Source organism: Neobacillus ginsengisoli (genome assembly GCF_030813055.1).
Genome location: NZ_JAUSTW010000005.1, coordinates 1 through 115,343, shown reverse-complemented (window position 1 = coordinate 115,343; position 115,343 = coordinate 1). Strand labels below are relative to the sequence as shown.

116 protein-coding genes, 7 pseudogenes and 1 riboswitch (1 of these 124 running past the window's edge) are annotated in these 115,343 nt (G+C 36.4%); of the genes and pseudogenes, 44 read left to right on the top strand and 79 right to left on the bottom strand.

Annotation, left to right across the window (positions count from 1 at the left end):
- The 12 genes from acnA to J2S10_RS15850 all read left to right on the top strand — a co-directional run.
- Positions 1-1,805: the 3' portion of an aconitate hydratase AcnA gene (gene acnA / locus J2S10_RS15905; RefSeq protein ID WP_307409498.1), read on the top strand. 904 nt of this gene lie to the left of the window's left edge; only the last 1,805 of its 2,709 coding nucleotides appear in the window; its start codon lies off the left edge, out of view; the stop codon is at positions 1,803-1,805.
- A 320-nt stretch (positions 1,806-2,125) separates the two neighbouring features.
- The gene (gene abc-f / locus J2S10_RS15900; protein ID WP_307409495.1) at positions 2,126-3,847 is read left to right on the top strand and encodes a ribosomal protection-like ABC-F family protein; all 1,722 of its coding nucleotides are present in this window, start codon (positions 2,126-2,128) and stop codon (positions 3,845-3,847) included.
- Between the two features lie 244 nt (positions 3,848-4,091).
- Positions 4,092-5,138 carry an S-methyl-5-thioribose-1-phosphate isomerase gene (mtnA, locus tag J2S10_RS15895; protein WP_307409493.1) on the top strand — a complete coding sequence of 349 codons (1,047 nt, stop codon included), beginning with the start codon at positions 4,092-4,094 and terminating at the stop codon, positions 5,136-5,138.
- A gap of 24 nt (positions 5,139-5,162) precedes the next feature.
- On the top strand, positions 5,163-5,957 hold the full coding sequence (locus J2S10_RS15890) for a class II aldolase/adducin family protein (RefSeq protein ID WP_307409491.1): 795 nt from the start codon (positions 5,163-5,165) through the stop codon (positions 5,955-5,957).
- Positions 5,958-6,104: 147 nt separating this feature from the next.
- Positions 6,105-6,641 (top strand): redoxin domain-containing protein, encoded by a 537-nt coding sequence (locus J2S10_RS15885; RefSeq protein WP_307409489.1) that lies wholly within the window; start codon positions 6,105-6,107, stop codon positions 6,639-6,641.
- 148 nt (positions 6,642-6,789) lie between these two features.
- On the top strand, positions 6,790-6,921 hold the full coding sequence (locus J2S10_RS15880) for an FbpB family small basic protein (protein ID WP_307409487.1): 132 nt from the start codon (positions 6,790-6,792) through the stop codon (positions 6,919-6,921).
- A 66-nt stretch (positions 6,922-6,987) separates the two neighbouring features.
- Positions 6,988-7,131, top strand: a complete 144-nt coding sequence (locus tag J2S10_RS15875; RefSeq protein WP_307409485.1) for an acid-soluble spore protein N — start codon at positions 6,988-6,990, stop codon at positions 7,129-7,131.
- A gap of 134 nt (positions 7,132-7,265) precedes the next feature.
- On the top strand, positions 7,266-7,505 hold the full coding sequence (gene tlp, locus J2S10_RS15870; protein ID WP_307409482.1) for a small acid-soluble spore protein Tlp: 240 nt from the start codon (positions 7,266-7,268) through the stop codon (positions 7,503-7,505).
- A 122-nt stretch (positions 7,506-7,627) separates the two neighbouring features.
- Entirely contained in the window at positions 7,628-9,943 is a 2,316-nt protein-coding gene (locus tag J2S10_RS15865) for an AAA family ATPase (RefSeq protein ID WP_307409480.1), read from the top strand.
- Positions 9,944-9,976: 33 nt separating this feature from the next.
- Entirely contained in the window at positions 9,977-10,405 is a 429-nt protein-coding gene (locus J2S10_RS15860) for an acyl-CoA thioesterase (protein WP_307409478.1), read from the top strand.
- A gap of 18 nt (positions 10,406-10,423) precedes the next feature.
- Positions 10,424-10,720, top strand: a complete 297-nt coding sequence (locus J2S10_RS15855; RefSeq protein ID WP_307409476.1) for a hypothetical protein — start codon at positions 10,424-10,426, stop codon at positions 10,718-10,720.
- A gap of 46 nt (positions 10,721-10,766) precedes the next feature.
- On the top strand, positions 10,767-11,675 hold the full coding sequence (locus J2S10_RS15850; RefSeq protein WP_307409474.1) for a Gfo/Idh/MocA family protein: 909 nt from the start codon (positions 10,767-10,769) through the stop codon (positions 11,673-11,675).
- Positions 11,676-11,725: 50 nt separating this feature from the next.
- On the opposite strand, the gene J2S10_RS15845 is transcribed toward J2S10_RS15850, so the two are convergent.
- The 4 genes from J2S10_RS15845 to plsY all read right to left on the bottom strand — a co-directional run bounded on the left by J2S10_RS15845 (position 11,726) and on the right by plsY (position 14,334).
- Positions 11,726-12,022, bottom strand: coding sequence for a HesB/YadR/YfhF family protein (locus J2S10_RS15845; protein WP_307409472.1), 297 nt, complete (start codon positions 12,020-12,022; stop codon positions 11,726-11,728).
- Positions 12,023-12,117: 95 nt separating this feature from the next.
- On the bottom strand, positions 12,118-13,269 hold the full coding sequence (locus J2S10_RS15840) for a CapA family protein (protein ID WP_307409469.1): 1,152 nt from the start codon (positions 13,267-13,269) through the stop codon (positions 12,118-12,120).
- A gap of 175 nt (positions 13,270-13,444) precedes the next feature.
- Complete coding sequence (locus J2S10_RS15835; RefSeq protein ID WP_307409467.1) at positions 13,445-13,624, bottom strand: hypothetical protein; 180 nt, start codon at positions 13,622-13,624, stop codon at positions 13,445-13,447.
- Positions 13,625-13,749: 125 nt separating this feature from the next.
- Positions 13,750-14,334 (bottom strand): glycerol-3-phosphate 1-O-acyltransferase PlsY, encoded by a 585-nt coding sequence (gene plsY, locus J2S10_RS15830; protein ID WP_307409465.1) that lies wholly within the window; start codon positions 14,332-14,334, stop codon positions 13,750-13,752.
- A gap of 118 nt (positions 14,335-14,452) precedes the next feature.
- Between plsY and J2S10_RS15825 the strand changes: the two genes are divergently transcribed.
- The 10 genes from J2S10_RS15825 (at position 14,453) to J2S10_RS15780 (ending at position 27,324) form a co-directional block, all read left to right on the top strand.
- A complete protein-coding gene (locus J2S10_RS15825) occupies positions 14,453-14,674 on the top strand; it encodes a stalk domain-containing protein (RefSeq protein ID WP_307410041.1) in 222 nt (73 codons plus the stop codon).
- A 349-nt stretch (positions 14,675-15,023) separates the two neighbouring features.
- The gene (locus tag J2S10_RS15820) at positions 15,024-15,869 is read left to right on the top strand and encodes a sensor histidine kinase (protein ID WP_307409463.1); all 846 of its coding nucleotides are present in this window, start codon (positions 15,024-15,026) and stop codon (positions 15,867-15,869) included.
- A 114-nt stretch (positions 15,870-15,983) separates the two neighbouring features.
- The gene (locus J2S10_RS15815) at positions 15,984-16,397 is read left to right on the top strand and encodes a CoA-binding protein (RefSeq protein ID WP_307409461.1); all 414 of its coding nucleotides are present in this window, start codon (positions 15,984-15,986) and stop codon (positions 16,395-16,397) included.
- A gap of 292 nt (positions 16,398-16,689) precedes the next feature.
- Positions 16,690-18,669 (top strand): DNA topoisomerase IV subunit B, encoded by a 1,980-nt coding sequence (gene parE, locus J2S10_RS15810; protein WP_307409459.1) that lies wholly within the window; start codon positions 16,690-16,692, stop codon positions 18,667-18,669.
- Positions 18,666-21,104 (top strand): DNA topoisomerase IV subunit A, encoded by a 2,439-nt coding sequence (gene parC / locus J2S10_RS15805; protein ID WP_307409457.1) that lies wholly within the window; start codon positions 18,666-18,668, stop codon positions 21,102-21,104. The genes parE and parC overlap by 4 nt, the downstream gene beginning before the upstream one ends.
- Before the next feature lie 102 nt (positions 21,105-21,206).
- Positions 21,207-21,968, top strand: a complete 762-nt coding sequence (locus tag J2S10_RS15800) for a hypothetical protein (RefSeq protein ID WP_307409455.1) — start codon at positions 21,207-21,209, stop codon at positions 21,966-21,968.
- 180 nt (positions 21,969-22,148) lie between these two features.
- Entirely contained in the window at positions 22,149-22,598 is a 450-nt protein-coding gene (locus J2S10_RS15795; RefSeq protein ID WP_307409453.1) for a MarR family winged helix-turn-helix transcriptional regulator, read from the top strand.
- Between the two features lie 18 nt (positions 22,599-22,616).
- Positions 22,617-24,344, top strand: a complete 1,728-nt coding sequence (locus tag J2S10_RS15790) for an ABC transporter ATP-binding protein (RefSeq protein ID WP_307409450.1) — start codon at positions 22,617-22,619, stop codon at positions 24,342-24,344.
- Positions 24,341-26,224, top strand: coding sequence for an ABC transporter ATP-binding protein (locus J2S10_RS15785; protein ID WP_307409448.1), 1,884 nt, complete (start codon positions 24,341-24,343; stop codon positions 26,222-26,224). The genes J2S10_RS15790 and J2S10_RS15785 overlap by 4 nt, the downstream gene beginning before the upstream one ends.
- Before the next feature lie 770 nt (positions 26,225-26,994).
- A complete protein-coding gene (locus tag J2S10_RS15780; RefSeq protein ID WP_307409445.1) occupies positions 26,995-27,324 on the top strand; it encodes a site-specific integrase in 330 nt (109 codons plus the stop codon).
- A 6-nt stretch (positions 27,325-27,330) separates the two neighbouring features.
- On the opposite strand, the gene J2S10_RS15775 is transcribed toward J2S10_RS15780, so the two are convergent.
- Together J2S10_RS15775 and J2S10_RS15770 are read right to left on the bottom strand one after the other, a co-directional pair.
- Entirely contained in the window at positions 27,331-28,188 is an 858-nt protein-coding gene (locus tag J2S10_RS15775) for a cupredoxin domain-containing protein (protein WP_307409443.1), read from the bottom strand.
- Between the two features lie 121 nt (positions 28,189-28,309).
- Entirely contained in the window at positions 28,310-28,609 is a 300-nt protein-coding gene (locus tag J2S10_RS15770; RefSeq protein ID WP_307409442.1) for a hypothetical protein, read from the bottom strand.
- Between the two features lie 123 nt (positions 28,610-28,732).
- On the opposite strand from J2S10_RS15770, the gene J2S10_RS15765 reads away from it, so the two are divergent.
- The gene (locus tag J2S10_RS15765; protein WP_307409440.1) at positions 28,733-29,323 is read left to right on the top strand and encodes a class I SAM-dependent methyltransferase; all 591 of its coding nucleotides are present in this window, start codon (positions 28,733-28,735) and stop codon (positions 29,321-29,323) included.
- A 78-nt stretch (positions 29,324-29,401) separates the two neighbouring features.
- Here the strand turns inward: J2S10_RS15765 and J2S10_RS15760 are convergent, their stop codons facing one another.
- The 3 genes from J2S10_RS15760 to J2S10_RS15750 form a co-directional block, all read right to left on the bottom strand.
- Entirely contained in the window at positions 29,402-31,816 is a 2,415-nt protein-coding gene (locus tag J2S10_RS15760) for a heavy metal translocating P-type ATPase (RefSeq protein WP_307409439.1), read from the bottom strand.
- Between the two features lie 83 nt (positions 31,817-31,899).
- Entirely contained in the window at positions 31,900-32,106 is a 207-nt protein-coding gene (copZ, locus tag J2S10_RS15755; RefSeq protein ID WP_307409436.1) for a copper chaperone CopZ, read from the bottom strand.
- 15 nt (positions 32,107-32,121) lie between these two features.
- Positions 32,122-32,430, bottom strand: a complete 309-nt coding sequence (locus J2S10_RS15750) for a metal-sensitive transcriptional regulator (RefSeq protein ID WP_307410039.1) — start codon at positions 32,428-32,430, stop codon at positions 32,122-32,124.
- 415 nt (positions 32,431-32,845) lie between these two features.
- Between J2S10_RS15750 and J2S10_RS15745 the strand changes: the two genes are divergently transcribed.
- A complete protein-coding gene (locus tag J2S10_RS15745) occupies positions 32,846-33,046 on the top strand; it encodes a hypothetical protein (protein ID WP_307409434.1) in 201 nt (66 codons plus the stop codon).
- Positions 33,047-33,288: 242 nt separating this feature from the next.
- On the opposite strand, the gene J2S10_RS27475 is transcribed toward J2S10_RS15745, so the two are convergent.
- From J2S10_RS27475 to J2S10_RS15735, 3 genes are all read right to left on the bottom strand, one after another.
- A complete protein-coding gene (locus tag J2S10_RS27475) occupies positions 33,289-33,498 on the bottom strand; it encodes an ArsR family transcriptional regulator (RefSeq protein WP_370876227.1) in 210 nt (69 codons plus the stop codon).
- Between the two features lie 352 nt (positions 33,499-33,850).
- Positions 33,851-34,024: a hypothetical protein gene (locus J2S10_RS15740; RefSeq protein WP_307409432.1), complete on the bottom strand. Its 174-nt coding sequence runs from the start codon at positions 34,022-34,024 to the stop codon at positions 33,851-33,853.
- Complete coding sequence (locus J2S10_RS15735) at positions 33,997-34,143, bottom strand: hypothetical protein (protein ID WP_307409430.1); 147 nt, start codon at positions 34,141-34,143, stop codon at positions 33,997-33,999. The genes J2S10_RS15740 and J2S10_RS15735 overlap by 28 nt, the downstream gene beginning before the upstream one ends.
- A 366-nt stretch (positions 34,144-34,509) precedes the next feature.
- On the opposite strand from J2S10_RS15735, the gene J2S10_RS15730 reads away from it, so the two are divergent.
- The gene (locus J2S10_RS15730; protein ID WP_307409428.1) at positions 34,510-35,121 is read left to right on the top strand and encodes a polysaccharide deacetylase family protein; all 612 of its coding nucleotides are present in this window, start codon (positions 34,510-34,512) and stop codon (positions 35,119-35,121) included.
- A gap of 298 nt (positions 35,122-35,419) precedes the next feature.
- On the opposite strand, the gene J2S10_RS15725 is transcribed toward J2S10_RS15730, so the two are convergent.
- From J2S10_RS15725 to J2S10_RS15680, 11 genes and pseudogenes are all read right to left on the bottom strand, one after another.
- The gene (locus tag J2S10_RS15725; protein ID WP_307409426.1) at positions 35,420-35,911 is read right to left on the bottom strand and encodes a DinB family protein; all 492 of its coding nucleotides are present in this window, start codon (positions 35,909-35,911) and stop codon (positions 35,420-35,422) included.
- 132 nt (positions 35,912-36,043) lie between these two features.
- Positions 36,044-36,297: pseudogene (locus tag J2S10_RS15720) on the bottom strand (hypothetical protein); the annotation flags it as partial.
- 282 nt (positions 36,298-36,579) lie between these two features.
- Positions 36,580-37,094 (bottom strand): annotated as a pseudogene (locus J2S10_RS15715) (tyrosine-type recombinase/integrase); the annotation flags it as partial.
- A gap of 21 nt (positions 37,095-37,115) precedes the next feature.
- Positions 37,116-37,937, bottom strand: a pseudogene (locus J2S10_RS15710) (DUF2935 domain-containing protein).
- Positions 37,938-38,078: 141 nt separating this feature from the next.
- A pseudogene (locus J2S10_RS27620) lies at positions 38,079-38,217 on the bottom strand (YmaF family protein); the annotation flags it as partial.
- Between the two features lie 247 nt (positions 38,218-38,464).
- The gene (locus tag J2S10_RS15705) at positions 38,465-39,016 is read right to left on the bottom strand and encodes an NADPH-dependent FMN reductase (protein ID WP_307409424.1); all 552 of its coding nucleotides are present in this window, start codon (positions 39,014-39,016) and stop codon (positions 38,465-38,467) included.
- Between the two features lie 56 nt (positions 39,017-39,072).
- Complete coding sequence (locus J2S10_RS15700; RefSeq protein WP_307409422.1) at positions 39,073-39,576, bottom strand: DinB family protein; 504 nt, start codon at positions 39,574-39,576, stop codon at positions 39,073-39,075.
- A 718-nt stretch (positions 39,577-40,294) separates the two neighbouring features.
- On the bottom strand, positions 40,295-41,164 hold the full coding sequence (locus tag J2S10_RS15695; protein WP_307409419.1) for a hypothetical protein: 870 nt from the start codon (positions 41,162-41,164) through the stop codon (positions 40,295-40,297).
- A 173-nt stretch (positions 41,165-41,337) separates the two neighbouring features.
- A complete protein-coding gene (locus tag J2S10_RS15690; protein ID WP_307409417.1) occupies positions 41,338-42,666 on the bottom strand; it encodes an MATE family efflux transporter in 1,329 nt (442 codons plus the stop codon).
- 216 nt (positions 42,667-42,882) lie between these two features.
- Positions 42,883-43,839 carry a cation diffusion facilitator family transporter gene (locus tag J2S10_RS15685; RefSeq protein ID WP_307409415.1) on the bottom strand — a complete coding sequence of 319 codons (957 nt, stop codon included), beginning with the start codon at positions 43,837-43,839 and terminating at the stop codon, positions 42,883-42,885.
- Positions 43,840-43,865: 26 nt separating this feature from the next.
- Complete coding sequence (locus J2S10_RS15680) at positions 43,866-44,195, bottom strand: ArsR/SmtB family transcription factor (protein WP_307409413.1); 330 nt, start codon at positions 44,193-44,195, stop codon at positions 43,866-43,868.
- A 312-nt stretch (positions 44,196-44,507) separates the two neighbouring features.
- Here J2S10_RS15680 and J2S10_RS15675 point away from each other — a divergent pair, with 312 nt between their 5' ends.
- Both J2S10_RS15675 and J2S10_RS15670 read left to right on the top strand, forming a co-directional pair.
- Positions 44,508-44,828, top strand: coding sequence for an ArsR/SmtB family transcription factor (locus tag J2S10_RS15675; RefSeq protein WP_307409411.1), 321 nt, complete (start codon positions 44,508-44,510; stop codon positions 44,826-44,828).
- Positions 44,829-44,840: 12 nt separating this feature from the next.
- On the top strand, positions 44,841-47,312 hold the full coding sequence (locus J2S10_RS15670; RefSeq protein WP_307409409.1) for a heavy metal translocating P-type ATPase: 2,472 nt from the start codon (positions 44,841-44,843) through the stop codon (positions 47,310-47,312).
- A 77-nt stretch (positions 47,313-47,389) separates the two neighbouring features.
- Here J2S10_RS15670 and J2S10_RS15665 read toward each other — a convergent pair whose 3' ends face one another.
- From J2S10_RS15665 to J2S10_RS15605, 12 genes are all read right to left on the bottom strand, one after another.
- Entirely contained in the window at positions 47,390-47,632 is a 243-nt protein-coding gene (locus J2S10_RS15665; RefSeq protein WP_307409407.1) for a hypothetical protein, read from the bottom strand.
- Positions 47,633-49,278: 1,646 nt separating this feature from the next.
- Positions 49,279-49,425, bottom strand: a complete 147-nt coding sequence (locus J2S10_RS15660) for a hypothetical protein (protein ID WP_307409406.1) — start codon at positions 49,423-49,425, stop codon at positions 49,279-49,281.
- 865 nt (positions 49,426-50,290) lie between these two features.
- Positions 50,291-50,713, bottom strand: coding sequence for a ferric reductase-like transmembrane domain-containing protein (locus J2S10_RS15655; protein ID WP_307410037.1), 423 nt, complete (start codon positions 50,711-50,713; stop codon positions 50,291-50,293).
- 535 nt (positions 50,714-51,248) lie between these two features.
- Positions 51,249-51,644: an RnfABCDGE type electron transport complex subunit D gene (locus J2S10_RS15645; RefSeq protein ID WP_307409404.1), complete on the bottom strand. Its 396-nt coding sequence runs from the start codon at positions 51,642-51,644 to the stop codon at positions 51,249-51,251.
- Entirely contained in the window at positions 51,644-52,075 is a 432-nt protein-coding gene (locus J2S10_RS15640; RefSeq protein WP_307409402.1) for an RnfABCDGE type electron transport complex subunit D, read from the bottom strand. The genes J2S10_RS15645 and J2S10_RS15640 overlap by 1 nt, the downstream gene beginning before the upstream one ends.
- Positions 52,076-52,197: 122 nt before the next feature.
- Positions 52,198-52,545, bottom strand: a complete 348-nt coding sequence (locus J2S10_RS15635) for an FMN-binding protein (protein ID WP_307409400.1) — start codon at positions 52,543-52,545, stop codon at positions 52,198-52,200.
- A gap of 200 nt (positions 52,546-52,745) precedes the next feature.
- Positions 52,746-52,910: a hypothetical protein gene (locus tag J2S10_RS15630; protein ID WP_307409398.1), complete on the bottom strand. Its 165-nt coding sequence runs from the start codon at positions 52,908-52,910 to the stop codon at positions 52,746-52,748.
- A 70-nt stretch (positions 52,911-52,980) separates the two neighbouring features.
- Positions 52,981-53,118 (bottom strand): hypothetical protein, encoded by a 138-nt coding sequence (locus J2S10_RS15625; RefSeq protein WP_307409397.1) that lies wholly within the window; start codon positions 53,116-53,118, stop codon positions 52,981-52,983.
- Positions 53,119-53,228: 110 nt separating this feature from the next.
- Entirely contained in the window at positions 53,229-53,396 is a 168-nt protein-coding gene (locus J2S10_RS15620; RefSeq protein ID WP_307409394.1) for a hypothetical protein, read from the bottom strand.
- A 31-nt stretch (positions 53,397-53,427) separates the two neighbouring features.
- On the bottom strand, positions 53,428-54,225 hold the full coding sequence (locus J2S10_RS15615; RefSeq protein ID WP_307409392.1) for a type II toxin-antitoxin system SpoIISA family toxin: 798 nt from the start codon (positions 54,223-54,225) through the stop codon (positions 53,428-53,430).
- A 499-nt stretch (positions 54,226-54,724) separates the two neighbouring features.
- Positions 54,725-55,735, bottom strand: a complete 1,011-nt coding sequence (locus J2S10_RS15610) for a rod shape-determining protein (RefSeq protein WP_307409390.1) — start codon at positions 55,733-55,735, stop codon at positions 54,725-54,727.
- Positions 55,736-56,277: 542 nt separating this feature from the next.
- Positions 56,278-57,312, bottom strand: a complete 1,035-nt coding sequence (locus tag J2S10_RS15605) for a YeiH family protein (protein WP_307409388.1) — start codon at positions 57,310-57,312, stop codon at positions 56,278-56,280.
- A 167-nt stretch (positions 57,313-57,479) separates the two neighbouring features.
- Between J2S10_RS15605 and J2S10_RS15600 the strand changes: the two genes are divergently transcribed.
- Complete coding sequence (locus tag J2S10_RS15600) at positions 57,480-58,370, top strand: LysR family transcriptional regulator (protein ID WP_307409386.1); 891 nt, start codon at positions 57,480-57,482, stop codon at positions 58,368-58,370.
- Positions 58,371-58,613: 243 nt separating this feature from the next.
- On the opposite strand, the gene J2S10_RS15595 is transcribed toward J2S10_RS15600, so the two are convergent.
- The 4 genes and pseudogenes from J2S10_RS15595 to J2S10_RS15580 form a co-directional block, all read right to left on the bottom strand.
- Positions 58,614-59,249 carry an HAD-IC family P-type ATPase gene (locus tag J2S10_RS15595; protein WP_370876222.1) on the bottom strand — a complete coding sequence of 212 codons (636 nt, stop codon included), beginning with the start codon at positions 59,247-59,249 and terminating at the stop codon, positions 58,614-58,616.
- A 10-nt stretch (positions 59,250-59,259) separates the two neighbouring features.
- Entirely contained in the window at positions 59,260-59,625 is a 366-nt protein-coding gene (locus tag J2S10_RS15590; protein WP_370876221.1) for a cation transporter, read from the bottom strand.
- An 83-nt stretch (positions 59,626-59,708) separates the two neighbouring features.
- Entirely contained in the window at positions 59,709-59,915 is a 207-nt protein-coding gene (gene copZ, locus J2S10_RS15585) for a copper chaperone CopZ (protein ID WP_307409384.1), read from the bottom strand.
- A 16-nt stretch (positions 59,916-59,931) separates the two neighbouring features.
- Positions 59,932-60,024 (bottom strand): annotated as a pseudogene (locus tag J2S10_RS15580) (CsoR family transcriptional regulator); the annotation flags it as partial.
- Positions 60,025-60,646: 622 nt separating this feature from the next.
- Here J2S10_RS15580 and J2S10_RS15575 point away from each other — a divergent pair.
- From J2S10_RS15575 to J2S10_RS15565, 3 genes are read left to right on the top strand one after another with little or no spacing between them, the layout of a single operon-like run.
- Complete coding sequence (locus tag J2S10_RS15575; protein WP_307409382.1) at positions 60,647-62,242, top strand: spore germination protein; 1,596 nt, start codon at positions 60,647-60,649, stop codon at positions 62,240-62,242.
- Entirely contained in the window at positions 62,239-63,429 is a 1,191-nt protein-coding gene (locus J2S10_RS15570) for a Ger(x)C family spore germination protein (RefSeq protein ID WP_307409379.1), read from the top strand. The genes J2S10_RS15575 and J2S10_RS15570 overlap by 4 nt, the downstream gene beginning before the upstream one ends.
- 27 nt (positions 63,430-63,456) lie before the next feature.
- Positions 63,457-64,545: a GerAB/ArcD/ProY family transporter gene (locus tag J2S10_RS15565; protein WP_307410033.1), complete on the top strand. Its 1,089-nt coding sequence runs from the start codon at positions 63,457-63,459 to the stop codon at positions 64,543-64,545.
- Between the two features lie 262 nt (positions 64,546-64,807).
- On the opposite strand, the gene J2S10_RS15560 is transcribed toward J2S10_RS15565, so the two are convergent.
- Positions 64,808-65,299, bottom strand: a complete 492-nt coding sequence (locus J2S10_RS15560; protein WP_307409377.1) for a DinB family protein — start codon at positions 65,297-65,299, stop codon at positions 64,808-64,810.
- Positions 65,300-65,571: 272 nt separating this feature from the next.
- Between J2S10_RS15560 and J2S10_RS15555 the strand changes: the two genes are divergently transcribed.
- Entirely contained in the window at positions 65,572-65,742 is a 171-nt protein-coding gene (locus J2S10_RS15555; RefSeq protein WP_307409375.1) for a hypothetical protein, read from the top strand.
- Positions 65,743-66,132: 390 nt separating this feature from the next.
- Here the strand turns inward: J2S10_RS15555 and lacD are convergent, their stop codons facing one another.
- The 13 genes and pseudogenes from lacD to J2S10_RS15490 form a co-directional block, all read right to left on the bottom strand.
- Complete coding sequence (lacD, locus tag J2S10_RS15550) at positions 66,133-67,122, bottom strand: tagatose-bisphosphate aldolase (RefSeq protein WP_307409373.1); 990 nt, start codon at positions 67,120-67,122, stop codon at positions 66,133-66,135.
- 15 nt (positions 67,123-67,137) lie between these two features.
- On the bottom strand, positions 67,138-68,073 hold the full coding sequence (gene lacC / locus J2S10_RS15545; RefSeq protein ID WP_307410031.1) for a tagatose-6-phosphate kinase: 936 nt from the start codon (positions 68,071-68,073) through the stop codon (positions 67,138-67,140).
- A 5-nt stretch (positions 68,074-68,078) separates the two neighbouring features.
- Positions 68,079-69,248, bottom strand: coding sequence for an N-acetylglucosamine-6-phosphate deacetylase (nagA, locus tag J2S10_RS15540; RefSeq protein WP_307409371.1), 1,170 nt, complete (start codon positions 69,246-69,248; stop codon positions 68,079-68,081).
- A gap of 45 nt (positions 69,249-69,293) precedes the next feature.
- Complete coding sequence (locus J2S10_RS15535; RefSeq protein WP_307409369.1) at positions 69,294-70,460, bottom strand: SIS domain-containing protein; 1,167 nt, start codon at positions 70,458-70,460, stop codon at positions 69,294-69,296.
- 20 nt (positions 70,461-70,480) lie between these two features.
- Positions 70,481-71,383 (bottom strand): ROK family protein, encoded by a 903-nt coding sequence (locus J2S10_RS15530; protein WP_307409367.1) that lies wholly within the window; start codon positions 71,381-71,383, stop codon positions 70,481-70,483.
- A 193-nt stretch (positions 71,384-71,576) separates the two neighbouring features.
- Positions 71,577-72,335, bottom strand: a complete 759-nt coding sequence (locus J2S10_RS15525; protein ID WP_307410029.1) for a carbohydrate ABC transporter permease — start codon at positions 72,333-72,335, stop codon at positions 71,577-71,579.
- An 89-nt stretch (positions 72,336-72,424) separates the two neighbouring features.
- Complete coding sequence (locus J2S10_RS15520; protein WP_307409365.1) at positions 72,425-73,372, bottom strand: carbohydrate ABC transporter permease; 948 nt, start codon at positions 73,370-73,372, stop codon at positions 72,425-72,427.
- Between the two features lie 62 nt (positions 73,373-73,434).
- On the bottom strand, positions 73,435-74,685 hold the full coding sequence (locus tag J2S10_RS15515) for an ABC transporter substrate-binding protein (RefSeq protein WP_307409363.1): 1,251 nt from the start codon (positions 74,683-74,685) through the stop codon (positions 73,435-73,437).
- 229 nt (positions 74,686-74,914) lie between these two features.
- Entirely contained in the window at positions 74,915-76,189 is a 1,275-nt protein-coding gene (locus J2S10_RS15510) for a Gfo/Idh/MocA family protein (protein ID WP_307409361.1), read from the bottom strand.
- Between the two features lie 118 nt (positions 76,190-76,307).
- Positions 76,308-77,345 carry a LacI family DNA-binding transcriptional regulator gene (locus J2S10_RS15505; protein ID WP_307409359.1) on the bottom strand — a complete coding sequence of 346 codons (1,038 nt, stop codon included), beginning with the start codon at positions 77,343-77,345 and terminating at the stop codon, positions 76,308-76,310.
- 363 nt (positions 77,346-77,708) lie between these two features.
- Entirely contained in the window at positions 77,709-77,897 is a 189-nt protein-coding gene (locus J2S10_RS15500) for a hypothetical protein (protein ID WP_307409357.1), read from the bottom strand.
- A gap of 544 nt (positions 77,898-78,441) precedes the next feature.
- Positions 78,442-78,925, bottom strand: a pseudogene (locus J2S10_RS15495) (phosphoenolpyruvate-utilizing N-terminal domain-containing protein); the annotation flags it as partial.
- Between the two features lie 52 nt (positions 78,926-78,977).
- The gene (locus J2S10_RS15490) at positions 78,978-80,432 is read right to left on the bottom strand and encodes an NADP-dependent glyceraldehyde-3-phosphate dehydrogenase (RefSeq protein WP_307409355.1); all 1,455 of its coding nucleotides are present in this window, start codon (positions 80,430-80,432) and stop codon (positions 78,978-78,980) included.
- Between the two features lie 484 nt (positions 80,433-80,916).
- Between J2S10_RS15490 and J2S10_RS15485 the strand changes: the two genes are divergently transcribed.
- The 3 genes from J2S10_RS15485 (at position 80,917) to J2S10_RS15475 (ending at position 83,623) form a co-directional block, all read left to right on the top strand.
- Positions 80,917-81,837: a hypothetical protein gene (locus J2S10_RS15485; protein WP_307409353.1), complete on the top strand. Its 921-nt coding sequence runs from the start codon at positions 80,917-80,919 to the stop codon at positions 81,835-81,837.
- Between the two features lie 5 nt (positions 81,838-81,842).
- Positions 81,843-82,574 carry an SH3 domain-containing protein gene (locus J2S10_RS15480; RefSeq protein ID WP_307409351.1) on the top strand — a complete coding sequence of 244 codons (732 nt, stop codon included), beginning with the start codon at positions 81,843-81,845 and terminating at the stop codon, positions 82,572-82,574.
- Between the two features lie 881 nt (positions 82,575-83,455).
- Positions 83,456-83,623 (top strand): hypothetical protein, encoded by a 168-nt coding sequence (locus J2S10_RS15475; RefSeq protein ID WP_307409348.1) that lies wholly within the window; start codon positions 83,456-83,458, stop codon positions 83,621-83,623.
- Positions 83,624-83,996: 373 nt separating this feature from the next.
- On the opposite strand, the gene J2S10_RS15470 is transcribed toward J2S10_RS15475, so the two are convergent.
- A complete protein-coding gene (locus J2S10_RS15470; protein WP_307409346.1) occupies positions 83,997-84,188 on the bottom strand; it encodes a hypothetical protein in 192 nt (63 codons plus the stop codon).
- Positions 84,189-84,295: 107 nt separating this feature from the next.
- Positions 84,296-84,499, bottom strand: coding sequence for a hypothetical protein (locus J2S10_RS15465; protein ID WP_307409344.1), 204 nt, complete (start codon positions 84,497-84,499; stop codon positions 84,296-84,298).
- A gap of 472 nt (positions 84,500-84,971) precedes the next feature.
- On the opposite strand from J2S10_RS15465, the gene J2S10_RS15460 reads away from it, so the two are divergent.
- A complete protein-coding gene (locus J2S10_RS15460; protein ID WP_307409342.1) occupies positions 84,972-85,997 on the top strand; it encodes an extracellular catalytic domain type 1 short-chain-length polyhydroxyalkanoate depolymerase in 1,026 nt (341 codons plus the stop codon).
- Positions 85,998-86,190: 193 nt separating this feature from the next.
- Here the strand turns inward: J2S10_RS15460 and J2S10_RS15455 are convergent, their stop codons facing one another.
- Positions 86,191-86,631 (bottom strand): hypothetical protein, encoded by a 441-nt coding sequence (locus J2S10_RS15455; protein WP_307409340.1) that lies wholly within the window; start codon positions 86,629-86,631, stop codon positions 86,191-86,193.
- 404 nt (positions 86,632-87,035) lie between these two features.
- Between J2S10_RS15455 and J2S10_RS15450 the strand changes: the two genes are divergently transcribed.
- Positions 87,036-87,212 carry an aspartyl-phosphate phosphatase Spo0E family protein gene (locus tag J2S10_RS15450; protein ID WP_307409338.1) on the top strand — a complete coding sequence of 59 codons (177 nt, stop codon included), beginning with the start codon at positions 87,036-87,038 and terminating at the stop codon, positions 87,210-87,212.
- Between the two features lie 105 nt (positions 87,213-87,317).
- On the opposite strand, the gene J2S10_RS15445 is transcribed toward J2S10_RS15450, so the two are convergent.
- The 5 genes from J2S10_RS15445 to J2S10_RS15425 all read right to left on the bottom strand — a co-directional run bounded on the left by J2S10_RS15445 (position 87,318) and on the right by J2S10_RS15425 (position 91,287).
- Positions 87,318-87,542 carry a hypothetical protein gene (locus tag J2S10_RS15445; RefSeq protein ID WP_307409336.1) on the bottom strand — a complete coding sequence of 75 codons (225 nt, stop codon included), beginning with the start codon at positions 87,540-87,542 and terminating at the stop codon, positions 87,318-87,320.
- Positions 87,543-87,960: 418 nt separating this feature from the next.
- Positions 87,961-88,494, bottom strand: coding sequence for a dihydrofolate reductase family protein (locus J2S10_RS15440; RefSeq protein WP_307409334.1), 534 nt, complete (start codon positions 88,492-88,494; stop codon positions 87,961-87,963).
- Between the two features lie 324 nt (positions 88,495-88,818).
- Positions 88,819-89,337 carry a DinB family protein gene (locus tag J2S10_RS15435; protein WP_307409332.1) on the bottom strand — a complete coding sequence of 173 codons (519 nt, stop codon included), beginning with the start codon at positions 89,335-89,337 and terminating at the stop codon, positions 88,819-88,821.
- A gap of 160 nt (positions 89,338-89,497) precedes the next feature.
- The gene (locus J2S10_RS15430) at positions 89,498-89,959 is read right to left on the bottom strand and encodes a GNAT family N-acetyltransferase (RefSeq protein WP_307409330.1); all 462 of its coding nucleotides are present in this window, start codon (positions 89,957-89,959) and stop codon (positions 89,498-89,500) included.
- 434 nt (positions 89,960-90,393) lie between these two features.
- On the bottom strand, positions 90,394-91,287 hold the full coding sequence (locus J2S10_RS15425; RefSeq protein WP_307409329.1) for a TetR/AcrR family transcriptional regulator: 894 nt from the start codon (positions 91,285-91,287) through the stop codon (positions 90,394-90,396).
- A gap of 331 nt (positions 91,288-91,618) precedes the next feature.
- Here J2S10_RS15425 and J2S10_RS15420 point away from each other — a divergent pair, with 331 nt between their 5' ends.
- The 3 genes from J2S10_RS15420 (at position 91,619) to J2S10_RS15410 (ending at position 95,134) form a co-directional block, all read left to right on the top strand.
- Entirely contained in the window at positions 91,619-92,272 is a 654-nt protein-coding gene (locus tag J2S10_RS15420; RefSeq protein WP_307409327.1) for an HlyD family secretion protein, read from the top strand.
- A gap of 8 nt (positions 92,273-92,280) precedes the next feature.
- Positions 92,281-94,251, top strand: a complete 1,971-nt coding sequence (locus tag J2S10_RS15415) for a DHA2 family efflux MFS transporter permease subunit (protein ID WP_307409325.1) — start codon at positions 92,281-92,283, stop codon at positions 94,249-94,251.
- A gap of 529 nt (positions 94,252-94,780) precedes the next feature.
- Positions 94,781-95,134, top strand: a complete 354-nt coding sequence (locus tag J2S10_RS15410; protein ID WP_307409323.1) for a DoxX family protein — start codon at positions 94,781-94,783, stop codon at positions 95,132-95,134.
- Between the two features lie 1,133 nt (positions 95,135-96,267).
- On the opposite strand, the gene J2S10_RS15405 is transcribed toward J2S10_RS15410, so the two are convergent.
- The 11 genes from J2S10_RS15405 to J2S10_RS15355 all read right to left on the bottom strand — a co-directional run bounded on the left by J2S10_RS15405 (position 96,268) and on the right by J2S10_RS15355 (position 105,962).
- The gene (locus J2S10_RS15405) at positions 96,268-96,426 is read right to left on the bottom strand and encodes a hypothetical protein (RefSeq protein ID WP_307409321.1); all 159 of its coding nucleotides are present in this window, start codon (positions 96,424-96,426) and stop codon (positions 96,268-96,270) included.
- Positions 96,427-96,504: 78 nt separating this feature from the next.
- Entirely contained in the window at positions 96,505-96,576 is a 72-nt protein-coding gene (locus J2S10_RS15400) for a YjcZ family sporulation protein (RefSeq protein WP_307410027.1), read from the bottom strand.
- A 79-nt stretch (positions 96,577-96,655) separates the two neighbouring features.
- On the bottom strand, positions 96,656-96,781 hold the full coding sequence (gene yjcZ, locus J2S10_RS15395; RefSeq protein ID WP_307409319.1) for a sporulation protein YjcZ: 126 nt from the start codon (positions 96,779-96,781) through the stop codon (positions 96,656-96,658).
- 679 nt (positions 96,782-97,460) lie between these two features.
- Positions 97,461-97,802 carry a c-type cytochrome gene (locus J2S10_RS15390; protein ID WP_307409318.1) on the bottom strand — a complete coding sequence of 114 codons (342 nt, stop codon included), beginning with the start codon at positions 97,800-97,802 and terminating at the stop codon, positions 97,461-97,463.
- A 987-nt stretch (positions 97,803-98,789) separates the two neighbouring features.
- Positions 98,790-99,590 carry a HoxN/HupN/NixA family nickel/cobalt transporter gene (locus J2S10_RS15385; RefSeq protein WP_307409316.1) on the bottom strand — a complete coding sequence of 267 codons (801 nt, stop codon included), beginning with the start codon at positions 99,588-99,590 and terminating at the stop codon, positions 98,790-98,792.
- A gap of 153 nt (positions 99,591-99,743) precedes the next feature.
- Positions 99,744-99,934, bottom strand: a riboswitch (cobalamin riboswitch).
- Between the two features lie 290 nt (positions 99,935-100,224).
- The gene (locus tag J2S10_RS15380; protein ID WP_307409314.1) at positions 100,225-100,872 is read right to left on the bottom strand and encodes a class I SAM-dependent methyltransferase; all 648 of its coding nucleotides are present in this window, start codon (positions 100,870-100,872) and stop codon (positions 100,225-100,227) included.
- Positions 100,873-101,193: 321 nt separating this feature from the next.
- Positions 101,194-101,784 carry a hypothetical protein gene (locus J2S10_RS15375; RefSeq protein WP_307409312.1) on the bottom strand — a complete coding sequence of 197 codons (591 nt, stop codon included), beginning with the start codon at positions 101,782-101,784 and terminating at the stop codon, positions 101,194-101,196.
- 106 nt (positions 101,785-101,890) lie between these two features.
- On the bottom strand, positions 101,891-102,892 hold the full coding sequence (locus tag J2S10_RS15370) for an FTR1 family iron permease (RefSeq protein ID WP_307409310.1): 1,002 nt from the start codon (positions 102,890-102,892) through the stop codon (positions 101,891-101,893).
- Between the two features lie 571 nt (positions 102,893-103,463).
- Positions 103,464-103,619 (bottom strand): DUF1540 domain-containing protein, encoded by a 156-nt coding sequence (locus J2S10_RS15365; protein WP_307409308.1) that lies wholly within the window; start codon positions 103,617-103,619, stop codon positions 103,464-103,466.
- Positions 103,620-104,299: 680 nt separating this feature from the next.
- Complete coding sequence (locus J2S10_RS15360) at positions 104,300-105,109, bottom strand: methyltransferase domain-containing protein (RefSeq protein WP_307409305.1); 810 nt, start codon at positions 105,107-105,109, stop codon at positions 104,300-104,302.
- Between the two features lie 82 nt (positions 105,110-105,191).
- Complete coding sequence (locus J2S10_RS15355; RefSeq protein WP_307410025.1) at positions 105,192-105,962, bottom strand: class I SAM-dependent methyltransferase; 771 nt, start codon at positions 105,960-105,962, stop codon at positions 105,192-105,194.
- 116 nt (positions 105,963-106,078) lie between these two features.
- Here J2S10_RS15355 and J2S10_RS15350 point away from each other — a divergent pair, with 116 nt between their 5' ends.
- Complete coding sequence (locus J2S10_RS15350) at positions 106,079-107,011, top strand: LysR family transcriptional regulator (protein WP_307409303.1); 933 nt, start codon at positions 106,079-106,081, stop codon at positions 107,009-107,011.
- Between the two features lie 512 nt (positions 107,012-107,523).
- Here J2S10_RS15350 and J2S10_RS15345 read toward each other — a convergent pair.
- Together J2S10_RS15345 and J2S10_RS15340 are read right to left on the bottom strand one after the other, a co-directional pair.
- On the bottom strand, positions 107,524-108,927 hold the full coding sequence (locus tag J2S10_RS15345) for an MFS transporter (protein ID WP_307409301.1): 1,404 nt from the start codon (positions 108,925-108,927) through the stop codon (positions 107,524-107,526).
- 129 nt (positions 108,928-109,056) lie between these two features.
- Complete coding sequence (locus tag J2S10_RS15340) at positions 109,057-109,629, bottom strand: cysteine hydrolase family protein (protein ID WP_307409299.1); 573 nt, start codon at positions 109,627-109,629, stop codon at positions 109,057-109,059.
- Positions 109,630-109,743: 114 nt separating this feature from the next.
- On the opposite strand from J2S10_RS15340, the gene J2S10_RS15335 reads away from it, so the two are divergent.
- On the top strand, positions 109,744-110,355 hold the full coding sequence (locus J2S10_RS15335; protein ID WP_307409297.1) for a TetR/AcrR family transcriptional regulator: 612 nt from the start codon (positions 109,744-109,746) through the stop codon (positions 110,353-110,355).
- A gap of 358 nt (positions 110,356-110,713) precedes the next feature.
- Here the strand turns inward: J2S10_RS15335 and J2S10_RS15330 are convergent, their stop codons facing one another.
- Positions 110,714-111,139, bottom strand: coding sequence for a hypothetical protein (locus tag J2S10_RS15330; RefSeq protein WP_307409295.1), 426 nt, complete (start codon positions 111,137-111,139; stop codon positions 110,714-110,716).
- 233 nt (positions 111,140-111,372) lie between these two features.
- Between J2S10_RS15330 and J2S10_RS15325 the strand changes: the two genes are divergently transcribed.
- Both J2S10_RS15325 and J2S10_RS15320 read left to right on the top strand, forming a co-directional pair.
- Complete coding sequence (locus J2S10_RS15325; protein WP_307409293.1) at positions 111,373-111,663, top strand: MntP/YtaF family protein; 291 nt, start codon at positions 111,373-111,375, stop codon at positions 111,661-111,663.
- A gap of 14 nt (positions 111,664-111,677) precedes the next feature.
- On the top strand, positions 111,678-111,974 hold the full coding sequence (locus tag J2S10_RS15320; protein ID WP_307409291.1) for a manganese efflux pump MntP: 297 nt from the start codon (positions 111,678-111,680) through the stop codon (positions 111,972-111,974).
- A 362-nt stretch (positions 111,975-112,336) separates the two neighbouring features.
- Here J2S10_RS15320 and J2S10_RS15315 read toward each other — a convergent pair whose 3' ends face one another.
- From J2S10_RS15315 to J2S10_RS15300, 4 genes and pseudogenes are all read right to left on the bottom strand, one after another.
- A complete protein-coding gene (locus J2S10_RS15315) occupies positions 112,337-112,567 on the bottom strand; it encodes a Bax inhibitor 1 family protein (protein WP_307409289.1) in 231 nt (76 codons plus the stop codon).
- Positions 112,568-113,123: 556 nt separating this feature from the next.
- Positions 113,124-113,615, bottom strand: a complete 492-nt coding sequence (locus tag J2S10_RS15310; protein WP_289369456.1) for a DinB family protein — start codon at positions 113,613-113,615, stop codon at positions 113,124-113,126.
- Positions 113,616-113,749: 134 nt separating this feature from the next.
- Positions 113,750-114,788: pseudogene (locus J2S10_RS15305) on the bottom strand (IS1595 family transposase).
- A gap of 77 nt (positions 114,789-114,865) precedes the next feature.
- Positions 114,866-115,171 (bottom strand): hypothetical protein, encoded by a 306-nt coding sequence (locus J2S10_RS15300; protein ID WP_307409286.1) that lies wholly within the window; start codon positions 115,169-115,171, stop codon positions 114,866-114,868.
- Positions 115,172-115,343: the final 172 nt, after the last annotated feature.

Below are 115,343 nucleotides of genomic sequence, written 5' to 3'. Positions count from 1 at the left end.
GTGCAACAATTGCTAACATGGCTCCTGAATACGGCGCAACTTGCGGATTCTTCCCAATTGATGATGAGTCCATTGGATATATGCGCTTAACAGGCCGTGAAGAAGAACATATCAATGTAGTAGAACAATATTGCAAAGAAAACGGCTTATTCTTCGATCCTACATTTGAGCCAGTTTATACAAATGTAGTTGAAATCGACCTTTCTGCGATTGAGGCAAACCTTTCCGGACCAAAACGTCCACAGGATTTGATTCCTCTTTCAAAAATGAAACAAGAATTTATTAAAGCTGTTGCTGCTCCACAAGGAAACCAAGGTTTCGGTTTGAAATCTGAAGAACTTGAAAAGTCCGCAACTGTTAAATTCAATAACGGCGATGAAACAACCATTAAAACAGGTGCTGTTGCCATTGCTTCGATCACTAGCTGTACGAACACATCTAACCCATATGTTCTTGTTGGTGCCGGACTTGTTGCGAAAAAAGCAGTTGAATTAGGAATGGAAGTTCCAAAATTCGTTAAAACCTCTTTAGCACCTGGTTCCAAGGTTGTAACTGGATATCTTCGTGATTCAGGCTTGCTTCCATACCTTGAACAAATCGGCTTTAACCTTGTTGGTTACGGCTGTGCAACTTGTATCGGTAACTCCGGTCCATTAAAAGAAGAAATTGAAAAAACAATTGCGGAAAACGATCTATTAGTTACATCTGTTCTTTCAGGTAACCGTAACTTTGAAGGGCGTATCCATCCGCTAGTAAAAGCTAACTACCTTGCTTCACCACCATTAGTTGTGACATATGCTCTTGCTGGAACAGTGAACATTGATTTCACTAACGAAGCAATCGGTAAAGATAAAGATGGTAACGATGTATTCTTTAAGGACATTTGGCCATCAACTGCTGAAGTAAATGATGTTGTTAAACGTACTGTTACACCTGAACTATTCCGTAGAGAATACGAGAACGTGTTCGGTGACAATGAGCGTTGGAACGAAATTAAAACAAGCAATGAGCCATTATATACTTGGGATGAAGATTCAACTTACATCGCAAATCCACCGTTCTTTGAAGGCTTATCACCAGAACCAGGTGAAGTTGAACCTTTAACAGGACTTCGTGTTGTTGGTAAGTTTGGTGACTCTGTAACAACTGACCATATTTCTCCTGCAGGAGCTATTGGCAAAAATACTCCAGCCGGAAAATATCTGCTTGAAAAAGGTGTCCAGCCTCGTGAATTTAACTCTTACGGCTCTCGTCGTGGTAACCATGAAGTGATGATGCGTGGAACATTTGCAAATATTCGTATCCGTAACCAAATCGCACCAGGTACAGAAGGCGGCTTCACTACTTACTGGCCAACAGGCGAAGTAACATCAATCTACGATGCATGCATGAAGTACAAAGAAAATGGCACTGGCCTCATTGTTCTTGCTGGTAAAGATTACGGAATGGGCTCTTCACGAGACTGGGCTGCTAAAGGTACGAACCTTTTAGGTATTAAAACAGTTCTTGCTGAAAGCTTTGAACGTATTCACCGTTCAAACCTAGTGTTAATGGGTGTTCTTCCACTTCAATTTAAGGACGGCGAAAATGCTGAAACTCTTGGTTTAACCGGTAAAGAAACAATCGATGTCCAAGTGGATGAAAATGTAAAACCACGTGACTTGCTAAAAGTTACAGCAACTGCTGAAGACGGCAGCAAGAAAGAATTTGAAGTTCTTGTCCGTTTCGACTCTGAAGTTGAAATTGATTATTATCGTCATGGCGGTATTCTTCAAATGGTATTACGTGAAAAATTACAAGCTTAATGAATACATTGGAAAACACCATGCAGTTTTGCATGGTGTTTTTTCCGAAAATGTTTGACAATCTAAACCAATTTTCAATAAAATAAAAGTAATAAAACGAAAAGGAATGGTAAAGAGGCATGAAGTTATAATCTTATTTTTCATCTCATTATTCGAATAATCGAAAATAATGAACCTGAAGAATAGGATTAGTCTATCCTTTTTATGTCCTGATCGTATAAACCATTTATAAACCTTTATAGGTTGATTTGTTGACCAATTTGAATGGTGATCATTACATATTTTTACTCTCTTCAGGTTCGTTCGAAGGGAGTTTTTTTATGCCAAATAATCAGACTGTATTAAAAGTAATAGGGTTGGAAAAGAGTTTTGAGTTAAGAAAAATTTTAACTAACGTCCAATTTGAGATAAAAAATAGAGAAAGGATCGGTCTTGTCGGCTACAACGGCACGGGTAAAACCACACTTGCCAATTTATTATTCGGCAGAATCAAACCTGATAAGGGAATCATTGAAAAAACAAATGATTGTACTATTGGCTATTTAACACAATCTATTGATTATGGATTTAATCATTTCCATAAGTCACTACCTAGTGAGAATGATATGTTGCAGCACGCAAGTCAACTCGGACTTAATAAAGCTTACAAATGGGATGATGTACGTTTAAACCATTTAAGCGGGGGTGAAAAATTAAAGCTGGCACTTTCAATGGTATGGGCGACAAAACCTGATTTATTAATTTTAGATGAGCCGACGAACCATTTGGATATGAAGGGAATCAATTGGCTAGTTACCGAGTTGGATAAATTCCAAGGTCCTGTTCTTATTATTTCACACGACCGGCATTTCTTAGATAAAACCGTCACTCGTGTATTTGAATTGGAAAATGGAAAAATCAATTTTTTTAATGGCAATTATAGTGACTATCACTTAGAGAAACAGAAAAGAACTGCGAACCAGCTTCATCAATATGCAGTGCAGCAAAAACAAAAAGAAAAAATAGAAATGCAAATGGAACAATTAAAGACTTGGTCTGAGAAAGCTCATCGCGATTCCACAAAAAAGGGGAGCGGTCCATCAAAAAGACAAAATGGCTTTAAGGAATATCATCGCGTAAAGGCCAAAAAGTTAGATAACCAAGTAAAATCTAAAATGAAAAGGCTGCAAAATGAGCTTGAAAAAAATAATGTTGAAAAACCCCCTGAAAATGTGAAAGTACAATTTCAGTTTGATGACCATGGAAAAAGAGGTAAACGTATCATTGAAGCGAATAGGCTTGCAAAATCCTTCGGTAACAGGACTCTTTTTCAAAATTCTCAATTCTATATTAATCATGGTGAACGTATCGGATTGATAGGCGAAAATGGCTGCGGAAAGAGTACTTTAATTAAGATGATTCTCGGGGAAGAGTTAGTGACAGAGGGGGAGCTTTGGAAGAGTGAATCGATGAAAATTGCTTATCTAAGCCAGGATGTTCTAGATCTTCCTGAAAATAAAAGTGCTATTGATGCTTTAGGTTTAACAGAAAAACAAGAAATTTTCCGTGCGAGAACACTACTTGCCAATCTTGGTTTAAAAGAACAGCTTATTACGAAAGCAATAGGGGCGCTAAGCCTTGGAGAAAGAACAAGAGTAAAACTAGTTGAGATATTAATGAAAGAATATGACGTTCTTATTTTAGACGAACCAACCAATCATCTTGATTTACCCAGCAGGGAACAGCTTGAGAAAACATTATCCGAATTCACTGGCACACTGATTACTGTTTCACATGATTATTATTTTCTAAATAAACTTTGCGATCGTTTGTTTGTGTTTGAACATCAAACCATTAAACGATTTGAAATGACACCTGAGGAATATATTAATAAGAATAAAAAGAGTGAGGGTAGTAAAAAAGAGGATTTGCTGGTCATTGAAAATAAGATTGCCACAGTCCTAGGTCAACTTTCATTAATCGATCAGAAGGACAGTAAATATCACCAGCTTGATAAGGAATTTCATGAACTACTAAATGAAAAGAGAAAGCTTAAGGGTTAAAACAGCAAGAGAGCGGAGTTTTCTGCTCTCTTCTCTCAGTCTATGGTGCAACCGGGTGATCAACTAAGAATTTTTCATCCGCCCAATTAAGCTCTGCATTTAACAAATTTACATAGGTAAGGTTCAAAAAATTAAAAGTATTGCATATGTCATGGATATTGTTAAAATTACAATGATAGAAGTTTTATGATTGAAAAAATAACGAAAACCATATACTTGTTCAGCTAGAGGAGATGAATATTCTATGACCACTTCATTTATGCAATCTGTTTCTTATGAAAACGGAGTCTTAAAAATATTAGATCAAACCAAAATTCCTAATCTAACAGAATTCCTTGAAATCACAAAAATCGAAGATGCTTGGGATGCCATTAAACAATTAAAGGTACGCGGTGCGCCGGCAATTGGCATTGCGGCAGCATATGGCTTACTGCTTGGAATCAAAGATGCACCGGAATCTTCATTCGAAGATTTTTATTCTGTATTTAAAAAGTACTCAGACTATTTAGCGACTTCCCGCCCAACCGCCGTTAATTTATTTTGGGCGCTGAAGCGGATGGAAGATCGGGCGAGGACAGATAAAGAACTTCCGGTCTCAAACCTAAAAGAAGCACTCGAAAATGAAGCTCACTTAATTCGCAGTGAAGATGAAGATGTATGCCGAACAATAGGCGAACATGCACTCACATTAATAAAAGATGGAATGGGAATCCTAACGCATTGTAATGCAGGTGGGATCGCTACGGCACGTTACGGTACGGCATTGGCACCTCTCTATTTGGCTAAGGAAAAAGGATGGGATATCAAGGTTTTTGCTGATGAAACGCGACCGCTTTTGCAAGGTGCCCGCTTAACAGCATGGGAACTGATGCAGGCAGGGATTGATGTCACCCTCATCACGGATAATATGGCTGCCATGGTCATGCAAAAGGGATGGGTTCAGGCTGTTATTGTCGGCTGTGACCGTGTAGCGGCAAATGGAGACGTTGCTAATAAAATCGGAACGTACGGTGTCGCTTTGCTCGCTAAAGCCCATAATATTCCTTTTTACGTTGCAGCACCGCTGTCGACAATTGATTTAGAAACCAAAACGGGTGGTGATATTCCAATCGAAGAAAGAGATGCTGCTGAAATTACCGAAGGGTTTGGAAAAAGAACGGCCCCTGAAGGTGTGAAAGTGTTTAACCCTGCATTCGATGTGACACCGCACGAATACATTACCGCTATTATTACCGAAAAAGGGATATTATCAGGTAATTACCATGAAGAGCTTCCTAAACTTTTTCAATGATTAAGAATGGAAAGCAGGTTGTCTATGACTTCAGAAATCAACAATAAAAAGCAATTATGTGAAATCGGGAAACGAATTTATGATAAAGGGTTTGTCGCTGCCAATGACGGCAATTTGTCGATACGGATCAGTGAAAATCAATTTCTAATTACCCCGACTGGTGTTAGTAAGGGATTTATGACCCCCGAAATGATTTTGAAAGTGGACAGACACGGAAATGTTCTGGAAGGCGATTGGAAGCCCACATCTGAAATGAAAATGCATCTTTTAGTCTATAAGGAACGACCTGAAATAAATGCGGTGGTCCATGTACATCCTCCTTATGCAACTGCGTTTGCGATAGCAGGAATACCTTTAGATCAAGCCATTATGCCGGAATCAGTCGTTTTTTTAGGAACGATTCCGGTGGCAGAATATGGAACACCGTCTACTGAAGAAATTCCTGCTGCAATTAAAAAATACGTTCATAACCATCAGGGCGTCCTATTAGAAAATCATGGCGCTTTAACATGGGGCAACAGTCTTGATCATGCCTTTTATTTAATGGAATCACTTGAATTCAATGCAAAAATCAATTGGCTTGCCAAACAGATAAACGGAGACAGAGAACTTTCCCAAAGGAAGGTTGCTGAGCTACTATCTATAAAAACAAAAATGGGCATTAGAGGTGTTTCCCCATTAGGTGCTGAAACGATAGAGGAAATCAATGCCAAGAAAATAACGCCTGCATTAGAACGCTCTTTATCCGAATTTGATATAAACCTCATTGTCGAGAGAGTCACAAAGAATATTCTTGATTCGTTGAATAACAAGGATTAAAAAGCAAGCGTATCAGCTTGCTTTTTTAATTTTGTGAAAAACTGTACTTTAAATGTTCACATTATTGGCATACACAAGCTTTATTTCAACTGACTATATAGTGTAAAATCAATGTAGCACATAATTGAATGAAAGAGGGTTCAGTGTATGGTAAAAAAAGTTATTGCTGCTGTAGTTTTAATATCCTTACTAACTGTAGCAATCGTACAGGCAATGGATAAAAAGGCAGAACCCGGGAATCCAGCCAGCCAAGAAACAACCAAAACTGAAGGTCTTCAAATCGGTGCAAAAGCACCTGATTTTGAGTTAAAAACATTGACTGGTGAAACAGTAAAGCTTTCTACATTAAAAGGAAAAAAAGTTATGCTTAACTTCTGGGCAACCTGGTGTCCTCCTTGTAAAGCTGAGATGCCTGAGATGGAGAAATTTTCTAAACAAGTTGGAAAAGATGTCGTTATTCTAGCAGTTAATATTGATCCCCAACTAGATGTCAAAGGATTTGTGAATAAAAACGGTATCACCTTCCCCGTACTTCTCGATACGGAAGATAAGGTAAATGGGATGTATCAAATCATTTCTATTCCAACCACCTATTTTATTGACAGTAATGGGATTATTCAAAATAAATTTACGGGTGCCATGCAACTTGCTGTCATGAAGCAATTTACCGAAAGTCTTAAATAAGGAAAAGATGTTGGCATTCGCCAATGTCTTTTTTTATATTCCACATTTCAAAAATTGAAATACGATGAAATTTTCAAAAAGTTGTAATAATTGAAACCGATTGCGGGCATAATAACTGTTACAATAGGTATTAAGGAAGGTGATACGAATGAGAAAACCTAGAAAACGTTCCTTTGCAGAACTTGTATCCGAAAATAAAAGCCAACTGATGAAAGATCGGGCTGCAATGGAAAAAATTGAAGCACGCTTAGAAGAAAAACGCCTTGGTAAAGCTGAGTAATCACATTGATTACCATTCATGTTCTGCTCACATTTGGACAAAATGTAAATAAGGAGGGATCATGACATGGGAAATCCAAAAAAAGATAGTAAACACTTTGCACCAAACCATATAGGAACACAACCTCGTGGATTTGGAGGAAATAAAGGTAAATCAATGCAGGATACTTCCGGAAAGCATGCTCAAGTTATACAAACTAAAGGCGAATAATCTTATGACTGTAAGACCTGTAGGCTTAAGTGCCTTGGGTCTTTTTTGTTTGAAAAAACTCACTTTTTTGTGATATTTTTGCTTCTTCGTAACAAACTATATCTGTATCATCAACAACTCATGGAGGTATTACAATGGAATATAACAACAAACCGAAACCAGATGACCGTAGTGATAATGTAGAAAAATTGCAATCCATGCTTCAAGAGACGGAAGAAAATATTCGAAAAGCAGAAGAATCACTGCAGTTTACTGACAGCGAACAGCAACGCCAGCAAATTGAAGCGAAAAATGAGCGTAGACGGGAAAGCATTAATTCATTCCGCTCTGAAATACAAGACGAAGCAAACGCGAATCAGAATCAGACCGAATAGAACCATAAGACCTGTTTCTTAGAGACAGGTCTTTTCATTTGTTCTCGTAAAACCTCTTATTTAGTGTGTTTGAGTTTGTTGTGGTAAGATAAAAGGGAAATTTTGATAAAGAAGTGATTATTATGAATCAGCAAATTAAATTGAACGGTCAATTAATAAAATGGGAAAAAGAATTGAAAGAATACGGATTTATTACAGAAGAAAATAAATTAATAAATGCTTTATGCAGCGAAACCAATCCTGTCATTTTATCGCAAATTTTAGTGATTGCTGCATTTTCACGGATTGGACGAAAAAAGGGGAATTCATTAGCACAGGTTTGGATGGAAAAAGCACTTGAACTTGATCCATCAAACAAAAAAGCAAAAGAATTTTTGTTGCAGGATGATTGGAAGAAGAAGCAAGACATTCTCGGCATTTTAACGTTTCCATCTATACGAGAAACGGATAATCGTACAGCTAAGAAGAAAATTGCTGAGCAATACATAGAAATCTGCCAAACTTTTTTAACGGAAGCTGACGATCATTTACATGATTTAACCGCTATTTTAGATCAAGTTTCTCCATCAGTAAATAAGGACCTTTATGCCCAAAATAAAAAGCGTGCAGACCTTCTTTCTTCCGCTATCGAAACAACGGTAAGCCTTTTAAAAGCAGCAGAGGAATATGAACAGTCCATCACAGGGGTTTTCCATACATCTACCTATTACGAGGATTTAAAAAGCAATTTGACCGAGTTAGAAAAAATTAAACTGGAATGGCAACAGCTTTTTCAAAAAGAAGAGGAGACGGAAAAATCTTCTGAAAATGTACTCGATCAATTGAATGAAATGATCGGAATGGATTTGGTTAAGAAGCGTGTAAATGATTTTTACCGATTCTTAAAATACCAAAAGCAGCGGAAAGAGCTGGGGTTTCAAATTAAAGATGAACTAAGCTTAAATATGATTTTAATGGGTAATCCCGGTACAGGGAAAACAACCATTGCACGGTTATTAGCAAAAATCTACCACGAGCTTGGTGTTTTGCCCCGTGCCGAAGTAGTTGAGGCGGACCGGTCCCAACTTGTAGGTGCATTTATCGGGCAAACAGAAGAAAACGTCAGGGCGGTCGTCGAACGCTCCATCGGCGGGGTGTTATTTATTGACGAAGCTTATAGTCTTAAGCGAGAGGGACAAACAGGGAATGATTACGGCCAAACGGCAATTGATACACTTGTTTCGCTGATGACAGGGAAAGAGTACGGTGGAAAATTTGCCGTTATTATGGCCGGGTATCCGGAAGAAATGCGTTCCTTTATTGATGCCAACCCGGGATTAAGAAGTCGTTTTCCTCAGTCAAATTTTATCCATTTACCGAACTATTCAAATGAAGAGCTTATTAAGATTGCTGAGCAAATGGCAGCAGAGAATGATTATATCCTTACTGATGAGGCTAAAATCGAGGTGAACCATCGGCTTGATCAAGAAAGAGTGGACGATACCTTTGGAAACGCCAGAACTGTTCGGAATCTTGTATTGGATGCAATATTTAAAAAAGGCTCTTATTTACAGATACAAGATCAAGACATTTTGCAATTTGCCTTACTAAATAAAGTTGACTTTGTTGTAGAAGAAAAAGAAAGAAATGAACCGGCAATCGAACAACTTAACCGTTTAATCGGTCTTGATTCAATAAAGGAAGAAATGAAGTCGCTTGCTTCCTTCGTGACCATGCAGCAATTTCGAAGGAAAAAAGGACTTCCCACTGTTCCGATTCAGTTACATGCCGTTTTTACAGGTAACCCCGGTACAGGGAAAACGACGGTTGCAAAAATTTATGCAGAGCTTCTTCGGGAATGTGGAATATTAAAAAGAGGGCATCTAATTGTAGCAAGCAGGGCCGATTTTGTAGCCGGTTATGTTGGACAAACCGCGGGTAAGACAAAGAAAAGGATTAGAGAGGCACTTGGAGGGGTCTTATTTATTGATGAGGCCTACTCGCTTCTTGGACAATCCTCCGGTGATTTTGGAAAAGAGGTCATCGATACTCTCGTGGATGAAATGACAAAACATAATGAAAACCTGGTTGTGGTTTTAGCCGGTTATCCGAACGAGATGGACAATCTCTTAGAAAGTAATCCCGGTTTGCGATCCCGATTTAAGAAATTTTTTCTTTTCCCTGATTATTCGGCTGAAGAACTCCTTTCCATTATGGATGCATATGCACAAAGCTTTTTGTACCAATTGACTGAAGCCGCAAGGAGTTTATTACAGGAAACAATGGAAGAATTACTGTTCAATGGAAATGGACGATTTGCTACCAATTTGGTTGATGAGATGATTCAAGCTCAAGCTATGAGGTTAATGACGGGTGAAGAACCTGACGATCACCTCGTTGCAAAGTCTATTTATATTGAAGAAGAAGATGTAAAAAAAGCGTTAGATAAATTAAAATAAATGACCAAAAGGGTTTGAGAGGAATCATTAAAAATGGATAATTTTTTTGTTTCAAGTCGCGAAATTCAGCTATATTATGCAGATACAGATATGATGGGTGTCATCTATCATGCCAATTATTTAAAATTTTTCGAGCTCGGCAGGGCAGGACTAATTGAGGACGTAGGGTATTCTTATATTGCAATGGAAGAGGCGGGATTCTATGCGCCTGTTTACGATGTCCAGGTTACATATAAAAAACCTTTACGTTACGGAGATAAGGCTTGTGTCAAAACATGGATTGACCTTAGTGATGGGATTAAGACGATTTATTCCTATTCAGTCGAAAATGGCGATGGAGATACTTGTGCAGTAGGAACAACAACGCATATCATTGTCAGGAAAGATAACTTTAAACCTGCTGCCTTTAAAAAAGTCTTCCCCGAGTGGTATTTAAAGTACGAAGAAATAAAGAAAAAATAGGGATGTGGAGTGGTTTGGTTGGCATTTGGAATAAAAAAACGCGAACTAATCGCCTGGAAGCAGAAGATTGATCGTGGTGAAATAGCTTTTTTAACCCATTATTGGCTTGATGACAGATTCCCGGCCTCTAAAACGGTAACGAAGGTAGGCTGCAATGATCTTGATAGACTCGCTGAATGGGGCAAAAATTATGGGTTAAAAAGAGAATGGATCCACATCAGACGAGATGGCTACTCACATTTTGATCTTATCGGAGACAGACAAAAAGACATTCTCAAAAAGGAAGGTCTTTCTGACCATATTTGGGGGTCCTAAATGTTCCTGCCAATAACTTGTTTAGATGTATTTGGGAGGTAAGGATATGTTAAAGCTTGGAATCATAGGGTTAGGAGATATTGCGGCAAAGGCTTATCTTCCTGTTATTAGCAGTATGAAAGAATTGGAATTGCATCTTTTTACAAGAAATGAAGAAAAACTTGAAGAAATAAGTCAAAGGTACCGATTTTCTAATATCCATCCAAGTTTAAAATTTTTGATTAAAAGCGGAATCAATGCTGCTTTCGTTCATTCATCCACCGAATCACATTATGAAATTGTCAAAGAGTTATTACTCAATGATATCCATGTGTATGTCGATAAACCAATAACCTATCATTTTGAAACAACTAAAGAACTGGTTGAAATAGCGGAAACAAGAAAGTTAATTCTGATGACCGGATTTAATAGAAGGTTTGCACCCGCATATCAAGCCCTGAGGGAAGTAGTAAATCCAAACATGCTGATCATGCAGAAAAATCGCCATTCCCTCCCTGGAGATATTCGGACATTTGTGTTTGATGATTTTATTCATGTGATAGATACCGTTCGCTACCTTATGAACGATGATGAAATTCTAAACCTTATTGTTCATGGAAGAAAAAAAGGGGACCTGCTTTACCATGTGACCGCCCAATTTTTCTCAAATGATTCGACTGGAATCGCGATTATGAATCGAGACAGCGGTTCAGAAGAAGAAAAAGTTGAAATCATGGGGCCTGATGAAAAAAGGACAGTCCATAATTTAACTGACCTAATAATTCATTCTAATAACAAAGATACAAAACTATCCTTTAATAATTGGGACACCACTTTATTTAAAAGAGGTTTTGAACAAATCATAGCTGAGTTTATTACATCTGTACGCACCAATACCTTCCCATCCGTATCTACATTGAATTCATTATTAACACATGAAATATGTGAAAAAATTGTTCGTGAGTTAGAAAATTAAAAACAAGCACACCTGGAAAATGCTCCAAGTGTGCTTGTTTTAGTTTTCTTTTATTCGTGTTTTTGATAATGGAAAATTGGTTCCTCAAATTCCGGTTGCAATTCAATAACTAAGTCATGTTCATCAAAATACCATACATCTTTTTCTTCAATATAAAATGTAATACCATCCCGGACTGTTTTTACACTTAAATCGATAGGCTCTTCCTTGGTAACACCAAGGGAAAAACCACTTTGGACAGTACTACAACCGCCGTAACGTACAAAGAAACGAACACAATCACCGCTTGTTAAACCGAGCTCCTTTTTATACCATTCCGCTGCTTCACCCGTAATTTGAATGTTCATATGATACTCCCTTCTTAGAGGTCTATATTGTTATTATATTAGAAGTTTCGATAGGAATCGAATATAAACCACTGTACCTAAAAAAGGGCACGATATTATCGCAGCCATTGGAACATATGATCTTGAATTTCTTTATATTTTGCATCTGCAGTTGGAAGACCATACGGCCCCGCATTTTCTAACGGAATGACCCGGTAGTTTTTAAAGTTCTGACTCGAAACATACGTTGGATAAAAAACTGGATTGGACAGTGAAAGCGAATCTCCTTTTTCCGAAATATGCTTCGTGATATCGATGGTAGCCATTCCTCCGATATCTTTATAGTCATCGAATTGTCTGGAAATAAAATTACCTAGAGAGTAGACGACAAGTGTCTTCCTGCCATCATTTGTTTTAATCCATTCTATTGGCTCTAAAACATGGGGGTGGGAACCAAAAATGACGTCAACCCCTTCGTTTGCAAGAAAATTGGCTAGGTCTTTTTGATCATTATTCGGAATTCGTTGGTATTCAACACCCCAGTGAATGCTCATAACAACCACATCTGCTTCTTTTTTGGCCCGCTGAATTTCCGTTTTCATGAGATCACGATTAATCAAGTTAACCAGGAAATATTTTCCACTAGGAATTGGTATCCCATTTGTCCCATAAGTGTTGGAAAGAAAGGCAACTTTAATGCCATTTTTATCAATGATTCTTAATTTCTGCCTATCTTTATCATCTGTAAAACTACCAACATGCGGTAAGCCGATTTTATCCAGATAAGCGACTTCGGAATCAATGCCTTTTTCGCCTTTATCTAATGAATGATTATTGGCTGTTGATACAATATCAACACCCGAATGTACGAGAGCATCAGCGACTTCGTGGGGGCTATTAAACATGGGATATGTGGAAAGTCCCAGTTCGATTCCGCCCAGTATACTTTCTTGGTTGGCTGTGAGAATATCCGGTTTCTCCAAAAGGCTTTTCACATTTTCAAATATCGGATCAAAATTATACTGTTTTCCATTAAAAGCATCTTGATAAACGACATCATGGATAAGAACATCTCCAATAGCACCAATGGTTATTTTTTCAGTCAAACCTAGCCGCATGTCAGATTGGAGCCTCAGCACATGCAGTCTCATTGGATGGAAACGCTCTAACATTTCTTTATTTTTTTGTTGTTGAATGATAAGAGAAACCGCTAATGCAATACATACCATAATAATTAATAAAGACGGAATGATAACTTTCTTTTTCATATCTTCTCCTTTAAACTACCCATTAAAGCAAATACTTTTTTAGGATACTAAAAATACTATATTATATTAATGTGTGATTTTTTCGATTTTTTCAAGTTTTTTTTAAAAAGCCGGTTTCAACTGCATAAAATATAAAAGGCGCTAGACTAAGTCCACCGCCTTCTAGTCTATGAGATTAATCATCCAACGCTTCAAAAAAATCAATTAATTCATCAAAATTATGGGTTACTTTAATTGGTTGACATTCATTCCGTTTACTTGTTTTACATGAAAAAAATTCAACTACAAAGTCATCTTCTTGGTTTTTTTCAGAAACAATGGTTGAAAAAATGTACTCCTGTTGAAGACTTAACATTTGAACCGCTCCTTTATAAGCTGGCTTTTATACTTTTATTGTAATAGAAAAATATAGGAATGAACGGTAGTGAAATTGAAATTTTCATGAATAAAAAAATAGCTATAAAGAACCGTTTCGGTCCTTTATAGCCATTTAATTTTAGGCTCAGTTTTATTAATGATTCTTTTAATGTTGGCTCGATGTCGATAGATCACAAATGAGGCCATAAAGGAAACTACAATCAATAAAGGGATGTCTCCAATGATAATGGCATAAATTACTGCGCATACACCTGCAAGCATAGAGGAGAGAGAAACAAATTTTGTTATGTATAAACTAATAAAAAAGACAACGAGAACAGTTAAAAATATAAACGGAGCATAATACAAAACCACTCCGCCTGAAGTTGCGACCGCCTTACCACCACGAAAGCCGGCAAAAATAGGATAAGTATGTCCTAAAACAGCAAAAACTCCGGCAATCAATGGATTTATATCCAAATGGAAAAAATGGGTAAGAGATGCTGCAAGGGTTCCCTTTAAAATGTCGGCAAGTGTTACAGCTAAACCCGCCTTGACACCAAGAACCCTAAAGGTATTGGTTCCTCCTAAATTTCCGCTCCCATGCTGTCGGATATCCGTGTTATAAAATACTTTCCCAATTATTAATCCGGAAGGGATCGAACCAAGCAAATATGCGAGGACCATGACTAAAATAATTTGAACCATTAATGATTTCTCCTTCTATAAAAAGATCCAGTTCTTTTATTTTACCATGTATTTACGAAAACGCCATCTTGGTTTCGTTTTAACAGATAGGAATTTGTGAAAATTCCCCGGTTGTACTATCATTTATGATGAGAAATCTCATTCGGTCATTATAACAACCTCGGATAAAGTAGTCCAAATGCCTACCGCTTCATTAACCTATTTTGTTAATCAAAAGCCAATTAAATTAGAATTATCGCCGATAGTATCAAAAAATGAAGAAATCTTTGTTGCAATTGATCCGATATTAACCTTTTATCCGATCCACCATAAGAAATTAGCAGATAGGAAATTATGCTGAATTTTACGATTCAAACGAGAATGCAACCTATAAAATCTGGATCGAGGATGAATTATCCTTACACAAACGTGTAAACTTAGCAATGACCAATCATTTAGCAGGGGTTGCAAGCTGGTCAAGATTTTTTGGTGACCAAACTGCCTGGACAGCCCTGGATATGAATACAGATACAACCGTAACAAAAAAATAGACCCTTGCCGGTCTATTTTTTTGTTTCAAAAGTTCGAACAATAAAAGGCTATTTTATTACAAAAATATGGAGAATTTTCAAATCATTTGATAATTCATTGAATGAGTATTTTTGTAACTCTATAATTTAGGTAACTATTTTTTAGGGGGCTTGTGGGCTATGGAAAAACTGAATAAAAATGAAGAAAGCTATCGGGCTCTTGCAGAAAAGTATGAGGCAGTGATTGGCATTTTAGAAAAAAGAATTCAGGAAGAGATGGCCAAAAATAAGCAAAAAGTCCAAATCTTAATTAAACAATCAAAGCTTGCTGCTATGGGAGAAATGATTGCAACGATTGGTCACCAATGGCGCCAGCCGCTTACTAATTTATCTCTTTTGATACAAGATGTGAAAGAAACCTCTGAATTCGGAGAGATTAACAACCAATATATTGACCGATTTACTAGGGAATGCATGATTCAAATTAACCATATGTCAAGCACCATCAATGATTTTCGGAAATTTTACCGCCCAAATAAAGAAAAGACTTCCTTTTCCCTGGCTGAATCGATTGAAGATGCCCTTTCAGTCTTCTCATCAAGCTTAAAAAACCATGATATCCAAGTAGAGTTTGAATACAGGGGCAGGCAAATAGCTTATGGTTATCCAAATGAATATAGCCAGGTAGTTCTTAATATTTTAACCAATGCCAGAGATGCTTTTGTAAACCGTGATATTAAAAATCGAAAAATACGAATCAAAATCACTGAAACAGAAGATCATATAATTGCAGAATTTATCGATAATGCGGGTGGAATTGAACAGGAAATCATCAATATGATTTTTGACCCTTACTTTACAACAAGGGCTCATGGAACTGGGCTGGGGCTTTATATGACCAAAATGATTTTAGAAAATATGAATGGTAGTGTCCAGGTGGCCAATACGGGTGATGGTGCAAGGTTCAGTTTATCGGTTCCTAAAGTGACCTCAGTAATTATACCGGAACTTGCATCTGTTTTTTAGGATATTGCAATAAAGCTCCGCAGCGTTCAAGCGCTTTAATTTTCTAAGAAGTATCATTATGTTTTTTTAGCAGAAAAAGGTAAGATAAAGAAAAAGATTTAAGGAGTGAATCGTATGGGCTTCGAAAATCCAAGCCGTAAAGAAATTGGAGCTATTTTAAAAAAAGCAAAAAGGATAGCTGTTGTCGGTCTAAGCGATAAACCTAACCGCACCTCCTACCAAGTAACAGAGGTAATGAAAAATGCGGGATATGAAATCATCCCTGTTAATCCTACAGTGGATGAAGTGCTGGGCGTAAAAGCAGTTAAGTCACTAAAGGATATTGTGGGGCATGTCGATATTGTAAATGTTTTCCGCCGTTCGGAGGAATTGTTTGATGTTGCCAAAGAATTTGCTCAAATTGATGCCGATGTATTTTGGGCACAGCTCGGACTTTTCAATCAGGAAGCATATGAATTCTTAAAGGATAAGGGCTATACGATAGTGATGGACCGCTGTATTAAAGTAGAGCACGCTTTAACAAAATAAGAAAAATAAGTAATGACTGCCAAAAAAACGGCAGTCATTTTTGTTCTTTTTTACCAAAAATTTTATTACAAAAATATGTTGTTTCAAATAACGTATTTGCCAAATCGAAATAAATCGCTACAATTAAGCATAGACGCCGAAAGAACATGTGGTAGAATAGTAACGACAAACACTTGTTCTTTATTATATTTATTAAAGGATTATCGAATCTTTTAAACGAATGATTTATCAACTATTTATTTTAGCAATTAGAAGGATGTTTCTTTTTGTAAGGTATGAAAGGGGTATTTTAGTGGCAAGGAATCAGCAAGCCTTTGATTATAATGATGATGCCATACAGGTGCTTGAAGGTCTTGAGGCCGTTCGTAAGCGCCCTGGAATGTATATTGGTAGTACCGATTCACGCGGTCTGCACCATCTTGTATATGAGATTGTGGACAATGCGGTTGATGAAGCACTTGGAGGTTTCGGAGATCACATTATTGTTCGCATACACAAAGATAATTCCATTAGCGTCGTTGATAAAGGACGCGGAATGCCAACCGGGATGCATAAAATGGGTAAACCTACGCCTGAAGTCATTTTAACTGTTCTCCATGCGGGGGGGAAATTTGGCCAAGGCGGCTATAAAACCAGCGGCGGATTACATGGTGTCGGTGCTTCTGTTGTAAATGCATTATCGGAAATGTTAACTGTTACCATCAAGCGCGATGGGTTCGTCTATGAACAACGCTTTGAAAATGGCGGTAAACCTGTTACAACTTTAGAAAAAATCGGCAAAACAAATCAATCAGGGACCACGATTCATTTTAAGCCCGATCCATCTATTTTTTCGACGACTACGTATAATTTTGAAACCTTATGTGAAAGGTTGAGAGAATCAGCGTTCTTGTTAAAAGGATTAAAAATCGAGATTATCGATGACCGCAATGATTTTCATGAAGTCTTTCATTATGAAAATGGGATTGAAGCGTTTGTTGAATATTTAAACGAAGAAAAAGACGTGCTCCACCCGGTTGTTAGCTTTGAAGGCACACAAAACGGCATCGAAGTGGAGTTTGCTTTCCAATTTAATGATGGCTATTCAGAAAATGTTCTATCCTTTGTCAACAATGTACGGACAAAGGACGGCGGAACACATGAAGCCGGATCGAAAACCGCAATGACCAGAGTATTCAATGATTATGCTAGAAAGATTTCCCTGTTAAAAGAAAAAGACAAAAACCTTGATGGCTCAGATATTCGCGAAGGACTATCCGCGATTATTTCCGTTCGAATTCCCGAAGAACTGCTACAATTTGAAGGACAAACAAAGGGTAAATTAGGAACAAGCGAAGCCCGATCTGCCGTAGATGCTGTTGTTTCAGAACATCTTTCCTATTTCCTCGAAGAAAACCCTGATATTAGCTCCTTGCTTATTAAAAAATCGATTAAAGCCTATCAAGCCCGGGAAGCAGCGAGAAAAGCCCGGGAAGATGCCAGAAGCGGGAAAAAACGCAAACGTTCAGAGGCTGTATTATCCGGTAAACTGACGCCGGCACAATCACGCAATCCACAGAAAAATGAGCTTTATTTGGTGGAGGGTGATTCTGCGGGAGGCTCTGCCAAACAAGGCCGGGACCGCCGCTTTCAAGCTGTTCTGCCTTTACGGGGTAAAGTTATTAATACTGAAAAAGCAAAACTGGCGGATATCTTTAAAAATGAAGAAATCAATACGATTATTCATGCTATCGGTGCCGGAGTAGGTGCAGATTTTAACGTTGAGGATATTAATTACGATAAAATTATCATTATGACTGATGCAGATACGGACGGAGCACATATTCAAGTATTATTACTTACTTTCTTTTACCGTTATATGAAGCAGCTTATTGAAGCAGGTAAAGTGTTTATCGCCCTGCCTCCTTTATATAAAGTGAGTAAAGGAACAGGAAAAAAAGAAGTGATTGAGTATGCATGGAATGAGGATGAGCTTCAGGATGCCTTAAAAAAGGTGGGCAGAGGCTACATTATTCAACGTTATAAAGGTCTTGGGGAAATGAATGCCGACCAGCTATGGGAAACGACTATGGACCCGGAGACCCGGACACTGATTCGTGTAAAAATTGATGATATTGCAAGAGCAGAACGACGTGTGACAACGCTTATGGGCGACAAGGTTGAACCGCGGCGCAAATGGATTGAAAGTAATGTAGCATTTGGTCTGGAAGAGGAAGACACCATTTTGGAAAATGAAAATATTACGATCGCCCAGGAGGACATTGAAGAATGAGCATAAGTGAACAATTCCGTGACTTACCTCTTGAAGATGTACTTGGCGATCGTTTTGGCAGATACAGTAAGTACATTATTCAAGAACGTGCCCTGCCGGATGCACGAGATGGCTTAAAACCTGTTCAACGAAGAATACTGTATGCCATGCACGTGGAAGGCAATACCCACGATAAAGGCTTCCGAAAATCCGCAAAAACAGTCGGGAACGTAATCGGTAACTACCACCCGCACGGTGACTCCTCTGTTTATGAGGCAATGGTGCGGATGAGTCAGGACTGGAAAGTTAGAAATGTCTTGGTACAAATGCATGGAAACAACGGCAGTGTCGATGGTGACCCGCCTGCAGCGATGCGTTATACCGAAGCCCGGCTTTCTGCGATTGCCACTGAACTATTACGTGATATAGAAAAGCAAACCGTTGAATTTATTCCAAACTTTGATGATACATCAAAGGAACCAACCGTCTTACCGGCCATGTTTCCAAACTTACTGGTTAACGGCTCTACCGGGATATCAGCCGGTTACGCAACCGAAATACCCCCGCATCATCTGGGAGAAGTGATTGACGGTGTAATCATGAGGTTGGATCAACCTGATGTGTCTGTTGATGAGCTAATGACGATAATAAAAGGACCTGATTTCCCGACAGGAGGCATCATTCAAGGTGTTGATGGGATTAAAAAAGCCTATGAAACTGGTAAAGGGAAAATCATTGTCCGCGGGAAGGCAGCGATCGAAGAAATTCGCGGCGGGAAGCAGCAAATTGTTATTACAGAGATCCCATATGAAGTCAATAAAGCTAATCTTGTCAAAAAAATGGATGAGTTCCGCCTCGACAGAAAGGTAGAGGGTATTTCTGAAATTCGTGATGAAACGGACCGTACAGGACTTCGTATTGTCATTGAATTAAAAAAAGATGCCGATGCCGAAGGTGTTTTAAACTTTTTATATAAAAATAGTGATCTTCAAGTTACCTATAATTTTAATATGGTGGCCATCCATAAAAAACGGCCAAAATTAATGGGACTTCGAGAGCTCCTGGATGCCTATATCGAACATCAAAAGGAAGTTGTTACACGAAGAACACAATTTGAACTGAATAAGGCTAAAGAACGGCAGCATATTGTCGAAGGGTTAATGAAAGCCTTATCGATCCTCGATGAAGTGATTGCCACGATTCGAGCTTCTAAGGATAAACGCGATGCCAAGGACAACTTAATTGCAAAGTATGATTTTACAGAGCTCCAGGCTGAAGCGATCGTATCCTTACAGCTTTACCGCTTAACAAACACAGACATTACCGCGTTAAGAAATGAAGCGGAAGAATTAGCAAAGAAAATTGAAGAGTGGACTGCTATTTTAGAAAGTGAGAAAAAACTATTCTCCGTAATCAAAAAAGAATTAAAAGATGTGAAAAAACGGTTTGCTGACGAGCGCCGTTCCAAAATCGAGGCAGAAATCGAAGAGATTAAAATTAATCTTGAGGTCATGGTGCCTAGTGAAGACGTAATTGTCACGGTTACCAAACAAGGGTATGTGAAACGCACCAGCGGTCGTTCCTATGCAGCTTCAAACGGACAGGATTTTGCCATGAAGGATTCAGATCGTCTGTTGGCACAGCTCGATTTGAATACAAAAGATGTCCTCCTTCTATTCACAAATAAAGGGAATTACTTATTCTGCCCTGTTCACGAGCTTCCTGATATCCGTTGGAAAGACCTCGGTCAGCATGTTGCGAATATCATTCCAATTGAACGTGACGAAGAAATTATTCAAGCCATTCCAGTAAAGGACTTTGAGACAGAAGCCTTTTTAGTTTTTATCACGAAAAATGGAATGGTTAAGAAAACAGAATTAAAACAATACAAAGCGCAGCGGTACTCAAAACCACTTGTCGGTATTAATTTAAAAGATGACGATCAAGTCATTGATGTTCATCTTACAGATGGATCAAAGGAAGTTTTCCTTATTACTCAATTTGGTTATGCATTATGGTTCCAGGAAGAGGAAATTAGTATTGTTGGTGTCCGCGCGGCCGGTGTAAAAGGCATTAACTTAAAAGATGGCGACACGGTGGTTGGCGGCAAGATTATTATGCCTGAAAGCGACCAGACCATTGTTATTTCCACACAACGCGGGGCCGTGAAGCGTATGAAATTAAAAGAATTTGAGAAATCTACACGTGCAAAACGCGGGGTTGTTATCCTCCGTGAACTTAAAGCAAATCCTCATCGGATTATGGGATTCGTTGTTGCCCATAATCAGGATACGATTTTTATTCAGACAGAAAAGGGACATATTGAAACAATTAAGGCTGAAGAAATTCGTTATAGTGATCGCTACTCAAATGGCTCCTTTATCTTAGATGAAGGTGACAATGGTAAAGTTACCACTGTTTGGAAAGTGGAAGCAGAGGAAAAACCGGTGGAATAAACTTTGATTTGAGGTTGACGTAATTTCGTCAACCTCTATTTTTTTCATCTTTTTCCCAATATTGGGCATACTAGAATGTATCAGATTTTGGAGGGGATTATGATGAAAAGAGAGATTTTAATTATCGCTGCTGCATTTTTTCTTTCATCACTTACAGCGATTACAGGAGTATATGCCATTGAGGCTAATGCAAAAACAGTCACCATTCTAAAAGAAGAAACAGATATTACGGGTGATGGACAAAATGAAGTCATCTGGCTAAAAGGTGTTCCCTATCGAGATAAAGATTCTTATCTGAAAAAGATTTATATTGATGTAGCCGCCTCAAACGGTAAAACGTATAAATTTCCTTTAGAAAGTGGAGCGAAAGCATCACTTCAGCTGGTTGACCTTAACCATGATGGTGTAAAAGATCTATTTGCCAGTGTCCTAACAGGAGGAAGCGGCGGCATTACCATCAACTATTTATTTTCGCTTAAGGATTTTATCCATACAAATTTAACTGTACCTGAACCATTGGAAGTAGAAAGCCGTTATGTTGATGGCTATAAGGCAACTATAAATCTGACGGCAACAGGGAAAACGTATGAATTTGACTTAAACGATCGGATAAAATACTATAAAAAACTTGGACTTTACCATAACGGTAAATTAAATGAACCAACAGAATTAACCGTTAATCCATACAGCACCCTAGTTCCCAATTCCTTCAAAGGCAATGAAATGGGTCTAAAAGGGATTCAAAGAATAACCGGAATAGTCAACGCAGATACCATTGCATACGTAGAAACTTATTGGATTTACCTTAACGGCAATTGGAAACTAGTGAATGCGGATGTTCAAAAAGAGGCGGCACAAAAATAAGCTTTGATAGTTGTCACTTCTGTTTATTCAGAGCTACTACACAAACTTAAACATAGGATATCCTGTGTTTATTTTTTTTGTTTCAAAATTGACGAATAAATATAGTGGTAATATACTTAGGTATGTAAATATATTAGTAACCTAACTATTTGTATTAGAAATAAAAACGAGGTGGTAAAAATGGCAGATTTTGAGAGTCCTGCAGCACAAAAACTGTTACATGCATTTAGACAATTTAAAAAAACGGGTTGGCATGAGAAAAAAATTGCCGGTTATAACCCGAGTGAATTCAAGGTTCTTGTTACGATTAAACACGGAACAGATGAAAAGAGCGATTTAAAGGTTTCTGAAATTAGTCAGAAACTGCATGTAACTCCACCAACGGTGACGCAGATTATTAATTTACTAGAAAAAGATGGTTTGGTCGAACGATCTGTCGATCCCGAAGACAGACGTGCTGTGAAAATTAAACTCACTTCAAAGGGTATTGAAGTGACAGAGCAAGCAAGATCAGCGTTTAATGAAACCTTTGCCGGGTTAATTGATTACCTAGGGGAAGACGAAAGTGAACAGTTAGCTCAATTACTCTCTAAAGTGCATCAATATTTCAATCAACTGATTCACCCTTAAGAATGGAGTTGAAGATACTTGATCAAATTAAGCAAATTTTTAAAGCCATTTGCATTATCCGTTTCGGCTGTACTTGTACTTGTCCTTCTGCAATCCCTATCTGAACTTTATTTACCGACATTGATGTCAGATATCGTCGATAAAGGTGTGGTAACTGGCGATACCCACTATATTTGGAATATTGGCGGTTTTATGTTGTTAGTAGCCGCAGGTGGGATGGTTTGTTCCATCACTGCCAGTTTCTTTTCAGCAAAAGTGGCATCTGGATTCGGCAAATCACTAAGAAGCAAGATTTTTTCACATGTAGGCGATTTTTCACTGCATGAGTTTGACAAGATCGGAACGGCATCACTCATCACAAGAACTACCAACGATATCACGCAAGTACAGCAAGTATTGGTGATGATGCTAAGAATGATGGCAATGGCTCCAATGATGTGTATTGGCGGCATTATTATGGCGTTTTCTAAAGATGCTAAATTAACAATTGTCCTTGGTGTTGCATTACCCATTTTAGTCCTTGCCATTGTCATTATTGCGAGAAGCGGGATTCCACTCTTTAAGGTGATGCAGATAAAATTGGATAATCTTAATCGTGTCTTAAGGGAGAATTTAACCGGCATTCGTGTTATTCGCTCTTTTAATAGGGTGGAACATGAGAAAAAACGTTTTAATGATGCCAATTTTGATTTAACCTCTACAGCCATAAAAGTAAATAAAATCATGGCCGCAATGATGCCGATCATGATGGTTGTTCTTAATCTTACATCCGTAGCGATTATTTGGTTTGGCGGGATTCGAATTAGCAACGGTCACATGCAGGTCGGTGATATGATGGCATTTATTCAATATGCAATGCAAATCATGTTCTCGTTTATTATGCTATCGATGATGTTTGTCATGATCCCGCGTGCATCTGTTTCCGGAGTAAGAATTAACGAAGTACTTGAAATGGTAGCGGATATTAAGAATCCGGCAGTTTCAACCTTAGTTGAAAGCAAAAAAGGGCTCGTGGAATTTCAAAATGTTTCGTTCAGCTATCCCGGTGCTGAAATGCCCGCGATTTCAAATATCTCTTTTTCAATGAAACCAGGGGAAGTAACAGCCATTATTGGAGGTACTGGCTCCGGGAAATCAACGCTTATAAATTTAATCCCGCGTTTTTATGATGTTGATAGCGGAAGGGTTCTTGTTGACGGTGTCGATGTACGGGAAATGACGCAAGAGAGCTTGCGGGAAAAGGTTGGCTTCGTGCCGCAAACGGCGATTCTGTTTACCGGAACCATATCAGAAAACATCCGCTTTGGAAAAGAAAATGCTACAGATGAAGAAGTACAGTATGCTGCGAAAATTGCGCAAGCAACTGAGTTTATATCAAATATGTCGGAAGGATTTAATGCAGTAATTGCCCAAGGAGGAACAAATGTTTCAGGCGGACAAAAGCAGCGTTTATCAATTGCGAGAGCTCTTATCAGAAAGCCGGAAATTTATATCTTTGATGACAGCTTTTCCGCTTTAGATTTTAAAACCGATGCCAAGCTCCGTGTTGCGTTAAAAGAAGAAACACTTGACTCAACCGTATTAATAGTGGCACAACGGGTAAGCACCATCATGGATGCGGATCAGATTATCGTTTTAGATGATGGAGAAATTGCCGGTATCGGTAAACATCGTGACCTGATGGAAACAAGTTCGGTTTACCGTGAGATTGTGATGTCGCAGCTATCGGAGGAGGAAATCGCATGAGCAAAGAGACCAATAGCCAAAGACCGGGAGGACCAGGGCCCGGCGGCGCATTTGGCTTTCGCGGCGGGATGATGCCTGTCCAAAAAGCAAAGGATTTTAAAGGAACACTAAAGAGATTAATTAGCTACTTAAAACCACATAGATTACAACTTTTAGCTGTATTAATCACCGCGATTATAAGTACTGTCTTTTCCATTGTCAGCCCGAAGATCATGGGGAAAGCAACAACAAAGCTATTTGAAGGGTTGATGTTGAAGTTTAAAGGTGTTCCTGGTGCCAAAATCGATTTTGATTATATTGGTCAGATTATTATCCTTTTAATCGTACTTTATATTTTGAGTGCCATTTTTGCGTATATTCAGCAATTTATAATGGCTGGGGTAGCACAAAAAACAGTATTCAATTTGCGTAAAGAAGTGGATGAAAAACTTAACCGTTTGCCGTTAAAATATTTTGATTCACGTACCCACGGGGAAATCCTAAGCCGTGCCGTCAACGATGTTGATAATATCAGCACTACTTTGCAGCAAAGCTTGACCCAGCTCATCACATCGGTTGTAACGATTGTCGGAGTTATTGTTATGATGCTTACCATTAGTCCATTGATGACGCTGATTGTGGTAGTTACACTCCCGCTCAGCTTTGTAGCAACTGCAAGTATTGCTAAAAAATCGCAACAATTTTTCAAAGGGCAGCAAAAGGCACTTGGTCAATTAAACGGACATGTAGAAGAAATGTATACAGGTCACAAGGTTATAAAAGTGTTTGGACATGAGAAAAAATCAATCGAACAATTTGAGGCCATCAATGAGACACTATATCAATCCGGTTGGAAAGCGCAATTCGTCTCAGGAATGATTATGCCGTTAATGTCGTTTGTAAATAATATCGGCTATGTACTCGTCTCAGTTGCAGGGGGGATACTGGTCACCAAAAGATCGATTGAAATAGGGGATATTCAAGCTTTTATTCAATATGCGCGACAATTTGCCCAGCCAATTACTCAAACTGCAATGATCGCAAATGTAATCCAGTCCACAATAGCCAGTGCCGAACGCGTATTTGAAATACTAGATGAGTTAGAGGAAATTCCCGAGGCCGTTAATGCAAAAGTGGTCGACGATCCTAACGGTGAAGTAAGCTTCAAACATGTTTCCTTCGGTTATGAGGAAAAAGAAATGTTAATTGAGGACATGAATATTGATGTTAAACCTGGTCAAACAGTTGCAATCGTTGGTCCAACGGGAGCCGGAAAGACTACACTTATTAATTTATTAATGCGTTTCTATGAAATCAATTCCGGGACGATTTTTATTGACGGAATTGATATTCGGGAATTAAAACGGGACGACTTACGAAGTTTATTCGGAATGGTCCTACAGGATACATGGCTCTTTAATAGCACAATTCGTGACAATATTGCCTATGGAAAAGAAGGAGCTACGGAAAAAGAAATCATCGAAGCGGCTCAAGCAGCCAATGCAGATCACTTTATTCGAACACTTCCGGATGGGTATGACACCATTCTAAATGAAGAAGCTTCTAATATTTCTCAAGGTCAAAAGCAATTATTAACGATTGCCAGGGCTATTCTTGCTGACCCGGCAATCCTCATCCTTGACGAAGCAACGAGCAGTGTCGATACCCGTACGGAAGTGCAAATCCAGAAAGCGATGAAGCATTTAATGAATGGCCGCACGAGCTTTATCATTGCCCACCGGCTTTCCACCATTCGTGATGCTGATTTAATTCTCGTTATGAATAACGGAAGCGTGATAGAAAAAGGAAATCATAAGGAACTTCTCGAAAAAGACGGATTCTACGCTGATTTATATAACAGTCAGTTTTCGGGTCACAATCAGATTAAAGATGCAGGTTGATGAATTATGTATAAGGTTTAGGCGTTTGGAAGGCCTCAGACAGGGCATTCCAAACGCTTTTTTTTTGGAACTTTTAGGGGAGATTTAATTCTGATTTTACCGAAGAATGAAGAGAGGTTTAGAAAAATTGCTGCAAGAAAAAAAGTCAATTTTAATGATTCATTTTGAAAAATAAATAAAACAAGATAGTTGCAATACATAATAATGTTATGTAAACTCATTAAAAATTTATTGATTTAAGAACAAACAGCAACTAATAGTATTGGTCATAAAATACGATTAGAATAAAAGTTTTTTCAAAAATAATGAATAATGGAATTTCATTCGCTAAATACAATTAATTATTCTGTGTAACTGCATACCAGAAAATTTGACTTATCTGATTTTTATATCAGTAATTTTATTTAGCATATCCTGTTGGCAAGACAGCCAATCTAAAGATCATCATTAAAACTTTCTGAACCAGTGTCAACTGACACAAACTTTTTAATTCCGTCTCACTATCTTAAGTATACTTGACTAATGAGACAAAATTTACTTTTCAAGATTTAACTTCCTAGAATTTATATTATGTAAACTGAAAACAAACATAATAGTATCAACTATTCATGTCTTCAAGTTCCCATAAGATTCTATATTGTCCCCTAAATTTGCTAAGTTGACTATAATTATCGGGGTCCTTCCTGATTAGTGACAAATGGAACATAATTATTGGTTTCGAACCTAATTCATAGAAATCGACTTTATAAAAACCATGAGGTCTGATAATTATGAATTACGTTCAAGCTTCTGATGATTATCTTATGTATTTGGAAGTCGAAAAAAATTATTCAGTGAACACAATTTCCAGTTACGCATTTGATTTAAAGCTTTATGGGGAATTTTTAATAAAAAACGGTCGTTCACTTGACTTAGACAAGCTCACAACCTCTAGTGTACGGCGATTTATCCAAGATCAAGTAATCAATCATGGAATAAAGCCAAGAACCCTGCAACGTCGTTTATCCTGCTTAAAATCATTTAGTCAAGGATTAATTTTCATATTAATAAACCTCCCCGTGTTCATCCCCAAAAATTTATTAAACAAGATTGGATTTTAAAGCATTTTACTCCGTAACTGTTACAGTACCTTTGTACATACCCATTCCACATGAATAATGATACGTTCCAGGTTTTAGAGCTTTGACGTTAACAAAGTTGTTTGTTTTCTCTTTTAATGCTACATTAAACCCAAGTTCCTTGGATATAACGATACCAGTGCAATACACTTTATTCGTTTTAAAGTTAATAATAGATGGTGTTCCAGCTTTTAAAACTAGATTATTCGGGCTATATTCAGTCGGTTTAACCACCACTTCTTGAATTTGGCTACTTGTTGGTGTGAATTTTATTTGATTAGGTTCTGCGGATACTTGATTACTATTACTTGAAAATAACGTACCTTTTCCAAATACCAAGACACCCATAAACGCAAGTATAGCAACTAATACAAATGGATTTGCTATTAAAGGCTTTCTAACAAAGGTTTCTTGTTTCTGAGTTTTTGTTTCTTCATCAATCATACCAATTAGTAAAACCATAACCAGTACAAACACAATATCAATAAAGTATATCATCACATCTATTGATTTGGGTTGTAACATCACACCTAACATTGAACCCATCATTCCGCCCATTATTCCAGCTGTTAATCCGTCGATTGATGCCATGAGGGAAACAGGTCTTCCCGTTAAATATCCTACAACCATACCAATGGATACAGATGCTATCGTAGGTATAGTTAAATCTTTATTTTGTATAAACGTACCTAATATAGCACCAAGTGCAATACTCGCCATCATGGAATTTGTCATAGCAATCATCATACCAGCCATACAGGTAAGCCTTTGCTTATTTCGGAAAGTATAATAAATAACATAGCTGGTCAAAAGGACAATTAAAGTAATACTCACATAAAGCAACATAAGATGTTTCCCCCATTATTTCCTTTTTAAAGAATGGCTTATTATGAATCTAACTTACTCCGATTATATATCTTGATAATAGTAGAAACCAAGGAACAATTATTAACTTTAAACTTTGTAGTTATTTTGTAATTCCATTTGCTACGCCTTTATCCACTATTTCCGTCCAAGTTGAACCCGTATTTTTAGTCATATAAATGTCTTTATCTAAAGTTGCAAAGGTAAACTCAGTACCTTTGGCAGGATTTTGCTGTACATATTCAATGGCTGTTTTTCCTATATTAGGAGCTTTTAAATCTACTGTTTCTTTATTTGTTAAATTGAACCCCATTAATTTCGCCTTATCTGTCATATAACCTACAATCAAACCGTTATTGTGATCAAAAGAGATGGTAGTTACATTGATATTCGGTATAATCAATTCAAAATGGTTTCCATAATCTTTGGATAAGAAAACACCTTGGTCTGTTCCAATTGCAACTACCCCTTTTTCCGTTGAGTGCGCAGCGATTGAAGAGTGATAATAAAAATTGGAGTTGAAATGATGGGTAATACCTTTCCAAAATGGTATGATTTTTTTATGAGTCCATTAGAAAAAGGAAGATTTAAATCGATCCGAAGAGATTTGCTTCAACGAGCGAACGGTACTGTTCTTGAAGTAGGATCAGGAACTGGAATTAATTTTCCTTATTATCAATCTGTTAAAAAAGTAACTGCAATTGAACCAAGCCAAAATATGATTGAACGTTCCAACAAAAGAACGGAATTGTCCATAGTCCCAATACAAATTATTAGGGAAAGTGCTGAACGATTGCCCTTTGTCGATAATACTTTCGATACTGTGGTTGCTACATTGGTTCTCTGTACAATTCCAAATCCAGAAATAGCCTTACAAGAAATGAAACGAGTATGCAAACTAGACGGCAAAATCCTTCTTTTTGAACACGTAAGAATGAAAAATCCCTTTTTGGCAAAATTACAGGATTGGTTAACACCTTTCTGGAAAAAAGTTTGTGACGGCTGTAATTTAAATCGAGATACTGTAATGATGATAAAATCAAATGGACTGGAAATATTGGAAAAAAGAACTTTTTACAATGGTCTCTTTGTTCAATTAGAAATAATGAAAAAGTGACTTTATCTTTTAAAAAGAGAAAAATCCCCCATATTAGAATCATGTAAGGCAAACAAAAAAAGACCCATTGGGTCTTTTTTAGAGTCTTACTCTTTGAAGTCGAAGTGCATTCAATACGACCGAAACAGAACTGAAAGCCATTGCAGCACCTGCTAACCAAGGTGCCAAAAGACCAATAGCAGCAATCGGGATACCAATGCTATTATAAGCTAATGCCCAAAAAAGATTTAGCTTGATATTTCTAATCGTTTTCTTACTCATAAAAATGGCGTCTGCTATGGTATTTAAATCTCCCTTTATTAACGTAATATCAGCAGCTTCCATCGCTACATCTGTTCCCGTTCCTAAAGCCATACCTATATCGGCAACAGCAAGAGCAGGAGCATCATTAATCCCATCACCCACCATTGCTACTTTTCTTCCTTCTTTTTGAAGTTTTTTAACTTCTTCGGCTTTTCCCTCTGGAAGAACTTCAGCGATAACATGGTCAATTCCGACTTGCTTGGCAATCGACTCTGCTGTCCTTGAATTATCTCCTGTAATCATGATGACATATATATTTAAATCTTTTAGACGACGAACAGCTTCTTTTGATGTGTCTTTTATTGCATCTGCCACGGCTATAATACCGCTATATGTTCCTTCAATACTTACAAGCATTGCCGTTTTACCATTAGATTCAAGTGTTTCCATCGTTGAAGTAGCTTTTGTCATGTCAATATTTTCACTCTTCATCAGTCTGCGAGTTCCAATCAGAATCTGTTTATTATCCACGATTGCTTTTACTCCATAACCTGGGATGGCTTCGAAGTTTTGAACCTCTGTAAGTGTAATATTCCTATCCTTAACCCCTTGAACAATTGCTTGCGCCAAAGGGTGCTCTGATTGATTTTCAGCAGAACCAAGAAGGGATAAAAATTCTTTTTCATCCATAGATTCGTGTAAAATCACATCTGTTAACTGAGGAATACCTTTTGTCACTGTACCAGTTTTATCTAAGATAACGGTGTCTATGCAATGAGTCCTTTCAAGGTGTTCTCCGCCTTTAAAGAGAATCCCAAACTCAGCAGCTCTCCCTGACCCAGCCATAATGGATGTAGGAGTAGCTAGACCCAATGCACATGGACAAGCAATAACAAGAACGGCAATTAGTTTTTCAAGAGCAATCGCAAACTCTCCTGGACTAATCCAAATAAACCAGATTAAGAAGGTTACAATAGCAATACCAACAACAATCGGAACAAAGATTCCAGAAATTTGGTCTGCCAGACGTTGAATAGGCGCTTTTGATCCTTGAGCTTCTTCGACAACCTTAATGATTTGGGCTAATACTGAATCCCGTCCTACTTTAGTTGCCTTCACTTTTAAAAATCCGTTTTTATTAATGGTCGCTCCAATTACAGAATCCCCTACTTTTTTATCCACTGGCACACTTTCACCTGTTAACATGGATTCATCTAAAGAAGAACGTCCTTCCATAATCTCGCCGTCAACTGGTACTTTTTCACCAGGTTTGATGTAAACAATGTCACCTTCAACAACTTCCTCAAGAGGTATTTCTTTCTCTATTTCATCACGGACAACAATTGCTGTTTTAGCTTGTAAACCCATTAACTTTTTAATAGCTTCTGATGAACGACCTTTTGCTTTTGCTTCAAATAGCTTTCCTAAAAGGATTAAGGTAATTAGTATCGAACTTGTTTCATAATACAATTCGACCATATGTGTTTCTGCAACAATTGATGTTATGGTTTCATACAAACTATAAAAATATGCCGCTGATGTTCCTAAAGCAACAAGAACATCCATGTTCGCACTCTTATTTCGTAATGCTTTAAAAGCACCAACATAAAATTGCTTTCCAATAATAAATTGGACTGGAGTGGCAAGAGCCAATTGAACCCATGGGTTCATGAACATTGCGGGAAGATAGATAAAGGATGTAAATGAAAAATGAGAAACCATTGACCACAATAACGGAAAAGACAATATTGCTGAAAAAATAAATTTGCCTTGCTGTTTCTTTATTTGTTCCTGACGGTAATCTACTTTTTCATCCTTTTCCTCTTTTGAAATCGCTCTGTATCCTAATGTTTCAACACCCTTAATGATTTCTTGGGTATTAATTAATGATGGATTATATTCCACCGTTGCACTTTCTAATGCCAAATTGACGGTAGCTTTATTAACCCCTTCAAGTTTGTTTAATCCTTTTTCAATTCTTGTTGCACAAGCCGCACAGGTCATTCCAGTAATATCGAATTCTTTTTTTTCTTTTACAACATCGTATCCTAAATCTTGAATTTTCTTTTGAAAATCCTGGTTAGATACAAGATTAGGATCATATTTAATGGTGGACTTTTCAAGTGTTAAATTAACATTCGCTTCTTTAACACCCTCCATTTTTTTGATTCCTTTTTCTATCCTTGTTGCACAGGCTGCACATGTCATTCCTGTAATTTGAAAATTTGTTTCTTTTAACTCATTACTCATATTAAACACCTCTCTTATACTTGCGGGGGGTATATATTTTTGTTAAAGATAACGTGCCCTAATAGCACGTTATCTTGTTTATTCTATTCAACATCATAGCCTTGGTCATCGATTGTTTCTTTGATTTTACTTAAGGATACTTCAGAAGGATTAAATTCAATATCTACATTTCCAGTTTTCAAATGAACCTTTACCGATTTAACACCTGCTAATTTACCCACACTACCTTCAACAGCATTCACGCAATGGCCGCATGACATTCCATTCACTTTTAATGTGATTTTTTCCATTTATAATCACTCCTTTTATTTTTTCAATAACCTTTCAATTGTTAAAAGAACCACGTCTAAAACTTCTGTATCACCCTCATTAATTCGTTCCAATAAACAAGTTTTTAAATGTCCTTCAAGAAGAATCTTTGCCACACTGTTTAAAGCAGACTGTGTAGCTGCAATTTGGGTTATGACATCATCGCAATATGTGTCTTTTTCAATTAATCCTTTTATTCCCCGAATTTGACCTTCAATTCGATTTAAACGAGTAACCAAATTTTTCTTAACTTTATCAGAATGATGGCTTTTCCTTCCTTCAGAAAGATTACAATCATGATTTATGTTTTCATCCTAAATATTGCCTCCACAATTACATTATACTATACCCCCCTACTGTATGTGAAGGATTTAAGAAAATATTTTTATATATTTACTGTTTTGCAATTTGCTTAATTATTTCTCAACTATCTCCTGCCGTACATCTCATTAAAAACCCATTAATTCTTGTAAATACACTTTAGCCAAACTTTTTAGCTTGTCCAAATTTATTGAAGCTCTATCTATTGGAATCATATGAAAGTTTATTACTAAGGTGATTATACATAAAAAATGTGATGAAAGTTTGAAGGCGTAATTTATATTTAAGTATATTTTGTGAACGATTTCGCATTTTCAAAGTTCTCCATACTTTCTTCAAATATTTCTTATATCCTATAAATGAACAAATGGAAATGAATGAATTTAGAGGAGGATTATTATGAAAAAAATCATTGCAACATTCGCTTTTATTTCAACAATGGCTTTAGGAACTTCCGTTTTCGCTGCTGGCCCAGATGTGGCTAATTGTGCACACATGGATAAAGGGAAATGTGTTTCTATGTGTGCAAAAGAAATGAACCGAGGTGTTTCTGAATGTGCAACTTCGCCTGATTGTCCAATGACAACTGGATGCCAGTAATTATTAAAATAAAGCATCGGAACAAAAATAAACTATTACACGGCCAAAAAATAAATAAGTGCAAGAAACAGGACGATTGAACAAACTCAATATGATAGTGCTAAAAATAAGAGAGATTACAAAATTGCAGCTCCAGTTCTGCCTTAATTAATTGATGTAGGAGTAAAAATTCAGTAATCATTTATTACTTAGAACTATCTTAATAACAAAAATTAACCGCATTTAATTAAATGCGGTTGTTATTAATCGTAAATAATTCTCAATCCCTGTCTCTCCAACCAATCAAGTTTTTCCTCCTGACTTGGAAAATAGCTTAGAATATCCTTAACAAGTGGAAAGTAAATGTTTTGACTATTTATTGAATAAACATTCCAAAGTCCTTTTCTATTTTCGGTTATTAGATCTGCATTTTTTAATATTCTTAAGTGATGACTAATGGCTGGTTGACTTATATCTAATCAAAAAATCATTACTATCATCAGAGTAAAGTAATTCACGAAGGTATCCGAAATAAAGGTTAGAGGATAACTAGAATATCCATTCTATGGAAACCGCCCATACCCATTCCAGGAAAGGCCATAACATGATAGTCTAATGTCATTGCTGTCATCTCTTTTTTTATACTTCTTAGTCTTTAACATACAATGCTTTTAGACAATTTGGGAGCTAATTTATCTTTAAAATTGGCAGATTAACTACCCTCGAAAAAATAGGCTTTCAGGAATCAATGCTGTGCTCCATACTTTAAATACTCCGGATTTTCATAGTACAGATAAACGTATTTGCCGATACATAATACTTTGATCATTCATCATCATCAATTAAGTAATTTGATAGAATAACGTCTTCATCTTGTGCATGTCTGGATGGTGTAAATGCAAATGATCCTCCCGTTCCTTCTATCAAACAGAATAATACAACAAATAATGCTATTCGGATTAAAAGACGTACTAATCGGCCTCTAATTCTAGTAGCCATAATGATAAATTACTTTTAGCAGATAAAAGAATAACTCTAAAAGTTCCACGAAGTGTAATAACTTCTACTTCTTTCTCTATAAGATTATAAGCAATCTGACGATATTCCGTTCTATCCATTATTTTCTCCCTCCTTTTTCTCTTTCTTATTTCTTGTTAATGTAAACAGGAGAAAAAGAAGTGGACGACTTCATAGGATATGATGTTTTTTTAAATTGTTCGCCATTTAACTGAAATCCCCTGGGGGCCAAAAGGTTTTGTTATGGACAACTTCTTGTAAGTATCGAAAATAAAAGTGAGAATCTTATCACCTAAAGCCTATTGCCATATTTGTTCCGTTTGTTAGACAATTCCCATATACTGTAGTAGTCATATCAAAAGAAAAGAATACATCGCTATTTGATACAATTCTGTTAATAAAGGAAAAATGCTCTTCCAAATAAGCATTTCATCGTTTCTAGTTAATAAAAGAAAGGGTTTTATAAAATGATGGACAAAAATTTATCTAAGTATGTTTCCTTGACCTTTGATGATGGACCTTCACCTTATACATTTTATATTTTAGATATTCTTAAACGATACCAGGTCCCTGCAACATTCTTTGTCGTCGGTTCTGAAGCGAAAAAATTCCCAATCTTAGTACATCGCATTCACTCGGAAGGACATGTACTCGGAAATCATACTTGGAGTCATCCGGATATATCGACCCTTACCGAAAATCAATTGCGGAATGAAATTCATTCAACAAATGTTCAGATACAAAAGTTGATAGGAACTTCTCCAGATCTGTTTCGTGCTCCCTATGGTGCAATTGATAATGATACTAAGGCTATTATAAAAAAATTGGGGATGACTTCTGTATTATGGAATGTAGATAGTCAGGATTGGTGTGAGAGCTCACCTCTTGCCATTCATCAACATGTCATTACTGGGTTACAAAAAAATAGTCTTATTGTGATGCATGATGGGGATCAATATGGTAGTGGGCCTCGGGATCAAACTGTGGCATCTTTGAATCAAATCATTCAATATTTACAGAAAAATAATTATCACTTTATAACCGTTCCGGAGTTTAATCAATTAGCATTTAAGATTTAAAAACAACTATTACCTCTGGAGTCTAAAGGTGGTCTTATCTATTTGTATGGTGGTAAAGCTGTTTTATCATCTGACACTTGTATTAAATGACTCGAAAAGGATAAAGTAACAATAAAGATGGGAAAAAGAATTTTTAATATTTTCATATTAATCACCTTCCAATTGATAGTAAGATCAATTTAAAAATATGGCTTTAAAGGGGTAGCGTCAGGAAAATGCGGATTTACAACGTTAAGGAAATTCCAATATTAAAAAGCCCAATTCCTCAGCATTAAAATTGAGAAATTAGGCTTTTTTGTTACTTCATAAACGCGCCCGATTTTTGAATAATTCGTTTGATCGATTTAATGGCCTCAACGTGTATTCCTTCATGATATAAACAAAAGCTAAGAAATTCTTCTACTGTGGATAATGTAAGACTGCCTGTAGACGTTGTAAACGGATGCTCTACCGTTTCTTTTAGCCGAGGTTCCAATACTTGTTCAATCCTATTGAATTGATTTTCGAGCAACTGAATTAATTCATGAATAGACGGTACCTGTTCTCCCCAATCTCCTGGTTTCGTACCTCGACTGAATAATTTCATAAAATGATCTGGCATCTTCATTTTTTCTTCATTGGAACGAAAGGCAAAGATTTCTTGCACCACATAAATATGTCCAAGATTCCATTTAATATTGTTGTTGAATCCTTCTGGTATGATAAGCGATGTCCGATCATTCACTTCTGCCACTTGACCAATCGTATTGTCCCGAGCAAATCTTAAATGGTTGAAGATATAGTTTTCCATCCTATTCGCCTCCCTGTGGTTTATCGTTCATTATAATTTTAGCATTTTTCAGATAATTTCACTTCTTATGGATTGCTTTTTTTGATGACCAATCCGGTAACTGTTTTTAAACTATTTTGCCAGTCAGTTAATTGCATATACAGTTTCATTTCCAACCTCTTCTACCAATAATTCATCAATAATCCTTAGACCTTTTTCATTATAAACCTCGTACCTTAACTGAAAGCCTTCTGAACGATGAATTCCTTTTAAAACAGCCATTTTTTTGCGACTTGGACTTTTTCTCGGTGTTTTATCAACAATAAAAATTGCTTCAAAATTTGTTTTACAATTTCATTAAGGGCTTCTTCAACATAAGACTCAATAATTGATGTAGGTAATTTCGAATATTTCTTTGCTCTACAATCTGTCCCTTTACATAAAGAAAGAGCGCATTTCTTATTCTGGAATTACGCCCTTTAATGGAATAACTAAAAATATAGCCTCAATCCTATAATCACTTAATTCTTCTTTTTACTATTGCCCCCAATAGTTTAAGTACAAAATTCCATATTGATTGAAGCCTTTGCAAACTAGAGCAAAGGCTGTTTTTTACGGAATCTTTCTACCATATATAGGCGCTTTTTATTTTTCTTTCGTATCCTTAACTCAGATTATCTCTAGCAGAATTAAAATTTCTGCATAGCTTCAACAGCATAGGCCAAGTCACTATAGGAATCTTTTAATAATCGTGTTGTGGTTGAAATGTTACTATGGCCGAAGAGTCTCCTTACCTTTTTAATGTCATTATTCGTCGCTTTAACATCTTTATTTACAGAATGTATGCCTGAACATATGGGGTGTTAGTTTTTTACCGTGGTAAACAATAGCCTTCAATAATAGTATGGATCCTACGGACAGTAAATTTTGGTGATCGCTGGCTGTAGAACCACTTATGGTGACAATTCTACATGCGCTTTCGTTTTTGACATTTCTGATCTAAAAAGTAACGAGTCCTACAGTTCCTACCAAGAGTATTGGACATAGGAACCGTCCGAATCTTCCTTCCTTTTCCTAGTATCCAAATAAGTCTTAACTCCAAGTCAAGATCGCTTAACTTTAAGTTTGAAAGTTCATCCACTCCCAAACTAGCCTAAATCAATAGATAAATAATGGCCCTATTCCGGTGATATGAAAATGTAGGTGGTTGCTTGTCATTACATCATCATTGTTCTTTTAACCGCGGTTTTGCAGGATTACAATCCGGCTTATCTGCTTGGGTGGATTCAGCGAGCTTCGTCAAATAATAACATTCTTCTCTGAACATATGCTCAGCCATCAGCGGTGCAAAAGTTCCTCATGCCTCCTTGCTAAGCCTTAGTTCCTCTATTTCATTTAAAAAGTTCATAAACAGCTTCATTTCAAGTGAGACATCTATATTAAACTGTTTAAGTGCTGGGAAGGATGTGAGATTTGTGCGAAGAAAGCCAGTCAGTTCAACGGCTTTAAAATAAAAGGCCTCAAAATCCTTTGTAAAATTATCACTCATATTTTTAATGCTCTTTTCAACCCATTCAATATTGTTAGAAATAGCCCCCGCGTGCCCAGCAGCATCAAACAACCAAATTAAATGGTGATGCAGCTCATGAAATACGGGTGGAACCTCACCTTTTTTCAAATAATTTAATACAAGTAAGTATTCCTCCAATTCATTTACCATATGGTTAAAAAAAACTGGCCCAAGATGTATCGAAATTTTCCCCACAAGTTGATTCTCAATAATTTTCAGTTTGTATTCTCTCAACTTTAAAGTTTCTTCTTCTGCTCTTACACTCAGCTCGACTAAATCGCCCACTTCAACACTGCTAAGGAGTTGATCGAAAGTTTTGATAAAATAGTTCGCTGTATCAATCAATTCTTTTTCTTGCGGTACCAGTGAATCATGTATAAAACGGGCATGATCGCCTAATATTTGAAGCCAGAACCCATTTTCAAATTTAGCAGCATTTTCAAAACGAGTAGGCACATAATCTCCCCTCTCAGACATACTATTTATAACTTATTCTATCAAGCTAATATTTTATACCACCATTCTGAATGAAAGAAGATGCTTAGCGTAATATCAAACGGGACCCATTATGTAAGCTCACGCAAAAAGCTCCTATAGGCTTTTTCACAACCTATAACAATGATGGGTATGCCCATTTTCGAAGACAACAATATCCCTCTGTATAATGAATATGGTTGCGATCATGAGTCTTTATGGGAGGAGAAGTAACATCTAAGCACTGATGAACATGCCCCGCTTCGACCGAAGTATAATCAACGATAAAAAATGGACTGATCGTTTAAAATCAATCAGTCCATAAATAATTACCTTACTTCACTAAAGCGCCCGATTATGGAAGATCTTATTGAAAATAAGCACCTATTTCGTTTAAGTACAACGGTTCACAAGCCTTTTTATTGTTGAGAGCATGGTGGAACATGATCATAATGGATTAGATTAAAAAAATATCAGACACTTAATTTTTAGGTCTGATATTCGGGTCACAGTCTACTTAATAATTCTCACTATTTTCTCAAGGTTTTTAATGCACCACTCCAGGCTATAACTTGGTCAAGCATTAAATTGACATTATTAAGATGCAATTCAGCTGGTTTAAATGTAGTAAAGTTTTCAAAATCTGTAAATAAAGATAATGTAGGATGAGTCTTCACATCCGCTATTAGTAATTCTGCACAGATTCCACGTAAATGCTCAGCTGCACGAGCACCACCGGTTGAACCATAACTTACGATACCTGCAGCCTTGTTGTTCCATGCTTCACGAGCTGAATCAAGTGCATTTTTCAAGGCCCCCGTGATACTGTGATTGTATTCTTGAACAATGAACACGAATCCATCCAAGCTGGAAAGCTTTTCATTCCAAGCTGCAATTGCTGGGTCTGTTACATCAGTTGTCCCAAAAAACGGCAATTTGTAATCAGCAATATCTACAATTTCATAATTAGCATCTCCACGTTTGTTAGCAACCCCTTTTACCCATTCCCCTACTTTTGGACTGACTCGACCTTGACGAGTGCTTCCTAAGATAATTCCAATGTTTAATTTTTCATTTGTCATTATTTCTTCCTCCTTAATGGGTTTCCATTCAATTAATCAACGCTTAATAATTGTAATTACATTTTAGGAGCTTCCATACCTATCATAGCCCATTCCTCTTTTGATGGACCATACAGCCCAGGGACGGTTAAACCTGCTTGACGCATAAGAATAGTCATTTGCCCTCGATGATGAATTTGATGTTGAATTAAAAATAATAAGATGTCTCCCTTAGACATTTTCTGCCCGAAAATGTCCTGTTCTTCTCTAAGACTTTTGTCAGCCCATTGATTTTTTACAGCTTGAGACAAAGCATTACTTGATTGTTGATAGCTGTCAGAGATGAACTTTGCTGAGGTTGGGACAGGATAATCTTGATTAGGCGAGTCAAAGGCAAGGTCTGTTCGAGATGCTACAACGCCAATTGCTGCTACAGTATGCCAAGCTATTCTTCCTAATGTCCAATTTTGAGGTGTTACTTCTTGGGATAAGGATTCATCTGTAAGTTGGTTAAGAATTTTCTGAGTAGCGTCTACTTCAAAATTCCATAATTTAAAGAAATCATCTAGTGTTTGAAACATATTCATCCTCCTTACTTAAATACTTCACAAATATATTCCATATTAAATAAAATTATCCTGTTGATTCACAAAAAAATTAAGTTCAAAACAACATATATTAATTAAAGCTATAGTAGCTACCTCTTGTTGAAATAACCTGCTCCTTAATAAGAAAAAGCACACTCCCTCTGCCCTGTTAGCAGAAAAAGAAAAAAGAGCTTGGATCCTAATATTAAATAATCGTTAGCAATAGGTAAGCGTTTGAAGTTATCTCAAGCTTTTCCCCTGCTCCACACGGAATGATAGTTTCCCATCGTTCCGCGCTCCATCTAACGATATGTACTAGATTATAAGTTCCATGTTACTCATAGAATTGGGGTCATCAGATTGATTCCATTCCGCATTTTTCACGGTATTTATTAATCTTCTGAATCATTGGTTTAGTGATACCAAGTTTGGTTATGAGTGTGTCAATCGTCTGTTGGTTCGTTTGATGCCCGATTGTTGAATATCATAATAAAGTCTTATTGAAGAAAGCAACCAGTTAGTTCCGAAATATTAGAGATAAATTTCGTCAAGTTGGTTTTCCAATTGACCAGCCTTTAAAAAACAGTTTGGGGTGTCGGATACAAATGGAATTCTGGTGAGGAATAGTAGTCAGGTTAAAGGTATATTATTTTTTAGCACAAAAGAACTGATACAAACAATAAAAATAGTAAAAGACCTATAAGGGTCTATATTATTTGGGTACATTTATTGTGAATGGAACGGTAAATACTTTACCGTCTTGTTGGAATTGTCCCCAAATTTTATAGAGACCACTCTTAGGGAAACTTGTCATAAATTTCGCGTCAGGACCAGTTGCCTTCTCATCTATCGGATGTATGTGTAAATAAGTTTCTGTATCTGCACTTATGGCTACAACGTGCCCCACTGCTCCTAAATACGGTTGTAAATTTGTGATGGGTTGTTTCGTTTTAGCATCTTTAATCGTGAATGTCATCGTCAAGTCCATTCCATTCATCAAATGGTCAAACTTCAACGTAACCTCTTTGCCATCCACTACTTTTGTTAATTCCTTATCTTCAGTTAACGGTATAGTCTTCACGTTGTTTCCAGCTACTGTCACTACATCCGATTTTACCGTTTTGGAAGCTCCTTTAGGCACAAAATCGGCATAAAGTTTATACTCTCCTCCTGAAGGGAAATTTGGAGTTACCGTAAATAAACCTTTTCCTTTATAATCAGGGTGAATATGGTTGAAATATGATAAATTTTGGCTAACCACGATTAAGTGCATGAGTTTTTCGTGCTGAACATCAAAATCGTTGATTGATTGACCATCCTTATTATTTACTTGAATGTTTAATAGGATTGGTTTTCCGCTTTCAGGATTTCCTTTAAATGAAAACTCAACCTTTGTGTTATCTTTTTGGGGAGTGGATGTCATGTTCCCGTGATTCATATTCATCCCATCATGGCTTGTATTTGTTTGCTTTTTATTTGAGTTGTGATCCATATTTCCCATTGAATTATCCTTCGAACAAGCAGCTAAAAATAATGAAACAATTAGTGAAAAAGCAATAAGTGTCAGAAATCTTCGCTTCATCGTAATCCTCCTAATGTTAATATAAAACATATCCTACTACAAAAATGTGCAGAAAATATGCATTTGTATGGATTATGATGTTTTTTATCAATTCCTTCCCACAATAAGAAAAAAGGCGACCTTCATCTTGAAGAATCGCACCATCTAGTTAAATAGTATTTTTTAAAAAAAGGTTAAACCAATTCTTTTATCACATTTTCCCTTCTACGATACCACACAAAGAGCCCTGCTCGTAAAGCGTTATCTGCTGCAATGGAAATCCATACAGCTGGTAAACCAAAACCAAGTTTCCAAGCAAATAAATACACGCCTAAAGTACGCACCACCCATATACCAATCATCGTGACGATCATGGGGAAGGAACTGTTCCCGCCAGCTTGCACGACAGAGGTATCAACTAAGACTGAAGCTAGGAATGGCTGCGAAAACATATCAATTAACAAAATAATCATTAATAAATGAATAACAGTTTCATTGTGTGTAAACAATTTGCCTATCCAAGGGCTTGCAGTTGCCAAAATTGCTGTTATGACAGTCATTGAAATGGCTGATTGAATATAGCTCCATTTCCGATATTCCTTAACATCAGAAAGATTCTTTTCTCCAATTGCCTGACCGATAAGAGTGCTGGCAGCTACCGCAAAACCGCCTCCAACTGTATAGGCGAATGTAGTTAAAGTACCAGCAATGTTGTGGGTAGCATAGACTTCCGTTCCCATGCGAACAATTAATCCAAAATAAACAACTTGTCCTAACCTCATGCTTAATCTTTCTAATGTAGCAGGTACTGCAAATTTTATCATGCTTCCAGCTAGGTTCCATCTGACTTTGAAATTACTAATTTTTAAAGAAATAGAAGAAATACTTTGGGATATGATCACAAGGCGCAGAAAACCATATATCCTTGCTAAAATCATCGCAATGGCTGCTCCAGTTAATCCTAATCCTGAAAATGGTCCTATTCCAAAGATTAAAACATAATCAAGGATGACATGGACAGCATTCATCTCTATACCAATTCGGAAAGGGGTCTTTGTATCCCCTATTGCACGAAAAGAAGCAGATTGAGCAGTAAACAATGCAATGAATGGGGTTAGACCTAGAACTACCTTAAAATAAACCATTGCTGTATCTTTTAGTTTTTCGTTTGCACCAATCATTTCAAGCAAAGAATTAGCAAAAAGAACTGAAACAAAAGAAAAGAGTAATCCAATTAGTATGGAAATAAAAAGACCATGAAAAATAACGGACTTGCTTCGTTCTTCATCCTTTGCTCCAAATGCCCTTGATAAAAAGACGGAAAGTGTAGCTGAAATGGCTGTAAATACCCCAATATACGTCATACTATAAATATTAGTAACACCTACTGCATTAATTGCCAGGAGACCCAACTTTGCAATAAAAAATGAGTCAACGACTCCCAGTAAACTTTGTAAATAGGATTCTCCGATAGCTGGTAACGCAATTCTAAAAACTTTTTTGGCTTTACTTGGAACTTGCAAAATTACTTCCTTCTCTCTTCAATACTTTTTAATCCAAATATGAAATATTGGCGAGGTTTCCATAAATTACTGTTTCACCAAAAATAAGGTTTAAATCCAATCATATAAATCAGGTGTTTTCTTATCAATTTTCATAGGAAAGAATAAATGTAAAACTATCAACTACTTTTGTAAAGTTTAAGTAGGAACAATTGGCTTTGTTTTCGGAACCTTTTATTAGTGGTGATGATGTTCATGGCCGGTAGTCGAACAAACCGCCGATTCATCATGAGGATGTTCTTCGTTTTCCATTTGGATTGTAGCGTGACCAATTCCTAAATGTTGCAGTTTATGTTCTATTTCTCTTAAGAGAACTTGGCTTTCTTGGAAACTTATCTGGTTATTTAATACAACGTGACAAGATAATGCATTTTTACCGCTAGTGATACTCCAAACATGTAAATCGTGTACATTCAATACACCATTAACAGAACGAATTTTTTCCATTACTTTTTCTATGGAGATTCCTTTAGGTGTCCCCTCCATTAAAATACCTACGGTTTGCTTCACAATCTTCCATGCACCAAAAGCTATTAAGAAAGCGATAAGGACACTAAGAATAGGGTCAACAATGTACCAACCAGTAAATAAAATAATAATTCCTCCGATTATTACCCCCGCAGAAGCCATGGCGTCACCTATCATATGCAGTACAGCACTTTTGACGTTAATGTTGTCTTCTTTGCTTAAACCAAGACCTAAATACAGATTCATGATTAAGCCAACCGAGGCACTAATGAACATCCATGTACTTCCGACTGGCTGTGGATTTTTAAAACGGTCAATTGCTTCATATAGGATTACGACAGCAATAACAATTAAAGTCATGGCATTGATAAAAGCAGCCAAAATTCCAGAACGGTGATAACCGTAAGTAAATTTTTCGGATGCTGGTTTTTGTGATTGATGCATGGCAAACCATGATAATCCTATGGCTGCAATGTCTGTAAGAACGTGACCTGCATCTGAAAGAAGTGCCAGACTATGAGAAATAAATCCTCCCACTAATTCGACTACAAGAATGATTAAAGTTAGAAAAAATGCTAATTTCATTTTTCCAATCGGAACATGGGAGTGAAATACATCTCCATGGTCGTGGTCGTGGTCATGTCCGTGTTGATGATTATGTGACATGTTTAACTCTCCTTTTTATAAAAAAACTAATCGTGGCAAGCGTGTTCGATTGCTTGTTTTAAAAGGTCAATAATATGTTGGTCATCATTTGAATAATAAACCGTTGTCCCTTCCCTTCTAAACTTTACGAGCCGAAGGTTTTTTAAAAAACTTAATTGATGGGAAACGGTCGATTGGTGGAGTTCCAAAACCTCAGCAATTTCATTTACTGAACATTCCTTTTGAGAAAGTAAATAAAGAATTTTAATCCTTGTATTGTCTGATAATGCTTTAAAGGTTTGGGAAACAATAAAAAGTGTTTCTTCGTTTAAAGATTTAATTTGTGTTTTATTTTTTCCTTCTTCTTCTAAATTCATTTAATACCCTTCCTTAGACAACTTTATTATATTATTTGTTAATAACAATATATGCACATATGCACATATTGTCAACAAACGAACATAATAAAGACTAAATAAAACTATTCCAAAAGTTATTCAACATTCCTACCATTAATAATGCCACATCAGTAATCTCTTTCCTTTATCTATAAATCTCATTTGGTTGTTAATTAAAACCACCAAAATAAATAAGGTCTTTATTCAATTTTTTTGACACATATATTAGCTGGTGCTAATATGATAACAACAAAACATATTAGCCGTGTCTAATATGAGTGGAGGTAAATTATGCAAACAATCGATCTAGATACGAAAGTCAAATTCCTTCGTGGCTTTGCAGATAAAACAAGGATTCAAATACTAGAAAGTATTAAAGAGCAAGAAAAAACTGTCTCCCAAATTGTAGAAGATATAAAAGGTAATCAATCTAATATTTCACAACACCTAGCCTGTTTAAAGGGTTGTGGCATTATCGTCGGAAGGCAAGTAGGAAAATACTGTTATTACAGCATAGGAAATCAACAAGTACGGGATTTGTTGACAATGTTCGATGTAGTTCTTCAAGAAGTTCAAAATGATGTCGCTTGTTGTGAGCGTCATATAGATTAGGGGTGTTTTTTAATGTCCGAACAGTGTTGCAGTTCAAATAAAAAAGATGAAAAAGAGATACAAAGTTGCTGTATCTCTATTCAAGCACCAATTAAAGATGAAAATACTAAATGTTGCAACAGTAAATTTGAAACAGAAGCTAAACTAGAGGTTGCTAGTTGTTGTAGCAATGAGAAACCTTCGGAACCACAATGTTGCAGTTCATCCTCACATAATGAAAAAATTCAAGATGTAAATAGTTGTAGTCGTAAATCATCAAATGAACTACCGAATGAACCAGAAAATATCAGTTGTTGTAGCAGTGATACATCAAATAAAACGGTAAATAAACAAGAAACAACAAGCTGTTGTAGTAGTCAAAAACAACCGACAAAACCTTTAAATCAAAACAAAAATATTAAAATATACACTATTGAAGGAATGGATTGTGGTAGTTGTGCTAAAAGCATTGAGAACCATTTAAGCATCCATCCACTGGTTAAAAATGTAAGTGTTAACTTCTCAACTGGAAAAATGAAAATTGAACATGAGAATGGTGTGGAAGAAATCATTTCTGAAGTATCTAAAATTGGTTATAAGGCATCATTACTCTCAAAGAGTAATAAAACTGCCAATGTACCCAAAAACAAAGAAGGAAATGGATTAATCATTTTATCTGGAGTTTTAATTGCTCTTGGTTTTTTGGGTTCATACAACGGAATTTCTTCATTAATAACAACATTTTTGTACGCTGTTGCAATGGTCATAAGTGGCTATAAGCCAGTAAAAAGTGCTTTCTATTCAATTAAAAGTCGATCATTAGATATGAATGTTCTAATGTCTGCCGCAGCAATTGGAGCTGCACTGATAGGTGAATGGTTTGAAGGTGCAACGGTTGTTTGGCTATTTGCTTTGGGTATTTTGCTACAAACTAAGTCAATTGAAAAAACGAGAAGCTCAATTCGTAATTTAATGGAGTTGGCACCCCCCGAAGCATGGGTAAAAGCTGGTTCTGAAATAAGTAAAAAACCAGTTGAAGAAATATCCATTGGTGACATTATTATTGTTAAACCTGGTGATAAAATTCCATTGGACGGTGAAATCATCCACGGTGAATCAAGCGTTAACCAAGCTCCTATTACTGGTGAATCCATTCCAGTAGATAAGGAAATGGGTGACACAGTATATGCTGGAACTATAAATGAAAATGGTTCCCTTGAAATTAAAGTTACGAAGTTAGTGGAAGACACAACAATTTCAAAAATTATTCACTTGGTCGAAGAAGCACAAGAACAAAAAGCTCCGACAGAAGCATTTGTAGATAAATTTGCAAGGATTTATACTCCTATTGTCTTTGTTTTAGCATTGGTAATTATGGTGTTGCCTCCTACACTTGGATTCGGCACATGGGGTGAATGGTTTTATAAAGGGCTTGAACTACTAGTTGTAGCTTGTCCTTGTGCATTAGTAATCTCTACACCCGTTGCAATCGTATCCGCCATTGGTAATGCAGCAAAAAATGGAGTTTTAATTAAAGGTGGTACGTTTTTAGAAGTAGCTGGAGCTATCAATGCCATCGCATTTGATAAAACAGGCACTTTGACTGAAGGTAAGCCAAAAGTAGAAGAAATTAAGACGTTAAACGTATCAGATGATGAATTATTATCATTAGCTTTAACATTGGAAGATTATTCAACCCATCCAATTGCTAAAGAGATTGTTCGGTATGCGATCGAAAAAGGAGTACCTTCCAAAAATGGTGAGTTCTTTAAAAGCATTGTTGGAAAAGGTGTCCAAGCGACTATTGAGGGAATCATTTATTACGCTGGTAATATGAAATTATTTGAAGAAATAAATACTCCTTTGGAACTTATCAAAAACAATGTCCAAGAGATGCTAAGTAAAGGAAAAACGGTAGTTATTATAGGCACACAACAACAAATATACGGTATAATAGCGGTTTCCGATACTATACGGGAAACAACGGTTTCTGCTTTAAAAGGATTAAAACAAAGTGGAATTAACCAAACTGTAATGTTGACAGGTGATAATGAAGGTACAGCGAATTTGATTGCTTCTAAAGCTAACGTTAATAGATATTTTGCTGAATTATTACCTGAAGATAAGGTAGATGCAATTAAGCAATTACAAAACGAAGGGCACAAAGTAGCGATGGTTGGAGACGGTATTAATGATGCACCAGCACTTGCTGTTGCTGATTTAGGAATTGCAATGGGTGGAGCAGGTACTGACACCGCAATGGAGACAGCTGATATAATTTTAATGGCTGATAACCTAGAAAAACTCCCTCATACAATAAAGTTAAGCAGAAGGGCACTAGCTATTATCAAACAAAATATTTGGTTCTCAATCATTGTTAAAATAATTGCATTAGCCTTAATATTCCCTGGTTGGCTTACACTATGGATTGCCGTATTAAGTGACACAGGCGCCGCTCTAATTGTAATTTTAAATGCAATAAGATTGTTAAAAGTTAAAGAATAAATTTATTTGTGAGATGTTTCATTTTTTTGAGACATCTCCTTTTTTACATATAACAAGGTTTGTGAACCATCCACTACCTAAGGTTGCTTTACGGACCCTTCTTGGAAATAAACTATTCTTTTTTTTGAATAAACACTGAATGTTATTTTTTTAAAATTTAAAGCGATACCTGTCCGAGTAAAACCCTCAATCCCCAAGTCACCACTAGTATGAGCCGTCATTTCTTGATAACCCTCTTTACCGTATTTAGTTTTAAGCAATAATTGACAATATTCTTCCCAGCTGTCACCATCGTAGGTTCCATAACGTGTTTGAATCATACTTCTCCTCCAGATTGCCAAAACAGTTACAAAAATTAGTTTAATACAGAAATATATATTTTTTAGAAATATCAAAATTTAATATAATAGTACCGCAAATTCATTTTATTTACTAGGAACATGGAACCAACGGTTCACTTTTTTCCTTTTATGATAGTCAGAACCCGACTTTGTTGTCATCCAACAGCCAGGCGATCTTGATACCCGATTTATTGTTATTCAACAAAAACTCGGCCCATTCAATAGGACCGAGTCATTATATTTTTACAGAAGATAAGGGTATTGAGTCAGTTCCCGACTTTTTTCGATTCAACACCAATTTTGTTATTAAGGTATTTGTTGTTTATTAGGAAATTAATGGGTATAACTTTCATATAATTTATTTAGCAAGCAAAGTTTTTGCTGTGCGATTGGACTTACGCCAGGATGCTTTAGAATGATATCCCTTGGACCTCCACAGTAATTAATGCTTTTCCAACTGAGGCTTCCAGTTTACAGATTGTTTCTTCATCATATTTCTGCAATGACGATGATAATAATAATCCCATATTACGGATTTGCTCACCCACTAAATTTCATTTTTTATTATTAACGGCATATTTCCATAATAGCCTATTTTTCTAGTAAGCACATGTACTAAGGTATAATCTGGATTTATAACATCTTTTATTAACTTTATTAATTCTATAAGTTCAGGATGGGTTGAATCGTTTTCGGTGCCTTGCAAATCCCATAATTTATTAGCACATTTTTCAGCTTCAGATGGTGTATTTGACTATATTAAGTTCCCTCCCATTGGGTCAGAAATCACATGGGATACAAAAGCTAAATGTTCTACACCATTTTTGGGTTTTGTTTCCAGATGAAATTTACCTAACTTCACCACTTCATCTTCTAGACATAACGACAATTCCCATTCCTTTGGTTTTCTAAAAACCTGATTAGCCCAATTAAGGGCTAATTATTTATGGAAAGATTAAAACATTATTAATGAGTAAGAACTGAAAAACCAACTAAGAAAATCCTAAAGGATTCTTGAGAGGTACAATACAATAAATTGCAAGTCAATCCACTACTCACAAATATTCATAATCTAATTTAGTATATATTTCTCATAAAAAATGGCTTGGAGCTTTTCTCCAAGCCATTTTCCTTTTAAAATCCATACAAAGAATAGAATTTCGTTATCTTTTTCAGTCATTGCCTAGACATTATTTACACAAAAAGTTTCTGACACAATTTGCTGAAATTGACTCAAATTTATCAATTGGACAATGAATAAAAGGAAGAAATCTGGGCCCATTCACTACCTATTTTTTTGACTAATTTGTCACATTTTGCTTATGCCAAACAATGAATTGACTTCTGAAATCTTATTTCAATACAATCCAGATCAATGCAGTAGGATTATATTAACATTGTAAAAACATCTTATATATGATATATTTTTTTACGAAAATATACTTTTGATTATTCTCTATCGAATAACTCATAAATTCTGTGGTCATGAACTAATAATTTAAAGGGTCGCCCTAATAATTATGTCAATATCCCAATAAGTCCACGAATCACATCCTCAATTTATATTATGTAAACTGAAAACAAACATAATTATTGGTTTCGAACCTAATTCATAGGAATCGACTTTATAAAAACCAGGAGGTCTGATAATTATGAATTACTTGTTTCATTTCCAAATCATCAAATAGTTTCTTGGCCAAGCCCAACCAATGCTGTTTCAAGATATTAATTTCAAACTGTTTATTAATAAATACCCCTCTCTCTTTTGTCAATTACTCACCTCGATAATACCCTAAATATCCAAATTCTTGTTCAACTAACCTTCTCCGTTGAACAAACACCTTAATTCCATTGCATAATATCTTCGTATTGAGCAAAAAAATATCACAACTCACAATGTCTATTAACCATAAAATCCATCAGCTTCCTAATGAAATCATTATTTAAAAATATTATTCTAAAAAGTAACTAAATTAACTGAAACTCATACTATAATATAAAACCATTTGAAAGAAGTGTGACAATTGACTCAATATATTCATACTGGTAAACATCCTGGACATCCTGGAGCTTGTATTGCACAATATAACCAATTTACTTATAGCCACACTCTTCATCATCACTCTACCCAATACAACTCGACCCATCACAATCACATAATGCCAAATGTTCAGCAACCATTTACAGTTCATGGTTATTATGGGAATCCTTCCTGGGGACCACCTGAGGCTTCATATCCTTCTTTATATTAAAGTTTAAATGAGCTAGCTGTTTGAGTACAAAGTTTTTTAACAATCAGTTAGCTCTTTTGTTTCATTTTTCACCCTCCCATATTTTGTACAATATCAGGTACACTTTAACATCGAAAGGGTGCTGTCATTCCTCTTTTTCCACTAACCATCTTCGATATAACAATAAGAAAAATAACAGCAATTTAGTATCTTGATCTTTATCTCTTGCACCCTTTAGTTGAAGAAGACCTCATTTAAATGAACGGAAACATATTATGGATTGTGGCTATTAAATAATGTAACCTCATAATTTGATAACCACTTTAATTCTCCAAGATAGTGGATAAATATTACCTCATCTGGTTTTTGCGGAATATAAAGCTGCCTTCGAAGCAGCTTTGAATATTCATTGAATTTTCTTTTTTACTGATCTTGTCACAATTCTATAAAAACTTAAACCTAACAAAATGGCTCCACTCCATATATAGAATCCATTAGGAACAACAGATGCCTCTCCTTGTCCAAGCATACTATGCCAAATAGCTAACATTAAGGCTAAATAATTAAAATAATGAATAGTTCTCCAAAGTTTAAAGCCAACCCGCTTTCTTACCCAAGATGTCACCAGAATAATGAGAAACAAATAGGTAGGAATGATTCCAACATCTATTAAAGTGGTACGATATGGGCTTGCCTCTGGTAGAAAGAAACCTAATAAAGTTATTCGATCTGCCATTTTGTAATCAGCATACAGTGTCACCAAATGAATAATAACAAAAATAAAAGCTGCACTTGCTAAATACGTATGGATTAGATTAACAGTTCGAATCCAGCGTTGCTACCTAATCCGTGTAAGGACTCTTGCGGTCAGTATAATGCCTAGCACAGCATTGAACCAAAGTAAGATATAAGCAATATCCCCAGATTTAATACTTAGTCGTAAAAAATCACCTGCAGTCATCTTTAATTCCTCCTTGTTCTTCCGAATACAATTTGAACTGAACGTAAACGTCTTATAAAAAGGTTATACCCCTACATTTTCAATATCTTGAAATATTTGTTTTTTCTTATCATTACATTGTCGTTTGGGATAATCAAATCAATGCCCAACAAACTTCACCGGGAAACTTGCCGCCGCAGTCAATGTTCAAGATATCATCCTGAATATTGGACTACATACATGCCTTTACCAATTTCATTGATTCCGCCTAAAGCAAAATGGATTGGGTATTTTCGTTAGTAATCAATTTTTTATCCTCCCAACTCCAAAGAAGATACCTTTAATATTCCCTTTAAGAATAATTATTCATAGAATAAAATTAAACCCTGCAAAATGGCAGGGTCATTTATTTTTGATCCAGCTATTACGAACCAAACCGGGTGGTTCTTGTCATACTTGAACGATTCACAACTACATTTGAAGGTGAGCGTTTTTTTAGATATGAATAAAGATTGCCAAGACATAAACCGATAAACAAATAGATTAATCCCCCAAATAGTGCATAGATGATCGTTCCTGCCGCTGCTGTCAAGATACCAAATACCACTTGATCGTTGTCTTTAGCCGGTGATGTCGGCGGATCGGTAAGCATAAAAAATCCAAAGAAGAGAGTAGCATTTATAAATGGCGGTCTAAGTGCATCAACCGCATCGCCAATATTGAAAAGCCCCATTAGAGCCAATAGTACAAAAGAAGTCCCTAAAAATGCAAAAACCTGAGGAAATTTATGGATTCGGATCGCGACAATGTACCCGCCCACTAAAAGAAAGATAATTGTCCATACTGAAAGGTCTCCAAAGGCCCCCCACCAGCTTTGCCCCGTTTTAAAGAACAGGACGGATAAAAGTAAACCAAATGCCGCTGGATTAAAGATTGGTTTTTTTTATAAACAAGCAGATGCTTTGATAAAATCGCAAGGACAGCAGTTGCTGCAATTATGCCTGTAGAGGTGGCTGAGCTTAGAATAAGGGCAATGATTAACCCTGTAATAACAGCACCGTCCGGCATTGTCCATTTTCTTTTTTTGAGAACATTAAAAACAATGTCAACGATGAAAGCTACAAAAACAGCAACGATTGCATTTTTTATTCCCAATAAATTTTTGTACCCAATTGAAGCAATAAGAAGATATGCCAACATGGCAATCGCCACATATCCTTTAGGTGTTTTAAGCCATTTCTCTATTGTCATTACTATTTCCTCCAACATGAACAATTTATAACTCAGGTGTGATAAAAAGACCCACTTATCTCCACATCTTCAATTAATTTAACTGTATCCATATATAATTTTGTTTTTCTCATCTTTCCTCCTTAGGAATTTTGGGCCTGATTGAGAGCGTCCTGGACAGCATCTGCAAACGCTTGTGTACTGTAAGTTGCCCCTGAAACATTATCTACATTTGCATTTTGCCTTTGTAAGACTTCACCTGGCAGCCCAACTACATCACTCTCAGAATAATGCATGCCCCAATTACTAATTTGGACATCTGTTATTTTATCCTTCTTTAATGTTACGGCTACTTCAATTTCCCCGCGCCGATTCATTCCCGTGCCTGTAAAAGTTCCATCTTTATACATTTGTTTTGGCTGGTTACTTATTGCTGCTGAAGCAACGTTGGTTTTATTTCCATTTACTTCGTTCGTTTTGGCTGGACTCATGCTTGATGGTTACACTTTTGTTTGCAAGCTAATTTGAGGTTGTGGCGCCCCGTCCATTTTGATTGCCTGGGCTTCCGTAGAAAAAAACCCGGTGGCATAAACTGCAGCCACAGCTGTTGAACAAAGAATTACCCATTTTTATCCATTTTCGCCATTTGAAAATCCTTCCAATCTCTTTTGGTTTATCTTAGTGATTAATATCAACACCGTCCATTATATTTAAGCACCTTTAAAATTCCCTTAAAAAATAAAAATAATTCTACATAATGGTTGCTTACCCCTTCTTGAACTGTTGTTAGTTCAAGAAGAAAAACACCTTTTTCATTAATAATGGTACCTGTATTGATATTAATATTGACAATCAATTTGGCATACTCTTTTAAGCGTACCTTTGTTTTAATACATAAAAAAGGCTCTCAACAAATGAGAGCGATATCAGCCAAACATCCCTTTGTATGCACGAATGAGTTCAAGGGCTTTTTTATTCTTTTTATCCATTTGAGTTTCCCCTACTAGGCGTGTCTTTTTTCTGGCAGTCGGTATTTCTTTTGTCTCTTTTTTCTCTTCTTTCATGTTTCTCCCTCTTTTCCAACTCTTAGTGTTACTACCTTATACAGAAAAAAGGGAGAATATTCTTGCCAACAAAAAAAAGCAAGATACATCAACTGTACCTTGCTCAGAGTTTATCTGTTGTTCATCATTTTTAACACTTTTTCGTTTAGATCCTGTACATGTTTGGTCATACGGCTGGTTGATTTTTTAGTCAGTCTTGTTTTCCGAATTGCCGTAGGGATTTGGATTTTCCCTACCCGTTCCGCACGCTTCGCTTCCACATAAAGTTGGTTGCTCATTGGAAAACCCTCCTATGCTATGTTCTTAACTTTATTGTACCATATTTCGGTAAACATAATAAAGATAAACCAAATTTAGCACATGAACCGCATCCACTTCCAGCAAAAATCCCTTCTCTTTTCGTAAAAAAACGATAAAGGAATGGGAACTCATAAATACTGGAGCAATGATACAATCTTTATCTAACAAGGTGACGACTTCGGTTTGAAAGAGTGATTCACTATGACTATCCAGGTTCTCTTCCAAATCCAACACATACATGTCATCAATCTGCTCTAAAATCGTTCGGATTTGCTGTTTGGTTTCTTCCTCATCCGTGGGATTGGATGTCACCTTCCAAAGTTGAACGACAAAGCCAAAAGTTCCAGAATATTGTTCAATAAATGAATCCAAATGAGTTTCTTCTTGTTCAGTGGTTAAGTCATACTGGATTCCCGTAAAGAAAAAACCTGCATCCTGAATAATATCCGACATTCGTTCAATACGTTTCACCATGCCCTTTTGGATCTTTTCGTTTTCTTTAATGGTTTCTTCAACAGAATTCGTATATTCAAACTCCGCACTCCCCATTTTTAAAATATTAGGTGTAAGAAGAAGGGCAAGATCCACAAAGACCACCATTGCCATGATACTGACCAATTCCTTCCAGTCAGAAATACGGAGCCGGTCAAAAATAAAACCAAGGCAGATCGCACAGACAAATAGCGTATATAAAGCTTTCCGTAACCATCGTAGATTCGTATGGTATCTCGTCGAATTGAGCCAAAAGTATGCAAACGTTCCAAGTGCAAATAAAAACATGATGGCAGAAAATAGTTTTAAGCCCATAATCCTTCCTCCTCTTCTCTCCTACCATTCCGCTCCTGTTTAAGGAATTCGCTTCCTTTCTTGTAAAATAACTTATATTTTAACTAGACTCATATTTTCTCATTCTATCATTTTTGGGAAAAGACCAAAATAGGGTAACGCAAAATTCGGCAAATCCCGTAATGATCTCAAAACAAAAAAGAAACGAGATTTTGGCTCGTTTCTTTTTTGTTAAGTGTTTTATTTAATAAAATGGTAATCCTTTGATAATACGTAAGTAACAATTAAGGATTAATATAATTTATGTAGCTAGGACAAACTACTTTTCCATTTTAATTTCCCCCCTTTTTAGGATTCGGCATCTTGTCGGATCCTTTTTATTTTTGGGTATTAAATTTAGGTGAAGTTCAAATATCTCATTCTTATTCATGCAATTTTCATTTGCCATCATCTTATCTCTCGACCAACTCCGTGAAAAATAAAAGATATCCAATTGCATGTGATTGGATATCCCACTTTTTTATTTCGACTTTTTCTGAAGTCGAAGAATATTGATGTTGTCTAATGTTTTCCCCGTTCCATTTGCTACGCAATTTAATGGATTCTCGGCAATCAAAACTGGAATGTTGGTTTCTTTTTCAATCAGTTTGGTCATATTCTTTAGAAGAGATCCTCCGCCGGTTAACACAATTCCATGCGCCATGATATCTCCCGATAATTCAGGAGGACATTTTTCCAAGGTTAGTTTCACTACTTCCACAATCCGTTGAACTGGTTCCTGTAACGAATCATAAATTTCTTCAGAAGTGATTTCCACTGTTGTAGGAAGACCTGTCAACATATCTCTTCCTCGGACATCTAAACACCGTCCTATTTCCGGTTCCCAAGCGCTCCCTAATTCAAACTTTAAGTTTTCGGCACTTCGTTCTCCAATTAATAAATTGTGTTTTTTTCGGATGTACCCCATAATGGCTTGGTCTTGAGCGTCTCCTCCAATCCGTAAAGAACGGCTGGTGACAATTCCTCCAAGAGATAGAACGGCCACTTCTGTGGTTCCGCCTCCGATATCGACGACCATGCTACCTACTGCTTCTGAAACAGGTAGATTTGCACCGATGGCTGCGGCAAGTGGCTCTTCCACTACATACACTTCTTTGGCGCCGGATTTAAGTGCGGAGTCATGAATAGCCCGTTTTTCTACTTGGGTCACACCACTAGGAGTACATATGACTACACGCGGTTTCGTTGGAATGAGTCCAGATGCATATTTTTTGGTTTTTGAGATAAAATAATTCAACATCGCCGAAGTGGATTGGAAGTCTGCAATAACACCGTCCTTTAATGGACGGATTATCGTAATATTACCTGGAGTTCTACCGACCATTTTTCTCGCTTCGTCGCCTACAGCCACTATATCACCCGTTTTTGTATTTACTGCCACAACGGATGGTTCATTTATTACGATTCCTTTTCCTTTGACAAATACTAGTAAATTTGCCGTTCCTAAGTCAATTCCAAGATCCCTAGACATGATGTTCCTCCATGTTGTTTAATTTCTGTTGTTATTTTTTTAATCTTTTTTGTGTTAACAGCCTCATCATGCCACTTAAATTTTGATTTTAATTGGCTCATTGTATCTCTCCACTTACCTACATATTCAATACAATAACTTTCCATATGAACAAATTTGGTAATCCTCTTTTTAATAGACAGTGATATACAGAATTTTTGTAATAAGTCATTCTATGGTATTAAAATTCTATCACCCGCATCAATTATTGGTAGGATTGTTAAAAGAACTAAACGCTATTGTAATAGATTGTTTTAAATTTCAGCTAAAAATTATATTAAATTTCTCTTTTTAATTTATTAATTTTTAATAATTCCCTTTAAAACCTTTACAATGTTTGTGTTTGCTTGCACCTATTTTCGATAATGACAAAGAAAAGACCGATTTTTGGTATCGGTCTTTATATAGTGGTTACGCCTGCTGTTCAAATTACTTTACACTCTTGCATCGTTAGACCAATATCAGTTGTGTCATCAAATAGATGGTCCCAAACTATTCATTTTCTATACTAGATGAAAGGCATAAACTAATAGGTATCCCAAAATGGATAACAATATGGAACCTATAAAACCTGCTCCAAATGATTTGAGTCCAAGCCTTTTAAATGACATAACATCCACATTAAGCCCTAATCCTGCCATAGCCATAGCGATTAACATATAAGCAATAAGAACCACATGATTTGCAAATGTTACTGATGATATCCCTGTTGAATTGAGGGCACTCATGGCTAAGAAACCAAGAATGAACCAAGGAATCGGAATGGATCTCCATGATGTCTCTTTCTTTTTTCCACTTTGAGAACGATTAGCTCGATTTGTCCATATCCCAATCAAAACAGCTACTGGAACCAGCAAGGCAACTCTTGTTAATTTTACAATAACCGCAATGTCAACAGCATCTTTCCCACCAGGTGCAGCTGCTGCAATGACATGTGCAATCTCATGTAAAGTTGCACCTGAGAAGATTCCATATCCATGTTCGGATAATCCTAAAAAAGGATAAAGCATTGTATATGCTAGTGTAAAAATCGTACCCAAAATCGCTACTGTTGCTGCTCCGATGGCTGTTTCATCATCATTCGCTTTAATTTGTGGGGCTATTGCAACAACAGCTGCTGCACCACAAATGGCAGTGCCGCATGCTGTTAATATTCCCAGCCTTTTTTCCACTTTAAACAACCGAGTTAATCCGTAAACGACGAATAAAGTGAATACAATATTAATCACCGCAATAGCAAATACTTTAGGACCTGCATGAAGTATATCAACTAAATTCAGCCTCATGCCTAGTAGAATAATACCTACACGGAGCAGTTTTTTACTTGAAAAATTCGTTCCAGCGATTAAAATTTTAGGCACACCCACTATGGCTCTCCATGCAATGCCAATCAGTATAGCAATAACTAATTGACCCATAATATTTAAAAACGGGAATTGTCCTAAATATTTGGCTAGGATGGCAATGAAAAGACTTAAGCCAATACCTAGTATAAAAAACAGCTTATTCTGTTTTTCTATCATAAGTGTTTGTTCCAATTTTATCACTCCGAATCTATTCTCTAAGAAGGAGAAAGTTTTAATAAATCAACTATATGTCAGTTTTAATAATAAGTTAAATATATATTAACTATCTTAATGATTATTAAAACTAATGATAAAATTAAACTAACAGTGTTTTGAAAAGATCGGAGGAAATCATAACAATGATTGTGGATACAATGAAGGTTTTCGTAACAGTTATTGAACAAAAAAACTTTACTCGTGCTGCAGAAATATTGAATATATCTCAACCAAACGTGAGCTTGCATATACGAAATTTAGAAAATGACTTGGGGACCAAGCTCGTTCATCGTTCACCTAAACAGGTACGAATTACTGAAGCTGGGGAAATACTATATAAGCATGCTAAACAGATCTTATTACATTTTGAAGAAGCAAAACATGAAATTAATGATTTGCGTCATGTTGTAACAGGAAAATTAAGAGTGGGAGCCAGCTTTACCATTGGTGAATATATACTTCCAAAAGTATTAGCTGAATACGCTGGTCAATTTCCACTAGTAGATGTTCAAATCATTATCTCTAACACCGAAGAAGTTATCGAAGGAGTTCGATCAAATCAACTTGATATTGGATTAATCGAGGGTGAAACCAATTGTCATGATATTCATATACAGTCTTTTATGGAAGATGAAATGATTGTCGTTGTACCTTCAAACCATACATTATCTCAAATGAGACTGATTGAAAAAGACATGTTGCAAAATCAAATCTGGATTTCCAGAGAAGTGGGTTCTGGAACACGAACCTATATGGATAAATTCATTTCCGAATTGGGCTTAATAATAAAACGCTCCTTTGTTTTTAGCAGTAATCAAGGAGTAAAGGAAGCTGTCAAAGCAGGGTTAGGAATTGCATTGTTATCTCGATGGACAATAGATAGAGAAATAGAGACAAATGAGATACGTGCTCTCACTTTAAAAAACAAAAAAATTAAAAGACCTTTTTCGTTTGTTAAAAGTAAAAACTCTGATGAATCCAAAGCCATAAAAATGTTTCTTCAGAAAATCGAGGAATTTCGCATGAATAACTAAACCAATCACTTTATAATGTTTTTATTTTCAAAATTCACATAAAAAAAGCAGTCCTTACTTATGTTTAAGTTCGGACTGCTTTGGTTAACCCATTACTTTTATAAACAGTAATCTTACATGGCAGAATGTTAATATTCACTTTACCGTTTTGTTTTTTTGTTGTGTTAATAGTAAATGGAACAGTAAAAACTCTTCATATTAAAGAGGGAAGTTTCAGTTGGTCTCTTCTTCTTACTTTGCTTCTTATAGTTTTACCCTTTGGAGACGTAAAGCATTTAATACGACTGAGACTGAACTAAAAGCCATAACAGCACCAGCTAACCAAGGTGCCAATAGACCAATAGTCGCAATTGGGATACCAATGCTATTGTAAGCTAAAGCCCAAAATAGATTTTGCTTAATATTACGAACTGTTTTCTTACTCATAAAAATGGCATCTGCGATTGCTTTTAAATCCCCCTGTATTAACGTAATATCTGCTGCCTCCATCGCCACGTCTGTTCCTGTTCCTAAAGCCATTCCTATATCGGTAACAGCCAGAGCTGGAGCATCATTAATCCCATCACCGACCATTGCCACTTTTCTTCCTTCTTTTTGAAGTTTTTTGACTTCTTCTGCTTTTCCATCTGGGAGGACCTCTGCAATTACATGGTCAATTCCAACCTGTTTAGCAATGGATTGTGCTGTCCTTGAATTATCTCCTGTAATCATGATGACATTTATATTTAAATCTCTTAGACAACCTACAGCTTCTTTTGATGTGTCTTTTATCGCATCCGAAACGGCTATAATTCCGATATATGCTCCTTCAATACTTACAAGCATCGCCGTTTTACCGTCAGATTCAAGAATATCCATTGTTGAATTAGTTTTTGCCAAGTCAATATTTTCACTCTTCATCAGAAGACGTAAATGAAAAATGGCTTACCATTGCCCACAATAACGGAAAGGATAGAATTGCTGAAAAAATAAATTTTCCTTGCTGTTTCTTTATTTGTTCCAGGCGGTGATCTACTTTTTCATCCTTTTCCTCTTTAGAAATAGCTCCATACCCTAATGTTTCAACACGCTTAATAATTTCTTGGGCACTAATTAACGACGGATTATATTCTACGGTTGCCCTTACTAATGCCAAATTGACGGTCGCTTCGTTAACACCTTCAAGTTTGTTTAGTCCCTTTTCAATTCTTATTGCACAGGCTGCACAAGACATTCCTGTAATTTGAAAATTTGTTTCTTTTATTTCCTTACTCATATTAAACACCTCTCCTATACTGGTGGGGGTATATAATTTTGTTAAATATAACGTGCTATAAAAGCACGTTATATTTTTAAATTCTATTCAACATCATAGCCTTGGTCATCGATCGTTTCTTTGATTTTACTTAAGGATACTTCAGAAGGATTAAATTCAACATCTACATTTCCCGTGTCCAAATGAACCTTTACAGAGTCGACACCTGCTAATTTACTCACACTACCTTCTACAGCATTCACACAATGTCCACAAGACATGCCATTAGCCTTTATGGTTATTTTTTCCATTTATAATCACTCCCATTTATTTTTTCATTAATCTCTCTATTGTTATAAGTACTTCATCTAAAACTTCGGTATCTCCCTCATGAATACGATCCAATACACATGTTTTTAAAAATTTCCTATACACAGGCCAATAGCTTGGTGTCCCTGATCTCTTAAATGATCAATAGCCATTTGGATTCCAGACTCATGATTAATAAATACGCTTGCAATTTGTTTATTTTCAGAAGCTTCGCAGGAAACAATTTTTCCAAAATCAGATACTTCATCAAGTATGTGGCTAGGACTAACACATGAACCTAAAATATGACCATCAATGAGCTTGTATTTTAATCAGTTAAAAAACTCTAGTTCTTGTTTAGGATCATTATTAGATTGATGTACAAGCAAGACGTTCGTTTTTGTTACGGTAGTTCCATAAAAAAGACTACTTTACAAAAGTAGCGATAAACATTTGACATTAACTTGATATGCATTATTTCGGGTGATGACAGCTTTGATGGCACTACCCCACTAGTCGAGTTGATAAAGGAAAATCTGTAGATATTATTTTCTTGTTACTTGTAACTGAATTATTTGGAAATAATTGAATAATTTTCAAAAAGGAGTGAGACACTTTAACGATGGAATATTGTGTTTTTCTTTAAGTTGGATTTTTTGGGGATACCTTTATCAAGGTATAATCTCCTCTTTATACTGTGGGAATTATACATTAATCATATATTGGGGGTAGTATGATGAAAAAACTTCGTAAGATAAAGCCTTTAAAAAAAGCTATTCAGGAACTAGAGAGTACCAGCGTATTGCCCCCAAATGTTCAAGATGGGGAACTCGGACAGAATATATCCGTGAATGAAGAGGTGTTGAAACAAGTTTTTGACAATTGTTCCGATATTGTCTTTCGTCCCATTCTCGTAAATAGGCAAACCAAAATGCTTCTGATTTATATAGATGGATTAGTGGATACAAAAATAGTGGAACAGGTTCTTTTGAAACCAATGATGTTCGAAGGTATGCCTAATGGATTAGAGAGTGCGGGCTCAATAGGGGAAATCATCCAAGATCGGCTTATCGCTTTTTCCCAAGTAAAGACGATTTCTAAGGTTCGTGAGGTTATAGAAGGAGTATTGAAAGCTAATATCGCCGTTCTGACAGATGGGGAGAATCAAGCCCTGGTTGCTGATTTAAAAGGGTTTGAAAAACGTAGTATTGAAGAGCCTGCTGCTGAAATTTCTGTTCGTGGCCCTCGGGACGGGTTTACGGAAACACTCAGGGTCAATACGAGCCTTGTTCGCCGAAGAATTCGGAGTCCAAGGCTAAAAATGGAACCCTATTCGATTGGGGATTTATCACAGACAGATGTGGTGATTGCCTACATCGAAGGGATTGCTCCAAATACGGTTTTGGAGGAAGTTCGCCAAAGGGTTCAGCGAATTCAAATTGATGGGGTGTTGGATTCAGCTTTCATTGAAGAGTTTATCGAGGATCTTCCTTTTTCTCCCTTTCCTCAAATTCAGAATACCGAACGGCCGGATGTTGTGTGTGCCAGTCTATTGGAGGGAAAAGTCGCCATATTCGTGGATAACACACCATTTGTTCTGATCGTTCCCATGACATTCTGGTCAGGACTGCAAGCAGCGGAGGATTATTATGAACGATCTATCTATACAACCTTTATTCGATGCATACGTTTTGTATTAGTCAATATTTCATTATTCCTCCCTTCTCTCTACGTTGCGGTGACAACCTATCATCCGCAATTGATCCCGACAAACTTGCTTATCAGTATTGCAGCGGCGCGGGAAGGTATTCCTTTCCCGGCTGTCGTAGAAGCGCTGATGATGGAATTTTTGTTTGAGGGTTTGCGGGAAGCGGGCGTTCGGTTGCCAAAACCCGTTGGATCAGCGGTCAGTATCGTGGGAGCACTTGTAATCGGACAAGCTGCGGTGCAAGCAGGCATTATCTCGGCACCTCTGGTCATTGTTGTGGCTACAACCGGTATTGCGTCGTTTGCTTTTCCACGCTACAACTTGGGAACAGCTTATCGGATGCTTCGCTTCCCGCTGCTGTTATTGTCGGGAATTCTGGGGTTGTATGGGGTTGCTTTTGGAGCCCTTGCGATTATGATCCATCTCACGAACATTCGCTCTTTTGGTGTTCCTTATTTAAGCCCAGTAGCTCCTCAGATTCCTCGAGAATTGAAGGACGCATTGATCCGAACACATCGGTGGAACATGACATACCGTCCTTTGCTGATATCGGGAGAAGAGAAAATGCGCATTCCAGATGGTCAACAACCCGGCCCGAAACAAGGAGACCAGACAGAATGAGCCAACACAAGGCGCTTTGTCTTATACTGGTCTTTTCTTTATTTTTCTTGACGGGCTGCTGGGATCGCAGGGAGTTAAACGATCTAGCTATAGAGTTGGGCTGGGGACTTGATCAAGTGAAGAATAACAAGGTGGAAATCAGCGCTCAATTTATCATCCCTTCAAAAATGGGAATGGGACAGAGTGGAAGAAGTGAAGCAGGAAAAACGGTTTTTATAGAATCGGGAACTGGAAGGGACACACTTGAAGCAGTACAAATGATGCAGTCAAAATTGTCAAGAGAAGTCTTTCGGGGGCACCGGCGTGTGATTGTGATTGGAGAACAATTGGCTAGACACGGTCTCGCTCCTGTATTAGATACCTATAGCCGTGATCCTGATATTCGGTTACGAGCAGATGCCCTCATAGTGAAGGGGAGTACTGCGAAACAGTTTCTGAAAGCATCCTACCCTTTAGAAGATATCCCTGCACTCGGGGCTCTAAAAGAACATATGCAAATGGGTGGAATGGGAGATACATCATTATTAAATTTTCTAATAGCCACAACAAGTGATGGAATCACCCCAACCTTGCCCGTTATTGCGCTCAGTCACAGTTCTAATGAAAAAGATCAAAAGAGTATTAAAGGATTTCAAATTGTAAATATGGCGATTTTTAACAAAGACCTTAAAGTGGTTGGGTTCTTAAATATAGAGGAAGGAAAAAGCTATCTTTGGATAATCAATCATTTAAGAAAACAGACTGTTACGGTAACTGTCCCACAAGGAAATAGAAATGCCAGTTTATATATGACGAAAATTGACAGCAAAATCATCCCAATTATTCAAGGGAACGCCATCAAGTGTAACATTGTTCTTTCTGGTGAGGGAATCATTCGAGAAAACAATACGAATTTGGATCTTACTCAATCGGAAAATCTTGCTCTTTTAGAACATCTATTGGAAAAAAGGGTTGAAAAACAAGCTTATCAAACCATTGAAAAGGTTCAAAAACAATACAGAACCGATATCTTTGGCTTCGGTGAAGCAATTCATCAAAAATATCCATCTCAATGGAAGGTATTAAAGAAAAATTGGGACAATCAGTTTAAAAAGGTAGAGGTCTCAGTCCATTCAAATCTGATCATTCGGCGAGTAGGTCTGACCGGACCACCGTTGCAGATAAAGAAAAATGAAATAAAAAAATAAGGAGATATATGTATTGTGAGAAATTCAATGAAAATCTCTGGCTCGCAAATCTTTTGGATGATGTTCACATTTGAAGTGGGAAATTCACTTCTTCTGACCCTATCATCTACGATTCGTACTGCAAAACAAGATGCATGGATCTCAATGGTGATTGCAGGGCTTGTTGGCGTTGCCATTACTTTTTTGGCAACCACACTCGGTTCACTTTATCCGAACCAAACCATGATTGAATTTAGTCAAACCATTCTCGGTAAATGGCTTGGAAAGCTGATGATGATTCTCTATTTACTTCTATGGTACCCGGCGATTGGGATAATCACCCGTGAATTTGGAGATTTCATGATTACCGCGTTGTTTCATAAGACACCTTTGTGGGTTATTGTCTTTACCGCTATGTTACTGCTTATTTTTATCATGTACCAAGGTGGGATCGAAGGCATTGGACGGTTAAGTGAAATCGTTGGTCCAATGATTCTTTTGATGATTACTATCTTAATCATTTTGAATCTTGGCAATATGAATTGGCATTATATGCTTCCCATTTATCAAGATTCTGGATGGCTTCCAATCCTTAAAGGTTCCTATCCCCCCATGGCCTCCTTTTTTGGAGAGCCTGTTATGATGACAATGTTCGTATTCTTTATGGATAAACCGGACCAAGCGTCATCGCGGGCGATGTGGGGAATAGGACTGGCCGTTTCCATGGTAACGATCGGAACATTGGCGGTGATTTTCACATTCGGCCCAGTCTTGCCTTCAAGGCTTTTGTTTCCGTTTTATAATATGAGCCGGGTTATTTCCGTCATGGAATTCATTCAAAATGTGGATATTCTGATTGTGATTATATGGTTTTTTAGTATCTTTATTAAGCTGGCGTTATATATGTTTCTTGCTTGTTATGGAACGGCACAATGGTTCCACCTGAAGGATTGGCGAAAAGTAGTTTGGCTTCTTGCTCCTATTTCGTTTGTTATGGCTGTATCGATTAAAAATATCCAGATATTTGCCCAGTATTTTGACAAGTTTTATATGCTTCCATTTGTATTTCCCGTCAACATGATTGGGATTCCCTTACTATTGTTGGTTGTTGGATGGATTCGAAGAAAATATGCATAAACGGGGTCTGTGTTGCAATGGAACCAAATCACGCAATAAGCATTAGCGGACATTAGGAATCCTATCATTTAAAAAGAGATAGGATTCCTTATCCGTTTTATTCTGTTATGTTATCTTCCTCGTATAGTAAAGTGCGTAATCGACCATCTCTTATTTCTTCAGGGGATACCACCAGCAAAACGCGAATTTACAACGTTAAGGAAATTCCAATATAAAAAAACCCATTTCCTCAGCATTAAAATTGAGAAATTAGGCTTTTTTGTTACTTCATAAACGCGCCCGATTTTTGAATAATTCGTTTGATTGATTTAATGGCCTCAACGTGCATTCCTTCATGATATAAACAAAAGCTAAGAAATTCTTCTACTGTGGATAATGTAAGACTGCCTGTAGACGTTGTAAACGGATGCTCTACCGTTTCTTTTAGTCGAGGTTCCAATACTTTTTCAATCCTGTTGAATTGATTTTCGAGTAACTGAATTAATTCAGGAATAGACGGTACCTGTTCTCCCCAATCTCCTGGTTTCGTACCTCGACTGAATAATTTCATAAAATGATCTGGCATCTTCATTTTTTCTTCATTGGAACGAAAGGCAAAGAATTCTTGCACCACATAAATATGTCCAAGATTCCATTTAATATTGTTGTTGAATCCTTCTGGTATGATATGCGATGTCCGATCATTCACTTCTGCCACTTGATCAATCGTATTGTCCCGAGCAAATCTTAAATGGTTGAAGATATAGCTTTCCATCCTATTCACCTTCCTGTGTTTAATCGTTCATTATAATTTTAGCATTTTTCAGATAATTTTACTTCTTATGGATTGCTTTTTTTGATGACCACTCCGGTAACTGTTATTAAACTATTTTGCCAGTCAGTTAATTTGTACGAGTATTGTTTCAATTTCGGCTGTCTTCCCAAAAGTTCCTACCGATCTAAAAAGATATTTTCCCGGCTATTGTCTTTAGCCTCTATTGGAGAAATTTTTCTAAAGAAGCAGCATTAATAGGATTTCTAGCAGGATTGGCAACGATCATCTTTATTTACTCAACCAGGTATTCCTTTGAATTCTATGAAGGCTTCTTAGGATTAATTGTAAACATCATTGTTGTAATGGTCCTCAATCTTGTGTTTGCCAAAAAGGAACAGACACGGACAAACAAGGTCATCGAAACTCTTTTTAACAAAGATTGACTAGACCATTTTAGTGTAGAAGTTTCATGTTTGTTTCGAATCCTGCCTTTGTTTAGTCTTTTTCCTATCCTTTAATATTCCTTGTTCCCAATAGGTAAAGAGGCTGCCCCTAATTTGATGGGTCAGCCTCTTAAATCAGGATTGCCTTTATCTATATAAAAAGGGGGTTAAAAACTATACCTTTAAAAACAGATTGGTAGCATGGAAGTAGCCAAGCTGTAATTAAAGTGTTGGAAAATTAATATATCGGCTATTATAATTAGGGCTTAATGCTTCTGACACAATAAAACGGCTTAGTTATTCCTGACTGCTTTTTTAACTTTTACTTTCACTAATTTTACTAAAATTTTAATTCCCGAAATACAAAAGCAAAACATATTCCCCCTACGCTCACCCAGTTACCTTGTCAAACCATGAGCTTGCTGTCTCCTTTAAGACAATGTTGAGTTCTTGGATATTTTTTTTGCCGGTATCTTGTAACCAAGCACGCCCTGCCTGTTCACCATTTTCCGCAAATGGAGCAACACCATTCTTCCATGTTGCCCGGCCGCAGAGCACACCGTTAAAGTTGGATCCTGATTTCTTCGCAAATGTTAAGGTTTGTTGGAACAATTCCGCAGTTACACCAGCACTTAAGAAGATAAATGGCAAATCAGTTGCTTCACTTTGTTCTTTAAAATACGCTGCGGCTTCTTCCTGGCTAAAGGCGGTCTCACCTTGTGTGTAACCCTCCACAAAATTCATATTTACTGGAACTTCTACCTTTAGAACATCTACTTTGTACTGCGGTTTGGAGAATTCCCTCATTGCTTCGATGACCTTATGAGGCTTTATTTTTGCATATTCCAAGCTTTTCACATTCTCAATCTTAGCATTGTAAGTAACAATTTCTAAGAAAAATGGAATGTCTTCTGCTGCACACTCTGCCCCGACTCTTTCCATATAAACATGCTTAAAGTCATTAATTTTTTTATCTTCATCGACATCATAGTATAGTAAAAATTTAATCGCATCAGCTCCAGCTTCCTTCAGACGTCTAACAGACCAGTCTGTCAATAAATCAGGCAAACGGCCCACCGCCGTAGCATCATAGCCGGTTTTTTCATATGCCACTAACAATCCTGCATCCGCATCACGGACTTTAGATGCAGGCAAACCATATTCCGGATCTAATAGAATTGATGTTGCGTATGGTGTCAGCTCTTCTGAAACCAATTCTTTAAAGCGGATAATCCCCTCATCACCTACAGACCTTGAACTTCCTGCCATAATCATTTTCTTTAATGAACCGCGTTGATCAATCGCCAAAGCGCCGATAATTCCATTCTCATCCGATAACCGTTTAAGAGCCGCCAATTTATTTCTTGTTAATTTTAACATCAATAATCACCTCTATTAATCTACTTTCGTAACCTTTACCAAATCAAAAAGTGAATCGAATTTTGCAAGATTAATATAACCTGTTTCTGCTTCCATCGTATTAAGCATTCCCGTTGTCATAGCTGTTTTCAAAATGTCCTGAACGGTTTGCTTTCTTTTCAGGGCAACCGCTATTCCAGCAACGGTTGCGTCACCTGAGCCCACAGGATTTACGACATCGATGCCAGGAATAGTGACACGATAATAATCTTCTTCATGCTTGACAAAAGCACCGACTCCGCCCATCGAAATAACAATCAATTCAATTCCATGAAATAACTCATTGTTTAACAATTGCTTCAAGCCATTCATACTTTCATCCACTTCCATGTTAAGAAGATGAGACAACTCATCAATATTTGGCTTAATCGCAAACGGTTTTACTTCATGTAATAGAACCTGGCGCAATGATTCTCCAGATGTATCGACAATCACAGGAATTCCGTTTTCCCATCCAATTTCGACCATCTGACGATAAAATCCAGACTCAAGCCCTTTTGGTAAACTTCCCGAGATAGTAACTAGGGAAGCTTCAGCAAGCTGTTCCCGAAATTTTTCTAAAAAAACTTTCCCTTCTTCCACCAATATGGTGGGCCCGGATTCTAAAATTTCCGTTTGCTTGCCATCATGAAGAATTGCGATACAGTTTCTTGATTCTTGATCTATTCTAAAAAAGTCATTTTTAATCTCATTTTTCATTAATTCCTGAGTAATATAATCGCCAATAGTACCTCCAAGCACACCTGTTGCCAGAACATCTTCGCCCAGTAGCTTAATGACCCGGGCTACATTTAATCCTTTTCCGCCAGCGGTTTTACGAGCCTTCTCCACTCGATTCACATCATTTAATTTGAAATCTTGAACTGAATAGGAAATATCAACAGATGGATTCATCGTGACAGTTAAAATCATCATACTCACTCTTTCCAAACAGAATCTTTTGCTTGATACCGGCAAATACCATCAAGATACGTTGCAGTTAAATTGAGCTCGGGCGTCAATACAATAAAATCAGCATCATAACCAATCGCAATCATACCGCATTCCCCATCGAGACCAACGCTCTTCGCAGATGCAGTACTTGCCATATAGAGAGCTTCTTCTGGGGTCGCAATTCCCCAATTAACCGTATTTTTTACAGCCTCTTTTAATTGCAAAATACTGCCCGCTAAGCTTCCGCTCTCCAATCGAGCGGCTCCGTTTTTTACATCAACTAGAAATTCACCCAGTTGATAGTGTCCATCCGGCATACCTCCAGCCATCATGCAATCGGTTATTAGGATCGTCTCCTTCCTGCCACGAGCATTCATTAAAATGTTAGCAGCAGCAGGATCAACATGATGTCCGTCACAGATAATTTCTGCAAACACATCAGGCAGGTTAATCGCAGCACCAACCATTCCCGGCTCACGATGATGAAGCCCGCTCATACCGTTGAACGTATGGACAAAAATTGAGGCACCCTTCTCAACCGCATATTTTGCCTCAGCGTATGTTGCATCACTATGGGCCAACGCCACCGTTATTTGATTGTTGACGGCATGTTCAATAAATTCTGCTGATCCTTTCCTTTCCGGAGCTAGTGCAATTTTTTTAATAAATTGGTTGGAAAACGTTTGCCACATCTCTAGCATTTCGATAGAGGGATCACAAAAATACTTTATGTTTTGAGCCCCTTTGTGTTTCTCCGTAAAAAATGGCCCTTCTAAAAAAATACCTTTAATTTTGGCTCCCTGGACCTTTGTATAGTTTTCTCCAATCATTGCCACTACTTCATTCAATATCTCTGGCGAAGAAGTTAGTGTGGTAGGCAAAAACGACGTCACACCACACGATAGCAGTCCTTCAGAAATCGCCTTTAATCCCTCAAAGTCGATATCCATAATGTCATGATTTTTAAAGCCATGAATGTGCGTGTCGACTAAACCTGGAGCAATCCATTTCCCTGCGTGATTGATGACATCCGCCGATTCGGAGGGCAAAGTGACGTAAAAAGAGCCAAATTTCCCGTCTTTAATTTCCAAGTAACCTGGGCCTGCCACCCCATCCTCAAGAAAAAACATGTCTGCAAACACAAATTGTTCCATACCTGCACCTCTGTTAAGGAAGGAGATCCCCCCTTTCCCTTTCATTTATTTATATTCGTGGATTGTTACACCTTTAACGACACGATTAACTGTTCCACTTGGTGAAGGAGTATCCGGCGTATTTCCAACCTTGATTGATGATAGCAAGGCAATCGTTTGTGCAAACATGACATACGGAAGTGACAAATAAGCATCAGGAACGGTGCTTGCTTCACTTTCGAATAAGAAGGTATCGCCGGCATAATTCATATCACTATCTACTTCAATTGCACATATGAAGCTTGCGATTCGATCCTGTCTCAATTCATTTAACATATCAAGGTCGTACTGGCGTGTGTAAGGTTGGTTGGAAACAAACAAAAACACGACTGCATTTTCATTCACAAATGATTTTGGACCATGTCGAAATCCGAGTGATGAATCAAAGGATGTAGCAATCTTACCGGCAGTTAATTCTAATACTTTTAATTGTGCCTCTCTTGCGAGGCCCTCAAAACTCCCTGATCCAAGATAGATAATTCTTTCAAAGTCGGAAGAAATCATTTTTTCAATATCAGCTTCTCTTTTAATAACACTTTGACCCATGCGGCGAACTGTTTCTACAATGTTTAATTTTTCTTCAATTGATAACGAATCGAAAATGAGCAGTGTAGTTAGTGCCATACTGGTGTAGCTTCCCGTCATGGCAAACCCTTGATCATTTGACTTTTCAGGCATTAATAATAAGAGGTTATTTTGATCTCCTTTTGCCCGTTTTGCCAATTTTCCATCTTCTGAGCAGGTAATGGTGATTTGATAAAGATTCCTTACTACTTGTTCCGCTAACACGACAGTTGCAACACTTTCAGGGCTATTTCCGCTTCTTGCAAATGAAATCAATAACGTTGGGATATCTGCTTTTAAGAATTGATACGGATTTGATAAGATTGTCGTTGTTGGAACACTCATCAAGTCCCACTGTTTCTCATCCACTTTTCCCTTTAAATATGGGGTTACAGTGTCACCAACATAAGCGGAGGTTCCGGCCCCTGTAAAAATAACCCGGATACGATTGTGCTTTTCTGTAATATTTTGTAAAAATTCATTAATCTCATGAATTTTTGCAGTATACAATGCAAATGTCTCGCCCCATAATTCAGGCTGTTGTTTGATTTCGGCTGTTGTAATCGCGGCCCCTAAGGGCATTAATTTTTCATGACTTAATGTAAACATATATGACACTCCTCTATAATTTAGTTCCCGTCAAATACCCGTAATCCGGCACCAACGACGCCGTTATTTTCCTTCATATTACTAATCGACATATTGCTTAGAAGATGCTGTTGCTCAGGGATTTGGTACATTTTCAGTTTTTCTTTTATAATTTCAAGCAAAAAGGGGTTGTTAGCGATGACACTTCCACCGAAAACCACTTTATGCGGGTCCAGTAAGCAGGAGATTGAATAGAGTCCTTGTGCCCAATTGTCTGTCACATCATTGATGATAGGTTTATACTCTATGGCTCCTTCTTTATAACGCTTAAAAACATCCCTTGTTGACAGACTCACCATCTGGAATTCCTTTTGTGCTAATTTTTCAATCGCAGGTCCTGCAGATGCTTGTTCCAGTCGCTCTAATTTCTTGGCTGCCTTTGAAAAGACTGGAAGCAAGCCGAGCTCCCCGGAAAATCCAGCTCCCCGAAAAAGTGAACCATTATGAATAATGGAACAGGAAATACCCGTGCTAATCGTCACATAGACAAATGTCTCGTCGTTCTTTGCCTTGGCTGCGTTCCACTCAGCGAAAGCCGCCATGTATACATCATTGTCGATCGTAATCCGCTGGGGCCCAAATTGCTCCCGTAAACGGTCAATAAGGGGAAACTGAGCCCATGGTAAGTTATTTTGAAAAACCGCAATCCCTTGTTCACGATCCACCCTGCCCGGTACACCGACACCAATACCATCCATGTCCTCAACCTTATAAGAGGAACCCTTAAGAACTTGCTCGACAGCTTTTACTACTCTGGCAAACATCTTTTCTCTGTCCGATGGATCACTTTTTATCTCCTTCCGATTCAACAATTCTCCTGTTTCTGAAATGATGGCTGCCGCAATTTTCGTCCCGCCAATATCAATGCCAATTGCCTTTTTCATGTTCCTGCACCCCTGCATGTTGAATTGATCGAGTTTTTCCGTACATGTTTTAATTTTTTATAAATAAGTGAAGCTATGTAATGTTGGGTTGTTGGTACAAGTTTATTAGAGTTAGCTGAATGTAATACTCATAGACTAATACCTCTGAATACACCCATAACATACGGCTTTTTATGACCGTATGTTATGGTTTTTATTTCCCACCAGTTACAGCAATCCCCTCAATAAATTGCTTTTGCAGGAAGATAAATAGGATTAGCATCGGTACTATTGCTAAAAAGGAACCCGCCATAAGAATCGGGTAGTTGGTTAAATATTGGCCTTGGAGTGAAGATAATCCCACTGATAGAGTCATAGATTCCGTCGAACTATTAACAATCATCGGCCACATTAATTCATTCCAGCTCCAAAGAGTTGTAAAGATCCCCAATGCAATTAAACCTGGTTTGGAAAGCGGAAGCATAATCTTCCAATAAATTTTGAAATGGTTACAGCCGTCAAGTCGTGCGGCTTCCTCTAATTCCTTTGGAAGTCCCATAAAGAATTGCCTTAAAAGGAATGTACCGAATGCACTAAACAAACCGGGTACGATCACGGCTTGCAACGAATTTAGCCAGCCTAATTTCACCATAATCATGTATTGAGGCAGTAAAAACACTTGACCCGGTACCATTAATACGGTCAACGCCAATAAGAACAAAAAGTTCCTACCGGGAAATTCAATCCGTGCAAAGGCATAGGCTGCCAGTGAACACAAAAACAGTTGGCCAACGGTCCGTAGTACCGTAATAATGATGGTATTAAACATAAATTTGAAGAATGGTAGCAGTCCAAATACCTCTTTATAGTTCCCCCATTGAAATTCCTTTGGAAACAATGCGGGGGGGACATGAATGGACTCAGCGTAAGTTTTTAACGAGGTGAGAATCATCCATATAAAGGGCAAAACCATTGCCACCGACCCTATAATTAGGATGAAATGGATAAGAAATGATTTACTTGTTACAAGCCTTCTTGTTTTCTCCAATGGTTACACTCCCTTTAGTCATAATGAACCCACTTTTTCTGTAACACCATTTGAATCGCAGTAATAATCAAAATAACAATTAACAATAGTACTGCAATAGCTGCTGCATAACCCTTATCATTTAATACAAAAGCATGCTGATAAAATAAATAAACGATTGACTGCGTACTTTCTAACGCCGTACTGCTCTTTCCAATCATCATAAAGATTAAGTCAAACACTTGAAACGCTCCGATAAGAGACATAATGGACACAAAGAAAATAACAGGAGAGAGTAATGGCAGTGTAATTTTAAAGAACACCTTTATCGGGCCCGCTCCATCAATTTCTGCAGCTTCATAATACATTTTAGGAATCCCTTGCAGCCCAGATAGAAAAATGACCATGTTATATCCAATACCACTCCAGATTGCGACAACAATAATAGAATATAGGGCTATTTTCGGATCACTTACCCACTGTGGACCCTTAATTCCAATCAAAGATAAAAGATAATTGAGCAATCCGTAATCCGCATTAAATAGCCATTTCCATACCATCGCGATTGCAGCCGGCATGGTAATCACGGGTAAAAAATACAGGGTTCGGTAAACAGATTTCCCTTTAATTTTTTGATTTAGGAGAACCGCTATAATAATTGATAGGAAAATTCCTATTGGCACGGTAAAGATAATATAAATACCTGTGTTTTTAAAAGATTGTAAGAGGCCTGCATCGTCAAACATCCGTTTATAATTCGTTAACCCAGTCCACTCATATTGCCCAAATGCTCCCCATTCAGTGAAACTATAGTAAAAGGTCTGGATAATAGGCCACAAGTAAAAAATAAATAAACCCAACATCGTAGGAGCAATCATTAAATACGCCCAGAGATAATCAGATCTTTTCCTTGTTTTTGTTAAGCTGGTAACCTTCAATTTTTTAGATGCTTTCACTTCAGTCTGAAGAGGAATTTCTTTCACAGCATTCCCTCCCTTTATGGAAATTGAAGAGAAGAAATACATTCCTCTCTTCATTTTTTCAACTACTTAGATAGCGACTCATTTGCTTTTTTGGTTAGCTCTTTTACTGCGTCCTCTACACTTTCTTCTTGGCTCCAGGCCTTTTTCAGGATATCTGTTTCATATTGCCAAATTTCCCCTGTGTTTTTGACACTTGGAAGCGGAACAGAGTATTTAGCACCATCAATAAAGGCTTGAAGGTTCAGATTTGGAACAGATTTTACCCATGCTTCCTGTGTACCGTTATAGGCTGGAATAACTGTCCCAGTTTTCGCATACACATCGGCAGCTTCTTTAGAGCCTAAGAACTTAACGAACTCCCATGCCGCATCCTTATGTTTGGTATTGGCAGCGATTACATTGGATAACCCATGAATCGCTACTGCACGCTTCTTACCCTTTGGTACGACAGCAACATTTAAATCAGGGTTTTTCTTATATTCAGGAACCATCCAAGGACCATCGAACATCATCGCGACTTTTCCTGAAGAGAATAATTCAGAAGCTGCCGTTTCTGTCATTTGTGCTTGTGTTGGTGACAATCCTTCTTTTATAAAGCTAATATTGTATTTCAGTGCCTCGATTGCTTCAGGTTGATCGAAACCAACTGATTTTCCATCTTTGGGAACGATATATCCGCCATTTTGCCAAATTAAATCATAATATCCGCCTTGATTACCCATTAAAGCAGCATAGCCCCAAATACTTTTGTCTTTGTTTGTTAGTTTCTTTGCCACTTCTTTTAACTTATTCCAGTCCCAAGTTTCATCCGGATACGGCACACCTGCATCATCAAAGATTTTTTTGTTGTACCATAAGCCAGTTGTATCGTAATCTTTTGGAATTCCATAAACTTTTCCATCGACTGTATAAAGGTCAATTAATGACTTCGGATAATTATCTAAACTATAGTTATCTTTTTTCGCCCTATCACTTAATGGAAGGATTACTTTTCCCTCAGCATATTGAACGACGTGAGCACCGTTCATCCAAAGGACATCGGGCAAAGCACCCCCAGTTGCAGCAGTTTCAAGCTTTTGGAAGTATTGGCCATAAGGAGTAAGCTCCGTTTTTACTTTGATATTTGGATATTTTTCGTTAAATAATTTGATAATCTCATCAATGGCAGGCAGTTGTTTCTTATCCCAAATTCCATAGGTAATTTCAACCTTTCCATCTTTCACGTCACCGGAAGCCGTATCGCTATTACTACAGCCAGCCAGCCCTAGCAATCCTAGAAAAACTGCTAAAATCATTACTAGCCATTTTTTCATCATATTCCCTTCTCTCATTCAAAATTTAATAGATTTCAAACAAAATCGCTTTTTAAGACTTAAGGGCTTTTCTTAGATGAATAATTCGTACTTCTTTTTCATTAATATTCCAAATATTTTAGATAACGTTCACCACCTTTATGGATAACGTTTTCCCAAAAGGGATAGCTTTTAATCTACAACTTTATTATTGATACACCCCGTAAATCGGAGTGATAACAATCTATCTTTATACCTTAATATTTTCTAGCAATCTTTGATAATATTCATCGATATTAATGGATTTACCCTTGTTTAACCTTGAATTCTCAGCAGCAAATGCCATGAGATGGCTTCTTACGGAAGCAGAAGTGGAAGAAACACTATCTGTTGTATTTCCAAATTGAATTTCGCGGAGAAATGTTCTCATGATACCGTTATCACCGCCGCCGTGTCCGCCTACAGGGCTGTCAAATTTAATGACGGTTTCATGCTTAGTGAGAAAATCAAAGATTGAAATACTATTATCCTCCATGTTTCCTCTGATTTCTCCTTTTGTTCCCATGATTTGAACAATTCGCGTTTGCTCTCTCGTGAAGCCGCACATGCTAAATGTTGCAGTTGCTCCATCTTCGAATTCCATGTTGACCACCTGATGATCGACAACATTATTATCTGATTGGTAAACACATTTTCCATATGGTGTATCTTGTAATGCTTTAATAATTCCTTCATTCGTATAGTCTTCTGTAAATTTCTTAGCCCAACCTCTTCCTTCACCAAGATAGTATCTACCTGCATGAAATGGACATTCTAATTCGGCGGGACATCCATCTAAACATCTTTGCGGCGCTCCAACCGGGGCATTTTCCTCTTTAAAATGCATGAGTGAACCGTAGGAACTAAGATTTTTACACTCTTTGCCTATAACAAAAGAAATAATATCCATATCATGACAAGATTTCTGCAAGATCATTGGACTCGATTTTTCTTTATTATTCCAATTTCCTCGAACAAAGCTGTGAGACATATGCATCACTTCTACATTTTCATTTAATTGCAATGATACAACTTCACCAATTTCCCCCTTGGTAATTATCTTTTTAATCGTTGACCAAAATTCGGTATACCGTAGAACATGCCCGATGGTTAGCTGTCGATTATATTTTTTTGCTGCCTGTTCCATCGCAATACATTCAAGCGGGTCTGGAGACATTGGTTTTTCCAACAAAACATGGTAGCCTAACTCCAAAGCTCTCATCGTTGGTTTAAAGTGATACCGGTCAAGTGTACAAATAATCGCAATGTCAGCAATTCTTCGGTTGAAATTCAATACTTCTTCCCATGATTCAAAACAATTTTCGAAAGGTATATCGTGTTTAGATTGTATTTTCTTTCTCCTTTCCAATCCCGGCTCTGCCACTCCGACAATCTTTAATTCATTTGGATATGCAAGTGCATATGGCGCGTAAGCTCTTGCCCCTCTATCACCTGCTCCAATTAAGATTGCTGTCATTGTTTTCATCTAAATCTCTCCTCTTGTTTGTTTAATTTATGTAATATTATTATCCGCGGAAAATTTTCCTCAATTTATCCAAACGTTTTCCGAAGACTTTTAAAAAAAGAACCGTTTAGGTCCGTTTTTATGAAGATGATTCCCGAATGATTAATTCAAACGGTAAAACAAGTTTTACTGGAAGAGTAATTTTTTCTTCCACCATATCCATAATCGTTTTCGCAGCCATTTTTCCCATTTCGTATTTAGGAATTTCCACGGTTGATAGCGGTGGTGATGAATATTTACTCATCTCAATATTATCAACTCCAAAGAAGGCAATATCCTCTGGAATGCTGAGATTATTTTCGATTACAGCTCTCATTGCAGCGATGGCCATCATGTCACTGGCACAAACCATGGCTGTTGGCAAATGCTCTCGGTCTCTTTTAATGAGCTGATTTATTTTCTGGTAACTGTTTTCCATTTTCCACATGGTATTGATAACCCAGTCTGGCCTGATAGAAAGTTTAGCTTCTTCCATTGCTGATTGATAGCCTTTAAACCGATATTCTGCATGTAAATCTTCAAAAGTTTTATTGATACCTCCACCAATAAAACCAATTTTCCGGTGTCCTTTGTTAATTAAATGCTGAACCACCATTTTAATTGCAGCCTCACGATTGTAATCCACAACGGCAATATTTTTATCTGTATAGTAAAAGTCTAATCCGACCACTGGGATCGTTTGCTGAATATATTCAATGAGACTCTCGTCAATTCTGTCTATTAGAATAAGTCCCTCAATTCCCAGATCATGAATTGTCTTTAAAAGCAGTGCCTCATTTTCAATCTCATCCTTGGTAATACTTATTAAGGTATAGTCGTAATTTGTTAAGGTGTCCCGAATACCTGTATAGATTTCGGCAAAGTATGGGTTAATCTCCGCTTGTATTGGATTGGCAACCCAGCCAATTTTCATTGTTCTTGTGTTAGTTTTCGTTTGCCTGTTATTCACTAGGTTTCGGGCATGCTGGTTTGGGATATATCCTAACTCCTTAACTGCCTGCCATATTTTATTTTTTGTTTCCTGGTTTACATTTCGTGTTTGGTCATTTTGAATGACTCTAGAAACCGTTGAGATGGAAACGCCTACATATTCAGCAATATCCTTTAATCTCGCCACTAATAATACACCTCAAACTTCTAGCATAAAACAAATCTCGCTTAAATTATTTTAACTATAGCATCATTTATAATTTTCCGTCAATAACCCGTCAGTTTTGTTTAAAATAAATTCTCGAGAAATTAGTGTTATTCGTAAAGGAAATACCACTTTCAACCGAGCAATCGAAAACATTGTTTATAAGTTTACAAAGTCATTTGATAAAAGAATGTCTCCACACAAGCTAAGAGATACTTATGCTACTAACTTGGCAGAACAAAAGTATAGAGGAGGTTTAAGGAACCCCCTCTTCTTCCATATGTCACTCATAAAATACTCCTAATTGAAGCAGTAACCCCAAACCTTATAAGGCGCATTAAACATTTACCTCTTTGAAGATATTAACCCTGTTTTCTCAACAACCTTTGGCCAGCTTAATTTTAATCTTCGACAAATGGCTGTACTTAAAACCTGGCCTCTCCTCTTCAACAAATCATAATCCCTTTGGTTGGTTGAACCGATCCGAAGTAATTCCTTTTTTAAATCTTCAAGGGTTTCTTCATTTGATTTCAAGAAAACCACCCCCATATATTTCAGACTAATTTATTATTCAAAAAATAAGTTTTTAAAATTCCACTTTTTATTCCTAATTTCACCTCTGGTACAAACTTCAAATTTTATAAAAACATGGTTAAAGATATAAGGTAGATTCTCTAAATCTCATTTTCCATATTACGGAAATTTACTTTTATTTTTTTTCCGATGGTCTTTTATCCTAGAGAAAGCAATGTTGACCGTCTGAATATTTTTGACTTTTTATATTTCCGTTGGACAACTCTTGCTATATGTCTGAATTATTTTTCAAACAAATCTCACAATAGTTTTTTACAAAAATTTTCAATATTGTTGTACAAAATAAGACCGCCTGATTTCATTAAACCGATCTTAAATTAAGAAAAAATACTTATTTTGTTGTATCATTTACTGCTTCAATGACCTGAGATGTAGTTTGCATATTTAAAACTTCTTGTGCAAGCTTTTTCATGTCTGATTTTTTCAAGGTATGTATCTCCCTCTGTAGCTGTTTTTTACCCACAACAGCAGGGATTTCCATCTAACGGGCTATAATTGCTGAATGCGATGTACGTCCCTCGATGTTAGTAGTAAATCCTGTTACAAATTGTCGATTTAATTGTGCTGTATCAGACGGCGTTAAATCCTCTGCAACAATGATAACTTCTTCAGCAATCATGCCAGGATTAACAAATTGAACACCTAATAAATGCGAAAGAACACGTTTTGTAACGTCATGAATATCTGCAGCACGTTCTCTCATATATTCATTATCCATCTTTTTCAAACATGATAATGAACATATCTGCAGTTTCTCTAAGGGCAGACTCTGCATTAACTTTCCCAGATTGAATCTTATCTTTAATCGGACCCGTTAATTCAGGATCATTCAAAACAAGAAGATGTGCTTCAAAAATTGCCGCTTTATCTGCACCAAGGTCAACTATGGCTCTGTCACGAATGGCTTCAAGCTCTGAATTTGCTTTCTTCACTGCAGCACAGAAACGTTCTACTTCTGCATCAGTATTATCAATGGTTTCCCCATAAATTTAAAAAATTGATGTCTACATTACTCTAAGGTTACTCAGCAATGTTTAAAACTGTTACTTTTTCCCGTGTCATCGATTCGATACTCTTACGAATTCCTTGTACTCCCATGCCGGATCCTTTTATACCAATAAACGGAAAATGATCCGGACCACGCTCTGTACGACCATTAATTTGGACGGATCCTGCTTCAATTTTATTAGCAATCGTAAACGCTCTGTTTACATCTTTTGTAAAAATACTTGCCTGGAGGCCATATTCAGATTCATTTGCAAGTTTAATTGCCTCTTCGTCAGATAAAACACGTATGATTGGTAGTACAGGTCCAAACGGTTCCTCCCATGCCACACGCATTTCGCCTGTAACATAATCAAGAAGAGTTGGATGAATCAAGTTATGTTCCCGTTTGTTTCCGATTACTACCTCAGCCCCTTGACCAAGAGCATCAGCAATCAAAATTTGAACAAAATCAGCGGATTTATTATCAATTAAAGGGACAATGGTGCTGCCATCTTCCGGAGAACCCACAGACAATTTTTCCACTTCTCCTTTTAATAATCCCACTAGCTCATCTGCTACTTTTTCATTTACGAGCACACGTTTAATGGCTGTGCAGCGCTGGCCGGAATAAGAGAACGCCCCACTGATGATCTGTTTAGCTGCTTCTTTTAAATCCGCATCTTCACACACGATGCCAGGATCTTTTCCACCAAGCTCAAGAACAAGGGGAACCATGGAAGCTTTTTGGGCTAATCTAACGCCTGTATGGGTCCCGCCTGTAAATGAAATCATATTTATCCCCTTATGTTCGACTAAGTAATCACCAATCACAGAACCTTTGCCTGTAACGAGGCTGACAAGACCTTTTGGCAATGCTGTTTCGTGAAGGGCTTCAATCATTTTTGTACCGCTGATGGCACCTTGTGTAGCAGGTTTAAAAATAACAGCGTTTCCTGCAATTAAGGCTGGAGCTATTTTTGCTGCAGCTAAGTTTACCGGGTAGTTAAATGGAGAAATGGCTAATACTACCCCTAATGGAACGCGCTCAATAATGGCAATTTTTGATTTAGAACCACCTGGAAAGCTTTCGCCCCTCATGCTTTCGCCATGCATATGCAGGGCCTCTTCAATTGTGTAACGGATAAAATCCGCTGTGCGGGTGACTTCGCTTTTTGCATCTTTATAGCTTTTGCCGACTTCTTTCATAATAATTTCAGCGATTTCATTTTGCCTGCTGACTAATTCATCTGCCCATTTATATAAATAACTTGCACGTTGTTGAATAGATATCTCCGCCCATAATTTTTGCGCCTCTTGGGCTGAACAAATCGCTTCATCCACCTCTTCATTTGTGATAGCCTGCACTTTTCCAATTACTTCAGAAAGGTAAGGTGACTTTATATCAATGGTTTCACCTGAAAGGCTTTCTTTCCATTCTCCGTTAGTGTAAAACTTATAGGATGATGAAGTTAATACGTTTGTCCCCATAAAAAATTCCTCCTTGACATTAAATAGTAATTGAACTCAGAACAGGATGAATATTCTGTCAATTATACAGAAAATATCGGGACATTCTAAGTCCTATCAGGACGTAAAACGTCCCGGATGTTGCAAAAAAATTCACCCTGTTTCCTAATACCTTTTTTATTCTAGCAAGACTTAATTTTTTTCACAATGATTTTTTCTATATTTCGAAATATTTTTTATTTTCATTTATTGTAAATACTTGTTTAACTCTACAATTCCTTACTAGATTATAAACTTCATCTTCCAGTTATGTTTCATAGAGCAGCCATTTTTGGTTCAGTGGTGCGTGGCGATTCTTGTCTCTTTTCGTTTGATATATACAATCCTCCCTCAATCCCCAATTTCTGCAAAGATATGGGGGCTTTTCTTCCGATTGTCTGCATAGAATGTAGACAAAGGTAAGTGATCTCTCAATGAAAATAGTTAACCTGGAGGGAGTAACCTAATGCATTTTATTGAAGATGTTAAAGACGTGAAATTTAGTTTTTTGGAAAAACCGCCGGCGTCATCAATGACATATGCCTTTGTTTATGTTAATAATCACAACGAATACTATGCAGTTAAAAATGGAGAGCGTTTGTCACGCAGTGAATTGCGGATTGGTAAATATAAAAGGGTTTATACCGTCAATATGCAGCAGCAAACCATCACCTACAAAGAGGAGGTCCCTTCGGCAACAAGAGGAAGAAAGTTTTCTGTCAATTTATTTATCGATATCGCCGTCGAACATCCAGAACGATTAGTTCAACAAAATGCAGGAGAATTTGGCACCGTTATTGACAATAATCTGCCCTTCTGGGTGGAATCAGAAGCAAGATTTTTTCCTATTGAAGAGGAACTGAGATTTGCCCGTCATATTGAAGAATTTTTACAGACCTCGCCATTAGTCAAGGTGTTAAGAGATGCTGGAATTGTTGTTCGAAATGTTCGTGTTTTGATCCGGCAAGGTGTTCGGGATCAGGTCCATGATAAGGCGATCGCCGATTTACACCGGAACGCAGAACTATCTTCCTATCAAGAGGCTCTGGACTTAGAGGAAGCGCGCCGGATTTCGGCCTCGATAAAGGAAGCTCTTGAAGCAGGTGATTTTATCACTGCAGGAAAGCTTGGAGAAAAGAATGAAATGGCAAAGCGGTTAGTGGAATCGGAGTTTTGCCAAAATCAAACCTTCAAATATGAGGTAAACAAACAACTTTTAAACTTGATCAACGATCACTCTATTGACCAGTTCGAGGCAGAACAAAGATTAGCCAAACTAAAGAAACTATTCCCCCATCTCCCCGTCGAACTGGAAAAAATAAACAGAAAAAAACAGATTGCTGGTCCAAGGAGAGAACTTCCATCCTATTTAAATAAAGGAGATTAGCGATTGTGGAATCCATTTTAAATCAGCTGTTTTGGATCTGGGCACCTGTTTCTCTCCTGCCGGAATGGTTGCGTATTTTTTTAGTTCTCTTTGTGCTCCTGCAGCTCGCAATGCCGATTTTGTTCTACATTGTTCCTCCCTCCTTCAACTTGTTGTGCCGGTTGTTGAAAAAAATGCTTTATCTCATTTCTTATCCAATCATGGCACTAATTTGCACGATGCAAAGAATCCGGAGAGAAGCAGGTAAAGCGGGCATACCTGTTTGGATTGATATCATTGAAGGAATGTTTGCCTTGTTCGAAAGTTTTTTCAACAAAATGATTCAGCTTTTCAGGAAACGGAAAAGGAATAAGGCAAGGATTAAAAGATGGACCTTCTATTCTGCCACAGCTTTAGCGATTTTGCTTACTGCAGCAATCATGAACAATCCAAATAAGTGGTATACACAAAAATGGAAGAAAGCTGAGGCCTGGTTAAACCAAGAACATGTACAAGCATCCAGGGCTGCACCCCCTGATCCAAAAGAATTAATTTTAAATAGGAAATATAATGATGGCGGAAATATTCGTGAAGCTCCCACACTAACCGCGCCTCGTCTATACACTATTGCAAATGGGGAAATAATGCACTTTTTGAATGAAGAACGAGTAGATTCCAAAGGAATTAAGTGGCTAAAAGTTCAAACCGCAAACGGGATCGAAGGCTGGATTTCAGCAAGCATTGTCAGGGAAAAATAATAAATTGAGAGAGATATATTTACCATCTTAGTGTCGCAATGAATTGAAGAATTTTCGTGATTTTATGCTCCTTTTTCCAGTTCATAGAACAACCTAAATAAGGAGAGTTGATTCCAATGGGAATACTCCACTCTCCTTATTTAAAGCTCACCCAATTCATCAATCCATGAACCTCCAATTATATGGTAATAGAAAGAATTACAATTCATCGAGAAAATATTAACTTCACTTTTGACCTCAACTCTGGCAGCGTTGAGGTCAGGGGTTCGAGCCCCCTATTCTCCTGCTTAAAAACTTTGATATATCAATGTTTTTAAAAAAAATCACTTTCTTTTTAGGAAGTGATTTTTTTATTTGTGTGCGAATAGTGTGCGAAAAAATATTTTTAATTTTTATTGTTAATTCTTTAAAAGGTTAACATAGAGAAAAGTTAATGGACATATCCCTGTCAAGGTTGTAATGTGAATCCGATTATAACATATTCACTTTAAAATCGTCGATATAATAGGCTTTTCTTTTACCTTTGTATGATTTAAACAGATGTAGTTGGTGGCAGGATGTTTGATTTTGCCCCCCAACTTGCCACCAATTTACCACCACTTTGCCCCGCCACCACATGACTGACTGCTGACTATTTTACATCAGCAATAATCACAGTTTACTTCAAATGAAAAACCTTTATTTGATATATTAGCAGCTATGTTAATAATGTTCACCCCCACTTCTTAAATGAATGATGAATTCCTCCATATCTAAATACATCTTCTTTGCAGAGATGGAAACACTAACCCTTTACGTTATTACAGTTTATTGGGAGGTATTTTTTTACAAAATATAGAAATAATTAAAACGAACAGGTCATTATTAAAGGGGGGATTCGAATGGAGTTTTCAGTTCTCATTGCTTGGGTACATCATTTTTTGTTGATTATGGGTGGATGTTTAATTTTAACTCTCCTCATGCTATTTAGTTCAATTAAGTACACAAAGAATAAAGTAAAGCAAATAGAAGAAAACGATAGAAATGAGTTAAATACAACAAATGATTGATGAAAATTATTTCAATTTTTTCTAGTTTAAGATATTTGGTCACCATCCAAATGAGGAAACATAACGCTCTAGCTGAGAAGGGCTACTATATGAGTGAAATCATAGCAGTTATTATCCAGAATAGGATTGTTTCAAAGTCAGATTGATTTCTACCATTTTTTAGAAAATAAAAATAATACCCGAAGTTCCTTCGAGGTGGAATTTCGGGTTTCTATTTTCTAAATACCGTATGAATGTATATTTTTTTTGTCGGCGTTATCGCCCTGTTGTGTAATGCCAATATCCCTTTCGTTTCTGCTCTTATATGATAAAGGGTGTTTTGCAAAAGTCCTGTTTTCAAATGGATATTTATGATACTTTCAACAAAAGACAATCATTTCCTTCCATCTTCCTTAGAAATAATTTTATACTGGAAAGCAGAAGGAAAACTGATTCGAATTCCCTCGACAAATGCTTGTGCTGCCTTTTCATTTTCAAAAGAGACTTCATTTTCTTCACCAATAACTGTATTTACAAAATCAAATTCCTGACCATCTAGATCAAAAGCTTTTACGATAAATTTCATATGTCCTCCTACGCTTTTAGTTTACTGATAATATAGGCGTAATTGAACTGCCACTTTAATATTAACTGATTTTCCATAAATTTACAACTATTTTGATTGGTGAAATTCTACCTATGGCTAACCAAATGATTATTATTAGTATCCTTTTCGGGAATGATTTTGAACTCAAGATTTGATGGTAAACTGCTTTTTATTGCATTAATAAAAAATTCAAATGCTTCTTCAGATTCAAAAAGGATATCACCAATGATTTTATTTTCAATTTCTAGTTCTTTTCCTTCAGCATCAAATATTATTACTCTAAATTTCATCATTGCACTTCCTCATAATTGACTAACCTTATATGAACAATTTAATGCCTTGATTTTACTACAATCCTTACTATATTAGGATATTGATATGAAAGTGTTATAAAAGTGTTATGAAGTTGTTATGAAAAATAAGGGATGGGTAGGTTTTTAAATTAAATACGTATCCTCTTGAAAGAACTGAGTCAATAATTCTAACGCGAATTCAAGCCAATCATTATCTAAATGGTGATACAATAATCCGATATTAAAACTTTGGGTATAAAGGCTAAAGGATAATAGAAGGATTTACTTTCCTCTTTCATCTCTTAAAATACATAGAAGGAGGTAGAGCAACATGTTATTGCTTCATAGATTCAATGCGTTTTGGCCTAAAGTTGATTCACGTTTCAAAAAAAGCTTTATTTCCGTAAAAATAGGAACCTGTAGAAGTATAATGGAAACATGTAGTTTAAGTTAAGGAAGGTTGATAGAGTTGGGGGAATTTCTAGATTTTTTATATGAGGATTTTAGGTACAAACTTTATGTTCCGAGCGAATATCAAGCAGAAAAAGATACTCCGTTAATGGTGATGCTTCATGGATGTGAACAAAATCCGGATGATTTTGCTGCTGGAACAAATATGAACGAGCTTGCTGAAAAAGAAAACTTTCTCGTACTCTATCCTGACATGAATCACCTGTTTAATCCTTGGAATCCGGCTGGTTATAACCCTTTTGGCTGTTGGAACTGGTTTTTAGATAAAAATCAGCACCGTGGAGAGGGACATCCCAAGTTAATTAATGCGATCATTAATCAGGTTAAAAGTACGTACCCCATTGATTCAAGCGAGGTGTACGTAGCGGGCTTATCTGCAGGTGCCGCACTCGCTTGCATTCTTGGAGTTACCTATCCAGATGTATTTAGCGGTATAGGAGTGTGTTCGGGACTTCCCTATGATGCTGCTAATGTATTTTTTCTAACCGATCCATTGGCTAAGGCTGCTAAAGAAAGCATGCAAAAAGGCGTTTCGGATCCCTATGCATGCGGTAAAAGTGCCTTTCAGGAAATGGGAAAGTTCAAGAAGAAAATGCCTGTCATTGTTTTCCATGGTATCTGCGATACGATTGTACATCCCATTAATGGCCAGCAGGTTATCACACAGTGGGCACAAACTAATTTTCTTGTAGAAGGTGGTACAGGAAGAGCTGATATTACACCTCTCCAGGTCAAATCAGACCTTATTAATGGAAAAAGTTGTACTCAACATGTATACGGTGATAGAGGCGGTGAACATTTAATGGAACTTTGGATGATCGATCAAATGGGGCACGCATGGTCTGGTGGGAGCTCGAATGGTTCATATACCGACCCATCATGCCCAAATGCAACAGAAATCATCTGGAATTTCTTCACCAAACATCATCAGCATCCTGTTGAAAATCTGGTCGAAACACTTGAAACACCTAAAAAGAACTTTTTTCGTGGCCTTTTTACGAAGCTTTTTAAGAAAAGAGGATAAAACTATTCATCTTTTACTCTTAGGTCCAGGCAATTTTTTATACCGGTTTTGTTAAGAAATAATGCTATCTTAATTCACAAAAACTGCTAATTTAAGGGTAGTTTTTCCCCCAGAAATTCATTTCCATTCTAAGGGGTGATCCTTTATGATCATGCCTGTTATTCTTTTAATCCTGGGCACAATATGGTTTAACTTAATCTTTTTTCAAACGATTTTTCTCTTTTTCGCAAAACTCTTCGACACTAGATTTACTCCAATAGGGGGTACTAGCAAGTTCAACATCTGCTTTAGGTATTTTTCCACGACTGTAATACACATTTAATTTACGTTTATCATAATTCAATCCATGTTCCGATAAGTAATCAGCAAACTGCTTTTGATTTAAATAATCAGCCGGCGTTTCTCGGAGAATAGAATGGGTAGGTTTTTGAATTAAATACGTATCCTCTTGAAAGAACTGAGTCAATAATTCTAACGCGAATTCAAGCCAATCATTATCTAAATGGTGATACAATAATTCGATATTAAATCTTTCCTGTATGGGTGCTTCAAAAAACCAGGCTAATTTTAAAAATACAGCTTCAACGTCTGTTAATGCTTTCCTTTGCTTCTTCCACCAATAAGATGTTCTCATAAGCCTTTAATTTACCTTTAAATTTAGGGAACGTTTCAATGATTCGTTTCGTTGAGCGTTTCAACATTTTCCCTCCTGTCGACGTCATAGTCAACATCAGGACAGAAATTATTTTGACTTCTAAATTGCATCAAAGTGCAGCATGGATGTAGGCTCGTAGCACCCATAGATACCATGAAAACGTAAGGAATGTAGGTGGAAACCAGATAAAGCGACATATGAACTGAAAGAAAGGGCTCCTTTACTCTTTTAGTCCTTCGTTCTTCTATCTATAGATTTTTTTGTAATTTTTTAGGGCGTTTTGTCATATGTATTCCAATTGGGCAAAATCCTTCGCATAATAAAAATTGTGGAAAATCGATTTTATCGAATTAAATAGTTAAAGAGAATTAGGGGAATGGTTGATGGTTAGCGAGATCGAGAAATTAGAAGACCGGATCAATCAATTAAGAGAGGAATTGATCCAAATTGCAAATGAAACCGGTTTAAATAGCAATGAAACCCTTCGATTCAGTCAGAAACTAGACGATCTCATCACGATGTATCAAAAGAATAAAAATAAAAAATATAAAAAAATTTGATTAAAAGTCCTGTATTATCACATGATGAATATGGGATTTTTTTGAATTTCTTTTGATGATACAAGGAAAAGTCCTCAAGCTGGTTGCGAAACATCTTTAATTACGTTAATTTTGCGCAAATTGAATGAAATCATCCAGATCCTTTTGATCGACTATCTGTTCAAAGTCGCATGGCTCCTCTAATATAATACCCCGCTGACGAGCAACTGAAATCAGTAAACCTAATTCATAATACATATTTTTCGTTAATAATCCTTTTTCAATGTTTTTCATCATTTCATTATAAAAAGCAATTAAAAAATCAGTAGGCAACTTTTCATAAAAATCCATTATTTAATTCCCCCCTATTAAAATTGTAGGAAAACATTTTTGGACAAAACAGAAGCACCTGGACCCATTATAAAGAAGTGGTTGTAAAATGTTTGTCGATTTAACTGAATATTTACAATAATTCAACAATATTTTATCACTCATTCCCTTTAGGAAATCGATCAACGTACTTTTTCTATTTTACTAAAATTTCATTTAAAATTCTTGAGGTTAGCTTAAGTACATTTCTTCACAATCTTATTTTTAATAATTTAACATAACTACCCAATGTTCCTTTTAGTGTTATTCCACAAGCTGGCCCTTTCATGCAAAAAGGACGCTATTCAAATTCCGGAAATGCGCCCGATTGCAGAATATTGAAAAATTCGAAAGAGCTCAAAATGGCTCCCCAGTTATTTTAGTTGAAGAGTATTTGTGTTCATTTTTTTACTATGTAATGTAATTCAACAAATTGATTGAAGGTTCTAGTACCTTTTAGAGAAAGGTCTAGCTGATAATCACCTACTTTAAATAAAGGAATTCCCTCTCCGATGATAGTTGGTGCAATTGTCATAATCAGTTCATCGACTAATTTTTCTTTTAAAAACGTATGTAGTAAGTCTCCACCACCAACTATCCAAATATTTTTTCCTTCTACTTTTTTCAAGATATGAGTAAAGTTAACAATGTCATCATTTACAAATTTAACATCGTTCGTATCGTCTAATGATGACCTAGAAAAAACGTAACAATCTTTATTTTGATATGGGAATTGACCTTTTTCGTGTTCCATAATCCAATCATATGTTCTTTTACCAATTAAGATTGTGTCTATCGTTTCAAAAAATTCCGAATAGCCGTTATCCCCTTCACCCTCAACTTTAAATAACCAATCTAAAGAATCTTCTTTTGTTGCGATATACCCGTCCAAGCTTTGAGCAATAAACAACACTATCTTCCGTTGGTTCTTCATAATACGCCTCCTATTTACACTCTATATAAGAATATATGTTCCCTAATATTTTAGCAAAGATGCAACTTTTATTAACTATCCTGCTCGTTACTTTAAGTGCAATTCTTCACAATCTTCCCTTATAATTTAACACAATTATCCATTTATCTTTAGAGTGAGTTACTCAACAATCTGTTCCTTAACATAAAGAAAGAGCACATTCTTGCTCCAGAAATGCGCCCTTTTATGAAATAACTACACAATTTGAATTAGCCCTCATTTATTGATAATTTGGAGTCAGTCCGTTAGTTTGAGAGGAATTAAAAGTTCCCTCTCTTTAACATTTTAATCATTTTGTAATTCCCTAAGCATTTGGAAAATTTGACCTCTATGATGTGATTCATGTTCAATCAAATGGTAAACAACCCACTCAGGAGTGACGTCATAATGTTCAAGTACTCTCAGTTTACGCCAATCCGTTAGATCCATTGAACGAAAGTGGGAAAGAAATACTTCACGAACCTTATTAAGCCGGTAAAAATGTTCTTCTAAACTTTGTCCCTCTATGTGATTTATAGAGCCGTCTTCAGAGCGGCTTTCTAACGGAAACAACGAGCGTATTTCGGGATCCCATTCAGCACCAAGGACTTCTACATATAACCAATCTGCCTCTACCAATGCAATGTGATATAATAACGAGCCAATCGTTTGTCGTTTACCAATTTTTGCGTCGAGTATACTTTGGTTGATTGAAGTTAATTCTGTCATAAGAGTATGGCGAACATCTTCTAAACACCATAGCCATCGGCCAATTTCTTCTTCATATTCTGGTAATGGAGATACCAGTAATTCTCTTCTCTCCAACGAGATCAACCTCCTCTAATTAAAATACTTACATTCTATTAAAAATGGATGTTTCCTTCTTTTAAATAAGAAAATTTTCTTTCCTAATTCTATAATCTGGCGCAATACAAAAAGATGCCACCTTATTAAAGAATGGCGCCCGTTTCTTGAATAACAAGAGTTAGAGAAACAGTTCCATTTCACTTTCCTTATTAGTAAAACCCATTTTTCTGTAAAGAGGTTCGCCTTCTTCAGATGCATGCAGCCAAATTCGCTTAACTCCACTTTTTTTACTTTCGTCTATGCAATTTTCAAGCAATCTTTTCGCCAAACCCTTTCCACGATATTCAGGAACAGTGTACATATTAAGAATGTAGGCTTCAATCCCTTGAAGATTTTCTAAGTAAGGTGGTCTTTTAAATAAAACCATTCCACTGATACTTACAGGTTCTCCATTCATTTCTGCCATATAGGATATAAATTCATTTTTTGAAAGTGCTTTTTGCAAATACTCTCTTGTTGAAGTTTTCATAAGAAGCTCATCTTGGGGAGAATTCAACTCATCTAATTCCTTTAGTAAGGCTAACCGTAAACTTATAATTTTATCAATATGTTCAAAGGAAACCTTAATAAAATTAAGCATTAGAAACACACCCTTTATTTTAATCTTCCTAAAGGTATATTCTTCATATAGAATTAACTTTCCTTCTTATACTAAATGGCCCTAAACATAAAGAAAGAGCACAATTCATGCTGCAGAATTGCTCCCTTTAGCTGAATAACCATTATTTTTCTTTGATTAACAGGAGTCGGGTCAATCACATCCAGATGACGAGTATATAGTCCTCGTATAACTCTAGAGAATGCAATGTCTCATATATTTAATATTTAACCAAATCAAGCGATGATTAAAAAAAGCAACATAATGTCAATTATGTTGAATTATGAAAAAAAGAGGCTGATTCAAAAGGTGGTTGAATGACGACTCTTTTGAATCAGCCTCTAGGCGTATTTTTGATGCTTATTTTTACAATCTAGTATGAGGGTCGCTAAGCCCACGACTTTTAATAGAAATAATTAAATTTTTGTTAGCAATCGATCAATAACTTCCATGTATTCTTCTAAGTCACTACACCCTTTAACAGATTCAATCTGTTCCAAAGAAGATACAGCACTGCTGATTAAAAATTTTCGGGGGGGAGCGTTATTTTGCATCAATTCATCAGAAATGAATGTTATAAATTCCAGACACTTTTTTTGTTCTGTTTCATTCATTACATTTTTCGCTACAAAACGTTTCATACTTGTAGTTCCTCGTGTTAACTCAGTAGTTAAAAGATCATCAGATTGATTATCCAATAACGAAAATAATTCTTCCGGATTAAATAATTGCTCTTTTTGTTCACTCGCAGCCTTAATATTTACTTCTGTATGTTTTATACAATAACGGATAATTTCTTCAATTTTTAATGTATGATTTAACTTTTTATTTGTTATTAAAATATTATGGAGCATACCTTGAAATACAACGGCCCCGTCGAATAAGTATGGAGCTAGTTCTTGTGGGAAAATCTGATGAAAACGTTTATATATCCAACTTAAATTTGTTGCTTTCGTGTGTCTCACATAATGAAACAGTTTGGTTTCATTCGAGACAAGCATATCATCGATAATTTCAAGCATCTTGTTCTCCTCATTAAAACGCATCATAAATATCAATTGTTCTTCAAAAACTCGACGGTCACTCTCCTTATGCCCAAGTAATAACTTTTCACGCTGCAACGTCATCGATTCTTGTAAAATCGAAAACAACGATATTGACAATTCGCTTTTCGATGAGAAATATTTATAAAATGTCCCCTTTGAAATATCACTTCGTTCAAATATATCCTGTACCGAAGTATCACGGTAACCTTTTTCTATAAAGAGCTTATGTGCATGCTCTAAAATGTCACGTTGTTTTTTGTTCATTTTTATTACTCCTTCCGTCCACGCTCTCCTCTTTATTTAGTATGCCGCATGGAACTTCCACAAAATAAAAAATTAAATTTTTCTCTTGATAAAACAACAATAATAATTATACTGTTACTATAAACTATATACAATAAGTATAAAAATATACTAAATGTATAAAAAAGAGGGGGAGCATATAGATGTCTGAACAAACTATAAGAAAACCGAATATGTGAATATTAGTATCTCAATGCTCGTCCTTGAATTACCCGAAGAGGAAATCTCACACCTTATAGGTTTGCAAAAGTTTATTTTAAAAAAGCTATTATTAGAGGAGGAATTAGGTTAAATGAGCACGAAACGTTTACTTTTATTGAACATTATTATTTTACTTATTTTAGTCGGTGGAGGTTTTGGGGGTTATGCCTATTATAATCAAAATGTAAGCTATTTAAGGACAGACAATGCCCAAATTACTGGACAACAAGTAACTATAACTGCTCCTACAAATGGGAAATTAACGGATTGGAAAGGCAATGTTGGTTCCAACTTTTCGAAAGATTCTACAGTGGGAACAATTACAACAACAGGGACAAATGGAACACCTGTAAATATGAACGTTACTCTTCCAACAGATGGAACTATTGTACAAAATAATGCAGTTCAAGATTCATTTGTAGCCGCTGGCACCCCACTTGCCCAAGCGTATGATTTAAAGAAATTATGGGTAACAGCAAATATTGACGAAACAAAGATTGATGAAGTGGCAGTAGGACAGGATGTCGATATCTATGTTGATGCTTTCCCAACCAGCACATTAAAAGGAAAAGTACAACAAATCGGCTTGGCAACGTCTGGAACATTTTCCCTATTACCTAACACTAATACAACTGGTAACTACACAAAAGTTACTCAAGTCGTTCCTATAAAAGTATCCATTGATGATAATAAAGGTGATGCAATTGTTCCTGGGATGAACGTAACCGTGCGAATTCATAAGTAGGTGATGAGATGTCAATATATATCACGGGTTATATTATTTTAAGTGTTTTGCTGTTGCTTTTCATAAATTTTAGGATGACGAAACAAAAAAAACCTAACATTAATCAAACTAAAATAATGAATAAAGAGGTTAGGGAAAATATTGCTCAACCCGATATAAAGGATGAAAAGCCTAAGCAAAATATTACTCGAATCGAAATGAAGGATATGAAGGGTCAGAAGAATATTCATCAAGATTTATCGGGTCAAGTGGAGGAAATGCATGAAGATTCAGCTATTCCTGAACCAGTATTGAAAAATGTCGAAGCTAAAGTTCAGCCGAAAGAAAGCTTGAACCATCGAAAAAAACAATCTGTTACAGACGCTGAAAAAGATTCAGGTACAGGAAAAATACTAGTAGAACAATCGGCAGGCTCATTGTATGAAATAGAACGGATTAAGTCCCCTGCTTTACAGATGACCATCATTATTCTTGGAGTGTTTATGGCTATTTTGGATACAAGTGTAGTCAATGTAGCAATCCCCAAAATGGAGACTGCTCTGAACGCTAGTACAGATCAAATCCAATGGGTTGTTACGGGATACATGCTCGTACTTGGTATGTTAATTCCGATTTCCGGTTGGTTAACGGATAAATTTGGAGCCAAAAAGCTCTTCCTGTTTTCCTTAACTACATTCACCATTGGATCAGCACTATGCGGGTTTGCATGGAATCTTGAATCCATAATCATATTTCGCATCGTTCAAGCTCTTGGCGGCGCTTTGATGCAGCCAGTTGCAATGGCGATGATCTTCCGTATATACCCACCTGAACGGCGGGGGACAGTTATGGGCATTTTCGGAATTGCCATGATGGCGGCTCCGGCATTCGGCCCTGCACTGAGTGGATATTTAGTAGAATATTGGTCGTGGCGGTACATTTTCTACATCAATGTCCCAATCGGGATTGTAGCAGTGATTCTTGGTGTACTTATGATGCACGAATTTCCACACGAGGCGAAAGGCAAGTTTGATATTTTGGGTTTTATCTTCTCAATCATCGGCTTTGGAAGTCTATTGTATGGATTCAACGAGTTATCTGCTAAAGGATGGGGTTCAACAGAGGTTGTTTCTTTTCTTTCTGTAGGTGTACTTTGTTTAATCATTTTGGTGATTGTTGAACTAAAGGTGAAGCATCCGATGATCCAATTAAAGGTATTCAAAAACTACCAGTTTAACATGAGTCTTATCCTAAGTTCGCTTGTAAGTATTTCAATGTTTGTGGGTGTTTTCTTTCTTCCACTCTATCTTCAAAATATCCGGGGATTTTCGGCTGTACGTACAGGACTTTTCATGACACCTGCTGCATTAGCTTCAGCAGTCATAATGCCGATCAGCGGACGATTATTCGACCGTATTGGAGCACGGCCGCTAGGTATAGCTGGACTGGTTGTCGTTACACTAGCCACGCTGGGATTCACGAATCTGGGGGTGGATACAAGTTCAAACACAATCCAGTGGTTTTACATTCTGCGCAGCGCAGGAGTGTCTATGGTTATGATGCCTCTTATGACAGCAGGTATGAACTCCATTCCGTTTGAATTGACGAGTCAGGGTACGGCTATGAATAACACAATACGTCAGGTTACGTCCTCATTGGGAACGGCAATCCTTACGACCTACATGACCACCCAGTCAAAAATTGCCGCTACCCATATGTCATGGCAAGTGACGCCAACTTCACAGTCCGGTCAATTTTTGATGAAGATTCAACAATTAATGCAGGCTCACGGCATGGGAGTTTCTGGATCAAAACAGGCCGCCTTAACCATGATGAATGGATTGATTCAACAGAATGCATTTGTAGCTGGGATGAATGATGCATTTATGGTGGCAACCCTTTTAACTGCGGTTGGGGTAATTCTTGTCTTCTTTTATGGCAGAAAAAAACATAGTCAAGAAGATACGCTTAAAAAGTCAAATAAAGCAGTAATGGATTAGCCGCAAATATTAGTTGAACATTACTTAAACATTCATATGAAATCGATGGGATTAATGATTCCTTTATTGTTACAACTGGAATCGCATTTGTAGCTTTAGTTTTATCGTTCTTAATTAAACGTTCGCGGGAAAAAGAACAGTAAGTTTAAGGAAAGGATATCTCGGGAAGGTTCTTTAAATGAGGACCTTTTCGAGTTAGATTTTCTTTTCTTCACTATTTGTTTATTTACGGATAAATAATTAAGGAACTTAGTAAATTTATCCCAATTTATTTTTTATTAACGTTTATTGAATTCATATTTTGGAAAAAATTATCAACACAAATTAAGCCCACAATCAACTATACTATACATAACTTTCCATCATAATTTTGGGGGAATTTCCTATTCATCTGATTGGGCTAATATTTAAAGGAATTGAAATTTTAGTAACGAAACCTACTCTTCAGCAATGATAAAATAAAAACACTCATTAATATAAAACGTAATTGAAGTTACTTATTGATTACAATTTGAAAGAAGGGTTAAGATTGGCAGATTTAGGACTTTTGATTATTCGGTTGGTTGTCGGCCTCACATTCGTAGGGCATGGGGCCCAAAAATTATTTGGCTGGTTCGGTGGACCTGGTCCAATCAAGTTTGGTGAATGGTTAGGTACCATCGGAATTACGACTGGCGGTCTCCTTTTTTCAGCCGGTGAACTCACTTGGCTTGGAGCAATTCTCATAATAATCGTTATGATTGACGCTATTTTCACAGTCCATGGCAAAAATGGCTTCTGGCTAACCGATGGAGGCTATGAATATAACCTTATTTTGATCGCTATAGTCCTTGGTGTTGCCCTAATTGGACCTGGTGATTATGTATTAATTTATAAGATGTAATTAATAAACATTTTTGTTTTTTGCCTACTCCTATCTAATCCAGGTGAATCCTAATTATGATTTTATCCGGCTTTTGTACTTTTTCATATGTGATGTCCTATAAATTCATATTGTTTATTGAAAGGAATACTTTAAAAATACTGTACAATTGAATGCCAAATAGAAAAAAGACCCATAAAAAACTTGCTCAATTAATCGATTGGTTAATTTGAAAAAAGATAAGAAAGTATCAGATCGATAGATAAGGTTTTACTTTGATAGCAGATCACTGCAAGCATCCGTACCTCTCCCGCTTTCTGACCCATTTGTTGAAGAAGAATATTCCTTCTTAAATATATTTTTAGAAAATAAAATACGATCTTTATGTAAGACTTTTTTTCCATCGCAAAGCTATAAATTTTTTAAAAAAATGTATATGAATTTATAAAACTGGTGATAATGATAAAGTATTCCCTATTTTAATAGCCTTTACTCTCGTTAAGCAAAGGCTTTTTTTTTTAGGAGTTCCATCTATTATATATAGGTACTTTTCATTTTTATTTTGTACTTTCTAACTAACTTATAAAAAGTTTAAATTTATATAATGTATATTATATACTAAGTTAAATTCAGGAATTAAGCATAGAGCAAACCTTTAAAGGGTTACTCTTTTTGTGCTCAAATCAAATTCAACTTAAGAACCAAGACTTATAGAATAGAATGCATGCCAGGATGACGGTTGACACCTCAGGATGCCTAGAAAAAGCGGAGTGCCGTTTTTCTGGCATCTGATCCAGTTTATTGCTACTAAACATTCAAACATAACAAGTGGGTCATTATGAACAAAACTGCAAACATACATATTGAATATTTATCGAAAAATAACTTTCTATCATCGTAGGAAAGTATATTACTAAATTGGAAATCGAGGTTATAGGAATACTGGTATATCCATTCTAGGGAAACCACCCATACACATACATCTTACTAAGGTATAGTCTCAAACACAAAAAAGCCCTATAAGGGCTTTTTTACTAGAATTTTATGAGGACAAACCTATTACCTTTTACGAATTCTGTGTTATGTAGAGCATCAAAAGGACGGTGTAAAATTAAACCGTCCTCACTCCACAATATATTATTTAAATCATTTTCTTAAAAAAATCTACGTCTTCTTCTTTCGATTTCTATTTCAATACGTCTTCTTCTCTCGATCTCAATCTCGATTTCAATGCGTCTTCTTCTTTCGATTTCGATTTCAATTTCAATGGGGAAAAACCTTCTTCTCCTAAATCCATCAGGAAAAAAAACCATGTGCAATCATCCTCCTTTCATTTCAGAATTTGTAAGAAAAAGGACAGATTAACTCAACCTATCCTCTTTCCTTAAAATTTAGTAACCCATAAAGGAAGTTCCAACAATGATTAGTAGAACGAATAGTACCACGGTTAAAGTAGAAGACATTCTCAATCCATCCATGAATAACACCTCTTTCATATGAATAAAAGATACAACACTCACCCAAATCATACTGTTAGGTCAATTAAAAAGTAGTAGTTAGAACGATAATTAACAAAATGAACAATACAACGATTAAAACAAATGTAGAGCCGCCGCCAAAGCCACCGCCGTAGCCGTAACCGCCGCCATATCCAGATGACCAACACATATTTATCACCACCTATTTGAATATCCGAAGGAAAATCATTCGGTATATTTATATATATTCAAGTAAGACAAGGGTGGTTCGGACAAGTATCATAGTGGTAGGACAAAATTAGCGATTTGCTTAAACAATTTCTAAAAATGAAAAGAAACGTTTGCAATACATGCAAACGCCTCTTCGGAGGTAATGATATATGCTAGATGTATACTGTTGGTGGTAGTAATAACATATGCACTCAGAATTAAAAGTGAGGTGGACAAGTGCTGATTAAAAGTAAATTAAGTTAAAAAAAAGCAAAAAAGACTCCTAATCGGTGCCCTTTTCTTTTTCGATTCGTTTTATAATGCCGTTTAAATCCTTAGAAATCTGCTTGCCAGTGAACCTTAATACCTTCCGCCCGTTTGCACGTAAATATGCATTAACGGATGGGATCTAACGCACCATAGTTAAGCGACCTTCCTATCCCAGCCATAGAATCAGTATTGACGGTTCGTAACCATTTTCATTCTCTTGTGGTGCAGCGATTATTTTTGCGCTGCATGGATGGCTACCGAGGGATTTAATAAAATAAGAAACAAATAAAAGGACTGTTTTGGCCCTTTTTCTTTTGACAATATTGTTATTTAACATAGCATTGATGAAAAACCAGCATCTACTCTAGAAGCTGGTTTTTCATCAATAATTATTTCTTTTGACCCCATAAATAGTTAACAACTGCTTGATATTCTTCCTTCGATAAAGAGCCAGGGGCAGATTTTGGCATATTATTTGATACAAAATTGTACAAGCTCGATTTATCCTTAAAGTCATCATGGATTTTTACTGAATCAAGCTTGATCTCACCTCCGTTTATGTCTCCAGAACTATGGCACGTAATACAGCTTTTTTGAAATACATCATTCTCTGTAATTGCCCTTGATGATTTATCATTTCCTGCAATGGTATTTGCTGATTCATCATTACTGCATGCACTAATTAATCCTATTAATAGAATAAGAAAAATAAACACAACATGCTTTTTCATCCTGCCACCTCAATTCCATTAGATATTTTGGTCTACCTGAGAATAGTTATAGGATCATTCCCTAAAATCATCCTATTTCTAATTTACCAGTTGTATTCCTTCACATTTCAGCTAAATAGTTAAGTTGTGTGATAAGAAAGTAAAGAAGTTTGCCGCTTTTTTTTTACGAAAAAAATAAAATTTCAATTATAATTTAATAGGAATATACGTTCGTTTTTTTTATGGGAGGTGTTCATCGTTATTGAACCCCCACCTTGTAAAGCTTTTTTTAAGTAAATAAATCTCCAAAGAAAAGTTTTTTACAGTATCGTCAACTGGTAATTCCTTTGCGAAAACATTAACGAGATTTTGAGAGGTAAAATTATGTACAAAAACCTCTATGTATATATATTTCATAAGACAAGGGTTGATTGGACAATCATTATAGTGCAAGGACATAATCGAACAGTTTAAAAACTTTCTAAAAATGAAAAGAAGCATCTGCAATAAATGCAAACGCTTCTTCAGAGGTAATTATTTATGAGTTGGTTCGGTGGTAGTAATATCATATGTACTCAAACTAAAAAGGAATGGACAAGTGCTGATTTAAAAAAATAAAGCAGATGGGCATTATAGAAGACACCAGGCAAGATCATATGTTGACGATATGTACACCCACATCACCATTTAAATTAAATGCGAATCCCTACCTGATATTACCAAGTGACCTAACTTTAATGAACTAAATATTTTGTAAAGTATTATTGACAAAATCGGTTTTATTGAAATTTCATATAGGAATAAAAAAAGATTGTAGAAAAAAATCTCCCTTTCTCTGCAATCTGGGAAGTTGTTATTTTGTTTATTCTTTTTACACTTTGGACTGGATGGTCTTGTGTTAGCGAATAAGATTGTAGATTCATTGTTTACGTAATTTGCGTTATCAGGGACGTATATTATAGATGATAAAAGAGCTCTGACACTATAAAATTGTCAGAGCTTTTTTAATTAATTCGTAGTATTTATTTCAACATTTTGTCTCTTAGAACGAACACTTACAAAGATAAATGAAGAGACTAAGAAAATGAAAAGAATGATTCCTACGATTTCGAAATCGAGTTCTGCCCAAGGGTTAAAGAAAGTAAATGCAAGATAGATGGAAACCCCGTATGCTAAGAAGACAATCACCCAACCCATTAGTCTTGACGCAGCTTGACCTAGTTTGCTTGACTGATTTACCATTTTATAGACAATCATGGAATCAATTGTATCTGTAATCATCATGCCAAACATAAATACAAGTCCCAAAATTAAGGGTGTATATTTACCTGAATTACTTGCTGCTAAAGACCAGACAGCTGTTTGACTTACAGTCTCAGCAGCTAAGGCAAATAAAGCTCCTACTAAGATAATAAGAAAGGGATTCGTTGTTCCCTTCGCAACTTTTGGAATAAACTTTCCCTTTAGTCCACTAAGCTGAAACTCTTCGTTATTATTTCTCGTGCGTAACAGATTATAAGTATTTAATGTGCCAATGAGAAATAAAGAAATAATCGATACCCATGATGCAAAATTATCAAAATAAGCTGGGAATGAAAAATTCTTCATCACCACTCCCAAAATACCAGCTGTTACAGCGACCATTCCTCCATGCCCAAACGAAAACAATGTACCTACCCAGCGTGCAAACCGACTGCCCATTCGCCAATTATAACGGGTTTGTCCATCAATGAAAGCAAGATGATCCGCATCTAGCCCATGTCGAAGTCCTAATACAAAAACAAGTAAATAAAGTGATACAGTTTCCATGTAAAAATTCCTCCTTTTATAAATAAAGTAAATCAAAAAAATCCTCAACCTTTGACAGATTGAGGATTTTTGGGTACGTGCGAATAGACGACAAAATGGGAGAATACAATGGTCGCTTCATCTTCGTACACCTCTCCTTTCCGCGAAGGCTGTTTTGGTGTTACAACCTAGGTAGGTCTCCTGGCTTTTGAATCATTGCGCTCTATCGTCTTCCCCAACTATATGGTTGAGTGACATACATAATAGAGAACTCCTCAATTACAGTGGCGGGACCGCTCGGGATTTGCACCCGATTCCCTGTTACCCCTTGTTTTCATAAGGGCACCTAGTTTGTTTTCAATTTAATGTTGTAACTTGATTATACTTGTAATTTTCAAAACTTAACACCTATTTTTTTCTAATGTAAATCTATATGAAGTTGTACTATAGTGTGGTAGATATAGCTGTAAATACTCCAATATATGTTTGGCTATATATATTTGTAAAACCAACCGCATTAACGACGAGTAGAACCAATATCGCAAGTCAAGTTTTTGCGCAGGATTTCTTTATGCTTGTAATTGTTCGGCTAAATGATTTAAAGATGTACCTAAATCAGAAATTTCATCATTCCCTCGAACTAAAATAAATATAGTCAAGATCTCTCCTCTTTTTTAGCCTCCATTAACCAAACGAATGGATTTAGTTGGATAAAATCCACTGTAAATCCTTGTTTTTCAAATAAATGTCGTAATACCGGTATGGTGGTATAATATTCTCTCTGTAAATCATCTGCAAGTCTATTAAAGTTTTTATTACGTGAATCCTGAATTCTTTCCTGCTTTGCTTCCTCTGTAGGAAAAACAGTATCAGCAAAAATGATACGGCCATTATCTTTTAGCAGTTTACTATACTTTTGAATAGCCAAACCTTTTTCGTAATCTGTTAAATGATGAAAGGCATATGTGCTGACAATGGTATTAATCTCTACATCGAACTGGGGAAAATTAATAAAGTCTCCATCTAGAATGGTAATGTTTCTTAATTTCTGCTTTGCAATCTCGCGCATTCCTTCAGATGGTTCAATTCCAAACACTTTAAGTCCTTTATTATTTAAAATAGCTGTTAGGTTTCCAGTACCTACACCAAATTCAATCACCGTTCCTGTTGACTTTTCAGCTACTGTCGAAAGTATTTTATCGTAATCTATGAAAACCTCTTCGTATTCAGGATCATGTCCGGTAACGGTTTGATCATAAGATTGGGACCATTCATTAAAAAGCTCAATAAATTCTCTCCCCACCTTAATCCCTCCATTTCCTATAAGTTAACTACGATTTAATTTTATCACGAATAAACATATAGAACAAGGGGCGGACAATATGGGGGAAGACCATTTTTCAAAGCCAAATCAATGCCTTCTTGCTGCCTTTTCGAATTTCGATTCCATTCGTCTTCTGCCATCCAAGAGCAACTTTTCCATGTGAAACGGTCTGTTTCTCTTGTTGGTTTTGGTTCGAAAACAAAGTTTTTCAATAAATTGTAAATAAAAATGGAGGTACCCCTTTCGAGTTTCCTCCATTTTGTCAACGATTCTATTTTAGCCACTTTTTCTATTCTCTTTTTATTTTGCTTTTTGTTCTAACTCATGCAATGTTTGAGTCAACTGATTATTTAAATTCCCAAGCGTTTGTTTATCAAGAGGGCTTACTTGTGAGCCGGCTACTTCTGGATTCAGAGATTTTTCAAGCTGCTCATAAAGATCTGGGTACCTCGGCTTTACTCCATCCTCAAAAGTCTTCCAAATTTCCTCTAATTTTGGTCCTGTCTCTTTCACCTTCGCTTCATCACTCGCGTTGATCGCCTGTTTTAGCTCGTCTGTCGTTGTTAGCAGCTTTGCAACGCCGGCTTTGACTTGTTCAACAGGAATGAGCTTCTGTGACAACTGATATAAAACGTCGATCAACTGATTATTCAATTTCGAGAGTGCTTCTTTGTTAATCGCGCTTTCCTTCGCACCAGCCACTGTTGGGTTAAGATATTGCTCAACCTGTGGATATAGGTCTGGGTATTGTGATTTCACAACATCTTCAAAAGTCTTCCAAATTTCTTCGAGCTGTGGTCCAGTCTCTTTAATTTTTGCTTCATCACCGGCAATAATGCCTTTATTTAATTGTTTGGCATTATGAAGTAAATTTGCAACCCCGTTTTTCACATTCGTTTAAGTAGTTTGCTCTTTTGACGAAGACTGAGTACTAGTTGATTGATTTGTAGCCTTATCCTTGGTAGTTGAAGCACTAGATGAAGAAGTGTTGGACGAACTACATCCAGCAAGGGCTAATGTGCAAGTCATAGCTAATGCAGCAATGGTGTTTACAATTTTCGTAGAATAAATTCCTCCTATTATTTGAATGAAAATGTTTTAGTTTTGTATTGTCGTTTGAATCTGTTCTCTTTGCTTTTTGATTCAGTTCCACATCAAAGCCCCCAAAGCAAACAAGAGCAATGCGATTTGCGGTATGGCACTCTGCCAGGATGGATAGAACCCTAAGAAATCGATACTCTGTTCCCTCCCGAAAAACGGCTAAGAACGATAGTACCCCAAGAGAAATGATACGCCCTGTATCCAGCGCTGATTGACTTTTGTTACGAATATACTGATTCCACTCAGCGATATTCGACTTACTATGTAACCAATAGCTCATGTAAAGAAGCATTACGGCTGCTACAATACCAGTCCAGCCTGCGATTAGGAAATTATTTTGACCGAAAGCGCCCGATGTGAAAACGAATTTAACAATGACCGCTAAAATACCACTCAGAACTATACCAGCTGAAACTCCGCTCCAAATCCAAACTTTCCCCTTTCCTTCATTGGATTTTTTAACAAAGGCTAATAATGCACCAACAATCAACAGTGCTTCAAGTCCTTCACGAATCGGTATCATTGCGGCATCCCATATGGTATAACTGGTTTTACTGGCAAGCGGTGTCAAGTACCCTATCATCTTGTCAAGTAACTGAGCAGCCTCCTTGTCATTACCCGCAGAAATCATCGCATTCACTGTGACCATATCTCGCTCTGAATTGTTATATAATGTAGCCGATTGTGCCACCACGGTTCCTTCAATGCTCAGCCAAGACTCTCGAACATTACTAATATCCGAAAGAGCCGACTGCTTATCATGATTTTGAACCTTTTCTTTTGTGGTTTGCAACATCTGAATAAAATCAGAAAGTGTGATGCTTTGTATCTTAAATCCCTCACCCTTGGCATACTGACCATGAATGAATTTTTCATTGACACTTTTAAGACCCTGCAATGCTAATCCGCAATTGGCTCTGAATGAGATATTGATCCTAATTGCTGGTTTTAACGCTGCTAAAATTGGATTGGACCTCTGGATTATACCATTTTTAAAATCCCAGCTTCTTACGATTAAAACAAAATCCGATTTAAAAAATACGGCTTGATTGGTATATGAAAAAAACTTCTGGTTGGGATAAGTCTTGCCCAGAAGTTTTTTTAGATATATAAAGTTTTATAGTTAAAACTATTACGTGGATTGCTGATAAAACAATGATAGCTACATATACTTAAATTGATGGAGAATAATGAAAGCGGGTGATTAAATTGTTAGTTTGTGAAAAACATGTCAAAGATGCTCTTAAAGTATTGGATGTTCCCCATGTTAAAAAACTTAACCATTTTACTTGCACCTGTTTATTTTGTGACCGTGAAGCGGAGGTAAAAATTTTTTATTCCATACCCTATTTCAGGATAGAAGGCAAAAAAAAACTGAAAATGTTAAAAATCTGAATGATAATGATATTTATTATCAATACTAGTAAAAAGAAGAGGATAACCCAACTAAAGATTACCCTTAAACATAATTAAATTGAGGGTTCAAAGGTTTTACAATCAGTTTCTTCACTATTAGATGCTTGTCTTCCTCTATTGCTGATAACATAGATTGCTTCTGCCCTGCACTTATTCCCGTTGCCCCAATACTTACAATTATTTACTTCACAAAGAACATCCTTTGCCAAGAATCTCACCTCCTTTTTACTAGAGTTAACTATTCTTTAGTGATTGATACTTGCTTTTTCTTATTTCACTCAATAAAACAAACCACTTTATAAATATTTTAATTTATATTAAAATACCTGAACTTGTAGCTGCTTATTTCACTTTCTTATTTCTCCGCCCCCGTCGCTCCATATTTTTAAATTTTAACGATTAATAAAATGGTGCTTTTAAGTAAAATAAGCCTGACCGGATATCGCATTTCCCGCACAGGCTTATTTTAAGTTTTCATTTTGTTTATTTATCGTTAAGGAAATTATAATATTAAAAAGCCCAATTTCTCAGAATTAAATTGAGAAATTGGGCTTTTTTAGTTACTCCAGAAAAGCGCCCGATTGCGGAATAAAGACAGCATAATTTTTCCTCCTATTTAACATCTGGAAGGATTAAAAAAATTAAATGATAATATTTTCATTTAGCCACTTCTCAAATTTTTGAGAGCTAACTTCGTACGTCAATTGTGAATGTACAACCAATATCTTGTTAAAAAATAAAGTTGCTTAATTTTGCTGTCATATATACGCAAACGCCTTTCGAATTTTTCAAACAGTGTTAAAATAGTTTTTTATTATTCTTTAAATTACACTTTCATACTCAAAATTAGTAACAATAAAGTCATCAAAAAAAATCAAGATTTATTGAATTAAGGGAGTTTCACACCTTCAACTGCTAACATATACATCGTTAAAGATTGTGCACCCTTAATGATCCATTCTCGGTATTCTTTTTCTGCTTTCACATATTCTTTTTCAGTGATACACCCGTCTCTTTCCATTTGGGGTCCTCTGCTTGATGCAGTATCAGCCCATATTCCAATACGAGTTTGAAAATCTAGGTCTGTTCGCTTTGTTACTTCATGTTGAGGGATTATAGAGATTTCTTTAATACCAACTTTTTGAAACATTTCAGTAAGGTTATCGGCAATCGAATTATTCATACCTGCATCGGAACGCCATTTTAAATAAGCAGAATAGAAAGAAAGCATACTTGAAGGAGGCTGTGGTTTCCATGATATCTTTTCATGATTATAATCAGCAATCAAGATACGCCCACCAATTTTAGCCGCAGATTTCATCATTTTCAATGCCTTCAACGGATCAGAAAGCCATACTAACACCCTTGAAGAGGTAACAATATCAAATTGTCCTTCATAGTTAAGGTTATAGATGTCACCAGTTTCAAATGTTAATCCTGGTGTTTCATCATGAGCTTGACGGGCTCTTTCAATTAGGTTTGAATTACTATCAATTCCTACGACACGACCTGTGGGACCTACTGCTTCTGCTATTCCACGTGTAATTGCTCCTGTGCCACAACCAACATCAAGGACTGTCATACCTTCAGTCAGTATTTCAGCAAGCCTTTTGTGAGAGTTAGTTAACGTTCTGGAATCTAATACGTTTGTTAACTTTCCTGATAATTCAGCACGGTTTTGAGCACTATTTATTTTCATATAGTATCCTCCTTCACTTAGTCGCTTTGTACTAGTTCCTTATTATTTCTAGGCTATTCAACATAGCATACTGTAACAGTAACTAACCTTTCTTAATAGCAACAATTCTAATTCGTTTATAATCAGCTTCCCATATACCATCTTTATATAAATCTGGTTGTATCATATTTTTTATTTTTCCGTAAATGACCATTTTTTCTTCTTTAGAGAACTCAGGGAAAAAGTCATCCGCAAAACTATCTAACCAATGATTCAATCCCTTTTCTCCATCTGTTAATGGGGTAGGTCTATCAAAATGATGAGCATATGATACTTTAAATCCGTACTGTTCAAGTAAAGTACTATATTCCCCTATACTTGGAAAATACCAAGGGTTTCTTTCTGCTACATTTATTCCATATTCTTGAGAGAGTACCTCTGTTATTCCCCGAATAACGGTTTGAACATTTCCTTGTCCACCAAATTCAGCTACAAACCGACCTCCTGGATGTAATGCTAGCTCAATAGATTCGACCACTTTCTCAGCATTTTTCATCCAATGAAGGGCTGCATTCGAAAAAACAGCATCGTATTTTTCATTTGTTCTAAATGTTTCTCCATTTTCAACAATGAATGGGATTTGAGGAAACTTTTTACACGCCTTCTCAATCATTTCTCCTGAGAAATCACTTCCCTTCACAATCGCACCTGACTTAGAAATTTCGTATGTAAGATCTCCCGTTCCACAACCCAAATCAAGTATTTTCTCTCCCTTTTGTGGTTGAAGTAGCTCAACTACTCCTTTGCCAAAACTAGATACAAAGCTTAATTTATGATCGTACAAGTCTGCATTCCAAACATTCACAGAACTCATGTAATAACACTCCCTTAATTTTGAGATATTGTTATTTTCATCATATTCTATAAACATTTATTCAACTAAGATATATAATCTATTATATTGATAGCCGTAGGCTATGGAGGGATCTTATGGACATGAGACTATTTGAATATGCATTGGAAATATATAAAACAAGAAGTTTTACAAAAGCTGCTAACCATCTTCATATTGCACAGCCATCCTTAAGTAAACAAATTGCCATATTGGAACAAGAACTCGGAGTATCTTTATTTGATCGAAAACCTGGCTGTCCAGTAGAACCAACTCCTGATGGTCTTTTGTTTGTGAAACAAGCTGAGAAGATATTACAAATGCGTGATGATCTAAAACGTGAGATTCTTGAACGAAAAGAAGGAATAAGGGGGGAATTAAGGATTGGCTCGACAGCTATTACGGGAGGACATATTTTGCCTTCGCTTCTTAAAACTTATAAAGAACAGTATGAGAATGTTGGGATCGAACTAATTGAAGAATCAACAGAAAAGCTAATAGACTTAACTGCGAAGGGGGTGGTTGATATTTCTATACTGTCTCTTCCTATAGAAGATTTCCGTTTAAATACGAAAACAATGCTTACTGAGCCACTTTATCTTGTATTACCAAAAGAACAACAACAGTGGATGCCAATAAAAGTAAAACAAATCATGTCTTCTTCTATATTAATCAAACAAAATACTTTACCTATTGAGAATTTTGCAAATTGTCCATTTATTTTATTGAAACAAGGATATGGTTTTCGTCGCACAGTATTGGAATTATGTGCGAGAGGTGGATTTGAACCACAGATTGCTTATGAAACAAGCAGTATTGAAACAGCTCAATCTCTTGTGAGACATGGGCTGGGCATAACAATAGCTCCTGAAATGGTGATTCACCGAAGTACTTATCAAACTTCCCTTACTTATTTTAAATTAGATTCAAATCCTACCCGCACATTAGTGTTTACCTATAAAAAGGAACGCTATCTAAGTATGAATGCCAGGGCTTTAATAGAAATTTATGAAAAAACAAAGCTAAATTAAGGTATTAAACATTATCTTTACATTACCATTCTATAATGACTGCATAAAAGAGATGGCATTTTATATAACTTCTTATTCCACAAAATGGCCCTTTCATGCAAAAAAGGGCGCTAATCCTTATTCCGGAAATGCGCCCGATTGTTGAAGAATTGAATCATAAACAGTAATTTCATTTATTTCAAATTTCTATTATTATCACAATTCCTACTCAACAATATGGCCCAATTAATTAATAAGAGCGCATTTCTGCTCCAGAAACGCGCCCGATTATGGAAGATCTTATTGAAGATAAGCACCCTTTATTGGAAGTACATTTTTTCACAATCTATATCTGAGCTATATCCTGTAATGACCCTTTGTAATATTTTTGATTAAACTATTTTTATAAATCCCTAAAACTAAAGGGTCCGCATGGGCCCTATTTCATTCCTTTACTTTAATAAAGATAAAGCAGAGAACTTTCTCCATTCGCAATAAACGGAGATTTTTTTATATTATTCATATCCCTGAATTTAGTATCTTTGGTGCGCATTTTTCCCAATCTTACTCAATGAACGATCTAATAGGGTAATAATTATTAAAATTAAGCCAATTACTAAACAGAATATTGCTAAATGGTGAAGCCCATTTGTAATTGCATCGGATTTTAAAAACAATCCGTTAGCAGCAGAAGCAAGCATTGCTCCCATGTACATAAAGGTTCTTAACAAACCGGCTGAAGCACCCATTTGCTTTGAAGAAGCCTGAAAATAGATAGCATTTTGATTAGCTAAATTCAAAATACCTTGGGGTATTCCGAAAAGTATAGCTATAACCACAAGATAGACAATACTGCTTGAATGATTTGCAAATAGTAGTAAAGCCATAGTAATAAACTGAACAATACTCCCTACAATCAATTTCCTGCGGATTTCAGGATTTTTTCCGGTTGTTTTAGAAATGATGATCGACGTTAAAAACATCGGCAATAGCAACAAACCAGCATTTGAAGGGGACAGCCCCCTACCTTTTTCTAACCATTGGGTATATCCATAAAGAATACTGTAGGATAAGGTAGCTGAAAGTAATCCTCGAGCATAAGTTAATATCAATGGTATATTCCCAGCTAATACCCGCAGATCAATAAAAGGATTTATTAATTTCAACTCAAAGACAGTAAAAACGATACCGGTGATGATTGAAATAATTACTAAATAAACATTATGCCAACTCGGACTCATTAAGAAAAGAAGAGCAGTAATTAAGGTTATTCCAAACAAAGGTATTCCTATAACATCAATGGAACTTATCCTATCTGCTCCAACGGAATCTCCTGAAATCCTTGGAAAACGGGAGTAACCTAAGAACACACAAGCTAATGACAAAGGAATATTAACGATAAAGGTACTTTGCCAACCACCAACTTCAATGAGTATCCCACCTAAGGTAGGTCCAACAACGGCAATGGTTTGGTTAGCAATCGCTAATAGGGTGAGAATACTCATTGGACTTTCCTCACCTGTTCGCTCTGCTTCACTGCGAATTAGATACATAGAAGCAGGATACCCAGCGCAGGTTCCAAAACCAAGCAAAGCTCTGGCAACCACTAACCACCAAAAATTAGGAGCAAAGATCGCGATTAAACTAGAGATACCTACTAGTGATGTTGCGATTAAAAAAAGAAGTCTTGGACCAAAAATATCAATTAGCTTTCCTACAACTGGCTGTCCAATTGCCGTAGCAAGATATAAAGCAGAAACCAGCCATGCTGTTTGAGAAGGTGGTACTCCAAACGCCTGACCAATTGGAATTAAAGCAACTGAAATGATCGAAGAGTTAATAGGATTTAGAATGGAACCTAAAACCATTGGAGCAACCAGTTTTTGATTAAAATGATTTTTATTTCTAGCCTTCCTGTTGTTACTAAATAAAGACAAATCTATTCCTTCCTTCATTTAATCTTGAAAGGTTTCAGAACTTTAAAATTTGGCTGTTTAATCATAAAAAAACTGAAGGGCAAACTAGTCGGGTCCATTTCACAGTAACGCAAAATAGACCCTCTTTGATTACTTCAATGTATCAATCCAGGCTTGGACACTTAGCACATCTGCTTGACGGGGAAATACCTTCTCCATTAGAACTCGGTGAACCTCTGGATCTGAATCAAAACAAGCGTCTTCTAGGACTTTAATTTCAAAGTCTTTGTCCGCTGCTTCTCTTAAAGTTGATAAAACGACCCCGCTCGTAGCAATTCCGCTAAGAACAATTGTCTCAATTTGTTGCGCCCGTAAAATCACTTCAAGATTACTTCCACAAAAAGCACTTACTCGATATTTTGTAATAACAGGTTCATTTCTTTCAGGTTGAACGAATTCATGAATTTGTGTTGCTTCATCATGAACTGTCATAGCACCATACTTATATATAGCTGAAAATGCCTTGTTTTTTGGACTAATTTCAGGATACCCATTGCTAAACCCCACTCTGACAAAAATCACTGGAAGAGAATGTTCACGGGCTGCTTTTATTGCCTTTTGATAAGGAATGATCGCCTCTTGTAGATTTTCTCCTAAATGTGGTACAATGCCATTTTGTAAATCCATCACTAACAGTGCGGTTTTACCATTTTGATTTTGCATATGTTGTAATCTCCTTTTCATTGGGATAAGATAAGTGGAGATCTCTCCTTTTTTATAATAAACGGAGATATCTCCGTTTGTCAATTTGGTTGTTATTTTTTTGGGAGTGATAGCATGGTTAATGGCGAAGAAATATTCCATACGCGTACAGAAAGGCGAGACGCTGCCGAGAATCGTCAACGTATATTAGATGCTGCGCTTAGACTATTTGAGCAAAATGGTGTTGAGCAAGTAAGTATGAATCAAATTGCAACAGAAGCACAAATTGGTCCTGGCACTCTATATCGTCGTTATAAAAATAAAGGTGAATTATGTCTAGATTTAATTAAAGATAACGTTGTTCTTCTTTTTGATGATATGGGTGATTATTTAGAGAAAAATCTTAATGAGTCATCAACTATACGATTTAAAACAGTTCTCAACTTATTTATCCGATTCAGAGAAAATAAGGCACGATTGCTTAGAGGTGTTGAAGACTCTACATCAACCAATAGTGGGAAACCCCTAACAATGAGTCCAATTTATAACAAATTACACCATATATTCCTCAATCTGTTTGAAGAGATATATGGGGCTGAATCATCAAAAGTGAACAATGTATTTAGAGCAGATATGCTCCTTCAAGCTCTAAGGAGCGATTCCTATTTATTTCAAAGAGAAGTGCGTGGCTTTTCCCCTGAAATGATTTTGGAACAAATCTATTCAGTTTTTATTTCTAACGAATGAAGAATCAATTATTCTAAAGCAACAAATCATCATAAAAAAGGTTCCCTTATTTAAGGAACCTTTTCTTATTAATTTCTCTTTCCTTCTTTAACCATATTGATCAATTAGTTTTAAGTGAAAAACTCCACAATATCTTCATACTTATCAAGTTTCTTTTAAAGTGTTGTTCAACCGTTTAGTTAAGTGAAACACATTACAAATAATCTTTAATCAGTATTCTTACTCTTTCTGTTTCCTCCACAACCTGGCCCTTAAAAGAAATTGACCGCTGATCCTTATTAAAGGATAGCGCCCGATTGTTGAAGATCAATGCCTTAATCTTATTCGAAATAAGCTCTCTTTAGTAATAAGACTATAGTTAATTTGCTGAATACAATCCCTCAAAGTCGTTAATTTCCTCTTTAATCAATTTCTCAATTTTTCTTGCTAAATCATCAAGTTGATTCAACTCAGTTAATAAATAAAAATTGGACCGAAATCGGTTTGGTGGTTCCATATTATTATCTAGATTAACTTCAACTCCAACAATTCCTCGTTTTTCTTGAAGGAAGAACCTCATTGACAAATAATGTGGTGCCTTTTCGTGCCCTGGTTTCCATAAAAACTCATTTTTCCCAAGTCGTTCTACAAAACTCAATAAACCTAATCGCAGTTCGTTAAGAGAAATATTATCCGTATAAATATCTAGGTTAAGATTAAATTCACTTCCATAGAAACCTAGATGTGCTTCAAAAAAATCTACGTCCGTCCATATTTTTTCAAATCTATAACCAGGGTAAGTCATAAAATCACACCTTGTTATTTAATTCAAGCGCCCGTTTGTTTAATAAGCATTTCCCCAAATAATAAAACATTTTTCTCGAAAAATTTAAATAACTTAAACAATAGACCAAAATACCATTAATATTCGTAAAGAAATATCACTTACAATATAAAAATATTTAACTTATTTCCTTCGATATGCATAGTATGCAAAACCTGATGTGGGTTGTTATTTATGCAAGGAGGTCAATCCAGATGTTAATGATTTTGTCAGCATTATTGTTCAGTATATCCTCTAACCTTGACAATGTAGTTGTGGGCACTGCTTATGGAATAAAGAAAATAAAGATAGGAATAATTGCAAATCTAATTATCGCATTAGTAACAACAACTGGAACATTTTTATCCATGTCACTTGGTTTGTATATTGCAAAATTCATGCCTCAATCAGTATCAAACATTTTAGGTGCTGGAATTATTGTGATTTTGGGAATTTATTTTGTAATACAAAGCCTAATAAAACTTATCCATAATACCAATTCATAAAAGACCTTACTGATATGTTCGAGCACGCCGAAAAATCAGATACGGATAAATCAGGTCATATTGATATGAAAGAAGCATTTATCTTGGCATTAGGATTAACATTTAACAATTTAGGTACTGGAATAGCTGCAAGTATTACAGGGGTCAATATTTTTTTCACGGTAATCGCTACATTTTTCATAAGTATATTGACAATTATTCTCGGAGAATCAATTGGTAAAAATGTATTAGGGAGGTTTTTCGGTAAATATGCCCCATTAATTGCAGGTGTTTTGTTAATTATACTTGGCTTCATTGAAATGTTTAATTAATCGTTTTTTAAGTTAAAGAGACCGTTTTTTTACGGTCTTTCATTACATAACTATGTTGTATCAAAATTAATTTCTAAAAACTCTTCCTATTCCGCTAAATGGAAAATTCACATGAATCTCCAAATTCACAACTGATTTCTAAAAAGTTCTGCATACCTTATTTACCTTCTTTCTAAAGCTAACCGGCCATTTAATGAAATAAACAAAAAGCTGGCAATAGCAGCCAGCTCTTCAAGTATTGCGCCCAGTTGTTGAAGATTGTTTTCGGAAAATGGTCATCTAAAATTAATATGAAAACTTAAATAAAGTAACAATTTTTGGAGGTGTTTTTAACGAATCGTACCTACAAATTTTTATAGCTATCAATTTGTATTTATTTTTAAACGCCAATTGTAAAAGCTTAATACAACAACCAACCCTAATTGAAATAGGACAATAAGGAAAAATGAGTTTTTTGTTAATTCAAGTGCTGCCATGTTTTGTGATACTTCGTATGAAGTTAACGCAGTTATCAAAAGTCCAATGAACATGTAGGCATATAATTTCGCTAAAACACTTTGTTGCTTTTCTTTCGATAAAGAAATAGTACTCATTTCTTTCACCCCTTATCTAAAATTATTATCATTATAATTCCTGTAGATTGTATGTCAATTTTTTTTGTTTCCTTTAAAAGCAAATTGGGTAGTTTCCAGCAAGCTAAGAAAATTGACCTGTTAAATTAACCTGCTTCAGTAGTGAAACAAGAAAATCCACCATTATGGCATCTCGATGTTCAACTCTTGCACCCGTTATTTGATAAAGAAATTTAATAGGGACCAATCCAATCCTCTTTTATATATTTAATGGATGGAAAATTCACTCGAATATAATTTAATATTTCTATTGTTTCCTCTCTCATTATATAGAGCGTTACTGTTCCCTTATAAGATGGACTAATAAGTACAGGTACTTCTTTGTCTTTTAAGAAAAAAGCAAACAATCCATATAAAACGTCTGCCTTACATATTTTGCTTTTTTAAAATATGGCTTTGTTAAGTAGTATTGTTGTTTTTCAGGTATAAAATATGGGAACGTCCGATTTGGACGTTCCCGTTCTTATTCCATTAAAGCCCCCTATAATGGAATAACTGTAAAGCTAATGAAGCTTTTTTAAAAGCTGCGTTTCCCTGCCCAAGCTCCTTGCATTTTACTTAGGAATACAATTTGCCCAATATGATATGCGTCGTGCAATGCTAAACTCTTCAGTTCAAGCACTAATGATCTTTCTCCAGGGATCTGTCTATACAAATCTTCATGTTCTGATTTTGCTAGTATTTTTTCAAGTTCACGATGAACATAAAAGTATTCTTGTTTTGTTTCCTTCCAATTTTGAAACGTCTCAGTTGGTAATCGAAATGTAGATTCATTATCTTCTGCCTGAGGTTCATTCGCTGTTTCACCAAGAAATCGCATCAGAAGTCTCTTTTTATAGAAAAGTAAATGACAAACTAATTCCCAAATGGAATTCATTGCCCCCTCAACTGGTTTCCAAATTGCCTGTTCAAAAGTAATATCCTCTAGCACTTTTTCAAGTGGTGGAAACCAGTCTTCTTCATCTAAGCAGCTTGCCCATTGTTGTAACAAAAGTGTCTTTACATCCATTTTCTATTCCCTCCAATTTAATCCCTTTGGTCAAAATTCATTTGCGGCGTGTTGTAGATAGCTCACTAATTAAGGTGTCATACCAATTCCTTGTTCAATTAAACTGGCCCTTTAACGGAACAATGAACGTTCCGTTATTTGGAAAATTCTGATAACCTTAGTTTATCATAAGTTGTGTTAACTGAGAAAGAACAACTGTCTAAAACCATTTTGGTTATCGTAAAGTTATCTTTTATATGTTTGATGGTGTCTAAGAATTGGAACCAGCTCAAATAATGGTCTAGATATATATTCGCTACACCATTAAAACGCTCCATCCAGCTCTTTAAACGGCTGTGATAACTATTTACATTCTGGATGTGATAAATCCCATTAACTCGCTCCCTACCATTTGCTTTAAAGCGATGATGCTCAATTCCTTTTTCTTTGGCATAAGTCATAAACGCCCGCCAAGCATCCGTACATAGAACATTTTGTATTGCTAGCTTGGAACCTAACGCTTCGTCCAAACTCTTTTTTATAATACGCCCTTTTCCTATTGTTTTGGAAAACGTTCTCTTTTGGCGGTCTCTGGCTACAAGAACGCATACTTGGTCCTTACTTATTCCTCTAAACTCCGAACTACCACCGCGTAACCTTGGTTTTCGACCTTGGATATTCCGTTTTCCTTTCTCGGTATAGAGGAAATAGGTTTCATCCATTTCTACTATGCCTTCGAAAAGTTCAAAATCCATCTGTTTCAATGCAGTTAGAATTTTATGCCTCCAATAAAAAAGCGTCACATAATGAGCACCAATGAGTTTAGCTGATTTCCGAAGGGAATACCCTTCAATCATACATTCGATGAACTGAAGCCATTTACTAGGCATATGAGTTCTGTGAAGAGGAGTGTTCGTCATATCTGTGAATGTTTTATCGCACTTTGCAGCGGTATCTTTGACGTTCAATGGTATTGATTGTAGTTTTTACCTGATATTTACCGAAGCGAATGACATTAGTGGATTGACAATGGGTACAGGTGTAGCCGTCTTTGTGTTTCTGTTCTGATACATCAGTGAATACAGACTCTGTTTCTCCCGCACTCCCTAATGAGTTTGTGAAGAACTCCTTCAATCGCTGCTGGTCTCTTTGGCTAAGATTTCTGATTTGGTTAATTATGTCCGCTAACGCTATTAAAACTCACTCGCTCTCGGTAATTTTAGTTCATTATAGAACAAACGTTCGATCGAATCAAATAACAACATTATTCTTTAACAAAGCCTAAAATATTTAACTTCAATTACGTCCTTAAAAAAGACTTCTTTACAGTGTTTCTTCTTTTCTACAATTTTATTTGAATAGACGGCTAAGTAGCCTTTAACATCTAGCCGATTTGTACGGAAAAACAAAATAGCCCAGATTACAATACCAATTCCGAAAACACAATAAAACCAATCCTTCTCAACTATACCTTGAATAATAAATTTCAAACCTACCAATATAAAACCAATATATAAAATTTCAATTGTAATTATTTCCCACTTAGGATGTTTGTAAAATAATATAGGATTGTCCAAATAACTTCCTCCAAAAATTTCATTTCCTTCCTTTTTAATCTATACAATATAGTTACCTGCAAATACGTCCTTATTCCACTAAACTCCCTCTATATAGAAAGGAAAATCTCACGATTTCTCTTGTTTTCTCCAAATTTCGTAGTAGTTTGTTTTAAAGTCCATTTGAATATTG

Bases quoted from the DNA above. Each gene is read 5' to 3' on its own strand.
- J2S10_RS15775 (WP_307409443.1), bottom strand. From the start codon at position 28,188: ATGTTGCTTTATGTGAGTATTACTTTAATTGTCCTTTTGACCAGCTAT.
- J2S10_RS15600 (WP_307409386.1), top strand. From the start codon at position 57,480: ATGATTGTGGATACAATGAAGGTTTTCGTAACAGTTATTGAACAAAAA.
- tlp (WP_307409482.1), top strand. From the start codon at position 7,266: ATGGAATATAACAACAAACCGAAACCAGATGACCGTAGTGATAATGTA.
- J2S10_RS15335 (WP_307409297.1), top strand. From the start codon at position 109,744: ATGGTTAATGGCGAAGAAATATTCCATACGCGTACAGAAAGGCGAGAC.
- J2S10_RS15860 (WP_307409478.1), top strand. From the start codon at position 9,977: ATGGATAATTTTTTTGTTTCAAGTCGCGAAATTCAGCTATATTATGCA.
- J2S10_RS15745 (WP_307409434.1), top strand. From the start codon at position 32,846: ATGAAAAAAATCATTGCAACATTCGCTTTTATTTCAACAATGGCTTTA.
- J2S10_RS15740 (WP_307409432.1), bottom strand. From the start codon at position 34,024: ATGGCTACTAGAATTAGAGGCCGATTAGTACGTCTTTTAATCCGAATA.
- J2S10_RS15820 (WP_307409463.1), top strand. From the start codon at position 15,024: ATGGAAAAACTGAATAAAAATGAAGAAAGCTATCGGGCTCTTGCAGAA.
- J2S10_RS15665 (WP_307409407.1), bottom strand. From the start codon at position 47,632: ATGATTCAAACACGTTATGGAACCTACGATGGTGACAGCTGGGAAGAA.
- J2S10_RS15430 (WP_307409330.1), bottom strand. From the start codon at position 89,959: ATGCTTAATTTTATTAAGGTTTCCTTTGAACATATTGATAAAATTATA.
- J2S10_RS15310 (WP_289369456.1), bottom strand. From the start codon at position 113,615: ATGGATGTAAAGACACTTTTGTTACAACAATGGGCAAGCTGCTTAGAT.
- J2S10_RS15840 (WP_307409469.1), bottom strand. From the start codon at position 13,269: ATGAAAAAGAAAGTTATCATTCCGTCTTTATTAATTATTATGGTATGT.
- J2S10_RS15875 (WP_307409485.1), top strand. From the start codon at position 6,988: ATGGGAAATCCAAAAAAAGATAGTAAACACTTTGCACCAAACCATATA.
- J2S10_RS15765 (WP_307409440.1), top strand. From the start codon at position 28,733: ATGGGTAATACCTTTCCAAAATGGTATGATTTTTTTATGAGTCCATTA.
- J2S10_RS15360 (WP_307409305.1), bottom strand. From the start codon at position 105,109: ATGAAAATAAATAGTGCTCAAAACCGTGCTGAATTATCAGGAAAGTTA.
- J2S10_RS15880 (WP_307409487.1), top strand. From the start codon at position 6,790: ATGAGAAAACCTAGAAAACGTTCCTTTGCAGAACTTGTATCCGAAAAT.
- J2S10_RS15450 (WP_307409338.1), top strand. From the start codon at position 87,036: ATGGTTAGCGAGATCGAGAAATTAGAAGACCGGATCAATCAATTAAGA.
- J2S10_RS15320 (WP_307409291.1), top strand. From the start codon at position 111,678: ATGTTCGAGCACGCCGAAAAATCAGATACGGATAAATCAGGTCATATT.
- yjcZ (WP_307409319.1), bottom strand. From the start codon at position 96,781: ATGTGTTGGTCATCTGGATATGGCGGCGGTTACGGCTACGGCGGTGGC.
- J2S10_RS15705 (WP_307409424.1), bottom strand. From the start codon at position 39,016: ATGACAAATGAAAAATTAAACATTGGAATTATCTTAGGAAGCACTCGT.
- J2S10_RS15490 (WP_307409355.1), bottom strand. From the start codon at position 80,432: ATGGGGACAAACGTATTAACTTCATCATCCTATAAGTTTTACACTAAC.
- plsY (WP_307409465.1), bottom strand. From the start codon at position 14,334: ATGGTTCAAATTATTTTAGTCATGGTCCTCGCATATTTGCTTGGTTCG.
- copZ (WP_307409436.1), bottom strand. From the start codon at position 32,106: ATGGAAAAAATCACATTAAAAGTGAATGGAATGTCATGCGGCCATTGC.
- J2S10_RS15330 (WP_307409295.1), bottom strand. From the start codon at position 111,139: ATGACTTACCCTGGTTATAGATTTGAAAAAATATGGACGGACGTAGAT.
- J2S10_RS15730 (WP_307409428.1), top strand. From the start codon at position 34,510: ATGATGGACAAAAATTTATCTAAGTATGTTTCCTTGACCTTTGATGAT.
- lacC (WP_307410031.1), bottom strand. From the start codon at position 68,073: ATGATTTTAACTGTCACGATGAATCCATCTGTTGATATTTCCTATTCA.
- lacD (WP_307409373.1), bottom strand. From the start codon at position 67,122: ATGTTAAAATTAACAAGAAATAAATTGGCGGCTCTTAAACGGTTATCG.
- J2S10_RS15850 (WP_307409474.1), top strand. From the start codon at position 10,767: ATGTTAAAGCTTGGAATCATAGGGTTAGGAGATATTGCGGCAAAGGCT.
- J2S10_RS15565 (WP_307410033.1), top strand. From the start codon at position 63,457: ATGAAAATCTCTGGCTCGCAAATCTTTTGGATGATGTTCACATTTGAA.
- J2S10_RS15610 (WP_307409390.1), bottom strand. From the start codon at position 55,735: ATGTCTAGGGATCTTGGAATTGACTTAGGAACGGCAAATTTACTAGTA.
- J2S10_RS15890 (WP_307409491.1), top strand. From the start codon at position 5,163: ATGACTTCAGAAATCAACAATAAAAAGCAATTATGTGAAATCGGGAAA.
- J2S10_RS15340 (WP_307409299.1), bottom strand. From the start codon at position 109,629: ATGCAAAATCAAAATGGTAAAACCGCACTGTTAGTGATGGATTTACAA.
- J2S10_RS15445 (WP_307409336.1), bottom strand. From the start codon at position 87,542: ATGGATTTTTATGAAAAGTTGCCTACTGATTTTTTAATTGCTTTTTAT.
- J2S10_RS15800 (WP_307409455.1), top strand. From the start codon at position 21,207: ATGAAAAGAGAGATTTTAATTATCGCTGCTGCATTTTTTCTTTCATCA.
- J2S10_RS15485 (WP_307409353.1), top strand. From the start codon at position 80,917: ATGCATTTTATTGAAGATGTTAAAGACGTGAAATTTAGTTTTTTGGAA.
- J2S10_RS15785 (WP_307409448.1), top strand. From the start codon at position 24,341: ATGAGCAAAGAGACCAATAGCCAAAGACCGGGAGGACCAGGGCCCGGC.
- J2S10_RS15885 (WP_307409489.1), top strand. From the start codon at position 6,105: ATGGTAAAAAAAGTTATTGCTGCTGTAGTTTTAATATCCTTACTAACT.
- J2S10_RS15735 (WP_307409430.1), bottom strand. From the start codon at position 34,143: ATGGATAGAACGGAATATCGTCAGATTGCTTATAATCTTATAGAGAAA.
- J2S10_RS15575 (WP_307409382.1), top strand. From the start codon at position 60,647: ATGATGAAAAAACTTCGTAAGATAAAGCCTTTAAAAAAAGCTATTCAG.
- J2S10_RS15440 (WP_307409334.1), bottom strand. From the start codon at position 88,494: ATGAAGAACCAACGGAAGATAGTGTTGTTTATTGCTCAAAGCTTGGAC.
- J2S10_RS15700 (WP_307409422.1), bottom strand. From the start codon at position 39,576: ATGTTTCAAACACTAGATGATTTCTTTAAATTATGGAATTTTGAAGTA.
- J2S10_RS15515 (WP_307409363.1), bottom strand. From the start codon at position 74,685: ATGAAAAAATGGCTAGTAATGATTTTAGCAGTTTTTCTAGGATTGCTA.
- abc-f (WP_307409495.1), top strand. From the start codon at position 2,126: ATGCCAAATAATCAGACTGTATTAAAAGTAATAGGGTTGGAAAAGAGT.
- J2S10_RS15620 (WP_307409394.1), bottom strand. From the start codon at position 53,396: ATGAGCAACCAACTTTATGTGGAAGCGAAGCGTGCGGAACGGGTAGGG.
- J2S10_RS15325 (WP_307409293.1), top strand. From the start codon at position 111,373: ATGTTAATGATTTTGTCAGCATTATTGTTCAGTATATCCTCTAACCTT.
- J2S10_RS15760 (WP_307409439.1), bottom strand. From the start codon at position 31,816: ATGAGTAATGAGTTAAAAGAAACAAATTTTCAAATTACAGGAATGACA.
- mtnA (WP_307409493.1), top strand. From the start codon at position 4,092: ATGACCACTTCATTTATGCAATCTGTTTCTTATGAAAACGGAGTCTTA.
- J2S10_RS15670 (WP_307409409.1), top strand. From the start codon at position 44,841: ATGTCCGAACAGTGTTGCAGTTCAAATAAAAAAGATGAAAAAGAGATA.
- J2S10_RS15535 (WP_307409369.1), bottom strand. From the start codon at position 70,460: ATGTTTACATTAAGTCATGAAAAATTAATGCCCTTAGGGGCCGCGATT.
- J2S10_RS15455 (WP_307409340.1), bottom strand. From the start codon at position 86,631: ATGAGAACATCTTATTGGTGGAAGAAGCAAAGGAAAGCATTAACAGAC.
- J2S10_RS15795 (WP_307409453.1), top strand. From the start codon at position 22,149: ATGGCAGATTTTGAGAGTCCTGCAGCACAAAAACTGTTACATGCATTT.
- J2S10_RS15530 (WP_307409367.1), bottom strand. From the start codon at position 71,383: ATGAAAAAGGCAATTGGCATTGATATTGGCGGGACGAAAATTGCGGCA.
- J2S10_RS15835 (WP_307409467.1), bottom strand. From the start codon at position 13,624: ATGTTAAGTCTTCAACAGGAGTACATTTTTTCAACCATTGTTTCTGAA.
- J2S10_RS15685 (WP_307409415.1), bottom strand. From the start codon at position 43,839: ATGTCACATAATCATCAACACGGACATGACCACGACCACGACCATGGA.
- J2S10_RS15465 (WP_307409344.1), bottom strand. From the start codon at position 84,499: ATGAAATTTAGAGTAATAATATTTGATGCTGAAGGAAAAGAACTAGAA.
- parC (WP_307409457.1), top strand. From the start codon at position 18,666: ATGAGCATAAGTGAACAATTCCGTGACTTACCTCTTGAAGATGTACTT.
- J2S10_RS15525 (WP_307410029.1), bottom strand. From the start codon at position 72,335: ATGGTTTTGCCCTTTATATGGATGATTCTCACCTCGTTAAAAACTTAC.
- J2S10_RS15425 (WP_307409329.1), bottom strand. From the start codon at position 91,287: ATGAACAAAAAACAACGTGACATTTTAGAGCATGCACATAAGCTCTTT.
- J2S10_RS15695 (WP_307409419.1), bottom strand. From the start codon at position 41,164: ATGAAGCGAAGATTTCTGACACTTATTGCTTTTTCACTAATTGTTTCA.
- J2S10_RS15560 (WP_307409377.1), bottom strand. From the start codon at position 65,299: ATGGAAAGCTATATCTTCAACCATTTAAGATTTGCTCGGGACAATACG.
- J2S10_RS15475 (WP_307409348.1), top strand. From the start codon at position 83,456: ATGGAGTTTTCAGTTCTCATTGCTTGGGTACATCATTTTTTGTTGATT.
- J2S10_RS15350 (WP_307409303.1), top strand. From the start codon at position 106,079: ATGGACATGAGACTATTTGAATATGCATTGGAAATATATAAAACAAGA.
- J2S10_RS15615 (WP_307409392.1), bottom strand. From the start codon at position 54,225: ATGGGCTTAAAACTATTTTCTGCCATCATGTTTTTATTTGCACTTGGA.
- J2S10_RS15590 (WP_370876221.1), bottom strand. From the start codon at position 59,625: ATGAGTAAGGAAATAAAAGAAACAAATTTTCAAATTACAGGAATGTCT.
- J2S10_RS15725 (WP_307409426.1), bottom strand. From the start codon at position 35,911: ATGGAAAACTATATCTTCAACCATTTAAGATTTGCTCGGGACAATACG.
- J2S10_RS15625 (WP_307409397.1), bottom strand. From the start codon at position 53,118: ATGAAAGAAGAGAAAAAAGAGACAAAAGAAATACCGACTGCCAGAAAA.
- J2S10_RS15385 (WP_307409316.1), bottom strand. From the start codon at position 99,590: ATGGAAACTGTATCACTTTATTTACTTGTTTTTGTATTAGGACTTCGA.
- J2S10_RS15315 (WP_307409289.1), bottom strand. From the start codon at position 112,567: ATGAGTACTATTTCTTTATCGAAAGAAAAGCAACAAAGTGTTTTAGCG.
- J2S10_RS15815 (WP_307409461.1), top strand. From the start codon at position 15,984: ATGGGCTTCGAAAATCCAAGCCGTAAAGAAATTGGAGCTATTTTAAAA.
- J2S10_RS15415 (WP_307409325.1), top strand. From the start codon at position 92,281: ATGTCAATATATATCACGGGTTATATTATTTTAAGTGTTTTGCTGTTG.
- J2S10_RS15635 (WP_307409400.1), bottom strand. From the start codon at position 52,545: ATGAGTCCAGCCAAAACGAACGAAGTAAATGGAAATAAAACCAACGTT.
- J2S10_RS15570 (WP_307409379.1), top strand. From the start codon at position 62,239: ATGAGCCAACACAAGGCGCTTTGTCTTATACTGGTCTTTTCTTTATTT.
- J2S10_RS15780 (WP_307409445.1), top strand. From the start codon at position 26,995: ATGAATTACGTTCAAGCTTCTGATGATTATCTTATGTATTTGGAAGTC.
- J2S10_RS15510 (WP_307409361.1), bottom strand. From the start codon at position 76,189: ATGAAAACAATGACAGCAATCTTAATTGGAGCAGGTGATAGAGGGGCA.
- J2S10_RS15675 (WP_307409411.1), top strand. From the start codon at position 44,508: ATGCAAACAATCGATCTAGATACGAAAGTCAAATTCCTTCGTGGCTTT.
- J2S10_RS15390 (WP_307409318.1), bottom strand. From the start codon at position 97,802: ATGAAAAAGCATGTTGTGTTTATTTTTCTTATTCTATTAATAGGATTA.
- J2S10_RS15680 (WP_307409413.1), bottom strand. From the start codon at position 44,195: ATGAATTTAGAAGAAGAAGGAAAAAATAAAACACAAATTAAATCTTTA.
- J2S10_RS15355 (WP_307410025.1), bottom strand. From the start codon at position 105,962: ATGAGTTCTGTGAATGTTTGGAATGCAGACTTGTACGATCATAAATTA.
- J2S10_RS15845 (WP_307409472.1), bottom strand. From the start codon at position 12,022: ATGAACATTCAAATTACGGGTGAAGCAGCGGAATGGTATAAAAAGGAG.
- J2S10_RS15640 (WP_307409402.1), bottom strand. From the start codon at position 52,075: ATGACAATAGAGAAATGGCTTAAAACACCTAAAGGATATGTGGCGATT.
- J2S10_RS15470 (WP_307409346.1), bottom strand. From the start codon at position 84,188: ATGAAATTTATCGTAAAAGCTTTTGATCTAGATGGTCAGGAATTTGAT.
- copZ (WP_307409384.1), bottom strand. From the start codon at position 59,915: ATGGAAAAAATAACCATAAAGGCTAATGGCATGTCTTGTGGACATTGT.
- J2S10_RS15405 (WP_307409321.1), bottom strand. From the start codon at position 96,426: ATGGTTTTTTTTCCTGATGGATTTAGGAGAAGAAGGTTTTTCCCCATT.
- J2S10_RS15865 (WP_307409480.1), top strand. From the start codon at position 7,628: ATGAATCAGCAAATTAAATTGAACGGTCAATTAATAAAATGGGAAAAA.
- J2S10_RS15420 (WP_307409327.1), top strand. From the start codon at position 91,619: ATGAGCACGAAACGTTTACTTTTATTGAACATTATTATTTTACTTATT.
- nagA (WP_307409371.1), bottom strand. From the start codon at position 69,248: ATGGAACAATTTGTGTTTGCAGACATGTTTTTTCTTGAGGATGGGGTG.